This window comes from Paenibacillus sp. FSL H8-0260 (assembly GCF_045040625.1).
Lineage (GTDB): Bacteria > Bacillota > Bacilli > Paenibacillales > Paenibacillaceae > Paenibacillus_AQ > Paenibacillus_AQ odorifer.
Genome location: NZ_CP150298.1, coordinates 461371 through 576713, shown reverse-complemented (window position 1 = coordinate 576713; position 115343 = coordinate 461371). Strand labels below are relative to the sequence as shown.

The window sequence follows — 115343 nt, the reverse complement described above, 5'->3', positions numbered from 1 at the left end:
CACAAAATGTTGGGGTGCCTGCACCAAAATTGATTACAGCAACCGACTTGTCTGCCGCGAACGGCGAAAGCCACGAAGCTCAGCTGGTAACTATGAATAATGTGACCATAGACAATGTAAATGGCAGCACGGTGACTGCTAGCCAAGGTGGACAACAATTCACAATTTTTTCAACCCTGCCTAAACTAGTTAAGGGTAAAACCTTTGACAATATCACTGGGTTTATCGAGCAATATAGTACGACTTATCAATTCATTCCACTTAATGAAAATGCTTTGGTGGAAGAAACTTTTTCCGTTATGGCCAGCCCTGGCGCAGGTCGCATCATCAAAGGAAGTTCTGTGACCCTATCCAGCCCTACTCTTGGAGCACAGATTTACTACACGACCAACGGAACTGAACCAACAACAGCAAGTAAGCTTTATTCAGATCCGATTACAGTTAATCAAGATCTTACCATCCATGCAATTGTCGTAGCAGATGGCAAGACAAGTAAGGTTTATACCTTTGCATATAAAGCATCTGAACTCCCTCGTATACATGATATTCAAGGAGAATCTCATACTTCTGAGTATGCAGGTCAGAACGTTTCCGATGTAGAAGGCATCGTTACCCAATATGGGTACACCTTCGCCACTGGCGCTTATAGAGGTTTCTTTATGCAAGACCCTCAGCCAGACGATAATGTAAACACTTCGGAAGGTATTTTTGTATACAGCACTAATTCATCCCTTAAGCCTCAAATTGGAGATTTAGTCCAAGTTAGTGGAGCTGTTTCCGAATACAACGAAGGTAACGCAAGTAATTTAACCTCTACTCAAATTACTATGACTTCAATAAAAGTAGACGCCTCTTCAAGTTATACTGTGCCAGAGCCTGTCGTACTTGGTAAAGGCGGGAGAGCCATTCCGTCTTCCATAATTGACAATGACGGCATGGCTGATTTTGAGCCTAATGAAGATGCAATTGATTTCTACGAATCGTTAGAAGGTATGCTCGTCAAGCTCCCTACCCCTACGATTATCAGTCCTTACTGGACAAGTGGTAGCGGAAATTCAATGCTGTATAACATCCCTACAAGAGTAGAAAATGAAACACCTGATGTCATCACACCAGCTGGTGGATTAGTTCTCAAAGAATACAACCAATACAATCCTCAGCGCCTCATCATTGCTTACGGAAATCCGGGTCAAGAAGTCATCACCGGAGATAAGTTCGCGGGAGATGTAACTGGCGTCATCGGATACAATAACGGTAACTTCAAAGTGATTCCGGAAAACGGTAAGCTTCCAGCCATCACTCCAAGTACCTTTAAGCAAGAAACAACTACTCTTGAAGTCAATGATAGTAAGTTGTTGATCGCATCGTACAACATTGAAAACTTCTACCCGGGTGTCGGAGCAACAAAAATCCAGAAACTAGCCGACTCCATCACAAACAATATGAAAAAACCTGACATTATCGGCGTTGTCGAAATGCAGGACAGCAATGGTGAAGCCAATAATGGTATCACTGAAGCAAGTGCAGCCGAATTGATTAAGGCTATTGAAACCGCTGGCGGTCCTGTATATAAATACACAGATATCGCTCCGGAGAACAATATGGATGGCGGTGCCCCAGGCGGAAACATTCGCGTAGGATTCCTGTACAATCCAGTAAGAGTACAGCTTGCGGACAGTGTGAACGGACAAAAAGGTACAGCTACACAATCCGTTGGATATAACGCAGCGGCAGATCAATTGACCTACAATCCAGGACGAATTGATCCAACAAACTCTGCCTTTGCAAGTTCACGTAAACCCCTTGCTGCACAGTTCGTATTCGGTGGCGAAACAGTAATTGTGATCGCTAACCATTTCAATTCAAAAGGCGGCGATACCGGTCCTTTCGGAAACGTTCAGCCCCCTGTATTGTCCAGTGAAACACAACGCCATAAAATAGCGGCGGTCGTAAACGGATTTGTCAAAGAGGTTCTGACTGCAAATCCTAAAGCCAATATCGTAGCTCTTGGCGATTTGAATGATTTCCAATTTACTAAAACTGCAACCCTCTTAAAAGGTACAGAACTAGACAATTTGATCGATAGATTACCTTTAAATGAGCAGTATACGTACACCTATGATGGAAACTCTCAAGTGCTAGATCATATTCTTGTCAGTAAAAATCTAACGGCTTCTTCTAAAGTAGATGTCGTTCATCTAAATGCCGACTTCTCACCATCGAACGGTCGGGTATCCGATCATGATGCGGTTTTAGCACAGATTGATTTTAATACTGCTGAAGACTTCCCACTAACCATTCTGCACACCAATGATACACATGCAGGATTAGATACTGTCAGCTCGCCAAACAACATCTTGCGCCGTGTAACAGCAATCAAAGATGCCAAGGCGACTACAGAGAATCCTATTCTTGTAGACGCAGGTGATGTGTTCTCCGGAACGCTTTACTTCAATAAGTATCTGGGTCAAGCAGATCTGGCCTTTATGAATCTGGTTAAATATGATGCTATGACTTTCGGTAATCATGAGTTTGATAAAGATTCCGATGTACTGTCCAAATTCATTGGCAACGCAAAGTTCCCATTTGTCTCCTCCAATGTGAACTTCTCAGCGGATGATATTCTTAGTAAAATGTTCACCAATGAAATCGGCCGGTCAGGTAATGCTGGAACCATCTACCCTGCGCTGATCAAAGAAGTAGACGGCCAACAGGTCGGTATCATGGGTCTGACGACAGAAGATACGGCGAACATTGCTTCACCAGGTAAAGTGACCTTTGAGAATGCCTTCGCTAAAGCGGAAGCAACGGTCGCTATGCTTGAAAAAGAGAAAGTTAACAAGATCATTGTTCTCTCTCACCTTGGCTATGAAGAAGATCTCAAGCTAGCCAAAGCCGTTAACGGCATTGATATTATCGTTGGGGGTCACAGCCACACGCAACTGAATCAAGCCGTTGTTGATAACACCGATCCAAAAGCACCGAAGCTAATTGTACAAACTGGTGAAAAAGGTCTTTTCCTTGGCCAACTTGAAGTTAAATTTAACAAAGATGGCGTACTGACCGATTGGAAAGACCAATTAATCTCCATCGATGCTAAAAACGGTACTAACTACGTTATCGCAGAGGACCCTGAAGCTAAAAAGATCCTGGATACCGAGTATAAGCCGGGTATTCAAGAACTAACCAATGAGGTAGTAGGAAATTCAGAGGTTGTTCTAAACGGCGTTCGTGATAATGTGCGCACAAAGGAAACTAATCTTGGTAACCTGATTGCCGATGGCATGCTTTATGCAGCTCAAAAAGCGGGCACTAATGCCGTAATCGCCTTGCAAAACGGCGGCGGTATTCGCGAATCCATCAACGAAGGACCGATCACACAAGGCGAAGTACTCGGCGTACTTCCATTCAACAACGATCTGGTTACGATCACTTTGACTGGACAAGAAATTAAGGATGCTATGGAGAACGGGGTTTCCAAAACGCCGGCAGCAGACGGACGTTTCCCACACGTTGCAGGGTTGAAATTCTATTACGACTCTACGAAACCTGTGAACGAACGTGTATTGCGTATTGAAGTGAAAAACGGGGATAAATACGTTCCTCTAGATCTAAAAGCATCTTATGAAGTAGCTACTAATGCTTTCACAGCTAAGGGTGGAGATTTCTATACTTCACTTGAAAAGGCTTATAAAGAAGGCCGTGTGAATCTGCTGTACCTACCGGACTTTGATGTATTTACGAAGTATCTGCAGAAGGTTGGAACGGTCACTGCGAACACTTCTGCCGTTGAAGGCCGGATTGTTGATCTAAAAGGTGCACCACTGCCGGAGACAACTCCGACACCAGACCCAACACCAGACCCAACACCAGCACCAACACCAGATCCAACTTCAGTACCAACATCAGTACCAACATCAGTACCAACATCGGCTCCAACAGTACCAACAGCTACAGCTACACCATCACCAACTGTTGCTCCAACTGTGGCTCCAATTGCTTCAGCACAAGTAACAACAATTGATGCTGCTGATCTAACCAAACAACTTGCTGAACTGCCAACGGGTAGCCAAGAGCTGGTTATTCCGGTTAAAGCCACTACAGGCGGCGCTCAAGTAGTGCTTCCAGGCAGTGTGCTTGTAAAACAAGCAGCAGCACAACCTAACACAGTTCTTACCTTTACTACGGATGGTGCTTCTTATTCCTTGCCACTCCGTGTTGTAAACAGCGCAGCACTTGCCGCTCAATTAGGCACCAGCGACTTTACAATTACGGTATCCATTCTAGTAGCGAATTCGGGAACACTAAACAGCACAAACCAAGCTATCGCCTCACAGCTGGGTAATGCTACTTTAGCTGCTCCAGTAATCGAATTCAGCGTTTCAGCGCAAGCCGGAACTAAGAGTGTGCAGTTGAACAATTTCGGCAGCACTTACGTGAAGCGCACGATCAATGTACCTGCCGTCTTAAATTCAAATAACGCAACGGCAGTGGTCTTCGATCCTGCTTCAGGTAAGATCTCCTTCGTGCCTGCTATCTTTGTTCCTAAAGCAGATGGAACAACGGACGTTACGATTAAACGGAACAGCAACAGCTACTACACCGTTGTTAAGTCTTCCAAAACGTTCGCAGATATTAACGGACACTGGGCTAAATCATCTATTGATCTGTTAGCTTCCAAGCTGATCGTCAGCGGAACAAGCAACGATACGTTCTCTCCTTCACAGTCGATCACACGTGCTGAGTTCGCGGCATTAATTACGCGTTCTCTGGGACTTGCGACAGCTAATGGTGAGACCACATTTAAAGATGTAAACCCAAGTGCTTGGTATGCTGATGCTATTCGCACCGCAGCAGAAGCCGGATTGATTTCCGGTTATACCGATGGCAGCTTTAAGCCGGGTAGCCCAATCACTCGTCAGGAAATGGCCTCGGTATTAGCGAAAGCCATCAAGTACACAGGGAAAACCTTAAATGCCGATCCTGCAGTACTGGCTAAATTCAGTGACGCAGCAAGCATTCCAGCTTGGTCTCAAGCAGCAGTAGCAGAAATCGCTGCTGAGGGAATTATCCAAGGAGCAACAGATGGATCCTTTGCTCCACAGAAGCTGGCAACTCGTGCCGAAGCGGTTACGATGCTGGAGAAGACATTGAAATCTCTCCAGTTTATCAACTAGCAAAAGCTGATTTCCAGCTCTGAAGTCAAAAAGGCGGTTCTTCGAGTGCGTAATGCACCCGAGGAACCGCCTTTTTTATAAACCCAATCTGATCTTGCAGGAAGTGTTATGATTCCATCCCAGCTTCACTCTCTTCGTAATGGCTCGTATCCCCATGCAGCAGGATTTCGGGCACACCATCCGTAAAATCAACCCTGCATAAGCAGGTCGGATAAATGTAAGGCAGATCCCAGAGCTTAGGCAGCGCTCTGCCCTCAAAATAGGCCATTAACAGCTTAATCACTACTGTATGTGTGACAATAAGAATGGTCTCACCTTGATGCTCAACGAGAATTTCCTGAAGCTTACCCAGCGCCCGTGCCTGCACCTCTGCGAAGGTCTCACTACCCTCCACTTTAAACTGCTCAGGGTCTTGCCAGAAATTGCGATGCTGCTCCGAATACTCGCTCTCCAGCTCAGTAGAATCACGGCCTTCCCATACCCCCATGCCAATCTCTTTGAACGCCTCAGAGGTCTTAAGCGGAGTACTCCGCTCTCCTCGAATAATTTCAGCTGTGCGCAGCGCCCTTGGGCTGGGGCTTGCATAGATGACATCCAGCTGTTCAGTGTGCATCCCCCGGCTCAGCCATTCAGCCTGTTGTACACCAAGCGCTGTTAGTTCAGAATCCATATGTCCCTGCATCCGATGCTGCACGTTCCATTCCGTCTGACCATGCCGGGTTAAAAATATCGTTGTTGTACTCATGCCAGCTTCTCCTTCCGTTTCCCCTATCCAATGAGGTTTTACTTCCTGTTCTGTTCCATCCAGTTCACTGCATAATCAACGATTTCCCGTTGCGGAATCAATTGAGCGGTTGCGGAAGCAACCTGTCCATATGTAATAAGTCTCGTCTCTTGTCCAAACTGATCTGCCAGCTGAACGAAATCGTCAGAATCCCAATCCAGCTCCTTAAATTCCACCCACTGCCTAACTCCATCCACCATAATGGGCGCCCCGCCAAGGGTTTCCTTCTTGCCAGCATAAGATGCGCGGCATTCGGCAAGATGCAGGGAAGTATTATTAAGATTGCCAACACCCAGCAACAGTACATGTCCGCCCAAATCGTAAATACGAGCCAGCGGAGAATCTTCCCCCAGACCCGTTTCAAGCGAATGACCATACATAATTTCGTCTCTATGCTTGCCCCAAGCGGCAAACGAATGAATCGGATGGTCACTGCGTTTTACTCCTTTTTGTTTACGGAAGCAGTCCGGAATAACCCCCATTCCTCTAAGTTGGGTCAGGTCTGGATCATAAGCCGGCATCTGCTCGCGGATACTCTGCCACCACGCCTCCGGCACCGGTGGGTTGCTCCAGCCTGCGGGATCAGTCAGGTCACTGGAATGTGTGGGCATTACCAGCGTGCCAGATTCTCCGAGGACCTCCTCCAATGCCAAAATAACAGCGACCGGGCCCCCGGCTACCCATTGGCCTAACGATTTAAAAGAAGAATGCAATAAAATCGTCATGCCCGCCTTAACGCCCAGTCGACGAAAATCCGCTGCTAATGTCTGAACCGTAATCAAATTGCCTTGTATTTCTTCCACCCTTCATTCCTCCAATGAATCTTCTCAAATCCATTATATAGGAGGGCCGCTTCTAAATGCATCTTCAATAGCCTCAACACTCTTCGGATACTATTTTCGCTCTATAATCACCTGGGGAAATCCCTTCCAGCTCTTTAAAAACACGGGCAAATTGTTTACTGTTCTCGAAGCCTACCTCTTCTGAGACTGTTGCGAGTTTACTGCAGCCTTTTGCCAATAGCTCTTTAGCATGACGGATGCGGACCTTTTTTAAATAAATAACAAAATTCTCACCGGTATATGCCTTAAAGGCTTCGCTAAAATAAGAATAATTCAAGGATACATGATTGCTGACCATAGCCATATTCAGTGGACGGGCGTAGTTGGCTTCAATATAGCTCAGTGCCTCTTCCATATCCGCATGCTCGGTATGCGCGGACCTTACGCCTACAATGTATTCATTCACACTCAAGAGTAAGTTCTCCAGCGCACGATAATATTCGTGGAAATGACGATAGTTGTACATATTGCCTACCGTGCGATACAGCTTCAATACCTCTACCGAGGCTTCGCCATGTACCCGAAATACTTCATCCAACACCAGTTCGTTTACATTCTGTCCCACGGACTCCAGATAAGCTAGGTCCAGTTCCTTCAAATGCTCAGTTTGAAAAATCACAGATAGAAGATGCTTCATCTCCTTCTCGCGTTCTGTTCCCAGCATATTGAGCAGCTTGCGAAGCTCTTCCTTAGGTAACGGAAAGTTAGACCGTCCCTGACCAACATCCCCATAATCCAACAAACTCACTTGCGGATATAAAAAAGTATATTGCAGTGCCCGGCATGCTTCCTTATAACAGGAACGGAGGTCCTCAAGACTTCCTCCTTCGCTGCTAATCCCAATCGATAATCCCTTTATTTCCTTAGCTTCAGCTTGTCTGGACAGCTCTATAAAATCCTGTTTTCTGCTCCCGATCAAGACTAATTTGCCATCCCAATCCGTTGTGATTTCCGAGAAAAACTTTTCAAGCGGTCCGATCAATCGTTCCGCCAGTCCCTGAACATCCCCCGACTTCATTCTTGTTCCGTCATTGTAATAGTAATTCAACACACCAACTGTAAAAGGTGCTTGCAGATCACTTAGCCACTCTTGCTGCTCACGCTCCAGCGGAACCTCCTGCTGCATTAGCAGTCCCCGTAAACGACTGGACCGCAGTTCCCTGCGGAAGTGTTCCGTTTCCTGTTCCAGCTGCCTTGCGCTGAGATCCTGTTCTTCCTGTTCCTTATCGATATTCTTCAAAATTTCGAACAACTCATCTCGGCGAATCGGCTTCAGCAAGTAATCCTTTACGCGATAACGAATCGCGCTTTTGGCATATTCGAAATCATCATAACCGCTTAAGATGAGCACTGCTGGGCTTTTCTCACCACTTTTTAGCTTAGATATCTGCTCCAACAGTGTAATTCCATCCATCACTGGCATACGTATATCTGTAATAATAATATCTGCACCTTCGGTCTTAAATATCTCGAAACCCTCTGCGCCATTACTCGCCATTGTGATGGTATACACGGACGGAAATTCTCTTTCTATCATAGTCTTGAGACCGTAACGGATATTCTTTTCATCATCAATGATCAGTAGCTTCTTCATAGTTGTTTTTCTCCTGTCAAAAGAACTTTCGGCAAGGTCAGACGTACCATCGTCCAACTCCCTGCTTCACTCTGTACTACAAGCCCATATTCATCACCATAAAAGATTTGCAGTCGCTGATGTACATTTCTCAGTCCAATACCACCTGTTCGGCGGTCAACATCCCTCTGTTCTGAAGCACTCTCACAGCGCTCATCTTTCGCATAAATCGCCTCGTTCAAAGCAACCAAACGCTCTGGAGTTAAGCCGATGCCATTATCACGAAGCTCTATGCAAATATCACCTTCCGTTTCCGAAATATGAATATGAATGTTCGGGTCCTGTAAATTCTCTTTCTCGTCGCACCAAGCATGCTTAACACTGTTCTCTACAATAGGCTGCAGTGACATTTTCAGCACCTCCAGCTCCAAATATCGAGGTTCAATATGAAGCACTAACTTAACCGGATATTCAAAACGAATATTCATCACTTCAATGTAATTTTCAATGTGGCGGACTTCATCCCGCAGCTTCACATACTCTCCGGACCATTTAAAATTATAGCGCATCATCCCACCCAGCGAGGTCAGTGCGTCCGAGATCGTTCGCTGGTTCTCAATTTCAGCCAGCATTTTTATATTTTCCAGCGTATTATATAAAAAATGTGCGTCAATCTGGTTATGCAGCGTACGCAGTTCAGCCTCTTTAGACAACGCCTGCTTGCTCACTGCCTGAGCCACCAACGTATTGATGGTGTTCATCAGCTTGGAGAAATGATGGGCAAGCTCCCCGACTTCCCCTCCACCACGAATCATTATTCCAGTGTACGCTTCACCTCTACGCACTTTTTTCATCGTTTCGGTCAATCTACGCAGATTTTTTAGAATAAAGGCATTTGTCACATAAGCGATCAGCGTTAGTAAAGTAATAAAACCAACATTGGCTCCAATGATTAAGTTGCGCGTGCGGGAGATATCCTTCATCACTCCTTCCATTGACACTACATTTAACAAATAAGCATCAATTCGTTCTAGCGGAGTGTTAATTAACAAAAACGATTTACCATTCTCCGAGTAATTACTGTCCCATTCGCCAGTTTCCCGGAACTGCTTATACCGTTCTGCAATCATATCAGCCATCTCTAGATTATCCTGCAAAAAAGAATTGTCCGGCCTGGTGAAAAGCTGCAGCTCACTATCCACAAGAAACATCTGGGTCTGATTATCCCGTACATCTGTATACGTCTTGGGTGTAAATCGACTAAGCAGCATATCCACCTGCACCATGCCGATATGATTGTCTGCTGGCCGACTCTTCTCACGCAGCAAAGAAACCTTTGGCAGACTCTCCGTCGGTGCTCCCAAGTATCTCTGCATCAAATCCGGATCATTTTTCTGAAAAGACCAGTATTCCTGCCCCTTCAATTGAAGCGCTTTCTGAAACCATGGGGTGGAAGAAACCCGCTCTTCGCGAAAGATAATCGGCCAAATTTCATGCACCTTATTACTTCTCGAATACAGCCGTAAATGCTCAATATTCGGATTATTAAATTGAATACGAGTCATATTCACATAAGCATTTGTATTAAAATCAACCAAATCTACTAGCTGCGGTTCGGTTTCATTCGCTAAGAATTTTTCTACTTCGGCATCAGAATAAGCCATTTGCGCCGCCCGTTCCATCGCTTCGATCTGATTATGAATATGCAGCTTCTCCATTTGCGACAAATAATCATTTTTCTCGACGGCATCGCGGAGATAGGTATTATTAATGGCTTTATAGGAGTAGACAGAAACCAGCATACACGGGCCTAAAACAATAAAAACATAAGCTGCAATTAAACGGCTCTGAAGTGATCTTCGCCCCCACCAATAACTAAAAGAATGCCATAATGCTCTGGTTCGATCTCGCCTATTCACTTTATACACTTCTGTCCTGTCCACCTCGCTAAAATAGTGAATATTCAAATACTTAATATCTATTCCTTATTATAATTCGAAAATAACCCAAAAGCCCGCAGTTAGCGGGCATTTTGGGTCATGCTTTTTATTTTATGGACAGCTTCACTTTATTCTCTTCATATTTCTTTTGTTGGTAGGCATCAAATACATCTTCGCCTTCCTTCTTTCTCTTCTCTAAATACTCATTCCAAATCTTATCGAATTCCGCATCGGAGGAAGCCATGAGCAATTTCGGCATAGTTTTACCGCGCAGCTGTTTCAGCTTCGAAGCGATGATACCTTCAGGAGAGTTTCCTGTTGGTTCGATTTGTTGGAACTCCGAGGAGCCTATGGATTTACCTCTAGTCCAATCTTCCAATTGCTTAAATGGTTCTACCGATTTAGGAGCCCATTGGTCTGTGATATTCGTATTTTGCAGCATCCAGAATGTAAAGGAAGATCCGATTTGCTTATCAAACGTCGAACGGTCTTTATTCATCAAATCAAACACTTCTGGTTTAAATTGATCTTTTCCATCAATCGTATCGTAGCTGACACCTTTTTCGCCTAAGAACAAGTCTTTGTTGCCTTCTTCACTGTTCAAGTAGCTGAGGAAGCGGATAGCACGTGCTTTATCCTTAACATCTTTGGAGATCAGTGTTACCGTCCAACCGGAGATACCAGGGCCATCAAGGGTTGGTTTATCCAAGTTCGTATTGGAAGGTCCGTCAACAGCGATATACGTTTTAGTTGGATCCTGTTGGTAAATCGTTCCTAGTTGTGCTGCAAAGTCTGTACGTTGATACAGCATTGCGAAATAACGGCCTTGGGCAATTTTTTCTTCCATTTGTGGGCGTTTGTCGATAAAGATATCTTTAGCCAGCAGACCGTCTTGATTCGCTTGACGAAGTGCCTTCATCCAGCGGATATATTCAGGATCGGTTTCACGAGCATATACCTTGCCATCTTTTTCTCTTGGGATTGCCAAGAAGTTCTGCAGGTAACCTTCCAAAGAATCGTTACCGTTCTCGGTAAATTCATGCAAACCAAGTGGAATAAGCGGCTGTCCATTTACGTCAGGGAATTTCTCTTTCGCTAATTTAAGCGCATTCAAGAAACCTTCTGGTGTGCGCATATCTGGACTTCCAATAGCTTCATACATATCCTTGCGGACAGCGAATACTTGGTTGGATACGTAATTTTCTCCATATTTCTCATAGTCGGCAGGAGAGGAAGAAGAGTTAGGATAGCCATACACATTGCCGTCTTCTTGTGTATACCAGCCCAGCTTATCAGCATCGGATACTTTAAAGAAGTACGGATCATATTCATCAGCAAGTTTGTTCAATGGAAGAACAAGTTCACCTTCGACCATTTTCTTAATCGCATCTTCCCAGAAGCCCAAAGTGATGAAATCAGGCAATTTACCGGATGCAATCAGCGTGTTAAGCTTCTCATTCTCGTTACCAGCCGGAACGATGAAATTAATATCAACTCCGGTCTTCTTAGTTACATATTGGGAGGTTGGGTCCACGCCCCATTTATTAGGGAACCATGAGAAGTTCAGGTACCAGTCAAATGTAATAGGTGAAGTATCAATCTTCCATCCCGGTTCATCTGCTGATAATGCAGCAGCAGTCGGTTCAGCACTTGCCTCCGTATTAGTAGCTTTAGCGCTGTTAGCATTACCTTCGGCATTCTTGCCAGCATTATTCCCGCTGGAGCAGCCTGCGGCTGACAATGACATCATTATTGCGAGAAGCAGAACTCCCATTGCTTTTGGCTTACGTTTCATGCCCATGCTTGTTTACCCCTTTTCTATGAATGTTAATTATAAGCTCAACCCCAGTGCCTACAGCTGTAGGCAACCGGAGGAGTTATCACTGCTAGACATCAGCCCTTAATGGAGCCGATCATCATCCCTTTAACAAAATAACGCTGCAGGAACGGATACACGAATACTATCGGCAGTGTGGTCACTACCATCGTCGCCAGCTTAATGGACTGTGACGTTACGCTTCTCGTAACGCTGCTGCCTTGTACAGCGACCATCATTTGACTAGAGCTCGATTGTGCGACGACCCGGAACAAATACGTCTGAATCGGCTGTAGATCAGTATTATTGATATAGATCATACCCGTGAAGTAATCATTCCACTGATACACGCCATGGAACAGCGCAATGGTAGCAATTACAGGCATGGATACTGGAAGTACGATTCTTAGAAAGATGGACCAATCATTAGCACCGTCAATCCGTGCCGCTTCTTCCAGCCCATCGGGAATCTCCCGGAAGAAGGTCATGAAGATAATAAGATCAAAGAAGCTAAACATAACCGGAATAATATAGACTAGGAAATTCTCCAATAGGTGAAGGTCCTTCATCAGCAGGAAGGTAGGAATGAGTCCCCCGCCAAAAAAGAGAGTCACTGTACCCATCAGCATGTAGAACTTACCACCAATGAGGTTTTTTCTGGAGAATGCATAAGCTACCATCGCTGTGAAAAATACATGCAGTACAGTACCCAAAAGTGTTTTGGCGACAGTAACCCACATCGCCTGCATGATGCCGGGGCTGGCAAACACGGCCTCGAAATTCTCAAAGCTGAACATCCGCGGCCACCAGTAGATTCCTCCCCGCATGGCGTCATTACCGTTATTGAAGGCGTTAACCAATACGTACCAGATCGGGTAAAGCGTTATGAAGCAGATACATAACATGATGAGGTTATTGATGATATCGAACAGGGCCTCGCCCTTCGTTTTACGCTTAAGTGCAAACATATATGGTCCTCCTTATCCTAGAACAACGATGTATCGTTGATTTTTTTAGATACTTGGTTGGCAATCAGCAGCAAGATTAGAGCGATAACCGATTTTAACAATCCAACTGCAGTTGAGTAAGAGAAGCGGCCTGAGAGAATCCCTGTATAGTACACATAGTAATCAATTACATTACTTGCACTATCATTCAGTGAGTTGCGCAGGACCAGAATCTGATCAAAGTTGGAGTTCAGCACTCCGCTGACCGCGAGAATGAAGAGAATGCTGATTGTCGATTTAATCGCCGGCAAGGTAACATACCACATCTTCTGAAATCTGCCCGCGCCGTCGATTGTCGCCGCCTCGTACATTTCAGGAGATACACCGGAAATTGCTGCTAAATAGATAATCGCTGACCATCCAAGTTCTTTCCAGATATCAGAGGAGATAATAATTGTCCAGAAGTAACCAGGCTCAGCCAAGTATGTAATTGGCTGATCAATCAGATGAAGCGCTAGCAAAATGTTATTGATAATTCCTACATCAGCAAGCCATGTAGCCAAAATCCCTCCGAGTACCACCCATGAGAGAAAGTGGGGCAAATACGAAATCGTCTGTATGGTCTTCTTGAATTTCATTGAACGAACTTCATTCAGAAATAGAGCAAATATTATTGGCAATGGAAATCCGATAATTAGCTTAAACAAGCTGATGCCGAGCGTATTTTTAATTACATTCGAGAGATTGTCATCATCCATGAACTCTTTGAAATGTGTAAGTCCCACCCATGGGGCTTCTGCAATCGTTTTAACGATGTTGTAATCTTTAAAAGCAATGATAATTCCATACATGGGAATGTAGTTAAAGATTATCATCCACGCAATGCCGAGTAGAGCCATTGTCTGCAAATGGCGCTGGGCAATGAACCTCTTCCAAAGCGGGCTCCGATTTACTTTACCGGTTTCGAAATTGCCAGGAATTAACGGCTTCATCGCTGAGCTTACTTCCATGCTTTTTTTGTTCTCCATCCTTTGGACCTCCAGGCTCTATATCTGTATTTAATCTAAAGCGCTTACAATGTTTATGTATCCATTGTATTTGCTTTTGCCTGTCTCCGTAAGGCTTTGAATTTCGGATTATAGGTACCATTTTTCGGATTGAGTGAAAATTTAAGGGCGAGCCGCAGCTCGCCCCTCTATTTTTATGCTAATACTGCTTGAATTTGCACGATTTCTCCACGCCGCAGAGCCTCTGCCTCTGCACCGCGCACGAACGCTCCAGATATTTTAGTCACAGTTCCATTGCGGTATACAAGCATCAAAGATTGAATGCTAACCTTCTTCTCGCCAAAGGTATTTTCACGTTTTGGATTAGAATAGATTACCTCCGTATTCCCTAGGAAAGTGAAAGACAGTTTGCCCTCTTCATCAAACAGCCATCCTGGCAATACCGGATCGAGAGACAGCGTAAGCGCTCCATCCTCCATTCTGAAAACATGGCTTCCAGCCATCATTGTTCTCCACATGCTTAAGAATTCCGCGGTCGATCCACTAAGTCTCGCTACGAACCCCCTACCATGGTTATTTGGATCAGGATTGCCTCCAGTTGCGATAAATGATGAATTCTCCAGTGTACTGCGTCCATAAACAGCAGGATCAAGGAATGGCACCAGCGACGTCTTCAGCTCGCCGTAGAATTCCTCATACAGCCCGCCCTTCAGCAGCTCAAGCAAATACTTATAGGACATGTGCAGGAAGTTAGACTCCCGTTCTAGCCAGCCTGGTGTGAAGGCTCTCATCCGTCCGATTTCATGCGATTCACCATCTAGACTAACAGAGGTCTGATACATAGATGTTGCCTGATCATACAGCTCTGTTTGCTTAATCAGATTATAGATTTCTTTTGCCTGCACCGGATTCTTCATCGTCTTCAACCAGCGGGTAGGTCCTTCAAGGAAATAAGGCAAGGCATAAGCCTTAAACTCCTCTACCACAGCCTTTGGCAATCCGTATCCGCTAATGACTGGCTGACCCTCAGCATCTGTTACCTGATGGAATTTCTCCGCTTCAAAACGGAAATAGGTTGGGGTAAGTCCATTGCCCATTTCTACCGCCTTGTTGATCCCCTCATCAATTTTAACCAGGAACTTGGAAAGGGCTTCGCGGATGTGTTCCAAGGTTACTTCAGTTTCAGCACCCGTAATTCCAAACCGGATACTTGCTCTATAAGCTTCACGGGCTGAAGCTACTGTATCCCAATAGTTGAATTGTTCCACTTCTCCTGCTAGGACAGCAGTTACCGCGTGATATACCGCTTCAAGCAGCTCCGCGATTTCTTCTGGCAGCTTTACAGCTCCCTGTACATTCTCAGCACCGTTCAGCACATCCAGCAATAAGACTACAGTACGCTTCAGCTCAAAAGTCTCACTCATTCCGGAGCCAAACAATCCCGGCAGACCGTTCATAGCATCGTTCCAGCCCGGCTTGTTGCCTTCCATCTCCACACCCATGCCGTAAGGGTCAAGCGTAGCAAATTTATTCAAAGCAAGAGACAACATCTTCACGAACAGATTGGTGTGGTAAATAGCACCTTGCCCACCTTTGGTACGCAGCCAATGGGTATCTCCAGCTTTCCATTTCAGCTTATGCAGCTTCTCCTCATCCTCAAGGAGGGCGCCATATTGCCGGGCTTTTCCGTCACTAATTACATACTTCTCACTACGGGGCAGCACATATGCTGGGCTGTCATAGAACGCATAAGTACTATCCCCAAATAAAAGCTCCTGCTTCTTGTCAGGGAAAATATCCAAATAACCTACTACGAGATCCAAATTATATGTCCAGTGATCAGACCAGAAGCCTTCGCCAAAAGCAGCCTCAATGTTTTGCTGTGAAAGAGCCAGCAGACCCGACAGAAACTCCTGCTCACTAACCTTCAGCGTAACGTTTTGATCCGCAATGTAATTGATCAGGCTGCCTGGGGTGAACCGGCTGTTGCATAGCTTAACAAGCTCAGCTTGATGATCCGCAGCCGCTTCTCCGATCCATTCCGCAGCCTTCGCTTTGCTGTCTGGCTTCACTTCAAAGGTTGTTCCTTGAACACTTAGTGGATTGTAGCCATCTGCTTGAATCAAGCTATAGAACATTTTGATGTTGAAGCTGCCCACCTTCGGATTAAAAAACACATCGTTCCGGCGGTTCTGATTCATGTCACGGAAGTTACCGTTCCCCTGTGAATAATATTCTGGGGCAAGTGAGAAGAAGTTATAGTCGCGCTCCAAATCGCCATGCTTGCGGGAATATAAATGAACTACAAAGCCATCTCCGCCATTGTCAAAAATAAAAGGATAGCCTCCGCGCAGGAAGTTATCGAGATAGGACTGACGGCAATAAGCATCAAACACAGCCGATGAAGTGTGCGTGGCAATGTCTTCTGTTAATTGCTCTGTCAGACCTGCGGCTTCCTTGGATTTGGACAGGATATATTCATCCCGGCATAACTGCTCCGCCTTTTTATTGATTTTGTCGATGTCATTTACATGCCCAACCAAAGTATTCAGGGTCAAGCTGCTGCCGGGTGCCAAACGTCTAGCCACACCACTGAAGCCGCAAGGAACCTTATTGACTGGATATTGTGGAAGCTCACTCAGCTCCGAAAGCGTTAATCCCGCAAAGCGGTCTGGGTAAGTAAGAGAGGTATTGCCGCCGAAAATAAGTTCGAAATCAACGATTGGCGCGACTTTTTCTCCTTCTCCAGTAAACGACAGATAGAAATGTCCATTTGTGATTTCGCTAACCTGTGCACTATCATTGGTGCTGGAACGCAGCTTATAGAACGGAATACCGTTCTCCAGATTGTATACGTCCATCCAGCTGCGCAGCAGGTTACCAATCTCCTTGTAGCCGCTGTTTTCTACTCCGTAAGGTAAAATCTCAGGCAGACCATCCATCAGCTCCAGCTCAATCTCTTTGCCACCGATATTCTCAATCTCCACCCGACGTACCAACGCGGCATAATCGTCATTAGGCAGATTAAAATAGTGTACAGTCGTCTTCAGCCCATGCCCGGCATGGCTTTCTTCAAGGGTCAGTCCGTTAGGCAAAATGGTCATGATCCGCTTGGCGGCAGGATCTGGACGTGCCGATTGAAATGGCTCATAAATCTCTTGCTCGCCTTTTATTTTAATAAAGGTTCGGAATCCGGTGGTTCCTACGTCTTTATAAGAGATATTTGCTGGAGAGAATTCCATGATTGGCGAGTTCTTGTCGCGTACCCCAAAGCTGCAAATCGCTTGCCCCCGGTTTACATAAAAAGTCCACATTGGAATTCCCTTAAGACCTGCAAGACCTGGCAGGAAACTAGAGAAAGGCTTTCCTGTATCAAACTGCTCCATTACAAAGTTACCTGATTGGAAATAATAATTACTCACGTTAATGTCCTCCTAAACTGTTACTTATTTATGAAATCAGATGCGTTACGATAGAATGAGGGGATAGCTCGCAGTTGGCAATCTCTTCGCCAAGCCCCAGGGTTACTGCGCGAACTTCTTCGCTCTCATTCATCAATATGACAGCAATGCTGCCGTCCGGATTACGGAATGCTGTGGATAGGATTCCTTCCGCTTCAGAAGTAAAGCCAATCCGTACCGCACCTGGCGCGATAAATTTACTGAAATGCCCGATATAATAATAAGAGCTGTTATAGTGCAATTCGTCTGTTGTTGTATCTGCAATAATTGGGGCATCACAGAGATTCCCTACATGATTGGGCCCGCCGGTCTCATCCAGTACCAGGTTCCAGTCCAGGTACCCTTCTGTCCATGCATTGAGATCCCCAATCATATTTCTGCCGTAACGTTCACCTGTAAACCATTCGCCAAGCTTGACGCCGCCCTCTTGACAGCCCTCAGTGAACAATAGATGTTTGTCAGGAAATAGATCATGTACCTTTTCTACCTTGTCGAACTCCTCACCACCATACCAGTGGATGCCTGTACCCCACACATATTGTGCAGCTTCAGGATCAGACAATACGACCGAAGCACGTTCGACCATAATATCGCGGTTATGATCCCAGATGACAATGTTCACATCGGAATGGCCTGCCTGCTGCATCACTGGACCGAGATGATTTTTAACAAAATCGCGTTCCTCTTCCGCACTATAAATACAAGAATCCCAGACTTGAACAGCAGCCGGCTCATTTTGCACAGAAACCGCCCAAATAGGTACGCCTTCCTTCCCATAAGCTTCGATAAATTTGGTATAATAGCGTGCCCAAACTTCAGCGTATTCTGGCTTGAGTGATCCTCCATTATTCATTTCACCATTTGTTTTCATCCATGCCGGAGGGCTCCAAGGAGACGCCAACATCGTGAACGGCCCGCCTTTTACCTGCATTGCATCCTTAATCAGCGGAAGCACCCACTTATGATCATGAGAGATATCAAAGGTAGCCAGCTCCGTATCATGATCAGCGACATAAGTATAATTTCCAAGAGCAAAGTCACAGCTATGGATATGAACACGACCCATGTTATAGCCTAACCCCTCTACCGGATGAAAATAGCGGTGAATAACCTCTGCCCGTTTCTCAGGACTGAGCCGTGACAACGTATAGGCCGCAGCTTCTGTGAAAGCGCCGCCAAATCCGATCATCTTTTGGAACTCCTGCTCTGGCCTAAGCTCTACATCGGCAGATCCAGAATCTACTCTTGTGCTAAAAACAATTGCCTCTTTCGGAGTTAAGCGTTCCCCTGTATCTTTTGCAGTTACTACAGTTTGAACTTTTGCCATTTCATCCATCTCCTCTAATTGTTTTGTTACTAACAACAAGCACTGCCTTTACTGGATCACCATCCGATGTTAGGGTTCGGAGCGATGGGCCACTGAAACGTTTGAGAAAATTCAAGGAAGCCCTCGGTAAATTTTGATTTCATCTCAATTCGAAACCTATAATCGAAACCGGTTTCGATTATAACGAAAAAAAATGATCTAACGAGAGCAGGTAAAAAGCGGCATAACAATATGCCCATTATAGCCCTATTCCTCTGAATACGCTGTAGCAAATACCGCATAGAAAAAATTCAAGCTATGATGTCCTCTACTTTATCAGGACTCTTTTCTCTACGTCAAGATTTATCCTGTGGATAGCAGCCCGCTCTCTGTAGTTATGGAATTTGATACAGCCCTAATTCCCGCTAGCCGGAGGTGCACAGGATTCCCGTTCGATCACTTCTACCGGAACTAAAACCGCTTCCTTATCCAACTGTTTCCCTTCAATCGATGCTAAAAGAATGTCCGCTGCCCGGCTTCCTAAAAGTGCCGTATCCTGACGAATGGTTGTCAATGCAGGTGTAACATACTCAGCTAGATCAATATCATCGTATCCCACAACTGAAAGGTCCAGCGGGACGGAAAGTCCACTATCTTTTGCTGCCATAATAGCCCCTAAAGCTAACATGTCACCCGAAGCAAAAACAGCGGTTGGCCGATCAGGTAGCTTAAGAAGCTCCAGCATCGCGTTATAACCACTTTCACGAGAATAAAAAGCTCCATTCACAACATAGGACTCCGGCACTTCAAGCCCCTGCTGCTTCATAGCGTTCTTATACCCTAACTCCCGAGTTTTACCGGGAAAAGTGTTCATCCCCCCGGAAATATGAGCAATCTTGCGATGACCCAAAGAAACTAAATACTCTATCGCAAGCTGAGCTCCAGCCGTATTATCCGAACATACCGTATGCGACTGGTTAGTCTCAAAATCCAGAATCACAGTAGGAATATCACTCTCTAGCAGCTCACGGAAATAGGGGTCCTCGTAATCAGACAAGAAAACGACAACACCATCTACACCACGGATTCGGCAATTCTCCAAATACCCGCTTTGTTTACCCCCAACATCCTTGGAAATAAACATGAGGGCATACCCCTTATCCACAGCAACCTTCTTAAAGCTCTCGATCACAGCGCTAAAAAAGGGATGGCGAATACCAAATCCCGTATTCTCTACAAACAATACACCAATGGTCCATGATTTCTTAGTAGTCAGTGTACGGGCATGGGAATTCGGCAAATATCCCATTTCTTGGGCAACCCGGAAAATTTCCTGGCGAGTCTTCTCCCGTACATCGGAATAATTATTAAACGCCTTGGATACCGTTGTAGGAGAGTAACCGGTTCTTTTGGCAATATCGTATATAGTTGTCAATCCGGTTCACTCCTTGCCCAGACTAATGAAATACCTTCTGTTCACTGCAATTTTAACGTCTTTCGGTACCGCCGTCCAGCAAAAAGTAACTTTGTACGGAAGGAAGCAGCGTAACAGCTTGGATCAAAAGCCCTAGACTCATATAGACCAGATGTATGATTACCACACTGTCGAGCATATACGTCTGTACCATAATCCAAATAATTAGACCAAATCCGATATATAGGGAAAATGCCCAGAAGCTATATAATTTCTTAAAGGGATTCAACGTATTCACCCAATGCCATTCTGGTCTCTTGATCAACCCATATAACACGAGCATGGGCAGGATACCAAATACGATGAATAGCAAAATACCCGGAATTAAAAAATCTGAAAATGGCGATCTTTCCAGCATAGATGTGGGTATGTGTATCAGATCACCACTAGGATCTATGACCATTGACCCGCCTCCTGCTAACGCTCCAACCCCCAAAAATATATGAAAAATATAAAGCAATGTTACCGTAAACGGCCTTCTTTTGGTTGGCTTCATTTCAGTACCCCTTCCCATGTTTAAAAAGTAGAGCATTCCTTACAGCTCTTTTCGATTTTACATGTTTTTCCTGAATGTCACCAAGACAGATATCACACAAAAAGCCGTATTTAAGCTTTTTTTGAGTGCGATGTGAACGATTGTATTTTACGCTATACTAAGATTAGAACGAAATGTTAACCCTGCCGACTGAATCTAATAAATAAAATACATTGGATCCTAAAAAACAAGGAGACAGGACGGGCGCTAAGTTGCGCTGAACCTAACATATCTATGAACGATACCCATCTTTTATCCACCAAACAATGTACCTATTGCCAGCAACAGAAGCCGCTCTCTGAATTTCGTAAACGTACCGGCAAACGTTCCAAAGGTCAGTCTCGCCGTGGCGCTTGTCGGGAGTGCCGCAAACAACGACAAAACATAGATCTCACTCTTGCAGCAGGTCCCATTCCAGTACAACCTGATACCATTCAATCCCCTTCTTTGGCTGTCAAGGAACGCTCCAAACAAGGAAAGCCTTCTTCCACGGTTGCTTCTTCACCGCAATCCAACCCAAATCAGCGCATACGGGGCTTGGAACAACGAAGGAAACATTCTCATTCTCAAGGCGCGAAACTGAGTCCCGAAGATCCAACGCAATTGATTCCCTCTGCCAAAGGGAAAATTCTAATGCGTGGCCACAGTGATAAAGGACGGCGCTGGCATCAGGAAATTGACTACGAGCTTGCAGTTACTCTAGTCAGAGAACATGCCGCTATCGTAGTGAATCGCCGAACCATCCGCCGGATTTACAGCAATAAGGATTTCCGTGCTTATATATTGACCAGAGACAACTATACTTGCTACTTCTGTGGCTCCTATGGAGACACTATAGATCACTTGCTCCCCCGTGCTAAAGGTGGCCATACTACTCCGGATAATTGCGTTTGCGCTTGTACGTTATGTAATCAGACCAAAGCCGATCAGTCCGTTGAGGATTTTATGAGCAGATAAAAAAGAAAAGCGCCCCAATCTCTGTTGATTAGGGGCGCTTTTTTATAAAAATCAAAGGTAAAGTTTATTGTTGTTAGTTAGCAACAATATTCTTAACTCGTCCTACCTGTCCACTGGTTAAACGCACCTTGATGCCATGCGGATGTCGAGGTGAGTTCGTGAGAATATCCTTTACCGTTCCATGTGTTAGCTTACCCGTCGGCTGATCCTGCTTAAGCACAATATCCACTTCAAGCCCAGGACGAATATCGGCTCTTACCTGTCCGTTCATGATGTAATCCCCTTTCAATGGGTTATAATGTTGTCAACTATACTACATAAGGAGGAGACGTAATGGCCTTCGGCATCAACAGAGAAGAATTAACCCGCTGGAAAAAGGCTGTCTCCGCAGGAGAGATCGCTTTCTTAACCCATTACTGGCTAGACCCGCGTTTTCCCGGCATGACTACTGTCACCAAGGTCGGCTGTAGTGACCTGACCAGACTAACATATTGGTGTGAGGAAAATGGACTGCCGGCTAAATATATTCATAATCGTTCGCCATTCCCCCACTTTGACCTTTTGGGACCCAAACAAGCAGAAATCCTTCGGAAGGAAGGATTATGGGAACAGTTGGAACGTTTCAAAATGCTCTAAAATCACTTCTTTTTACGTAAATCCTGCATGATCTTGCGGCCGGTAGGTGTCTGTGCTAATCCGCCACCTGCGGTCTCGCGGTGTTTTTCTGGCATAGCTGAGCCTACCTCAAGCATGACCTTGATTACTTCATCTGAAGGAATCACGCTACGTACGCCAGCTAGTGCCATATCGGCGGCGGCGAGCGCGGTCACTGCACCGAATCCGTTTCTAACGATACAAGGAATCTCTACAAGTCCTCCCACCGGATCACAAATCAGTCCTAAGGTGTTCTTAAGCGCCAGTCCAACAGCATGCACTGCTTGTGCAGGCGTTCCTCCACGCAGTTCGGTTAAAGCTCCTGCCGCCATCCCGATGGCCGACCCGACCTCCGCCTGACAGCCACCCTCTGCACCAGATACAAACGAATTGTTGGCAATGACATAACCGATCGCTCCTGCAGCGAACAAACCGGTAACCATATAGTCATCATCCCAGCCAAACCGTTCCTGGCAGCTGAGAAATACACCCGGAATAATTCCGCATGAACCTGCGGTAGGTGTAGCAATTATGCGGCCCATTGAGGCATTAACCTCGGACACAGCCAAGGCATAGGCCATTGCTTGACCAGCGGGTCCACCTAGGCATGGTTCATCTGCTGCGTTATAGGCTCCTACACGCTGGGCATCCATTCCCGTAAGACCGCTGCGCGAAGTGGTATCTTCATGCATCCCACGATGAACAGCCTCTTTCATCACCCCATAATATTCACGCATAGTGGCAAATTCCTGTTCACTGGAACGTCCCGATTCCGCGCTTTGCTCTTCAAGCATAAGGGCTCCAATGGTGAGGCCACGTTCCTCACATAATACAGCCAGTTGGCTAAGTGTTTGAAAATTCATGTTAAGCTTTCCTTCCCCTTCTCATCTTGCTTACCCTCGTTTAAATTAACCAATTTCACCGATTTCACCGCAGTGAGCGCTTTAAGCGCTTCAATAAGCTCTGGAGTAGCAGCTTCATCCAGCTCCAGCACCGTTAAGGCTGCACCGCTGCGATTCTTCCGATCCAGAGACATATGCCCTATATTAAATTGTCCGTTACGCATCACTTCTGTAACACTCGCCAAAACACCTAAATAATCCATATGATGAATCAATACCGTCGGATACATTCCCGTAAGCTTTACTCCAAAACCATCCACATCGACGATCTCAATGTTTCCACCACCGATGGATGTCCCCGTTAAAGTCAGCTCACTTCCTGTCTCTTGTCCGATAAGATGCAGTTTAACTGTGTTAGGATGAGGAAACAATCCCGTTCCTTGCTCAAAAGATACGTCCATCCCAGCTTCAGCCGCTAACTCCAGAGAGTCGGGTAACCGATGATCATCGGTAGCGTAATCCAAAAGTCCTCCGACAATAGCCCTGTCTGTGCCATGGCCCTGATAAGTAGCTGCAAAAGAACCAAAAAACGTCACTTCTGCCACATGCGGAACTTCACCCAGCACCTGCCTTGCAGCCCTTCCGATCCGTGCCGCACCGGCTGTATGCGAGCTTGAAGGCCCGACCATGGCCGGACCAATAATTGAAAACACATCTTTAAAACGCATAAAAGACCTCCTGCCTGCAAAATAGGCAATTATCAAACTCATATATAGTATACTGCACTGGCAGTCGGAGTTCACCGTTACATTTGCTGTGATATATCCACTTCTAATCTAATGATATTTTACTTAGATAGTATTTTCATTTCGCATCTTATGTATCACAAGATATCCTGGGAGTATAACATAATTCCACCTCTATACTGCCAGCCTATCCCTTCCCAGAATCCTCTTCCTTGTTCATTGGTTCCAATCACCATCAGATGACATTTTGCGATACCAGCTGCATGTAAATTACCGAGACAACGCTTTACAAGCTCACGCCCGATGCCCATGCCTCGGCAGTCATTACTAACTGCAACATGATACATATAACCTCTTCGCCCATCATGTCCACACAATGCAGTTCCTACAATCCGGCCGTCTTCATTCTCGCAGATCTGGCTGAAGCCAGCATTACGCTCCAGATAACACGTAATCTCCAGTCTCGAATCCGCTTCACTAAGTCCCATTCCCTCTGTATTTTCCCATAGCTGGTAGGTAGCTTCATAATCATCCGCAATCATCTCTCGATAATTCATGTCTATCCCCTCGCTTGTATAGAATGACAAAGAGCATAAAGAGCACTCCGCGGAAGCTTTTCCAGCATCAGCAGCGCTTCATAAGGGTCACCTTCCAAGCCCAGCACTTGCGCGAAGGCAGGTTCGGTCTTCCACCCGTTTGTTTTCATTGTAATGATCTGCTGGCGAAAATCATTATCCAGCTGAGCTAGAATTTCCGCTTCAATGATCATATGTAAGTAACCATTCTGCAGAGCTGTGGGTCGCGGCTGCCCAAACAGTTCTATAGGCCAGCCACCGGCCATAAAGTTAATTTTCGTTCGTGGGACCCCATCAACCACACGCGATACACTAGTAAACTCATCCATGGTTCCGAAATATCGACTAACAATGTCCGTAAACTTTACGGAATCATGCACCTCACAAATAATATCCAGATCGCTGCCCTTCACCTGAATTCCAAGCGGCACTGTGCCAACCAGCACCGGGTTATAGTCGGCCAGCAAACTCATAATATTTAATTTTCTTAACAGGGTATAGACCTCTTTTTGCACTGGAGTTCCACGATTCAGATAATCTATGTTTCGCCAATCATTCATCTCTGACAAACGCTCCCTCGAACTAGGTTATAAACACAGGCAGGACCGGATAACAGCGCACGCTTTTCTAGGCGCATGCATAGAAATATACGGAAGATAGAAGGCAAGGAGGAGTGTATGTAAAAATGAACCCCACCTACCCCTATTATGGGGAACAAACGATATGTAAGGAACAGCCTATTGCTTTTCCCCCACAGCACCAAGACCGTCAGCCTGGTCTAGAGAGTCTAATGAATCCTCGCCCCATCAGTGAAAATCCGGAGATCACCGGCAGCGGAAAGCTAAAAGGAAAAATTGCGCTCATCACCGGAGGCGACAGCGGAATTGGTAAAGCGGCAGCCATTGCTTTTGCAAAGGAAGGCGCAGATGTTGCTATAGCTTATTTATACGAAGCTTCAGATGCAGAGGTCACTCAGCGGCGAATTGAAGAATTAGGGCAACGTTGTTTGCGGATCGAAGTTGATTTACGCCATAAGGAAAACTGCTTCAAGGCTGTGGAGCATACCCTTCGCACTTTTGGCAAGCTGGACATCCTCGTCAACAATCATGGCGTCCAGTATCCGCAAAAAAGTATTCTGGATATCACGGAAGCACAGCTCTACCAAACGTTTCAGACGAATATATTTCCATTCTTTTACCTGACACAAGCTGCACTTCCACATCTAAAAAAAGGCGCAGCCATCATCAACACTGCTTCCATTACTGCCTATCAAGGAAATAAAGAGCTTATAGATTATTCCTCAACTAAAGGCGCGATCGTCTCCTTTACCCGCTCTTTAGCCTTATCACTCGTAGACTCTGGCATTCGTGTCAATAGCGTAGCTCCCGGACCTGTATGGACACCACTAATTCCCTCCAGCTACTCTGCAGATGAGGTTAGTGTATTTGGGACGGATACACCCTTTAAACGTGCCGCACAGCCATATGAGTTAGCAGGAGCCTATCTTTATTTAGCGGGACCGGATTCTTCGTATGTTACCGGGACATGTATTCATGTCAATGGAGGAGACATGGTCACCAGCTGATGCATTACACCACGAGAGGAATGTATATCAAATGAATAAGATAAATGATTATGATATCTCTTCTGTCCGCCTAAGCAGTGGCATGTACGCATTAACCAAATTAGCCTGCGCAGGGCTAACTTACGTCCTTATTACCTTATTTATGCTTGGATTTCCACAATCCGATGGAATTCCTGAAGGCTGGCCACTATCGATTCCTTATGCCATTTATGCTTATGGATTGCCTGCGGCGTTAGTAGCAGATGTACTGCTGCGTATTCTGCGCTCCAAATCCCCTATCCTGCCCCTTGCTGTATATGTCGTCACGGGTTTTGGTGCAGGTCTATGGCTGGCAGCGGAACAAGGTGCAGAGTATCTGCTATGGGGTCTGGGTGGAGTCCTTGGACTACTCCTTCTCAGAGTGACCCAGCTTGGTGTAGAAAGGTTTCCTCTGTTGCTGCCAGTATTCGCCCTATTTCTGCCACTGCTCTGCTTACTGCTGTCATAAGCCTTATTAGGGATACTCAAAGCGCTTCAATGATATCTCCGGCAATAATAGCCGCCGGATTATTCCGCTGACGGGCTGCTCCCTCTCCTGCTAATCCGTGCAGGTATACCCCAAAAGCTGCTGCCTGCGTAGCATGAAGTCCCTGAGCCAGCAGGCTGGAAATCATGCCCGTTAGCACATCACCAGCTCCACCAGTGCCCATGCCGGGATGGCCTGTGGTATTTACATAAGCTTGCCCTTCAGGAGTTGCTATCACGGTATGTGCTCCTTTTAACACAAGCGTAACCCCATGCTCCTTGGCATAGTCCATAGCCAGACCGATTCGGTCACGTTGGACCTCTGCCGTAGTTAGGTTAGCCAGGCGAGCCATTTCGCCTGGGTGAGGTGTCAGAATTACAGAATGACGGCGCCGCGCCCAACTCTTATAATCGGAGTCAGCCAGAATATTTAAAGCATCCGCATCGATAACCAGCGGGCAATCACTGCCTTTCCAAAGACTGCGAAGCCAATCTGTATCACCCGGGAACCGTCCAAGACCTGGTCCCACAGCGATTACATCTCGCTCTTCGCTTAACTTCAGTAGCTCGGGCGCGGTCTCAGCCTCCCAGTTTCCCTCTTCACTGCCACCTACATCAGCCAGCATGAGTTCAGGAACAACACCGATGACGGAAGGTAACAGCTTCTTAGGAAGCGCCCACGTCACCAGTCCGCAGCCCGTGCGCAGCGCAGCACGGGCTGCCAGTAGTCCGGCGCCGCTCATCCGTAAGGTGCCGGCAGCAAGGAGTACATGCCCATAAGTTCCCTTATGGCCTTCTGGCGACCGCCGCCGGGCCAGATCGACACCCAAATGGGCATGCAGCACTTCCGGTGTCAGCAGATGAGTCTGCACACCGCTGTTAAGAGCCAGAGCAGTCGGAATGCCGATGGCCCGTACCTTGACATGCCCCGCTGCGCCTGCACCGGGGTATTGCAGGAGGCCTCGCTTGAGAAACGCGAGGCATACCGTCACTGACGCATGAATGCAAGGCTCATGCGTCTCTCCTGTGTCCGCGTTCAGACCACTGGGGATGTCCGCGGACACAATGACCTTGCCGCTGCTGTTCGCTGCGGCAATCAGCTCCGCATAGGCGCCGCGCGGGGCTCCCGCGCCGCCGGTGCCGAGCAGCGCATCCAGGATGCCGCTGCACTCGGCAAGGTCCAGCCGATCCCTGCCGTATACTACGGCAGGCAGGCCCATGGCTGCAGCCGCATCGCGCTGCAGGGCGGCCTCGCCGGAGAGCAACTCCGGCGGCACCGCATAGACGAGCGTGACGGCGATGCCGGTCTCGCGAAGGTACCGTGCGGCGGCGAGGCCATCGCCGCCGTTGTTGCCTTTGCCGACGAGGATGAACCATCGCTCGGCGGCGGCAGAGGCAAGCGTCAGCGCATGATCTGCGCTGACCTTAAATGCCTTGCCTAGGTCACCCAGCGCGGCCTGCTTTAGCCCGGCATCGTTCCCTTTGGCTGCATTCCTGCAGCCTGCCCCGCCTCTCTCCCGGCAAAGCGCGATGATCTCCTCTGCGATAACTCTTCCCGCATTCTCCATCAGCGCAATCGCTGGAATCCCCAGCTGCTGGATCGTTTCGCTGTCCAGCTGCCTCATTTGCTCAGCAGTTACCAGATACATGATTTAGCCCCTTTCCGCTATCTACCGTTCCAAAGCTTCACACGCAATTCCAAGTACAAGTCCGAGCGCAAGTCCGGCGCAAGTCTGATATCAGTAAGCGACAGTAAATCTGGCCCGACTAAAATTCCCTTCCTCCAGCTCGTCCACCATAGCTACAGCGAAATCCTCCACACTAATCTTGCTTTCACCATTCTCATCTAGAATAAGACGGTCCAATCCGATGCGGAAATGACCTGTACGACGACCTGGATGAACTACCGCAGCAGGACTGAGATACGTATAATCCAATTCTGTATTTTTGTAAATCTCATAAGCCTGCGCATGCGCCTCTGCAACTGGTTTAAACTCTTCAGGAAAATCCGGTGTATTCATCAGCAGCTCTCCAGTTTCAGTCTTTAAGCTACCTGCACCTCCAACAACCAACAGCCGATTTAACCCTGCCGTCTGCATACCCTCCACCAACGCTTTTGCCGCCGTAATCAGATCCTGCTCGTGGCCCGCTCCTGGTCCATAAGCACTGATTACCTCTTCATGGCCACGGACCGCAGCCGCTACTGAAGCCGGATCAAGAATATCCACCGTTGTGACATGTAAACGCTCGTGTTCGAGAGTTACTGACTCTGGATTGCGTACCGCAGCTGTTACTTCGTGTTTTCTTTTTAATGCCTCCTGTACAATTGCCTTTCCAATCGTTCCTGAAGCGCCCAATATTACAACATCCATCTTGTTGTTCCTCACATTCTACGAGCAAGGCCATTATCGTGCAGCCTTCCTGCTCTATTATTTTTTTGATGCTCATCTGAATAGCTTTTCCCTTACAGCCTTTAAACATTATTTATCCGCTCAAATCCGATCGAAACCAGATCGCGCCTACTACTCCACTTCCAGACCAAAAACCCCTTAACCAATACAAGGGGCACTCTCTACTAAAAAAGCAGCATGAATTCGCCTTAGCTTAGCGACGCAAAAACATTCCCTGAGAATGTGGCATAACCGATTCAAATCCATATTGTGCATAGAGCTTCGAGGCTTCTCCATCTGCAATCAGACTTACATACGCCTTGTCCGGTACAGTAGTAAGGAACTTCCTGATTTCCTGCATGATCAGCTTTCCCAAACCTCGTCCTTGATGTGAAGGCTTGACCGCGATATCCGTGACCTGAAAAAAGCATCCCCCATCGCCAATCACCCGTCCCATCCCGATTAGGTTATTCTCCTCATACAAAGTTACCGCAAAAATAGAACGAGGCAAACCGATCGTTGCACCTTCCACACTCATTTCACTCAGCCCAGCTTCTTTTCTCAGTGCCAAATACTGTTCCACTGAAGGCTGTTCATGGCGTATATCAAGCTTACTTGTTGTTTCCATCCGCACTCCTCCGTTCAGCATTGCTGTTCCCACTATATACGACTGCATGGTTCACAGGCAAGGCTCACTGCTAGGGATGTTTTTGAAACTGAGGGATAAGCATTATATTCTTGAATTCCTTTACTGACTGTGTGGAATAGTATCTGTAACAATATTTTTAAAAGGGTGGGTGAAGCATTATGTCTCCTGTAGCCAAGCTGTTTAAATGGGGAACATGCCTTTATGAAGCTTTTCTGGCTCTGCCGTTGATTGGCGGACTCTTTATCATTGCTAATGGTTGGGTCCCTTTGGCCATTGCCTTTTTGCTTCATGCTGTAGCCGTTGTTGTGCTGCAAAGAGAACATAAACCATTCATGGGGAACGTTCTGGGCATTATCACCTCGATTTTAGCTTTTGTTCCGATCGTTGGTTGGATTATGCACGCCATTACTGCGTTCATCCTGTTGATGGAGGGCGTATCCGCCTCACGCCAAGCCCCTCGTTATTAACAAACGTACTGCGTCATCAAAATATGTAGCTGCCCTACGGGCTGATCATTTGTATATGTCGTAAAGAGACAGATCATCCTCTGCGACCTACCTACGGACCCAGATGACGTATTGTATGTTCTTACTAATGAGCGGTCTGCTTCAACACTCATCATTCCCTGCGACTTACGGACCCAGATGACATATTGCCGTGTTCTTACTCATGAGCGGTCTGCTTCAACAATCATCATTCCCGGCGACCTGCGGACCCAGATGACATATTGCTGTGTTTTTACTCGGGGCGGTCTGCTTCATCACTCATCATTCCTGCGACCTACGGACCCAGATGACGTTATTTGCGCCTTTTCAGCTTTTGGAGCGTGGTTTCGGACTCCAGGGACGTTATTGCTTAGAATCAGGTCCATATGTGGTGTTTTTTATGCCAATAGCGGCTATGCGGTCCGTTAGCGGGGCAAATGTGGCATAATACTGCGTTTAGTGTCAACTGAGTCCGATGGGGTGCGTCATATGGTGCGTCATACGTGCCAAATATCAAGCATACGAAGAAAAAGGAGTTGCCCCAACAGCCATTTCGTGGCTTATGTGACAACTCCATAATCTTTTATCCAAAAAGATGATATATACCTTTATGATTGCCCAGAGATTGAATCAACGTCCCGCCGATTGAGAATCGGCCCGCCGGCTGCCGCTTTCACCAATATAACGTCCATTTGCGTTGCCACTGCTATTCTCAAACCGTTTGCGTTCCGTACGCTCCATCTGAACAATCTGACCTTCATGAACCACAATATGCAATGAGCCAAATTCCATATCATCCAGAAGTCCTGCAATCCGCGTAAGCCATAAATCGTCCACTTTCAGCGGTTTAGCCATTCTCTAGCCTCCCTTTCTCACCAAAGGATTATATCCGCCTAAATTCCTTTTTTCTTCAATTCCGTTATTACCAACCAGTATACTATGAATTAACTTAGCATGGAACTAAAAGTCATGTCAATGGGCATTTTTTCGCGACAACCAGCTTTTAATAATCATCGTTACCAAAGCCAATAACAGGAGCAAAGAAGCTACTGCAAAAGATGCTGAAAATTGATATTCGTTGTACAAAATCTCAACATGCAGCGGCAGCGTATTCGTCTCCCCACGGATGTGCCCGGACACCACAGAAACCGCACCAAACTCACCCATGGCCCGCGCATTACACAAAATAATGCCGTATAGTAACCCCCATTTAATATTAGGCAGCGTGACTCTGAAAAAGATTTGCCACCCATGTGCGCCGAGTGTAATTGCCGCTTCTTCCTCCTGTGTACCCTGATCCTCCATCAGCGGGATTAACTCACGCGCTACAAAAGGAAACGTCACAAACAACGTGGCTAGCACGATACCCGGAAGCGCAAATACGATCTTAATATCATGGGCGCTCAGCCAAGGGCCAAACCATCCGTTTGCTCCGAAGACGAGTACAAAGATTAGGCCGCCGATGACTGGCGAGACTGCAAAAGGGAGATCAATCAAGGTGATCAGAAACCCTTTGCCGCGGAAACGGAACTTGGTTACAGCCCACGCCGCTGTTACACCAAAAAAGGTATTCAGAGGCACAGTTATCGCCGCAACAAGCAGCGTCAATCGCAGCGCTGAGCGGGCATCCGGATCAGTCAGGGCAGCAATATATACGTCCCAGCCCTTCTTAAGTGCCTCGGTTAACACAACAACTAATGGCAGAGCAATCAGCCAAAAAAGGACTAGCCCAGCCGCTCCGATCAACACCCATTTTACAATTGGGGTTTCCGTTGTCGCGGACGAGGACGCATTCTTTTGTAGCCGGGGGGTATGGAGAGGGACGGTACCGGCCAAAATTATTCCTCCTTTAAAGGGTTTTACGAAGACAAGATAGCTTGGAATATTCAATATCAACGGCAGATATCGAGTGTCTCCGAGTAAGTTTGAACATGTTCGGACGTCTGCTGTCACGGCGATTACCCTCAACGAGAAGTCTTACGAACCCAGCGCTGAAGTGTATTAATAACAAGTAACATTAAGAAAGAGATGAGGAGCAATAGCAGGGCAACGGCGGTAGCTCCGGCATAATCATATTGCTCCAGTTTAGACATAATAAGCAGCGGAGCAATCTCCGTCCTCATCGGCATGTTACCGGAGATGAACACGACGGAGCCGAATTCACCGATGCCCCGAGCAAAAGCTAGAGCAAAACCTGTTAGCAGTGGCGGAAACAGCTCAGGCAGAACTACTGAACGAAAGGTTCTCCAGCGGCCTGCGCCAAGGGTTGCCGAAGCCTCCTCCATATCTCTGTCCAAATCCTCCAGCACCGGCTGCACCGTCCGGACAACGAACGGTATGCCGATGAACATCAAAGCCAAGGTAATCCCGAGCGGAGTGAATGCCACCTTTAATCCCAGCGGCTCAAGCCAAGACCCAATCCAGCCATTGCCTGCATAGAGCGCCGTCAAGGAGACACCAGCTACAGCTGTCGGCAAGGCAAACGGGAGATCGATCAGCGCATCAAATATTCTTTTGCCCGGAAATTCATAACGTACCAGTACCCACGCCAGCAAAAGACCTAGAATTGCATCTACAAAAGCAGCCGCAGCAGCTGTCGACAGGCTCACACGATACGAAGCTAATACCCGCGGGTCCGTAGCTACATCCCAGAATTTCGCCCAGCTCAGACCTGTAGAATTGAACAGTAGCGCCGAAAGTGGCAGTAGAACCACTAGACTCAGGTATAAAACACTGTAGCCCATCGTCAGCCCGAAGCCGGGCAGTATTTTGCGCCGCGTTGCTACTGGTGCAGCCGTAGTGGTGACATTCATCCCCTATTCATCCTTTCTCGCCTTCGGCCTTTTAGCCGATCAGCCCCTACCGGGACAAATCTCAATAATCATATCCTGCATTTCATTCATCTGTTATTTGGCACCCGGCACATAAATCTTGTCAAAGATCCCGCCATCATTAAAATGCTTCTCTTGCGTTTCTTTCCAGGTTCCGAATTTGTCAGCCAATGTGAACAGCTTGATTTCCGGGAACTTATCTTTGTATTCTTCTTTCACACTATCTAATGTAGGACGGTAATAGTTCTCAGCCGCGATTTTTTGTCCCTCTTCACTATAGAGATACTTCAGGTACGCCTCGGATACCTCACGCGTGTCTCTTTTGTCCACAACCTTATCTACTATAGCTACTGGCGGTTCAGCCAGAATGCTCTCCGAAGGATTCACGATATCAAATTTGTCCGGTCCAAGCTCTTCCACGGATAAATAGGCTTCATTCTCCCATGCGATCAGCACATCACCAATTCCACGCTCCACAAACGTTGTCGTAGATCCACGCGCGCCGGTATCCAGCACTGGCACATGCTTGAACAGTTCTTTTACAAATTCCTCAGCCTTAGCCTCATCGTTATTGTTCTGGTCTAGTGCATAACCCCAAGCCGCCAAGTAGTTCCAGCGTGCTCCACCTGATGTTTTCGGGTTTGGTGTAATAACCTCTACGCCCTCTTTGAGCAGATCTGGCCAATCCTTGATTCCTTTCGGATTCCCTTTGCGTACAAGGAACACGATAGTCGAGGTGTAAGGCGAGCTGTTATGATCGAATTTACTTTGCCAGCCCTCGTTGATCAGTCCCTTTTCCTGCAAGGCATCAATATCATAACCAAGTGCTAATGTCACAACATCCGCTTCCAGGCCATCAAGCACAGCACGGCTTTGTTTCCCCGATCCACCGTGGGATTGTTTAATGGTGACCTTCTGTCCTGTTTCTTTCTCCCAATAGGCAGCAAAAGCTTTATTATAATTCTCGTACAATTCGCGAGTAGGGTCATAAGATACGTTCAGTAGTTCTACTGGATCTTTAGATGGAGTTTTGGTGGCTTCAGCCGCATTTGTGGCCTCCGCTGAATTGGTTGTTGCTGGTGCGTCTGTTGCCGGACTAGCACTATTGCCGTTATTGTTATTGCTGCCGCAAGCAGCAGTAAGCCCTGCCGTCAGCAACAAGCTAAACCCTACAAGAAGCCCTTTATTCATCTTTTTCTTCATCTTTTCCACTCCCCCATGTTTTTTCGTACCAGACAAACCCTTGGGTAACACAAAAAGAACGGAGGAAAGCCTACGTATGGCAGGTCAAACCGGTCCTAAGACCGTGTCTGCGAGCCTAATGCAGGCGTTCCTCCGTTCGTACGGTAAGAACTTTCTTCAATTATTCCTATCTACTTAGTTGGTTTATATGGATATAATACTGAAACCCTTTAACTGTGTCAAACCTTTTTTTCCAGCCTATGTCAAAGAAAACTCACACACACCACACCATACAAGCTATGGGGTCGGTTCCTGTAAGATCCACTTGTTATTGATGCTATAAAGTAATATTATTGCTACAGCTTATGGGTTAAGAGAAATTACCGCTTTATGTCAGGGGAGAGAGTCATGGGTATGGATTTAGAGTACGTCCCTGCGCCGTTGAAACCGCGGCTCCACAGACGTATGGCTCAAGAAATTGGACGAAGAATTAGGGGAACCTACCGTTACGATACAGCAGTTTGGAGAACAGCTATAGCCGGTCTGTGGATAGTATGCTTTTTAGCCTTTAGTACTGCCGTGTTAGGCATTCCTACTGGATTAGGTAAACCTACCGATATCGCTCTTGCTGCAGGTGCAGGCACTGTCCTGCTGGCGATTTCCGGCAATATCTTGGCTGTTCTGCTAGCGTTGACCGGACTGCGTATCCCAAGATTATTCGCAGGCTGTGTATTGAGTGATTTTGGAGCTATTCTACTAATCTTATATTATGCAGATTTTGAAATTGAGGCTGCGGTTGTCATTGCGGTCGTGCTTGCACTGCTAGGAGCACTAGGCGGATTAGCCATTGGCCTGCTCCGCAGCAAAAGAATAACATTAGGACTTCTGCTAACAGTGGCAGTGACTTTTTCCCCACTTGCGCTGGCAAGCGGAGTGCAAGAACTGCCTATTTCAGAGTCGGTCGACATCAACGATACGGAAGTTGTTCCACTTACAGCCTCCGATCCTGGAAAACCAGGTAATCTAGCTTATCAGACCTTCACCTATGCCAGTGGTACCGATCTACATCGTGCCGAATACGGTAAGGATACAAGCTTGATATCCTCTACGGCCGATGCTTCTGCTTATATTAAGGATTGGTCAAAGCTGCGCACTTTATTCTGGGGTTTCGATTATAAGGCACTTCCCTTGAATGGTCGCGTATGGATGCCAGAAGGCGAAGGTCCATATCCAGTAGTACTGATGGTGCACGGCAATCATATGATGGAGGATTACTCTGATGGCGGGTACGCTTATCTCGGCGAACTATTGGCAAGCCGGGGATTTATCGCGATCTCGCTCGATGAGAATTTCCTGAATTATTCTGCTTGGTCCGGTATTCCGGACAATGATTTTAAAGTACGGACTTGGACCCTACTGAAACATTTAGAGCAGCTAGCAGACTTTTCAGATGATCCGGGCAGTCCTTTTTATCAGAAAATAGATTTCACAAAAACCGCCCTGCTCGGCCATAGCCGCGGAGGACAAGCCGTAGCTATGGCCGCGGATGCCACTCGTTGGTTCAAGGATGATCCGGTGATGGCGGCAGTTAATCGCTTTAATATAACCTCTGTAATCGCGCTTGCACCAACGGACAAAACGATAGATGACCAGCAAGCCCGTCTCAAAGACATCAATTATTTGACCCTCCAGGGAGCCCGCGATGGAGATGTACATGATTTCTATGGTGATCGGCAGTATATACGTACCTCCTATTCCCAAGGATCGTCTGCTTTCAAAAGCTCGCTGTATATTGCGGACGCCAATCACAGTCAATTCAACAGCGATTGGGGCGGGTATGATCAGACCTTGCCAGCTGGACTCTTTTTAAATCGGGCACAAATCATGGATGCAGACAAACAACGGCAAATCGCTAAGGTCTATGTATCAGCTTTCTTGGAGACCACCTTGCATGAAAAAGAGGAATACCAAAGCTTGTTCCGGGATTATCGCAGCGGGCTGAAGTGGTTACCAGATACCGCCTACTACAATCGATTCCAAAGCGGGGGATATCGTCCTGTAGCCACATTCGACGATGACCGTAACAAAAACACAGTAGAACTGGGAACAGCAGAAGCATCGGGTGTTTCTTGGTCAGAAGAGCTGGCTAAAGACCGGGAGTCGAAAAGCAAAGCGACCTATGGTGTTGTCCTTGAACGCACAGCCAGCAAAAACGAAGAAGCTTATTACAACATTAAGCTTAACGGCAGTGTCCGTACTGAAACTGCTCTTTTAGGGGCAGATGGCCTTACGTTCTCTATGGCAAATCTGAATGGTGACATTAGTGAAGAAATGGATGTTCCACTACCTCCAAAGGTTGAGGTGGAGTTAACTGACCATAATGATACCTCAGCCCGCTTGACGCTGGATGAAGTAATGGACATACTGCCGCTTCCACAAACTCAGTTCACGTTATTCCCATGGCTTGAAGAGCGGATAAACGATGGCAAATACGGTGACCTTTCCGAAGCTGTATTTCAAACCTACGAGATGCCGTTCGAACAATTTCAAGAGGAAGAACCAGAGCTGGATCCTGATAACCTGACAGAAATCACCTTCTATCTTGATGAAGAAGGCGACCGGATCATGCTGGATGACATCGGTTTTTACGATTTAGGTATCCGAAATACATTTTAAAAATCACTTGCTATTATCCTTAGGACTTCATTTGCAAAATAGGGCTATTCCCAACCTCCACTCACGAAAAAATGAATGGATACGGGAATAGCCCTTATTTTTACGACATACAATAACCTAGTCTCAGCCTACAACGCTTGCACACAAACAGGTGACTTCATTTCCAATTCATTTCCTGTAGGGATTAATCTGCCACTCTCACTATCGATAGAGAACGAGGTAATATTATCACTATTCTGATTAGCAGCAAGCAGCTTATCCCCAATAATTGCAAAGTTACGCGGAGTACGCCCGCCGGTACCCTGCCAATCCACTGCTTCAAGCAGACCCGTTAATTCATCGATATGGAACAGGGCGATACTGTCTTGTCCCCGATTGGAGACATACAGGAATCTGCCAGAAGGGGAGACATGAATATCGGAAGCTGTATCGTCACTACCGGCAGTATAATTATCAGGAAGCGTGCTAAGATGCTGTAAAACATTTAGATTTGCATCCTGTTCATCATTAGCAAATGCCGTTACTGTACAATTCAGTTCATTCGCCAGGTAGATCCATTGTCCAGAGGGATGCACCGCCAGATGACGTGGACCTGAACCAGGTGGCAGATTAAGCTCACGATGTTTTACCAGTTTGCCCTCTTCAGGGCGATAGATCACAATTTGATCCAGTCCCAAATCGCACACCAGCACATGTCTACCACTTGCGTCCGGAATGACAGAGTGCGGATGCGGAGCCTCCTGACGGTCTTCACGAATGCCTGAACCCACATGTTTTACTTGGTCGGACATCTCTTGAAGCGAACCATCTTCATTTACAGGAAAAGCATTAACATTGCCTCCTGAGTAATTGGAGACGAATATGTAATCTTCCTTAGGACTAATGGAGACATAACAAGGAGCGCCACCTTCCGTAGGACGACTTCCAAGTGATTTCAACGCTTTAGTTGCGGGATCAATTGCATATGCGTAAACCTCACCTTGATCCTTCTCACTAACTGCATACAACACGCTGCCTGCTTTATTCACAGCTAAAAACGATGGATTCTCAATTCCCTCGGTACCCTCAAGAATTCTCATTTCCCCCGACAAAAGACTAAGCGCACATAACTGAATCGCCTTCTCGTTCTCAGAGTTATACGTTCCTGCATAAAACAATGCCTCATTAGCCCGTTCCATAATAGTGGCTCCTTTATCTTTTATGTATTGTATTACTTCTTACTTACCCTTTACTAATAGGGGTTTACTCATAATTTTATAATATTTTTTCACTATAGCATGTTTATAGTTGTAATACATTATCGAAACTGCATTTAGAGCCTACTTCCTAACCATTCCGGAAGAAGTAAGTTTTTCCATGTGGTTTAAAGATGGTCACAAAGGTTAATAGTAGACATCGCAAACAACAAAACGAAGGAGTTGAAGTAACATGAGTTTTCTATGGATGTTAATCGTTGGTGGGGTTATTGGTTGGTTGGCTGGTCTGATTATGGGCAGAGATATTCCTGGTGGTGTTATCGGTAATATCATCGCTGGTATTATCGGTTCATGGCTGGGTGGCGTGCTTCTGGGAAGCTGGGGACCTAAAGTAAGTGATTTCTACTTCTTCCCTTCTTTGATCGGTGCCGTTGTGCTGATCTTTATCGTGAGCCTTATTCTTCGCTCGACAAGTGGACGCAGCCGTTCGTAAGTCTGGGCTGAGATAATAATATTCAAATCAATAAATCCTCGTCAGAGTATGCTCTGGCGGGGATTTTTGTATGTATCGTTCCTTTAAGAAAAAATTCCTCTGCTGGAATTGTTGCAGGGATAGAGCCAATACACTTCAATGTTTTGCCATCGTTTTTCTGTTATAATGAAGATACAAGTGACTGAAATCATAGAGAGGTCGTGTATCATGGGTAACATAAACCCCTCGCTTCTACATATTGGCTCCACATTAGGGGCTTTGTTCATGGCGCTGATGGTTATTTTCATTCGTCTAAAAGCAAGCGCACGTCCGGTTACTATTCGAAAAATATGGATTCCACCTCTCGGTATGTCGACGGGTTTTGCCATGTTTGTGGCACCTGCGGTCAGATTCCCATTATGGTGGGCGGCAGTCGCCTTTTTGATTGGCTGGTTCATCTTCGCGTATCCTCTTATACGCAGCACCCACTTTGAACAACGTGATGGACAAATTTACGCTCAACGCTCCAAGAGCTTTGCGTTTATCCTGCTCGGACTTCTTCTAGTCCGCACTTTACTCCATGAATTTATTAACCGTTATGTGTCTATTCCACAGTCCGGTGGTTTGTTCTTTATTTTAGCCTTCGGCATGATTGTTCATTGGAGATTTTTTATGTTCAAGCGTTATAAGGCTATGACCTCCTCGGTGAGTCTGCTGCCGCAGCCATGATTATCAATAATAATCCTAAGAAGCCATCTCAGGGTTCTTACCCGATATCCTTGAGATGACTTCTTACCTCTTGTAACTCAAGCTTATGTTCTCCTCTGCTTTTTTCTACTTTTCACCCTTTTCTGACATCAATTAGCCATCCTCTTATTACATCCTCTTTAAGCACTTTACATACACTATAGGGATAGATCTCCTGAAATAACTAACTCATCATGTCACCTATTCAGCATTAAACAGAAAAAATATAATCTTTGCAAGTCCGATGTCAGGTAACTTGCGAAGGGATACGTTAAACTATAAGCATACCTAACGATAAGCTTCCAAAAGACCTTAATGCTGAAATAAATATCATTTGGAAGCCTATACTGCGTATAACTTTTAGAGAGTGAGGACAAGGCAATTGAAAAGTAAATCGAGAAAAGTAGCCATCGTCGGGGCCGGAATGGTGGGTTCAAGCTGTGCTTACTCCATGGTTAATCAGGCCATTTGCGACGAAATTATGATGATCGACCGCACCTATGATCGGGCTATGGCACAAGCACTTGATCTCTCGCACTGTATGGATTTCACAAGCACACGCACAAAGGTGTATGCCGGAACCTATAGCGATTGTGCAAAAATGGATGTCGTTATCTTAACCGCTGGCGCTAATCCAACAGCCGGGCAGACCCGACTTGACGTATTGGAAGCCTCTGCGGTTATTACTCGAGAAATCATTACCAACATCATGGCTGGGGGATTTGATGGAATTTTCGTAGTCGCCGCTAATCCGGTCGATATTGTCACTTATATGGTCTGGAAAATATCAGGTCTGCCTCGCCACAGAATTATTGGTACCGGGACCTCCATTGACTCGTCGCGCCTAAAAACCCTGCTCTCCGATGTGTTCTCCATTGACCCGCGTAGTGTTAATGGCTACGCCTTAGGTGAACATGGTGAATCCCAATTTGTAGCTTGGTCCCATGTAACAATTGGCGGCAAGCCTATTCTGCAAATTTTAGATCAGCATCGCGAGCGGTTCCCGCATTTGGATCTGGAGGATATCTCCCGCAAGACAAAAGATGCCGGCTGGGAAATTTTCACCCGTAAAGGCTCCACCCATTTCGGGATTGGCAGCGCACTTGCCTACATTACCCGTTCGATCCTGAATGATGAGCACAAAATTATCGCCGTATCCGCCATTCTGGATGGAGAGTACGGACATAGCGGTGTATGCACGGGCGTGCCCGCCATCATAGGCAACACTGGGATTCAAGAGCTGCTGGAGCTTAATTTAAATACAGAGGAAACCCAGAAATTGAACCACTCCTGCAACATTGTACGTGCAGGCATCGAGAGCCTACAGCTGGAAGACAGCGTTTAATTCATAAAAAAAATCGCTACTTTGGGAATGGGTGAGATCACCCGCCAGCTCCCAGAGAGCGATTTTTTGTATTATTAGGAGATGAATCTCAGTTTATCTCCTACTTTTTAAACTTTTCGATTTCTTCTTTCAGCACAGACATCACTTCATTAAGTGATTCCGCGGAGGACACGACATCCTTCATAATCTCTGTCTGCTCCCCTGAAGCTAAGGAGACCGCCTGAGCATTCTCAGCAGATTCTTTAGCTATTCCGAGCATATCGGATATAGAAGCCGTTATTTCTTCCGTGCCGGCTGACATCTCTTCATTAATTGCTGACACATCCTGTATTTGCGACGATACTTCACGGATCGAAGAACGGATATGATCAAAGGAAACACCGACGTTTTGCATTTTCCCCATTCCATCGCCAATTTCCTCAATACTCTTCTTCATGGAATCCGCTGCACTTGTTGTTGAAGACTGAATGCCGCCGATTAGCTCCACTATACTAATGATGGAACTGTTCGTCCGCTCTGCTAACTTTTTCACCTCATTCGCAACTACACCGAAGCCACGACCATGTTCTCCAGCTCTGGCAGCCTCAATAGAAGCATTCAAAGATAATAAGCTTGTCTGATTGGATATCTCAGAAATTACATCCACAATTTGTCCGATTTGTTCCGATTGCTCACTTAATTTCCCAATCATCTCGGCAGTCTGATTAGCTGTGGAACTGATAACAGCCATCTGTTGCAGTGTAGATTGAATTTCCAAATAGCCACTCTCTACTTCTGAGTTGACTGTCTCAGCCTGATCTGATACCGCTGCAGAGGACTCAGCAATACGTTGCAAACCTACGGCCATCTCTTCCGTTGCTCTTGCGGATTGCTCGGACCCTCTAAATTGCTCTTCCATTCCTTGAGCTACTTCTTGGATAACTGTGGCAACCTCTGCTGAAGTATAGGACGAACGTTGAGCCGATTTCAGCATTCCTTCTGAGGAATAAGCAACCTCCACTACTGTTGTATCAATCTTGTTGACAATACCGGAGAGTGTCTCAATCATATCATTGATATTTTGACTCATCTCGCCGATCTCATCTCCGGACTGCACTTTAACCCTCTCATTCAGATGACCCTCTGCCACCTTTTTCATAGTCGAGGAAATTGCTTTAATGGGTCTAACGATAAGACGAGTAAGGTACAGTGAAACAAAAATTATGACAAGTATAACTGCCAGTAAGATGAACATTGCTGTTCTTTGTGCAGAGGTCACTTTAGCAAAAACCTCTTTCTCCGGCACTGTTACAAGAAGCTTCAGATCAGTATCTGGAATTGTCTTAAAGTATGTAATGACTTTCTTACCATCTTCGCCCTTATAAGTTTCGGACCCCTCTTTGTTGCTCAAAATCTTGTCAACGACCTTCTGAAGAGCCGGCTCTTTAGCGTAATCGGTAATTTTTTTGCCCATACGACTGACGTCTGGATATGTATAATACATGCCATCATTTGAGATTACATATCCAAATCCGGTATCCGCCATAGTAATTTCATTACTCATTTGGGCAAGAACTTCAGGAGTAATCGAGAAGACAATACCTCCCATAAATTGCTTATCCTTATCCATGACAGGAACTACGATTGGAATGATATATTTATCAAGCTGCTCCAGATAGGACATTTCCCCCAACACAGGCGCATGTGTTTCTTTCGCTTTCAAGAAATAGCTCGCATCTGCTACATTTGCGGTCATGTTCATCATATTGGTTAACTGGCCGTCTTTACTAATGACACTGTAACCTTCTGTCTCACTGTCACTTTCCTCCAGCACTTCTATCACAGGGAAGATACTTGCCGGATTTGTAAAATCGAACTCAGGATGCTGGGACACCAGATCCTTTACGGACGAGGTTTTGTTGGATAGCCACTCATCCATCCGGAATGTGTTCGTATTAATGGTGTCCTGCGCCATTTGCTCACTGTCTGTGCGTGTGACATTGCCGAAATAATCAAGTAAAAATATGGTCGCCACCATGAGCGGCACGATTGCAATAGCTAATATAACAGATGACCACTTAAGTTGAATTGACGTCGCTTTTCTCTTCGTTACATTTTTTCTCATTTTTTTCATCTTGTTTCCTTTCATTTCATTTTCATTCACGATGAAATAGCCTCCTCACTCCATTTGTTATAATATCTCCTGATGTGGATATATCTTCTATATCGGCAAAAATAGACAAATTCTTTGCTGGAGAATAAAAAAAATAAGCCCTAAGACCCCTAAAACCGGAATCCTAAAGCTTACTTTTGTTGAGTTCATTTATTTAATACACCAAAGATTCTTAACCCTCGTCTTGCACTTTTAAAGCTCGAATACTGTTCAGTACGGCAAGTACGGTTACCCCTACATCTGAGAATACAGCCTCCCACATCGTGGCAATCCCAAATGCACCGAGCAGAAGGAATATAGCTTTTACACCTAAAGCAAAAATAATATTTTGCCATACGATGGCTCGAGTACGCTTGGCAATTCCGATAGCTACAGCAATCTTCGAAGGCTCATCGGTCATAATTACAATATCTGCTGCTTCAATGGCAGCGTCGGAACCAAGTCCTCCCATAGCGATGCCGACATCGGCTCTAGCCAGTACAGGAGTATCATTAATTCCGTCTCCGACAAAAATAATCTTCTCGCGTGGAGACTTATCACGATCCAGCTTCTCGATGGCCTCTACCTTATGCTGTGGTAAAAGCTCTGCGTGTACCTCATCTACCCCTAACTGCTTCCCTACATCTTCAGCTACGGCGGAAGCATCACCTGTCAGCATCACCGTCTTGCGTATTCCCAGCTTTTTGAGGCGCTGAATGGCCTGCAGTGAGTCCTCCTTCACTTCATCAGCGATCACCAGATAACCTTCATATTGATGATCTACCGCTATGTGAACAACTGTACCGCTCTGCTCTGGGACCTCATAAGCAATTCCCTCACGCTCCATCAGACGTGCGTTACCTGCAAATACGGTCTTGCCTTCGATAGTTACTTCGATACCATGACCAGAGATTTCATTGTAATTCGAGATAGCTTCCTTAGAAATCTGTTCACCATAAGCCGTCCGAATCGACTCAGCGATCGGGTGATTGGAATGGCTCTCCGCATAAGCGGCTGTCCGCAGTAATTCATCCTTAGATTTGCCACCCGACGGATAAATTCCTGTCACCTTAAACTGTCCCTTGGTCAACGTTCCCGTTTTATCAAAGACAACTACCTTCACATCATTTAGGGCTTCCAGGTAGTTACTTCCCTTAATCAGAATACCGCTGCGTGAAGCTGCACCAATCCCTCCGAAGAATCCCAGTGGAATCGAGACCACAAGCGCACAAGGACAAGAGATTACGAGGAATACAAGTGCACGGTAAATCCAATCCGAAAAAGTTGCACCACTGATCAGCAGTGGAGGAACGACGGCCAGCAGGACTGCTGTGATCACTACTACAGGCGTGTAGGCACGTGCAAATTTAGTAATAAAGTTCTCCGTTTTAGCTTTGTTGCTTGATGCATTCTGCACTAGCTCCAATATTTTGGATACGGCCGATTCTCCAAAGGTCTGAGTAACTTGCACAGTAATTACGCCGTTCCGGTTAATAAAACCACTTAACACCGCACTTCCTGGACCAGCTGATCGTGGTACCGACTCTCCAGTAAGTGCAGATGTGTCCATCATGGCGTTACCTTCAAGTATTGTTCCGTCAAGGGGTACCTTCTCACCGGGTTTAACAACAATCAAATCTCCGATGGCTACTTCCTCTGGTGAGACCTTCTTCAGATCATTTCCAAGCTTGAGATAGGCAAACTCGGGGCGAATATCCATAAGTGCCGTAATAGATCGGCGTGAACGATTCACAGCCAGACCTTGGAACAGTTCTCCAATCTGGTAAAACAGCATTACAGCCACGCCCTCTGGATACTCACCAATCGCAAATGCACCGATAGTTGCCAGAGCCATCAGGAAATTCTCATCAAACACCTGGCCACGGATGATGTTCTTAACCGCCTGCCAGACAACTTCACCACCCACGATAAGATAGGCTGCCAAAAAGATCAGCAATTCAACTACTCCATTCACGGGCAGGAACATCCCAGCTAGAGCAAGAATTCCACCAGCGCCTAACCGCAGCAATATTTTGCGTGTATCACCTTCCCCATGCTCGTGCGTATGACCATGACCTTCAGCATCCTCATGACCATGATGATGTCCAGCAGCTTGATGGCCGTGCTCATGACCATGCTCGTGATCATGCGTATGTTCATGAGCGCCACTATTGCGCGCCTTGTGATTGCCCCCAACCTTCTCTTTCACATTTACGTGGGGCTCAAGTGCCTTCACCGTTTTCTTCGCTTCTACAATCGCTGACTCCTCATACCCTGCGGCAGTTTCCAACGTCATTGTTTTTGTTACAAAATTAACGGAACAAGACGATACACCTTCAATCTTCTTCACCTTATCTTCAATTTTCATCGCGCAATTGGCGCAATCCAAGCCTTCTAATTCCCACTGACGTTTTAATTTTCCTTGCATTGTATCCATACGGCACATCTCCTCAAATAAAAACCATATATGAGCACTTGTTCATATGTTATCTTAGCCCTATTATATTCCCTTTATATTTCAAGGTCAATACGCGATATACACCATTTTTCTACATTATCTTAAAAATTAAATCAATTGACCTTTACGTGAAAATATGTAAAATCATGTATGACCCAAAGTAAGTTTCTTACATACGAATGACCCCATTATCAATGAAGCTCGATGGGCAAATGATTTACACAGAAGGGATGAATTTAGAACATGTCAAAGCTAGCCAAAACGTCTTCTTTTTCACAGAAACACCCTATTTGGAGCGTAGTTATTATCGAAGTGTTATTACTTGTAGCCGTAACTGCCGCCGGGGCTTACGCAACAATTAAGGAACTTGCGTACACCGCCCCTGTACTTATCTCCTTCATCCCAATCGCGCTTGTACTCATCATCTACTTTACAGTTAAGCGCAAATGGAGCACGCTTGGCTTCCGACCTCTAAACACCATATCCTCGGGCAACTGGATCTATTATGCCCCGCTAGTAGTGGTCCTGATTACCATATCCTTTAAGGGATTTCGTGAGATCAGTGCATCTGAGGTACTGTTCTTTATCTTCTTCACCCTGCTGGTCGCTTTTGTGGAGGAAAGTATCTATCGCGGTTTGATTTTAAAGACCTTGCTTCCTAAAGGGGCTAAAACAGCAGTGATCACTTCAAGTATTCTTTTCTCTATTACCCACTTACTTAATGCATTATCCAGCACAGATATCACACAAATTCTTCTACAACTCGTATATGCGCTTCTGATCGGTTTTGCGCTAGCCTTGTTGATGCTAAAAAATAATAATATTCTTCCGCTGATATCCTTTCACTTTATACATAATTTAATTCAGTTTGTGGGCAACGATAATACGAGTGAATACATGGGAATCGATCTATTTATCCTGCTAGTGCTTGCTGTGCAATGTGTCTGGCTAGTGTTGTCCTTTAGAAAACCAAACCTAACGAAGAACCTAAATCAAGCCAGCTAATAAGCTAAATCCTTACTTCAAAATACAAGGCTTCAGTGGATTTAAACGCATTGGTTAACCCCTATGCAGCCTGGTTTAATTGAGGTGCTACTTAGTTTAGTTGAGATGTTACTTAGTTAAGCTGAGATGCCACTTAGCTTCATTAGAGCAATATTTGTCGCAAACCGCACAGCTAACGGACCCAATTGACACTAAAAGCAGTATTATCCCCGGTTTAGCATATTATCGGACCCCATAGGCGCTATTGGCATGAAAAAGAGCAAAATAAGACCTCTTTCTAAAGAATAACTGCACTGAGGTCCGCAACTCTGCTCAAAAAGCGATTATTGTGCAAATAACGTCAGCTGGGTCCGTAAGCCGTAGTGGATGGTTGGGACTCGTCGGCATAATAAAAAGAGGGACTCCCAAAAGCCATTCAATGGCTGCTGGAGTCCCTCTTTTTTTGCAACTAGCTATTCGTGTCGGACATGCTCGTGGGTCTGCAAAAAGATCTGCTCCACATGCGCATCGTTCAGCGAATAGAATACCGTTTTCCCCTCTTTACGCCGCTTCACGATCCGTAGATTCCGTAAATAACGGAGCTGATGGGATATCGCAGATTGGCCCATATCAAGGATCACGGACAAATCATGTACACATAATTCTTGCTGTGACAAAGCGTAAATGAGCCGCACTCGTGTTGGATCACCCAACGCTTTGAACATTTCTGCCATTTTATCAGTAATCCCACGGTCTGGCAGGATCAATGCAATGGATTCCGGTTCAAGCTCTGAACCCTTGCATGTATTGTCGCAGTCCTCTAATGCCGTTGGCTCCATGCTCTCGCCCTCCTCCATCTTAGCTAATTATATTCTTTAATTATAAGAAAAACAGCACGGGATGTCCATTGAGGAGGAGTTTATAGCCTCTGATTGTGAATTAGACTGCTTTACGATAAAAGGAGATTAGTCCTGCGGCAAAAAAGACAATCAAGCTTCCTCCCACTATCATCATCAGTGTCTCTAAAGGCAGATTAAAGGCACCAAATCCGTCATCACCATAATGACTCATGGCCAACAACGGCTGTACCCAAGGATAATAGGGGCCGTAGGTTGAAGAATTAGCGATCAGTATATTGGGAATGGTCAGACTCACATTCAGCGCCAGCGGTGCGCCGAAGCTGCTCCAGCTTTGCGAGATCGCCAGCTGCAATGCGGCGAGAGGTAGACAGGCTACAAAGCCGCCAAATACTGATTTTAGCAGCTGCGCCCAAGGGATTGGATCTGGAGCCCCTCGGAACAAGCCCATTCCCAGCACCATAATGAGGAACGTTACTTGCACAGCAGCCAGCAATCCGATGATCATCACATATTTTGAGAGATACACCGACAACCGGGTTACAGGCAGAGACAACAATAGCTTCCAACCACCGTCATGATGCTCATAACGACAGATCAGGGCCGCAAAAATGCCTGAAAGCACAGGCAGAAACAGCAAAGCATGCATCATTGACATCACACTTAACAGCAGCTCCCAAGACATCTTCTCACCTTGATTATCCGATAACAATCCGGGAACCAGTGATAAAACCGGACTTCCTATGACTAAAAGCCAAACATATGATTTAGACATTTTTAATCGCTCTGAGGACAATACTCTCCAAAATGACATCATCTTAATCCACATCCTTTCGAGCGAAATGCACTGCACCCGGCAAAAACACCAGCATTCCCAGCAGCAGACCCGCACCGCTGAACAAAAGGCGATTAGAGGAGTCCCACGCCAAATATGGCCATGTTAAAGGCACCCACTCCGAAAGGAACATGGAGAAAAGTGACGTCAAAGATAATGTAATCCCCAGGGCAACTGGCAGTGTCTGATTACGATTAGCCAGGGAAAGCCACAGCTGTAGCGCGATGACCGGCAGAGCCGCAATATAGGACATAAAGCCAATCCGCACTACATCCACATAAGGAATAAGATCCGCTTTGAAGCCCAAAATAAGCCCTAAAACAACTATCCCCACTGAGAGCAACAAGCAGGAAACTGCCACTAGCAGCAGACAGAGCATTAACTTAGCCATAAACACTGAGGTACGAGAGATAGGCAGTGCCAAGAGCTGCTTCCATGAACTCATCTGATGTTCGACATTTGCAATCAACGAGCATACTAAAGTGCCCCCCAGAAAAAGAGCTGTGGGCACAAACCCGGACACATTATCCAGAAGTCCTCCCCATAAATCCGCGCTATACTGCTGACGCAGATAATCATAACGAAGGCCAAAGTTAAGGCCCTGCATGGCTACCAGACCAATCGGTCCTAGAAACACTAGAAACCAAATTCCTTTGCCGCGGATTTTAAGCCAATCCGCTGACAACGCCCGCCACATCATGATTCCCCGCCTCCCACAACCTGTAGGAAGAAGTCCTCAAGCGATTGTCTCCGCTCCTCTACACGATAGACAGCGTGCCCATTCTCTACCAAAGCCTTGACTAGCAGCGCTACTCTTGCATCGTTCATTCTTGAAAAAATCAGTTTTTGCTCTTGTAGTGTCCCTTCATACCCCCGGCCTCCAGCGAGACGTAACGCAGACTCTGGTTCCGAAACCGCAAGGCGTATCTCGCCAGCAGCCTGTTGTTGCAGATTAGCTATTGTATCTTGGTATACCATTTGCCCTTGGCGAATAATACCCACGGTATCTGCCATTTGTTCAATTTCACTAAGCAGGTGACTGGATACTACAACCGTAATTCCTTGCTCCCGTGGCAAACGTTTGATAAGCCCACGAATTTCCTGAATCCCTGACGGGTCGAGTCCGTTCGTTGGCTCGTCCAGAATAAGCAGCTCTGGATTCCCTAGCAAGGCAGCTGCGATACCGAGTCTCTGCTTCATCCCGAGGGAGAACCCTTTGACCGGACGTCTCTCTTCCCCGGTTAGAGAAACAATATCTAGCACCTCAGCGATTCGTGACTTCGGAACATCCAGAATGCGGCGGATTGCTTCGAGATTGTCCACAGCACTCAGATGCCCATAATACGAGGGGGATTCGACAAGCGACCCTACCTTCCGTAAAATTTGCAGCTTATTCTTCCGAAGATCCTGGCCGAACACTTCAATTTTTCCAGATGTCGGTGTAATTAGGCCAAGCAGCATACGGATTGTTGTAGTTTTCCCAGCTCCGTTAGGACCCAGAAAACCATAAATCTCTCCCTTACGGATATTTAAATTCAAATTTTCTACCGCAGCCCGGCCACGATATTTTTTCAATAAATCCTTAGTTTTAATCACTGTTTCTTCCATGTTCTTCACCTCGGTATACAGCATAACGTCCCAAGGTTAAGAACAAGGAAGTGCCAAGTTTAAGTTTTGTTTAAATTTCACGACGCGGATCAAAGATTACAATAGAAGTGCCTTTGCCTGTGCTCTCCACAACCCATTCCAGCTCCATATGCTTCATCAAAAGATCGACGATAGACAATCCCAAACCTGCCCCCCTGTAATCGGATGGACTCTGAATGCCTCGACCATGATCCGCAATAATTATGGCACGTTGTTCATTACGTTGCTCCGTTGAGATCCCGACATAATGCCCGCTGCTGGCATGTCGTACAATGTTTTGATACAAATTATCGAGAATACGGCGGAACCAGACCTCATCCACCCTCCAGAATAGCGGTTCGGCTTCCAGGTTAATATCAATATCGAAGCCCTCTTTTTCCCATACGGGGTACCAAGCAGCCGCACTCTCCCGTAACAAGCGTAGAACATCTTTACGTTCCAGCTTTAAGGTTACCCGTCCACTATTGAGCAGATTGTAAGATAAAAGATTCTCAATCAGGACGCTAAGATCCGCAATACGCTCATCCATAAGCTGTAAGGACTGCTTACCTTTTGAGGTCAGATCCTCTTTGGTCATAACATGGATATGGCTGCGAATGACGGTTAGGGGTGTGCGTAAATCGTGAGATAAATTCGAGACTAGACGCTTACGCAACTCTTCCTCTTCTATTTCCCTGCGTCGGCTTTCATCCAGTTTAGTTACCATCGTATTAAAAGCTTCCTCCAAGCGACCGATCTCGTCCAGTTTTCCTGTCACTATAGACTTAGGCATTCTATCCGGGCCTGTGATCGTCATCGCGGTTTGCAGTTGCAGCAGCCGTTTGCGAATTTTTCTAAAGAACATCCACGAAACCAGAGCGAACCCTCCAAAAAGGGTAAATAACACAAAGTTATACCAAGCCCAAGCCCCTAATCCCCCATAAGCCCCTTTGTTCAGCAGCTTGCTTGGAATTTGCATCACCATAAATCCCTTGTCTGCCTCCACTTTGTCCCCCACGAAAGCAACGATGGCTAAAGGATCACGATTCGTACTTTCTTTCATAAATGAGATAGCCTCAGCCGCAGTCCACTGATCAGGAACTTCAGGGTAAATCTTATCCTTATCCCCTTCATCAGGCGTGAGAATCAACTGGGTTTTTCCCTGCCCGTCTACCCAAAACATAGTAGCCTCAGTGTATTTTCGACTCAATTCATGCAGCCGCTGATTTATGGCTTCCGAAGAGGCACTTTCTAAGTGAAGTGCCTCTTTATGCCACATAGTCTCCAGCGGTGCAATATTCGAATACAGGGATGTATCTACAGGCGGGGCACCTTTGGTCACTTCGTTAAGAATATTGTAGCCAACAAAAGACAACGGAAGGACCACAGGGATAAATAGCAGTGCAGATACGATAATTAGCAAATACCCTGATAACAAAGAGGAATTACGTTTCTTGCGAATGCGCTCTAATCCTCTCATGCTCTTACCCGGTAGCCGATCCCACGGACAGTTTCGATAATTTCCGGATTACCCGGATCAAGCTCCAGCTTTTCACGCAAATAACGAATATGTACCATCAGAGTTTTATCTCCTTCGATATAAGCCTCACCCCACACGGCCTCGTAGATCTGCTCCTTCGTCATAATTTGGTTAAGATGACGCAGCAAATAGGAAAAAATCTGAAATTGCTTACCTGTAAGCATGATTTCTTCCTGAGTCTGAGCATTCATCACGCGGTTATCCCCTTCATATACGACTAGATGTTTAAGTGTGAGTGAATCCTGAACCGATGCCCCATTCCTTCGGAGCAGCACCTCGATTCGAGCGGCCAATTCATCCGGATGAAAGGGCTTGGTCAAATAATCATCTGCGAACTCCAAACCTTGCAGCTTATCATCAATCGAGGTCCGGGCGGAGAGCATCAAAATGGGCAGCTTAGGGTAAGAACGTTTCAAACGTTGCCCGATCGTAAACCCGTCCAGACCTGGTAGCATAACATCGAGAATAGCCAGTTGGCAGGCGCCGGCTTCTTCCATCGCTCCTTCGCCGCTCCGTAACCAGCGGACACTATATCCTCTTTCGCTTAAATCAGCAGACACTACACTGCCAATTTCACGATCATCTTCAATATATAACAGAGTAACGTTCATGTAGCTTTAGCTCCTCCCCGATATGAATACCTAAAAAGTTGAAGTCATTATAACACATCAAACAGCCCTCCTACCCCATATGGGATAGGAGGGCTGTTTGATCAATTCAACGCTATAGCTTACGGCTGCCATACTCCATGCTCTTTATTGCTGCCTACATACTCAATACGTGTTGGAGTAAGCTCCAGAATTACATAATTAGGATCATCAGGTCCTGTAAACCATGGCTCCAGCTCTTTATTCCATACCTTGGAGCGCAAGCCTTCATCCTTAGAGACGGTAGCAGTTGCTTCAATCTCCAACACATCTTTGCTTCCGCCTGCCTCATAGCCAAGCAGTACAAAAGCATTCGGATTATCGGATAACTCCTCCACTTTATGAGTTTTGCGATTTGTAGCCAAATAAATCTTCAAACCCTCATGGAAAATGGCCATATAACGTACTTTCGGCTTATTTCCTTCTTCGATCGTACCAAAGGAACCGAACTTGTTGTCATCCAATGCTTTAATAATGAGTTGCTCCAGTTGTTTGTTATCCATTACGTAAATCTCTCCCTTCAAGCATGTAAATAAAAGTTTATATATCCAAGCTCACCGTTTGGATTTATCATAACAATGGTGCTTATTATAATGTACCCTTCAGGTTCACATTGAATCCGACCTTACCTCATAAACTACTTCAAGATAAGGAGCTTACTTCGTGAAAAAACTGATTTGGATCGGCTGTCTTTCCTACTTCGTTATCGGTCTGGCACATGTTGTGCTGGGATCTATTCTGCCCGTTCTACTGCAACATTATGACCAAAATTATAGTGCTGGCGGTGAATTAATCTTTAGTCAATTCGCTGGTTTTTTAGCAGGTGTGTTGGTCTCTCCCCTGCTTAATCGCCGCTTCGGTAAACGTGGAGGCATCCTCATTGCCACCAGTCTTCTACTAGTTGCAGAAATTGCCTACGCCTTTCTACCGCCTTGGGGCTGGATGTATGTTATCGCTGTTGCCGCAGGTTTTGGTTTCGGGATGATCGAAGCGGTTATCGGCACCATTATTATTGGTGCTGTAACCGAAGGAACTGCTATTGCAATGAGCCGGCTTGAAGTGCTATTCGGGATAGGCGCACTCGTAATGCCGCTTATCGCCAGTCCACTCATTGCTGCCGGAGCGTGGAGATTGGCCTTTCTAATCGTCGCTGCCTTCTCCTTAATTTCTCTTATCCTCTGGACAAGAGGGCACTTCGGTAATCTACAACGAATGCTGGATGAACGTGCCTCTGTCCAAGGAGCAGACAATTCGCAATCCTCAAGCTCACGTTCTAACAAAAAATTTCCGTATAAAGGTAAGCAATGGATTCTGTTAGGGATCTTCATCGTTTTCTTTTTTCTTTATGTAGGCACAGAGATGAGTTTAGTCAACTTTATGCCGGCTATCTTTATTGCCAAGCTAGGGATGACGGAGTCTGCCGCAGCACTGACAGTCACTTTCTTTTGGCTGGCGATGTCTACAGGAAGATTGTTTGCGGGTGTAATTGCCGAAAAAATATCTTATCGCGTGTACATTCTCAGCAGCTGTTTACTAACCTTGTTACTGCTGACACTCTTTCCGTTCACTGACAATCGAATGGCTGCTTTCATTGTAATTCTGCTGCTGGGGCTGTTTATGTCCGGTATTTTCTCCATTGCTTTAGTCTTCTCCAGCAAAATGCTGCCTGGCACCGAAGAGTCAACACCCAGCATTATGATTGCTTCCGGAGGTGTTGGCGGTGCTTTGCTACCTCTGTTTATGGGCTGGTCTATGGACCATTTAGAAGTGGCACAAACAGCCGGATTACTCGCCGCTTTTGCCGCCTTCTTGTTTCTGCTAAGCATTGCCGCATGGAGGTTCCAGTCCATGCAAGCGGTGAAAGGAAAGAGTTCCCGTATTTAGAACAGTATCAACGTTATCCTTTTAGGGTAATGTGATCTATAAGCATATTCTGAGCACAAGGATGGACGATGAATGAATGAGTCTTCAACTGAGCCTTTGTTACATACTGCGCTCATGCAGTTTATATTTCCCTTTTCTATAAAAAAGGGCGATTCTAAGCAGCTTATCCAGCAATTACAGGACGACGGCTTCACACGTTTTTTTCTGGATAATAAAGAGCTTGAAGCTGCCTATTACGGAGATGGCTACTGTGTTTCCCATGAACGAATGGAGCGCACCTATTTACCGTTTGCTGCACATGTCCTTTTTCCACGCAGGAAGGATGCCGACTCGTTTCGCCGTTTTTCCAGAGTAAATAATCTCGACTGCATTCTGGAGATTCCGCAGCAATCTATATTTTTCAAAATTCTCTCGACGGATATATTCATATGTCCTTTTCAGCTTGGATTCGTGACGATACGTGTCCAGCTGGAGGGGGATTCAATTCCCTTTAGTATTGCCCTAGAATTCGCGGATCGTTTCCGTGCGCTAGAGAATACCTTCATACAGGATGATTACACTTATATTCATTGCGGGGAACAGACCTATGAGATGGTAGAGGATTTTGTCTTCCGAAATTTGGTGGATGGACTGGAGCCATATCTGGATCAATCGGATATCAATGGGGCTTATTTCGAGACCCTTCCTTTTTTCGTAGATGAAAGAATGCAGGTGCAAGCTTTTTATGGCTTTCAGAATGAAGAAAGCTCTGATGAGATTAGTGTAAATCTGCGCTATCGTGCCTCACAGCTTGATGGAATTGATCTCAACGGAAAGCCCTATGCCAGTGCCAGCGATCCAGCGTATATTGCAAACTATTGTCATGAGCATTCCTATAATCGCTGGGGTCCAGACACGTATTATATGATGAATGAGCAGACTTTTTGCTGCATGACCCGCGCTGAACAGGAGATTGCTGTTAGTCTAGCCAACCAGATGTACGGGCAATATTATTACGGATTTTTACTCAATATTTTCCACAAAATCGTTCTGCTAAAGCTCGCCAATATGCACTCCCGACTTCGGATTAATCATGATTATGAGGAAATAGACAATCTAATCTACTCCATCAATAAGTTCTCGGCTAAGTTCTACTTCTTGGAGTTGATTTCCCAGTCGCAGGGCCGGGAGATATTTCTTCAGCTGCGTAAAGTATACGGAAACGATGCTTTGTTCGAGGAAGTGAAAGAAACCTTAAATGACCTGTTTCAGTATCAGGATAAGTTTCAGTCCAAGCGACGGGATAATCTGCTGATGATTCTCACTGTATTTACGGTAGTAAGCGGGATTTACGGCATGAATCAGGTCATTGACGATTTGGATGGAAAGATTCAATGGAGTAAAATGATTGGTTATTCTCCCTTTGAATTTCTTGCCCTCTTCGTGATCATGAGCGGGATTCTGATCAGCGTTGTCCTCACGCTAGGGGCGCTGGTTAGTGAGCTTAAACGGCGTCACCGCAAGAAATATAAAGATCTAGACTAGCAAAAAAGAAACTACTGGATTGGAAAAATTCAGGAGTGCACTACTAGACATTCCGAGTACAGCCGTCTATAATACACCGTATGCGAGAAATATAAGATATAAAGTATGGGTACAAAACTTATGCTTACTTATATTGCACATAGAAATACCCGTTAACTTCATAGAACCAGGGGTGCTGGAATTGGCCGGCTGAGATTGTATCCCACAAGATACTGACCCTTATACCTGATCTGGATAATGCCAGCGTAGGAATCGCCAATTGGTTCTGGTCCCTGTGACCTTAACTAACCTTGCGCCAAGCCAGCGTCCCGATCACTCGGGGCGCTTTTTTTGTAAGATCACTAAAAGATGTAGAAAAACGTACATACTACACTTTACGGGTTCATGTTGTGAAGACGGGATTCTTGTAACCTTAAAGGAGAGAAGAAGACATGCACCTCAAAAAAGCACTTACGTTGTGCCTCACCTGTGTACTCATTCTTGCCATTGCCGGATGCGGCAGCAACAATGGGAATACAGCCGGAAACAAAGCAAATGCTACTGATCCAACTGCTGCGGCTGGGACGGATGCTCCAAAAGAGCTCACCAAAGTTAAAGTCGCACTCGACTGGACACCGAACACGAATCATACCGGTCTATACGTAGCTAAGGATCTTGGTTACTACGCTGAAGAAGGTCTGGATGTCGAAATCGTTCAGCCAGGCGCAGCGGGTTCTGATACTATGGTTACCTCTGGCGAAGCCGCTTTTGGCATCAGCGCCCAAGAAGGATTAACGCTAGCCCGTCTACAAGGCGTGCCCCTTGTCTCGATAGCAGCTATTATTCAGCATAATACGTCGGGATTCGCCGCTCCAGTAGATCGCAATATTAAATCACCAAAGGATTTCGAAGGTAAAACCTACGGAGGCTGGGGCTCACCGGCCGAAGAAGCAGCCATGAAAGCCATCATGGATCCTGAAGGTGGCGATGTAAAAAAGGTGAAGCTGATCAGTATCGGTGAAGCTGATTATTTTACCGCCGTCAAACGTGACATTGATTTCGCCTGGATTTTCTACGCTTGGACTGGTGTTGAGGCTGAGTTGCGTGGCGAGCCATTGGATATGCTGTACTTAAAGGATTATGCGCCGCAGCTCGATTATTACACGCCTGTGCTGACGACGAGTGAGAAGCAAATTGCAGATCATCCTGATCTGGTGAAGGCCTTCATGAAAGCCACATCAAAAGGTTATCAATATGCCATTGATCATCCGGAAGAGGCTGCCGGTATGTTATCGAAGGCCGTTCCTGACCTGGACGCCGACCTTGTCCTAGCTAGCCAAAAATGGCTTAGCCCAAAATACAAGGACGATGCTGCCCGCTGGGGCGAGCAAAAAACCGAGGTCTGGCAGAATTATGGCGACTGGATGTACGATCTGAAGTTGCTGGATAAACCGCTGGATGCTGCTAGTGCATTCAGTAATGATTTTTTACCGGCGGAGTAAACAACAATTGTAATGAATTACTTCGTTATCAAAGTTGGCTTTTTGAACTTACCTTATAAAATGAGAGGATTGATTATTGTGGCTAACACCCTACTAAGCATTCAAGTAATTCCAAAAACTCCGAACAATGAGGATTCCATCCCATACGTAGATAAAGCGATTGAGGTCATTCAGAAATCCGGTGTTAAACATCAAGTGAATCCACTGGAAACCACAATGGAAGGTGAGCTTAGCGAGCTGCTGGAGGTTGTGCGTCAGATGCAGGAGGCGTTGATCGAAGCAGGCAGTCCAAGCGTAATTTCGCAGATCAAAATCGCTCATAATCCTAACGGAATCAGCATGGATAAATTGACGGAGAAATATCGGCCGTGAGATCGACCTGGAAGCTAATATGGCCGCCCCTTGTGGCGGTCGTCTTCTTTTTAACCGTATGGCAGCTATCTGTATCTGTATTTCATATTGAATCCTGGATTCTGCCGAGTCCTGCTGATATTGCCCGTGAATCCACCAGTAACGCTTCTGGTCTTTGGGCTCATACGATGGCTACGCTGCGGCTCACTTTAATTGGTTTTCCCATTGGTACGGGGGTAGGCCTGATCGTTGCTTTGCTTTTGCATCTTTTGCCTTGGGCTAGACGGGCTTTTTATCCACTTATTATTCTGAGTCAAAATGTTCCCTCCATCGCGCTCGGACCCCTGCTCATTATCTGGTTCGGCTTTGGTCTTTTGCCCAAAATCGTGCTGATTACACTAGTATGTTTCTTCCCGGTAGCTGTCGCTGCGATGGGCGGTCTGGCCCAAAGTGATCAGGTCATGATGAATTATATGAAAATGGCTGGCGCAAGCAAGTGGCAAATCTTCACCAAGCTGGAGCTGCCCTCTTCTATCCCGGCACTATTTTCCGGCGTAAAAATATCTGCTACTTATGCGGTTATGGGCGCCGTGGTCGCTGAATGGATTGGCGCGGATAAAGGTATTGGCTATTATATGCTTCTGCAGAAATCCGCATATCGTACGGATCGGATGTTTGTCGCTATTGTTATTATTGTACTTTTAAGTCTTGTACTCTTTGCTATTATTGCATTGCTGGAAAAATGGCTGGTTCGCTGGAAGCCGCGCCGTAACTCATAGAAAGGAAGATGCCTGTATGTCTCAAGCGACGCAAATGCAACACAGAACAACACAAGTCATAAGCTCTCCTGAAGCTCATACCGTGGCACCCGCCCTTGAAGTGAGCGGCATCTCCAAATCTTTTTCCCATCGTCGCCGTGAGACGAAAGTTCTGAATAATGTCTCTCTCAAGGTAGAGCAACAAGAGTTCGTTTCGATCGTTGGTCCTTCCGGCTGCGGAAAAAGCACCTTATTCCATATGATTGGCGGCCTTGTGAAACCCGATGCAGGCACGATCCTCATGAACGGTAAGGCCGTTACAGGTCAACGCGGTGAAATTAGTTATATGCCGCAGCAGCCTGCGCTTTTTCCTTGGCGTACAATTGAGGATAATGTGCTGCTTGCTGGGGAGATCAAGGGCGCACTGCGGGATGGAGCCCGCGAGGAAGCGCGCCAGTGGCTTGCCAAGGTTGGGTTAAGCGGGTTCGAACATGCTTATCCGCATATGTTGTCTGGCGGGATGCAGCAGCGTGCAGCTTTTCTCAGAGCATTGCTCGCTCCGCAGGAGCTAATGTTGCTGGATGAACCTTTCAGCGCACTGGATGCACTAACTCGCAGTGAAATGCAGCGCTGGCTGCTTGAGCTGTGGGAAGAGAATCGCCGCTCTGTGCTGTTCATTACTCACAACATCGAAGAAGCGTTGCTGCTCTCTAATCGTATCTATGTATTTTCCGGCCGCCCCGGCTCCATTCTGCATACAGTCGATGTGCCGTTTCCGCGGCCACGCCGTGATGAGATTACGGACTCTCCCGAGTTCCTTAAGCTCAAACGCCAGTTGTCACAGTGGATGCGAGAGGAACAAGCTAAAAATAGGCAGCCGCTAGCTTAATCGCTAAGCACTGTAAACTGATATCGCTGGTATAGCGGTGTCAGTTTTTTATTTTGCAGCGATAAACTCCTACCCTATTTATAATTGACGCGGATGTATCTGCTCAATTAAACAAATTTCACTCATCATAGTAGGGATCACATTAAATGTGTGGCGAAAACCGACACCCTGTTGGTAATGGATAGTAACCGGGCGGGTTTGGGACATTCTGCGGGATTTATACCGCTGATTTGCTGCTTCAGGCCGGACTCGGCTCATTCTGCGGGATTTATACCGTTAATTTGCTTCGTCGGGCCGGATTCGGCTCAGTCTACGGGATTTATACCGTTGATTTGCTTCGTCGGGCCGGATTTGGCTCATTCTGCGGGATTTATACCGTTGATTTGCTTCGTCGGGCTGTATTGCACCGATTCTAGGGCATTTTTGCCTTTCTTTTGCCACTTCGGGTTGAATTGCACCCGATCTAGGGCATTTTTGCCTTTCTTTTGCCCCTTAGGGCTGTATTGCGCCCGATCTAGGGCATTTTTGCCTTTCTTTTGCCTCTTCGGGCGGAATTCCAGTGACTCAGGGGCATTTTTGCCCTTATTGTTCCTCTTTAGCTTTTAGTTTGAATTAAATACGAGACTATGGCATCAACCAGAATCGGTGTTGTTTATTATTATTAATTTGTTTAAAGGTCACAGCTATAGTCGCACTTACATCCTACTCACCACTCTTACACATACTCCCACTACTCACTTTTTCTCCCATTCCTTACCTCAATCCCACTACTTACTCTTACTCTTACTCTACTCCTACTCCTACTCCTACTCCTACTCCTAGTCCTTACCTCAATCTCACTACTCACTCTTGCTCATACTCCTCACCTTACTCCCACTAATCTCTCTTACTCTTCCCCCTACTCCTTACTTCCAACTCTCACACCTGCTCCCTCCTCCTCTCCCACCAATCGAACCTAAAAAAGGCCCCATAAACGAGGCCTTTTCTTCATTTCCTAATCATAGCTCGGAACACGAATTTGGGCAGTACTGCCTGTCTGCGCCATCGCGACTTTTGTCCCTTCGCAACGGGAGCGAACAAAAGTCGATGCAACCACTCCAGATTGAGTTTTTTCCATAGCGCTGGTGCAGGAGTAACTTTTCCCGCTATTACATCTAAGCTGCCCCCCACGCCAAAAACAACTTTTACCTGCGTAAGCTCCTGTTTGTGCTTATATACCCATTTGTCAGAGTATGGCGCACCCATCGCAACGATCAAGAAATCTGGCTGTGCGCGCCGTATTTCTGCTACAATGGCAGGCTCCTCTTCCTTGGTAAGAAAACCATTATGTCTTCCTGCAATCTTCACATTCGGATATAACTCCGTGATCTTTTCGACCGCTTTACAGCTGGTAAGCTCATCTGTTCCCAAGAAATAAAAACTCCAGCCCAAGCTATTTCCTTGCTCCAAAAGCTCAAGAAGCAGCTCATATCCAGTTACCCTCTCAGCAATAGGATCGCCTTTTCTTTTTGATGCCATCACAATGCCAATCCCGTCAGGAGTGATTAAATCCGCTTCTTGAAGTATGGTTCGTAGCAGCTCGTCCGATTGACTTGTTATCGTAATTTCCGGGTTAGCCGTGATCAAATGGAAAAGTTTCGATTCCCCAGATTGAATATGTTTTGTTAGATGAAGTGTTGTCTCATGTAGTGTTAGTTTTGAAAAGGGAACTCCTAATATTGAAACTGTCCCGTCCATATAATCACCTCTCACTAAAATTCCACTTCAATATACCTTACCATAATCAAGAGGAGGAAGGGGAGTCATTTAAATTACTTAATCACCACAGCTACTACGCTACCCAAACACTTCAGCCATTCCACCGCTTCAACCATTTCAGCCCACTATAGCCATCCCCAGCAACCCCGCCACCACAGCTACTCTACTCACCCAAACACCCTATAGCTCCACTCACTCCTCCATAAACTTCCACCACTCTACTAACCAAGGTTCATCGATCCCCCGCATGCGGAATTCCTCTACAAGTATCTTCCGGAATCGTTTTTCCATTTTGACAAAGTTATTATCCTCTTGGTACATAGGGGCAAAGGATTCATCATCTCTAATAAAAATCCAAAAATCGCCCGCACACTCCAAAATCTTTCGGCCGACAGTCGTTTGTTTGGCTACAGGTACCAGCCATTTGTCATAGGGGTAGGGGTAACCTTCAATAGTAATGGCACAGCGTAATGCTTCTTTATAAAGAGAAACCGCTAAAAATAAAATAGGAAAGGCGTCGCCACGCACTACAGGATTATCTAAGCTTTTGGCATAACTTCGTAACTGTATGTATGAATTCTTACGAAATCTCATTAGGACTCCAGGTTGGAGGGGCACATAGGCATCAAAAAGTGACTTTACAGCCAATCGGTCATAGTAGATATAAGAAATAGAAGCATTCCACAGCCATTCCATATTTCCGCTCATTAACGCCGCTTTGATTTCTGATATTTTATGCAGTGTGTAATGTCCGGTCTTGCCGCTGGGAAGTCGTAAATCCATAAAAAAACTACTTTGCTCCGGGATCAGCCCCGCTTGCTCGAACCGATGATTAATGCTGCTATAATACTCATCCTGACAAATAATGATTACATCCACATCCGACTGCTCATCCACCACACCAAGTGCGGTCGATCCATCAAGGAGAATACTTACCCGCTGACTCTCCTCTTTCATTAACGGATGATTTAGAATTTCTTGTGTGATATACTGCCCAATTTCCTCTAATAATTCGCTATGAACCTGCGTCTTATCAGGTGTTAATAAAATATCCGACAACACTGATTTCACCATCTCAACCCCAACCTCCAATCAATCTCAATTTCTCAAAAAATAAAACGCTTACACCTAACCTAATATTTGGATAATGGAGTACCATTCTACACTCCTAATATATATCTTGCAAGGATAAATGAAGTACCCTTTTGCCTAAGCCTAAATATAATGAAGTATCTATTTACTTGGAAAGGGGTAAAAGCATGGCGCAGCCAAAAGTGATTGCTACAGTCCGCTCTGCCGGACCGATCGGAGATATAAAAGTAAATGTCGTCACGAATCGAGTATACTTTGTAAACCCAGACACCGAGGCTGGAACTATCGGGGTATTGGAGGGCAGAACTAATCGCATTATCGCTCGGATCCCTGTAGGAAGACTGCCGTCTCAGCTCGGAATCAACCCCCAACCCAACCGGATTTATGTACCTAACTTCCGTGACGAAAACGTATCTGTCATAAACGGGCGGACAAACCAGGTAATCAAAACTGTCAAAGTAGGCCGATTCCCAGACAATATCGGAGTAAATGTTCGAACCAATCTGATTTATGTAACTAGCGCATTCGGAACCCTATTCGTCATAGACGGGAAAACAAATCAGGTCCGTAAAAAGATTGAAATCGGTGGACGCCCCTCCAGAATTGTTATCAATGAGCTTACCAACCGTGTCTATGTGACCAATACAGTAAATGATAGCGTCACCGTCATTAACGGAACTACACAGGCGATCATTGCGACAATAAAAGTCGGAAGTAACCCCGTGATAGCGCCAGCACTTAATAAAATTACCAATCGTATTTATGTCGCTAATAACTTGAGCCGGTTTCTTTCTGTGATCAATGGCCGAACCAATAAATTGTTGCGTAATGTACAGCTGGGACGTTTGCAAAGTGAGGTCGTTATAAATCCGCTGACGAATCGTATTTATGTCTCAAGTGCACAAGTGGAGGGTAAGGGCAGGCTGTTTGTCATAGATGGGCGCAACAACAAAATTATAACCACAAAGGTGTTGCCTACCTCCTCCAACACGATTATCAACCCGAATACAAATCATTTATTTGTTGGTAATTTCGATAAAAATCATATGTCCGTTTATAACGCCACCACGTTTAAACGGCTCGCAAGATTCTCCTCCGTATCAGGCAGCACTGTGCTAAACCCGCTCACAAATAGAATTTATGTAGGTGGAAATGACTCCATAACGGTCATTCAGGATGGACCAAGACTCACTCAGAGTTCTATTTTTAATTAAGACAAAAAGACGCCCACCATAGGTGGGCGTCTTTCTACATATCAAATTACATCGATCTAGCGGATGAAACTTGTTTAACAGCCACTTTTTCCTCGACTGTTTCTGTATCCTTAGGCTGTATCCCTCTTTTTATGAAGAAAGCTAGGATAAAAGCAATAATGGCAACGCCTACTGACACTAAGAACGCATCATTAATTCCTTCGATCGTTGCTTTTGCGATGACTTGGTTTTGAATGCCAAGCAATTGCTCTGCAGAAGGCTTAGCCGTTAATTTACTCACAGCCTCAGCTACCATATCTTTGACATGTGATGTGGTACTGTTTGACATAATCGTTACAAGCAGCGCCCCGCCAATCGCCCCGGAGACTTGCTGAATCGTACTGTTCATGGCTGTACCATGTGGTGTATATTTAGCCGGGATGGAGTTCAGACCATTGGTCATCACAGGCATCATAACCATTGAAATCCCGAACATTCTCACAGAATACAAAATCATTAGTGTCGAATATTTCGTTGTCTCAGTTAGATCACTAAAGAAATACGTACTGATCACTACGATAGCCAGACCGATTAACGCTAAGACTTTGCCGCCGAATTTATCGAACAATTTACCTGTGATTGGAGACATAACCCCCATAATCAAAGCACCAGGCAACATTAGGAGTCCCGAATCCAAAGGTGAAATGCCTCTAATATTTTGCAGATAAATCGGCATTAACATCATGGCTGAGAACATCGCCATATTCAGTGTAATCGAAATCGCTGAGGATAAAGCGAACATCGGATATTTGTACACTCTGAAGTTAAGCATAGGCTCCTTCATCTTCATCTGGCGCATAATGAATATCACTAAACCAATAACCCCGATAATAAGGGTGGAGTAGACCATTGGATCATCCCATCCTTTATTCCCAGCGGAACTGAAGCCGTATAGAAGACCCCCGAACCCAATCGCTGATAGAACTACGGATAGAATATCAATTTTAATAGCCACATCTTTTTTAGGATCATGCAGTTTGAAGAAGGCAAGAAGGAACACCAATACGGCGATCGGTGCAATCATAAAGAACAGCACAGGCCATTCATAATGCTGAATAATCCATCCTGAGAGTGTAGGACCAATGGCTGGTGCAAAAATCATAACCAAACCAAACATCCCCATGGCCGAGCCACGTTTTTCAGGTGGAAATGTGGTGAACAATACATTCATTAATAATGGCATCATAATCGCGGCCCCTGAGGCTTGGACCATTCTCGCAATCAATAATACAGGGAAACTTGGAGCAAAGCCTCCAATGAAGGTCCCTATTGCAAATAATCCAATGGCGATTAGGAATAATCGTCTGGCTGTATACTTTTGAATTAAAAAGGCCGTTGAAGGAATCATGATCCCGTTCACTAACATATAACCCGTCGATAACCACTGTACCGTTGAGGCACTGACATCAAAATCCTTCATAATCGATGGTAAAGCTATATTGAGCAAGGTATTACTCAGTAAAGCAACAAATGCACCAATCATAAGGATTGCCAAAATCCCATAGGACGCTTTACTTTCTTTCGTTTTCATTTTGGAATCCTCCATTCTATAATCATACCGTCGGTTCAATTTTGAACTTATGTTACAATGTAGAATATATTACTCTTATATTTACTGCTTGGCAAGTCAGAATTCATTTAAAAACTAAATTGTATTAAGTGGAAATATAAGCTAGTCTATTCTACGTGAAGTGTTTTTTTTGCACAAAAGAGTCCAGCTTAAAGGGGCACCTAAGATGATAAATAAACGGAAAGAGCAAGTGATTCAAAAAGCACATGAATTATTTATTGAAAAAGGCTACCACGCCACATCCATACAGGACATTCTGAATCACAGCCGGATCTCCAAAGGATCTTTTTATAATTATTTCCCTTCCAAGGGGGATCTCTTTAAAGCTGTATTCACCTCTATTCATGACCAGCTGGAAGAAGGCAGAAATGGCCTGCTCATTGGCCAGGACCCCTCTGACATTGATATATTCGCTAAACAAGTTCAACTGGTTATGAAAATCAATAAAAAAAATAAATTGTTGCAGCTGGTTGAAGATGCCCTAGTCTCCAATGATCCGGATTTAATTACGTTCATCAAAAAAACTAAATTCACCTTATTAACCTGGGTGCATGAACGTTTCCTGCATATATTTTCTGAAGATAAAAAACCCTATCTACTGGATGGAGCCATCATTTTCACAGGCATCTTGCAACATATGCTGCAAATTAACAGTGCCATGAATGAAGTCATTACCTCTCAACAAATCATTAATTATTGCACTACTCTTATCCAGACGATTGTTGAGGATGTAAGCGAAAAAGGAATGCAGCTTATCTCCCCCGATCATGTAGGGAAACTATTGCCTGTTGCTGAATACACTGATTTTTTTAATAATGATTTATCGTTTGCGACTGTAAGCTTAAAAAAAATCATTGATAAATCATTCGCCGCCGATGATCCCAGCCTGTCCAATGCACTGAAGCTGTTATATTTTATCCAAGAAGAGATCATGAACAATAAGGAACCAAGAGAGTTCTTAATCGAAAGCGCCCTGCTCTCCTTGAAAATGTGCCCTCAGTTTAATGAAACGAAGGAATTTGCACATTATCAGACAGTGTTATCTGCAATGCTCTAAGCACAATCAAAGTATGGCTTCAATCATTTAAGCGTATTCTAAACACAAGGCACGAAACTAAAAGTGTGGTGACCGATTTGTTCAAGCTTTTATTAATCGAAGATGATACAACGCTGTTTAATGAGATCAAAGAACGGCTTACGCAGTGGTCTTATGATGTATATGGCATTCAAGATTTCAACAATGTTACGCAGGAATTCACGGAAATCAAACCTGATTTAGTGATAATTGATATCCAATTACCCAAATTCGATGGATTTCATTGGTGCAGAATGATTCGCTCTCACTCTAATCTGCCGATTATCTTCTTATCCTCTCGGGATCATCCGACAGATATGGTGATGTCCATGCAGCTGGGAGCCGATGATTATATCCAAAAGCCCTTCCATTTCGATGTACTCATTGCCAAGGTGCAAGCCATTCTCCGGCGGGTGTACAATTACAATACGGATAACATTGAACTCAAAACGTGGTGCGGAGCTACCGTCGATTATGAGCGGAATTCAGTGACCAACGACACGGGAACGATTGAGCTTACCAAAAATGAGATTTTCATATTGAAATTGCTCATTGAGAAAAAGAATAAAATTGTCACCCGCGAGGAATTAATTAATAGCTTATGGGACGATAAGCGCTTTATTAGCGATAACACCCTTACCGTCAACGTAAATCGGCTGCGCAAAAAGCTCGACGAGCTTGAATTAGGGGCATTTATTGAGACGAAGGTTGGACAAGGCTACGTAGCCATTGAAGAGGATTCTCTATGATTAAAAAGTACCTGCTCGAAAGACTCGGTTGGATTTTTCTTTTTCTCTTTGTACATCTATTTATGCTCTTTATCACCTTTATGGACCCGACCATCCCCCTGTCTTCAGTGCTCTATCTGGTCTCTTTATCGATGATTTTTTTCGTAATTTTCCTAGTCATTCGCTATCCTAAGGAAACCAGATTTTATAAAAGCTTAAATGAGCGCGACGATGATCTCGATCTGACAAGCATCGCTCTTGCCGAAAGTCCTTTTGAGAAAATCATCGAAGAGAGCATCACCAACCAAGTGAGACTGTTAAAGCAGACTGCTTCAGACAATTTAATGAATTTGGAGCAAGAGAAGGATGAGCTGTTATCCTGGATTCATGAAGTAAAGACTCCACTGACCGCAATGCATCTAATGATTGAGCGTATAGAAGATGATGTTATGAAGGGGCACTTGACCTATGAGTGGCTGCGTATTCACCTGCTGCTGGATCAGCAGCTCCATCAAAGACGGATACCATTTATTGAAAACGATCTGTATATGGAGCAAATTGATATAGAAACGCTTATTTTTAGTGAGATTAAGACGTTACAGTCTTGGTGTATTCAGAAGGGAATCGGCTTTGAGTTGAACTTAGAAGCTGCCGAAGTGCTTAGTGATGCTAAATGGTTGGCTTTTATCCTCAGACAACTCCTAACCAACGCCGTAAAATATAGTGAAGCTTCTGATATTACAGTGAATAGCTACCAGCAAGCTGAACATATCGTTCTTGAGGTGAAGGATTGCGGGCGCGGGATAGATCCGAAGGACCTGCCGCGCATCTTCGACAGAGGGTTTACTTCCACTACTGTACATCGCGACAATGCCGCCACAGGCATGGGCTTATATTTAGCTCAGAAAGCAGCTCAATCCTTACTCATCATCATCGGGGTTCAATCCAAGCTCGGAGCGGGATCAACATTTACGCTAACCTTCCCACTCAAAAATGAATTCGTTAAAATCTCAAGCATGTGACAACAATGTCACATGCTTTTATATTTTGTTCGGGCAATCGCAGGATAAGAACAATAAACTTTTTTATAATAAAGCTATACAAGAAGAAACGAAGGAGTGAATCATTATGGCAATTCTAGAAGCTACTAAAATTCATAAAAGCTATGGCAATAAATTAAACAAACAATCCGTGTTAAGCGGACTCGATATTCGTATAGAAGAAGGCGAATTCGTTGGCATCATGGGGCCTTCCGGTTCAGGTAAAACCACCCTACTCAACGTACTCTCGTCGATCGACAAAATCAGTAACGGATCTATTACCATCGAGGGCAATGAAATTTCCAATATGAAAGAGAAGCAGCTTGCTGAATTTCGCAAGAATCATTTAGGTTTTATTTTTCAAGAATATAATCTCTTGGACACCCTGACGGTAAAGGAGAACATCCTGCTGCCACTATCCATTACCAATACACCCAAGAAAGCCGCCAATCAGAAATTCGAAAGTCTCGCAAAGGAATTGGGGATTTTGGAATTAAAAAATAAGTACCCCAATGAAATCTCTGGCGGTCAAAAACAACGTACCTCAGCAGCTCGTGCCTTCATTCATGATCCAAGTATTATTTTTGCTGATGAGCCTACCGGGGCGCTGGATTCTAAATCCGCTTCTGATTTATTAAATAAGCTAAGTGAACTCAATCAAAAACGAAGAGCAACCATCGTTATGGTTACACATGATCCAGTGGCTGCCAGTTATTGCAGTAGAGTTATTTTTATAAAAGATGGAAAAATCTATACGCAACTAAATAAAGGAGAACAATCAAGACAAGTTTTCTTCAATGACATTATAAAAACACAGGGTGTATTAGGCGGTGTGCAGAATGAGCATTAATGTACTAATGATTCGAAATCTGCGAAAAAACATCCGAAATTACTACCTATACGTGTTTGCGCTAGTTTTTAGTGTGGCCTTATATTTCGCCTTTGTCACCTTGCAATACGATCCCTCGATGGATGAGCTGGAAAGCTCTATCAAAGGGGGCGCAGCCATCACGGCTGCCTCGGTTTTACTAGTCGTAATTGTCTCTATTTTCCTGTTGTATGCTAATACGATCTTTATCAAACGACGCGGCAAAGAAATTGGCTTATTTCAGTTAATTGGAATGACCAAAAATAAAATTTTCCGCATTCTTTCGGCAGAAAACTTTATCCTATATTTCGGTTCCCTGATCCTAGGGATATTAGTAGGCTTTTCTATCTCAAAATTGATCCTCATGATCTTATTTAAAATAATGGGGGTCGATGCTATAGCCTCCCTTCATTTCTCTATCGAAGCTTTGATTCAGACGTTGATCGTATTTTGTGTGATTTATCTTTTGATCATGCTGATGAATTATGGATTTATTAAAAGACAAAGTATCTTATCCTTGTTCCGGGTAACCTCAACAACAGAAGGTACAGTGAAAAAGTTATCCTTCTTTGAAATGATCATAGGGATTGTCGGAATTGGCCTAATCCTACTGGGCTATGTGCTCTCCTCTAAATTACTTACCGACGACGTAACCTCAATGAATCAATTGGCTATATCCATGATTACTATTTTGGGATCCGTCATTATTGGGACCTATCTATTTTATAAAGGCTCGGTAAGTTTTATTTTTCATATCATTCGTAAGCGGAAAAACGGCTATCTGAACATTAGAGAGGTTCTATCTCTTTCCTCCATTATGTTTCGCATGAAATCCAATGCCGTATTATTGACCATCATCACAACGGTATCGGCACTAGCCCTGGGTTTATTATCCCTTAGCTACATTTCCTTTTACTCTGCTGAGAAAACTTCCAAGCAATATGTCCCAACGGATTTTGTATTCACGAATACCCAAGAGGCTGAACAATTTACAAAGATCCTAACGGCAAATGATTTAGTATTTACAGAAAGAAGGACCCAAGTCCTTCAGGTCGATGTAGATGTTGAAGAGATTCTTGTTAAAAAACCGGACGGAGACAATATGTTTTCAAATATTATGACCCTGGCGGTCATAAGTGAAAATGCACTTGAAGACGTTGATCTAACTCCAGATAAAGCTTATTTTACGAAATCAAGCAGTGCACTGGATAATTTTGTTACTATGAAAGATAAAGGTGCGATTGAACTCAAAGGGTTACATGAGGTTTTTCCACAGGATTATAAAAGATTAGATATCGAAAGTCCCATTTCAGGGTATTACACAGGTGGTGGCTTACCGGTTGCGGTTGTAGACGAATCGATCTTTAAGCGCTTAAAGAAGGATTTAGATCCTGCCCTTCAAAGGGGATCCTCCCTTAATATCGGGATTGATATGAAAGTCCGGGCCAGCGTTGAACAGGCAAATGAACTTTTCAAGACCTTGAAATTTGATGAGAAAAACAAACAAGACTCTCAATTAGAGTCGATAAAAGGTCAAAAACAAAATATGGGACTCATTATGTTTATCGTTGCTTTTCTGGGGTTAACCTTCTTGATTACCTCCGGATGTATTCTATACTTTAAACAAATGGATGAAAGTGAAAATGAAAAACCTAACTACACTATTCTGAGAAAGCTTGGATTCACGCAAGGCGATCTGCTCAGAGGTATACAGATGAAACAATTGTTCAACTTCGGTATTCCATTAGTCATAGGTCTGCTTCACAGCTACTTCGCCGTTAAATCCGGCTGGTTCTTATTCGGCACAGAGCTTTGGACACCGATGATTCTGGTGATGCTGTTATACACTGCTTTGTATTCGATCTTTGCAATATTGTCCGTCTTCTATTACAAAAAGGTGATTAAAGAGGCGCTTTAAAATAACGAAGGTGTTCCTAAAGCCATCATGGCTTAGGGACACCTTTGTTTGATTTGATATCATTTACAGGTAGGAGGCACCGGCATCTATCGGACACAGATGAACCTCTTTCTAAGCAATAGCGCCACTGGAGTCCGAAACCCTCTCTAAAGGTTAAAAATTCGCAAATAACGCCAACGGGGTCCGTAACGCTCAGAGGATCTGTCGAATCCCTCAGCTATTCACAATCCCCAATACAAATCCATCATAACCTTTGCTTCCCACCGTCTGAATGGCAGTAGCCGAAATTCTAGGCTCTTCAGCCAACAGATCATAAAATTCCCGTACGCCTACTACACGAGCGTCTTCGCTATTCTCGTTAATGACCTCCCCTTCCCGAATCACATTATCTCCAAGGATCACCGTTCCGGGCTGGGAGAATTGCAGCGACCACTTTAAATAGTTAGGATTATTCGGTTTATCGGCATCTATAAAAATAAAGTCGAAGGGTTCAACGCCCTCTTGTTTCATCTGAGACAGTTGCTCTAATGCATCCCCTACACGAAGCTCTACCAGATGATCCACCTCGGCAAGCGAAAGATTAGCTTTAGCTACCTGCGCATGAATAGGATCCAGCTCCAAGGTAACTATCTGTCCGTCAGACGGCAGGGCTCTTGCCATCCAAATCGTACTGTACCCGCCCAAGGTGCCAATCTCCAAAATCCGGCGTGCACCTTTCATTTGCACCAGTAGATTGAGGAATTTCCCCTGACTAGGCGAAACATCAAAGGGCGGCAGCCCTGCCTGTTGATTGGTGACCAACACTTCTTCCAACACAGCGTCCTGTGGAATCAGGCGCTCTGTAATATACTGATCGACTTTATCCCAAGTAGTCGTTTGATTCATATTTATCACTTCTCCTTTAGTATTGATTTTGGTTTAGATGAACTTATAATTTCCACATTTAGGGATCGTTCGTAACTACGAGGAGTGTTTGGACTTCCGGTCGCTGTTGTCTCCAGATTTCCTCAATTTAGACACTGTTCATGGTTGAAATCCGGAGACAAAGGCGATCGCTACGCTCCTACAGTTCCAAACCTCCTCTCCATTACTCCTTTCCCTAATCTCATCTTTCCAAGTTCATCTTTATATCTGTATTGTAAATCAGTTATAATCATAAATATAATATATCTTTAAATTTAATTTATATATTTAATATATGAATTGAAGGATGGGAGTTTAACCATGAACCTACATGCCTTACGCTTATTCCATGTAATCGCATCGGCAGGCAGTGTGACACGCGCTTCAGAAATTTTAAATATAAGTCAGCCTGCCATCACTGCGCAGATTAAGAAGTTCGAAAAGGAACTGTCCTTTGCCCTATTTAAACCTCAAGGCAGAGGAATTGCTTTAACGGATGCAGGGGAAGAGCTTACTATACTCGCCAAACGACTGTTCGCCGTAGAACAACAAATTGAGCAATTCGCTCAAGATTATGTTAACGGCAGTAACGGAAGTATCCGTCTAGCCGCAACGTATTTGCCTGCTCACTTTCTCATTCCTACCTGGATTGCAAAGTTTAAGCAGCAATATGAACAAGTGGAGATGATGATCACCACTACCAACTCAAGTGATGCCCTCAAGCAGCTGTTAAATGTAGATGTGGATATAGCTATTTATGGAGGAATCGCCGAGGCTTATCCAGATACAATCCAGACAGAGGAGTTATTTCAGGACGAGTTATGGTTTGTAGTCGCACCCGATCATCGTTATGCCAATCAGCAAGTTTCTCTAATCGAAATGATGAAGGAACCCTTCGTTATGCGTGAAGAAGGGAGTTCCACGCGGGAGCGATTATTATCTTTATGCCGCACATACAACACACCCGCTCCTATCATCTCTTTGCAATTTAATGGACTACATGAAGCCATCAAAGCCGTTATCGCCGGATATGGCGCAAACTTCGTTTCTTCATTAGTCGTACGCAAATATGTAGAGCGTGGAGAATTGTGCCGAGTATATGTAGAAGGCGTCCATCTGAAAAATACCATTGCGATCTGTACACGTAAAAATGAGCCCTTATCAGCAGCCGCAGTGAATTTAATTGAGATGATTCGTCACAATCCTTATACGATATAGCGGAATGATTGCTCATTCCCAACAAAAGAGGCCTTCCCTTTCGGGAAAGCCTCAAAGCTTCTTTTTTTACACCGTCCGATCCAATTTAACTTCAAACGCACCTCCAGTTACATAATCCATGTACCTAGTATTTCCGTCGAAATCCAAATAAGCTTGATAGCGGGTACGAATAGCCGCTGCAGAAATCAGATCCAGCACCTTCTCCTTGGCTACCCACATCACTTCAGATGTTTCCTCCGAAGTACTTAATTCTCCACCCACGGGCTTGCAGATAAAGTCTAACATGACCTTGGTAGGAACATCCGTCTCACCGTCATACCATTTATGCATACCTGTATTCGAATACACGCCAATCAATTGAGAAACAACAACATCTATTCCACTTTCCTCTTTAATCTCGCGAATTAGTGCATCCATTAGGTTTTCTCCAACTTCCACTTGTCCTCCAGGAAATCCCCAGCCACCATGATGTGTTTTTACTAAAAGAATATCTCCCTCTTCATTTATTGCAATTCCACCCACCGCTACAATATGTGTTGGCCAAGCCATAGATAGCATCTCTTTTTTTAGAAGAGTCTAGCAATTTATCGATAATCTGTAAACGATATTTTTCTATTCCATAACGCTTTAAAAGCTTCGCACTGTTCTATTAAATCATCAAACTTCCCTTCCCCAACAATTGATCCTTGATCCACTACCAATATCTTATCAACGTCTTTTATAAAATTAAGCCTGTGGGCCACAATGATGATAGTTTTATCCTTAAATTCATTCAAAATCGTCTCCATAAGACTTTGCTCAGTGATATTATCAAGCGCTGACACGGGCTCATCCAGAATTAGAATATTTCTTTTTTGGGCAATGACTCTGGCAAACGCTAATCGCTGTCTTTCGCCTCCTGATAATTTGAGACCTTTTTCGCCTACCAAAGTATCTAAGCGATCCGGTAAATGGCTTACTTTTTCCTGCAAATGAACTTTTCCCAGAATCTCATATAGCTCTTCATCGGACAGAGTATCCTCATCAAATACAATATTATCCCTTATCGTAGCATCAAAAATCGGCGTATCTTGGGATAGATAGGAAATATGATCATAGTAGCTATTCAAACGAATCTCATCGATATCCTTACCGTCCAGTAAGAGTTCACCTTCGCCCTTTTTTAATAACCCCACAATCAATTTAATCAGCGTAGATTTCCCGCCTCCACTTAATCCGACAATAGCAACGGAAGCTCCTCGCGTAAGCGAAAAAGACAGGTTATTCAGTATCTGCACATTCCCATAAGTAAAGGACACCTTCCTAAACTCAATATTGCCTTGGAGCTCAGTGATGGCTTCTCCGGATTCCAAGTTCTTATCTTCTGGGGCAGCAATAAATTCCTCGAATCTTCTGTAGGTCACTTTATTCAGTCTGTAATCTACAAATAAAACATTAAAGATGGCAATTGGGGTATAAATTTTATCGATGAACATAAACAATGCGACCACAATACCTAGTGAGGTCTCGCCTGCGACAATGCTTTTCACACCATAAATCAGGACAACAACTTTAATGATCGTGACAAATAACTCGAATATAGCAAAAAAAGCTTCATGAATCATTTTTAGCTGAGCATTTTTATGAATGATAGTGCGTGCGGTCTGGCTTAATTTATCGATCTCTTTCTCATATCTCTTGTTGGTTCTAAAGACGACCAATTCCATAAACCCGCGGATAGAGAATCCGGACATCTTTTCTTGCTCTTGGAGAATGGCAGCCTTCATGGCATACAGAAATTTCAACAACAGATTTGTTATCAGAAAGACGACCACATAGCCAGCTGCAATCACTAACATGATCCTTAGATCATAGAAGCTGATAAAGACTAGACTGAATAGAAGAGTAGGTAACAACTCATGTAGTGTTTTGAGAAAAAAAGAAAAAATAATGCTGTTTCCAGCCGCTGCCCCGTTCTCGATCACCTTAATCATCTGCCCTGTTCCCATATCCTGATACGCTTGATAATCCATTTTTGATATTTTGGACAGTGCAAGAATCTTTAACCGCTCCGTGATGCTGTTCGATAAAAACACACTCGGGTATTCGTCTATATAATTCAGGATCGCCACTCCAGCTAGCAGAGCTCCATACACTATAATTAATGTGGATATTTCACCAAAACTGTTGATTACCGTGGCCTTATCTAATATTTTTTGAAAGACAACAACCCCTAAACTACTTAACAGCTGAATGGCAAAACCCAATAAAATATAACCACATACCCACCACTTTAGATGAGCTAGACTCTTTTTTAACATATCATTTATCCCCTCTTTTAATTGAATGCAAAAAAGCCAGGCGCCCCTATCCCACTGTAAAAAACCATCCACAAATAAACGGTTCTCTAAGTTAAATAGGTTAAGTGCCTGGCTCTACAAAAATAGCTGCCTATGGCACCGTTCAAAGCTCTAGTTAGTTGTAACCAAAAGGGTAGATTCCCCCCTTGATAGCTGGTACGCGTTTCACCCAGCCCGATAACTAGTTCCTTGTAACGGTACGGAAAGACATCCATTTCACCTCAATTAAAAGAATTGTTCCTATTATAATTCTGTAAGCCTTTTTATTCAAGAGTTCCGTTTAACGATACGTAGTCCGGCCACTTGGCCAACCTTATGTCCTTCATGAGAAGCAAACTTGATCGTAACTGCTGATTTGCCGCTCGTGATCGGCTGCGGGAGTTCATAGCGAATCGTCTCCAGCTTATTCATCTCCTCAGACTCAAGAGTGCCTACACCAAGTTGCTCCCCATCCGCCAAAATATCAAATGCCAGCGAAGTATCGTTCGACTTCAGATACGTGACCACCAGATCCACTTGCTCATCCGGCAAAACTTCCATCGTGAAGGAGAACCAGCCATTGATCCAGCTGTCCCGATACTTGCGATTGTGGATTTTACCTAAGCCTACAAATTCACCTGTGAAATTATGATCGCGTTCAGGCTGCATTTCAGCAGGTTGTACCGAATCGACAGTTAACTGCTCAAGCAGCAAGTTATTCTCCACGGCTTCGCGATATTCAGCCTCTGCCAGCTTCCACTCTTCCGGTGTAAATAAATCCCAATACACGGAATAACGATGATCATGCATAGGGTAGAACGGACGAAGCTCATGATCCCCTGTATACCCTAAACCTTTCATCCGGAACACATTTTTGCTCACATTAGATTGGATGAGGTTGTTCGTCAGTGTGTCCCGATCTCCGATTAATACGGAAGCAAGGGCGCGATCGCTATTGGCCTCTGCATTTATAGGCCCAAAATCACCTGCGAGCACAAGTGGCCCGTAAAGGAATGCAACTCGGTTCGGATTATCCGGCATCGTCTCGATTCTCACCGACATCGGAATATCGTATTCGACAACGTCTCCATCCTGCCACTCTCTATCCAAAGTAAAGTAGTTAGATTTGCCTACATTTACTTGAACATCTTCACCATTTACGCTAACACTCATCCCTTGCTCAGCCCAGTAAGGATATCTTAGCTTTAATGTGAATTTCGTTGGCTGTCCTGCACTGATCCGCAGTACACCTTGTCCCTCTGCCGGGAACTTGGTCTCTTGCTGCAAGCTAATGCCTTGCTCTTTCCAAGCCACTGTAGAAGGTACGTACTGATTGACATAAAGCTCATCTGCACTATGGAAGTATATCGCCGAGCCATACATAGAATGGCTTTCCATTCCCGAACCTACACAACACGTAAAGCTTTCGAACTGCGAATTAAACGATTTATGTCCACCCATCTCGAGAGATACGAAGTAACATACCCGGCCATCTACCGGCTCCTGAGAGGCTAAGATGTGATTATACATCGCACGTTCGTAGTAATCTGCATACGCTGCATACGCATCCCATTGGAACATATGCTTAGTCAGCTTCAGCATGTTGTACGTGTTGCATGTCTCACAGGAACCTTCACCCAATCGATCATTTAACTTATCCGGTTCACCAAAATGCTCATTATAGCTGTTGCCACCGATCACATAAGAATGATGATTCACGACCCGATCCCAGAAGAAGCGGGAAATACCTGCATAATGCTCCTGCCCAGTTACCTCATATTGTCTAGCAGCTCCGATGATTTTTGGAATCTGTGTATTAGCATGTCTTCCAGTTAGGGTATCTTTTTCTACGGCCAGATCATTAAGCACTTCCCCATGATAAAAGCTTTCCGCTAACGCGAGGAAACGATCTTCTCCGGAATCCTCTGCCAAATCCGTCAGCGCTTCATTCATGCCGCCAAACTCACAACGCAGCACCTCTTGGATCTGATCTTTACTCAGCCCTGCAAAAATATCCTCAAGCCACAGCCCCAGCTTCGTTTCAATAACGAGCGCCTTCTGATTGCCGGCCAATCGATAAGCATCGCGAAGACCTGCAAACAGCTTATGCATCGTGTAAAGCGGCACCCAACCTCCGTTGAGGTCAAAGCCCTGTGAGCGAATGTCGCCTGCCTTCACTTCCTCAAATAACTCCTTGCCACGAGGAATGCCGGAAATAAAGCCATTGCCATGCGCATCCTGACATTGCTCTAATTCATCTACTACATAATTCACGCGTTGTAGCAGCTCTTCATTTCCCGTAGAGGCATACATTAACGCACATCCAGAAATATAATGGCCTAACGTATGGCCGCTAATACCCTGAGATTCCCAGCCCTCGTAGTGAGCAGCCTTAGGCTCTAAGCCAGCATATTCGCGAAAACGCGACAGAAGCCGATCTGCCTCAAGCTTAAGTAAATAATCAGTATTTAACTCCATCGCATGGAGAAGTGGACCTGAATCAATTCGTACGTTCTGTAGATCAAAAGCTTGCGTCTTCAATGAAATCGCTCCCTCGCAATCTTGTCAGGGTTAGATGACAAGTGTATATTTGTATCCATAAGATAACACCGGAACGTTGATTTGTCGGTAGATCAGTCGTACAAATAGTGGACAAACCCGACTTATTGAATACTAGGAGGACCGCATGAGCTATTTAAAAATAAATGCAGATGCACCTGTTCATTTTACAGCGGCAGGTGAATTTATCTCAGAAACACCATGGAAGCATGTAGAGCGTGTTATGGGGAACTACGAACTAATCATTGGCGTGAACGAAACCGTATATTTGAGTGAGGAGAACAAACAATTTGAAGTAGGCCCTGACGAAGCTCTTCTGCTCATGCCTAATCGCACACATGTCGGCTATAGAGAGTCACGACCCGGGGTTAAGTTTTATTGGTTTCATTTCGAACTGACAACCGAGGGGTTATTACTGAGTGAGGAGGAAATGAAGCCTGAGGCAGAAGAAATCTTTTCGCGCACACAGCGCTTATGGTCCGTACATGATCTATATCTGCCCCAAATCATAAAAATCCAACATAGTGACCGGATTCATATTCTGGCGAATCAAATCCTTCATGTGGCCAACTCGGGGTATTTAACCTATTCCAGCGTTAATTATTTGCTGACCTCGCTTTTAATTGAGCTGTCTGAGCATGCACTTCAGCCGTTCGCCAGTAAGCTGATCCGCGCACAGCAAGATGTCACCTTCGTCAAAATAGCTGAGTGGACAAGGATACATGCAAGCGAACCGCTTACCGTGGCCATCATCGCGGATAAATTCAATTACAACAAGGACTATTTAGCTCGGCTATTTAAACAGCATACCTCCATGGGGCCATTGGAATATATCCATTCAGTACGTGTGACTAAAGCGAAGGAGCTACTAACCAGAACCGCATTAAGCGTGAGGGACATCGCGACAGAGACGGGATTCACCGACGATAAATATTTCATGCGCCTCTTCCGAAAATACGAAAACATGACGCCCACCCAATATCGTAACGCTTATCATAAGACGTTTATGAATAATGACTGAAGTAAAGCCACCCCTAAATATGGAGTGGCTTCTTGTTTGGGTATTGTCTATTGGATAGAATGAACTTCACACCAATTACGTAGGAATTGCAGATTAGTATTGAAGTAATGATCGTTTTGCCACCCACAACTCCAAACCTGTGCGTTCCCTGTGTGCAGACCCATCAACCATATCTCCCGGATAGCAACAAATATAGGGATTGCCTTTAAATCGTTCTCAGATAATACTTTATGCTTTTGGTATGAATCCAGGAAAACAGTCCATTGTTCATTGTCAAAATGCTCTCGTTCTTTCCCTCTAACCCTTGACCACAAAAACACGGAAACATCATAGGCCCTCCAGCCAAAACCTCCGCAATCAAAGTCGAAATGAGTCAGGGTATCCTCGTAGAAATGTACGTTCGCTCCATGAAGATCACCATGACATGCCCCCCAATCCAGCTCTGATGAGATTTCAGCTATGCTATTTGCCAATACTTCCGACAAAGATTCTAGATAATCGATATCCTCTTGCCTGTGGGATAAAGGCTTGCGAATCGATTGAAGCGGTTCTTTAAGCAGATGATCCAGATTAAGCGTAAATCTTTGCTGCCCACATTCGAAATCATCCATAGCCAGATGCATCTTAGCCACTTGTTCACCGTATAATTCACAGCTAGCTTTTCCATCGGAATAATTGCCTTTTGCAAAAGTAAACAGAACTGCGTAACGTGTTCCTTCAGGAGCCTCCAGCTCAATTAGGTAACCACCCTCCCTGCTGATTACCGGAGCCGATACCGGGATATTCTTCTTATTTAAGTGATTCAATAACTCCAGTTCAAAATCAATCTCATGTTTATTTCGCCAATGAGCTTTATAGATCCTAAGAATGTATTTATCAATAGAGGTCTTTAGTAAATAGGTATCATTAAGTCCGTTCTCATAAAAACCACACTCCAGAACATCCCCGATTTCATAAAGATCATTAATTACGGGTACTATGGCATGGGAAGAAATTACGGAATGATACACCGGTAGTTTCAGCATATAAATCACCCTTCAACGTTAATTGCTACTCACTATTTATTTTCACGTTTGGCCCGTATAAAGGCGAGGGATTTATTAAATATAGCTAAACTTTCCGCATCGTTAATTTAATTGCTCTATAATGCTCTGCTTCGATATTGATCGTCTAACAAACTGAACCATACCAGTCTGGACAAGTAAAATAACCAAGAAATACAGGAAAATAGCACTCCAAGGGAATTGGTATTGAATGTAGGAAAGCCCCCCCATATTCCCTGCACTCTTACTTATCATGTATCCCATTAGATTGCCCGTAAAAAGAGCCATCGTAAAGCTTCCAACCACTAAAAATCCTGTTTCATAGGTTAACATAGCCATTAATTGTTTTCGGCTCATTCCTATGGCTTGCATAAGGCCTAGCTCCCCTTTTCTTGCAGAAATAGTGGTGATTATGGTGTTCAAGAGATTGATCATACTGAATACTGCTATAAAAACCATAAAACTATACACTGAAATAGTGATAGTTCTAAAAGCAATTCTATTGGATTCCACAACTTCGGAAAAAGACAATAATTTGAGTGTATCCTCATTGAGAATCACACCCTCTAACTCACTCTTTATTGACTCTTCATTCGATTTATCCATAGTAATAACTTCGTAGCTCTTATTGCTATTAAAAGGGGCTACAGTTTGCATTACTTTGGGTGGAAGATAAAATGAAGTTCCTGAATTCTTATCCGTAATATCTCCAATGATCTCAAAATCATGTTTAACCTTCTCCTGATCATTAGCAATTATGAATGAAATATGATCACCGACAGCGTAATGAGCCCCGTAATAATCTAAGTCACTACTGGCGCTGTTAAGGAGAATGTAGGATGCATCCGACGAATCAACATCCGGGATCTTCCCCTCAGCCAAATGACTACTCCATCTTTCGTTGTTTAACGTAGGGATATTCTCAATACTGACTATCGCGGCCCCGTCATCCGTTTTTATTCCTTCGATAGCAGCTTCAATATACTGATGTTCGATTACGTCCTCAACTTCATTTATAGCTAAGATTTTATTTTTTAAAGAAGTAGATAGTTGCCCTTCCGTCTGAAGATCACTTAATGAGGTTGTTTCAGAATACAACTCATTATTAATTTGAATATCAAACCGACCATGATTCGGAAAATATTTCTCTGCTTTTGAGATTGGATCGACCGAGTTTAACAATGTCCCCAAGGAAACAAATAGCGTTCCGCTTAAAAAAAGAGACAGCAAAGTCAACACCGTCTTTTTCCTGCTTCTTGATAAGTTCAATGCAGCTAAAGAAAATGGTGTGAGTCTTTTCGAGTTTCTTTTCTCCTTTTTTGTATTAACATCGGCATCTACATGTCTAATCGCCGTTATAGGAGAGATTCTTGATGCGAATTTAGATGGTGCGTTTAATGAAGCTCTAACTGTTACTTTGGTGAGCAAACCTGCTAAAAATGCAAGTAAAAAACTTGGAACTGCATTCCAGTGAAAGCCACTTAAAATCCAGCTCATTAAACATCCAAAAATAACTCCAATAGGGATATATTTTCTTGAAAGATTTTTCCCTTCATATAGAACTAGCTGTTTTATCTGCCTTTTTGTTGCACCGATTGCTCTAAGTTGTCCGTATTGTTTAATTCGCTTAGTAATTGAAATATAAAAGATATTGTAGATGACAAGCCAACAAGCCAGTGCGATAATCAGCATGATAGACAAGATGGATATCACAGTGCTTCCTGACAGATTATTACTGTCCACATTCACATTATTGATCTGAACATTTCTCTCAGAGATACCCATTCGCTGCCCTATTTCTTTGATTTTTGACTTCAGTTCCTCGTTGGAATAACTGCTGCTGTTGTTGATGCTAATTGCCGCGGAGAAATCCTCTTTGGAAAGAAACGGATCTTCCTCAACGAACGCGCCTGATACCAGAGCATTGTAGCCGATTCGATTCTCGTTACCTGATGCGGTTGTTTGCAGAATTCCAGAAATCACAAATTGGCTGGTTTGAAATTCTTTGCTGGCATTGTTTCTAAATTGCAAAGAAATAGAATCGCCAAGCCCCAGGCTTCGATCATCGGATAACTGAAAGTCTTTTTCTATTGCAATTTCATTTTCTTTTGTAGGGAACTTCCCCAGAACGATATTGGCATTTGATAAATCCATCATGGCTTGATCCGTGTAGAGAATGGACAATAAACGTTCTTCTTTTTTCTCTCTGCCTATTTCCTTATAGAGTCCGATTTTATTAATTCCCTCTATTTCTTTCAATCGTGAGATTTCATTGTTATTGAGATTATAGAATAAAGCCTGGAAATTCGACTCATGTTGTAGGTTAGTAAAAGAATTATAACCAAAGGTCATTACAACAGTTAATAAAAACGCAGCTAAAGCTATCACACTGCCTACAAAGTAATTTTTGGTTTTTTCCGCTTTTAAATTTGCTTTTGCAATTCTTATCATTGCTGTTTTATTCTGTATGGACATTGATACATCATCCTCCTATCGTATAACGAATATTCCTCCCTTTGCATCATCAAGTGAATACTTTCACTATTTATTCTATAGATAATATTCTCCAACAAAGATCAATCACCCTTTAAATAGATGATATATACTATATTTACTATTCATATAATATATGGATACAACAAAAAAGACTTCCCCCTCTGGAGCGTTTGAGTATCTCCAAGTTAGTGGAAGTCTTTTTATGCTCAATATGCCTTGGGTAGCAAACATTTAGATTAATAAATTACGCCTCGGCACTTCTCTCCTGAAGCGCACCGACCAACGGATTCCACCGCCAGCGCGGAGTCAATCCTTGCAGATGTACACCTCCAAACCACTCATCGCTGCCATTCTTCTGCACCCAGTCTTCGTTTCCAGCTATTACACTCTTACCTAGCTCTGTTAATACAAGCCCACAGTCTTTAAATTGCATTACTGAATCGTTATAAACAGGGAACTCATTGCATCCATGAGTTTGTAGCAAAGGGTACGTGCCTTGTACCATCTTTCTTAGGATATGCCAATATTGCAAGTCGCCCATTCCCAAGATATGAAGCTTATCACCCACATTTTTGAACAGCTCATAGGGTGATTTTATTCCCTCATGGATCATCTCCAGCGTGATTTGTTCTACGATGCCAAGTCCGTTTGTAGTAGAAGGAAAGCGCGATAAATGCGCCCGGAAGGCGTCATGTGCAAAGGGTAACGCCGATGTATCTGTAGTTAATCGTTGTTGCAGTAATTCTGGATTCGGTGATACATAGGCTTCCCAGAGTGCTTGACCTGCTTCTAATTCTTTGGCTCCGATTAGCTTCCATGTGCCTGATAATGTTTCCATCTGCTCTATAGAAAGTTGTCCAAGTCCTCGAAATAACTTTATTCCCGGATACTCTCCAATGCATAGTAAGCTTAGCTTGGTGGTTAACATTTTCTGCTTCGAGAACCAATGGAGTAAATAACTGAGCATCGTCTGATCGAAAAGGTCATGCTCGAACCATAACACCACTTCTTCATATTTATGGAAATCAGCTAAAATCTTCTCTTGCCTCTCACTATTGGCGATAAATTCCCTCTGCGGAATCCCCATCGTTTGTTCCAAATATTGCGCTCGAACAGCGCGGTTATCTCCATCGGCAGGATCCAAAAATACCGGCCCATGCGAATATACCTCTCTCCACACTAGTACATCACCTTTCACGATTCCTTGCCGCAGCTTCTCTCCCACTACATCTCCATTTACAATGTGAAGCACAGCTTTTCCCCCTTCGTACAAATGGTTGAATACGGAAAGAACATCTGCCACAGGCAATGCACCTTTCAGCTTGCGGCGGGCATCAAAAAGTCGCTTCTTCAATACCGAAACCGAAGTCCCCAGAAAGTCAGCAATCTCTTGTAGTGAGTAGCCTTGAAAATAATATAATTGAACGGCAATCCGCATATTGGACGTTAATGCAGCTATAGACTCGTGAACCAGCCGTTGGGTTTCCTTTTTCTCAATAATATCTGCTATAGAAAATGAAGATTCTGTCGCTTGCGCAGCTTCATCGTAGGGTAATGCAGGATGCTGCTTTCTTCGCAAGATGCGATAACATTGCCGCACCACAATAGCTTTAAACCAGCCCGGGAATGCCTCTACTGCTCGTAATTTATTCAAATGCAAAAAGGCTTCTGTGAAAGCTTCCTGCACAGCATCTTCCGCTAATTGATAGTCACGCAGCTTTTCGAACGCAACTGCATTGGCCATCGGTGTAAAGTGCTTAACAATCTGTTCAAAAGCTTGTCGGTCTCCTTGTTTAGCCTCTTCGATATACTGAAGCATCTGTCCTCCGCTCCCTTCTTCCGTATTATATACAAGTGCCAATGAAGTTCCTAAAGGTTACGGATGGGATTGAAAAGTCAGACGTTATTTATTTTTTCCTATTACATCCTTTGCAACCTCTAGAGCTGAAGAGGCTCGCGGCCAACCTACATAAAAAGAAAGGTGGGTGATGGCCTCCACGATTTCTTCAAGTTGTAAGCCGTTCTCTAAAGCCAAGTGCAGATGATAGGGGAGTTGTTCCGTCATGCCCCCCATCACCAAGGCAGAAATCGTAATCATGCTACGATCCCGAAGTGATAATTGCTCACGTCTCCATAAGTCCCCAAATAACACATTTTCCGAGTAGTCGACGAATGCCGGAGCGAACTCCCCTAACGATTCCCGTACATTTGTGACGATTTTCTGATGCGCCATATTACACCTCCCTAACCGGAGGTTGTAGCATTTGAGCAACACCGTTACCAAACGACCAATCTTCGAATTCCGTATCGACGAGCACAATGAATATATCTTCTTTTCTGATGTTTAGCGTCATCGATAATTCCTCGGCTAGCCTCGCGTAAAAGCTTTTCTTCTGTTCCGTTGATCTTCCGGATTTTAGCGTAACTTGGATATATATCAGTCCGTCGCTTCGTTCAATATTTAAATAATCTTTACTATAAAAAAATTCCCCCGCTTTATGCGAATGAAAAACCTGAAACATATCATCCTCCGGTACATGGAAATGCTGAATTAACGCGCTCATAATCGCTCTGCATATTCCTTCTAGCTGATGAATGTCGTATTGTTGCTCCAGATAACTGACTCTAATGAATGGCATTTTAATTCACTCCTTCTTTGGAATTCTTTTATTGTACTCTCAGTATTTTGATTTATATAATTGAATAAGATATTAATCTTAATCAATTATACCGATAGAGGTGACAATCGATGGATCTAAAAGAACTGATGGCTTTTAAGACCATTCTTCAAGAAGGCACTTTCTCACGCGCTGCAGAGAAGTTGAATTATGCACAGTCTACTATTACCAACCAAATTCCACGACTTGAAAAAGAACTGGGCATACAACTCTTTCACAGAGGCTGGGAAGTAGAACTGACAAGTGCCGGGCAAGTTTTTGCAGCGGAAATCGATAACCTTATTCAACATTGGAACTATGTATCAGAACTCACCAAAGCTTTACAGCATGACGAAATTGGCATACTTCATATCGGAGGCATTGAATCCATGATGGAATCCGTCCTACCGAACGCCTTGCGAAAGTTTCAGGAGCAAAAACCAAAGATGGCATGTAACTTCATTCAGGGTAACACTGATTCCCTCTCACAACTTGTTCTACAAAGTGAACTGGATTTTGCCATCTGCGGTGAGCCGTCCGACCTGTCTTTCTTTTATTTCGAACCGCTCTATCACGAAAAGATCGCTTTTATAGTAGATGAAAATCATCCTTTAAGCGGACGAGACGAGATTTCATTTCGAGAAATTCTTGAATATCCAATTATAGCTGGAGGACGCACTTGCTTATATTACCTTCGGTTAGCTAAGCAATTTTCGAGATTCGAATCAAAGCCCACTTTATCCACCATAAGCCAAATTTCTGCTATTCCTCATTTTGTAAGAAAGAACCTTGGGGTGGGGGTAGTGCTTGATTCGACAGCTTTAATGACAGATATCGTAAAAATAGATGTTGAACTAAGCGAGCCGTTCATTCAAGTGGGTATATTGCAGCGGCGCAACCGAGAATATCTAGCAATATCATCTAAAGAACTAATCCTACAAATCATAAAAGAAGAAATTGAGAGGATTAGTAATGCTAATCCTACGCTCCACATTTGAACCTCAAGCTAGTTCCATATATGATAGCTTTATCATCGTTATCAGGGGAGGATTCATAGAAGTGGCAGTATTAATCAATGAACAAATCAGAGCATCCGAAGTAGTTCTTACAGGACTTAGGGGTGAGAAGCTGGGGATCGTCTCACGGGAAGAGGCGCTGGCCATGGCCAGATCAGCGGGAGCTGATCTGGTATGCACCTCGCTAATGAGCAGCCCACCGCCCTGCAGCCTAACTGCAAAGGGCAAAGCAAAAGCGGCCGCGCAGAAAGAAGCAGCCTCAGCACGCAAGGCCAGTGGTGGCTCAGCTGCAAAGGGCGGCAGCAAGGAGAAGGTCAAAGAGCTCCGCTTCACTGCTCATATTGAAGAGCATGACTACGATACGAAGCTCCGTCAGGCCGAGAAGCATCTACGCTCCGGCAAGCCGGTGCAATTAGTTGTCAAAGCATCCGGTGCGAAGGAAGCTGCTGCCGCAAAGACGGTACTAGAACGCCTCGTAGCTGACCTCAAGGAAGTCGGAGTCAAAGATACCGGCATCCAGACAGGCGGCAAAGGTTCACAGGTGAAATTAAATCCACGGTGAAGAGTGGAATTTCAGATAATTTAGGCTCAAAACCAAAATCAGTAGACCATTTCATGAAAAAGCTGCTGCTATCAGCAAATGTAGCTTAATTGCGAGCAGAATTCAGAATTGCGTTTGGACACCACAGCCCTTATTCGTAACTATTTCGCTGTTCTGGGATGCTAACGGACTTCAGAGACTTTATATCACTAAAATAGCACGATATTCCCTCCATTTATGGAAAATAAGATCTCTCGAGTCCGCAACTTCCTCCAAAAGGCTTAAAATGTACAAATAGCTGCATCTAAGTCCGTTAGCACAATAGCAAGTGGAAATCAGGAACTGGGCAAGGGGCATGATTCTTATATGCAAGCAAAAGCGCCTTCGGTGCCCCTAAAGGACGGTAAGCGTTTATGCGAGAAATAGAAGGATAATGTCTCGTGCCAAACTTATACTTTCTTGTATTATTAAAAAAGGCCATCCTCTACAGGATGGCTTTTCACTTCATAGACAATGTCCTTGCTCGCTCTTAATCAGTCACCTTAAACATGATTACCCATTAATCCCCTTGGGCGATAGTTCATACCCCCAGCATAGAGGTGGGAGACATCTCCCAATCCAATACATCTGGGAACTGCATAGTGCTCGCTGCGCTCTTCAAACAAGATCGTCGTTACCGAGCTTGGAGCAAGCCAAAATACGGACCAAGCCAAGGCTAAAGGAATCTGCAATAAATGGGCTAGCCATGCAAGGCCAAAGCCACCGTGACACACAACTCCAATCTTCTTGGTAGAAGGCTCGAGGATACGATATAGGCCATCTTCTCTTTTATAGTGGTGGCTAAGCAAGAATTGATCTGAAGCCGCTTGTAGTTCGCTAAACCGCAATCTGTATTCCTCTTGTTTTAACCAATGATCTGTTTGATCAGACCATTCTCTTTTTCCACTCGATAGTTCACTAATATGTTCTCCGGGACTATCCCATATAGGCGCCATTTGTCCATCCAACATAACCCCTGTCCAATCCAATTCACAAGTCCAAGGTTCTGTCTGAATTACAAGTTCCGTCTCTTTGGCCACATAACTTGCTGTTGTCTGTGCTCTACCCAATGGTGAAGCATATAATTCATCCAGTCCGATAGATGCCATGCGTTTTCCCAATGCCGCTGCTTCCTGATGCCCGAATTCCGTTAGATCATCTATGGAATAGTCCGGATCACCATGACGAATCAGAAATATTTGCATAACAATGCCCTCCTCCCCTCAAATCCAGCCTTTTTCTTCCGCCAGCCGTACCGCCTCAATCCGGCTTTTCACTTCCAGCTTATTGAGAATTTCAGAGATGTAATTGCGGACAGTGCCATAAGACAGATGCAGCGAAAAGGCTATCTCGCTCGCGGTTTGCCCTTCTCCAGCCAGTTTTAAAATCTCGCGCTCCCGTGCTGTTAATGGATTCTCCTCCCGCAGACTGCCGAAGACTAACTCAGGAGATACCTCCCGATGTCCAGCCATGACACGACGAATAGATTCAGCTAGCTTATCTACAGGCTCGTCCTTCAACAAATACCCTTGAATACCAGCCTTTACTCCACGCTCAAAATACCCTGGACGGGCAAAGGTGGTCAAAATAATAATTCGGGTCGGACAACCCTTACTCCGCAATATTTCTGCAACCTCCAGCCCGCTCTTGAACGGCATTTCAATGTCCATGAGACAGACATCCGGCTGAAGCTTGTCGATTAAAGCTAACGCCTCCGCCCCATCACAAGCTTCTCCGACTACTTCGATATCGTCTTCAAGATCCAGCAAAGAAGCCATCGCTCCCCGAAGCAGACGTTGGTCCTCCGCTATAACAATGCTTATCATGCAGTCTCACCCCCTTGTGCATCTTTTACGATTAGCGGGATGGTAACGATCAGCGTAGCTCCCTGACCCTCAGCTGAGCTTAGCGACAGGGAGCCATCAATCAGGGATAGACGCTCTGCCATTCCCTTCATGCCATTTCCATCGCTAAGCCCACCATTCCCTCTCTCCCCATGCTGTAGACCAATGCCGTTATCCTTAACGGTAATTCGCACTTCTCCAGCCAGCTTTGCCACTCCTATGAAGCATTTGTCCGCTCTACTATGCTTTACGATATTAGTCACTGCTTCTTTGATACAGAGGCTGAGGATATTTTGCGTCAGGTCGGATACCCCCTCCAGAGAGATATCCCCTTCCACTTCTAAGGCGATCTCTGCCGTCCGCAGCATCTCTCCAGCTTCAGCCAGTTCCTCTGCCACTGAGACCGCACGCATTTCCGACACTAGCTCACGCACTTGACGGAGCGCAGCCCGTGAAGTGCGCTGAATTTCCCGCGCCTCCTCTTGGGCTCGCTCCGTATTTTTCGTCACCAGCTTCTCTACGAGTTGGCTCTTTAACGTAATCAAGGACAAGGTATGGCCAAGAGTATCATGCAGGTCACGGGCGATTCGCATTCGTTCCTCACGCTTCACCAGCTCTTTAATCACCTCATTGGCTTGATCCAGCTCTTTCTCCAGCTTCTGATTCCGATTCATGGACCTCACTCCGAACGGACTAATCAACATAATAATAATAAACGGAGCTAAAAACATCACGCTTCCCCACTCCATCTCACGACCCACTAAGACCAGCACCGAAAGGATCATGATCACAAAAGAAGCAAATGCAATTTTGAACCCTTTATTCTCCGTATAATATGCGATAAAATTTGCGGTGAAAAAGCCCATGTACAGATTATAGGGGGTATAGAACAAACTAAGCACCACGATGATTAACATTTGAATAAATAACCAAACATTAAACACTCCACCCCGCACCCAATACAGCTGGCGATAGCTGATGGCAAACACCGCTATCATAATCCCGCCCAGGATGAGCTTCATTCCAGTCTCCCCGCGCAAATTCAGGATGGGCAAAACCAGATAAACAGCCCATACAAAAGGGAAAAAACCCTGTTTTTGTGGAAATAACCGGAACTTCGCACGCTCAGACATTCATTCACACCGCTTCCTGTTTTTTTCGAATATAGACCGATAGTAACATAAAAACTACCAAATATCCGAGTAAAATCAAGACATTACTCCATGTCGGAGCTGAGCCACGAACGATTTCCCAGGCTCCATTCCCATAGTTATAGGAAGGCAACCAATGACCAATCCGCTGCATTAATCGTGGCAGTATCTCAATCGGCATCCACATGCCTCCTGCTACAGCAAGAGCCATATAAATCACGTTGCTGACTCCACTGGCTGTATCCACCCGTTTCATAGCACCTACAAGCGTACCAATCGCTAAAAATGGAAGAGAACCGATCAGGATCCACAGCCCGCTAAGCACCCATTGACCTGCGGATAAAGAGACGCCATTGATTAAATAGCCTGCGATAAAAATACAAATGACCGAAAACAGATGCATCATCGTCTGTCCGAACATTTTTCCGAAAAAATAGATCGATCCCGGCAGCGGTGTAATCCGAATAAAGGTGGTCCAGCCTTGTGTTCGTTCTTGCACCAACCGGATGCCAAGCGTCATAATGGCTGAGCCCATTACACTGAAGGTCGCCATGGACATTAAATAATGAGCACGCCACGTTAGGTCATCGCTACCTGTATTGACCACCCGGGTGAAGATGAAATAGAACATGATGGGCATGAGCAAAGACCAGAACACATAATAGGGATTACGGATGATCCGCAGCATTTCCGCTTTACACTGTACAGTAATTAGTCTCATGGTTAGACAGCCTCCTCTTGGTTCATGGTCAATTGTTCAAAAGCCTCATCCAAACGTCCCTGATCAATTCGAACATCTTTCACAGGAAGTCCAGCCACAAAAATCGCTTTAAGCGCCTCATCTGTATCCTCTGTGGTCACGTGAATGCGGCCATCTTTTTCATAACAATCCTCTATAGCAGCTAAATCTAGCAGGTTTCTGCGCAATTGCGAGCGATCACCCACAGGCAGGAAGGACACGGAACGCTTCACAATCCGCGATTTAATCTCAGCTGGACTTCCGTCCGCAACTAAGTGGCCTTTACTGAATAATAGAATACGATCCGCAATATCTTCTGCTTCCTGCAAATAATGGGTCGTGAACACAATCGTTTTTCCTTGCTCCGCAAGTCCACGAACCGTTTCCCAGAACCGCCGCCGGGAAGTAATATCAAGTCCGACTGTAGGTTCATCGAAAAAGATCAGCTCCGGATTACCCGCGAGGGCTAGCGCAAAGCCCAAACTACGCTTTTGACCGCCCGAGAGCTTCTCGGCGTATCTATTCAAATCGGCTGGCGCAAGTCCAGTAGTCTTAATTAGAAACTCCATATCCATAGGCTTTGGATAATAGCTGCGGATCAGATCAATGATCTCCCGCACCTTTAGCCGATCCATTACACTTACCTCCTGCAGCATCGCTCCAGTCTTTTCACGTACTGCTTTATCCTTCGGATGATGACCGAACAACTCCACTGTACCCTCGGTAGGCTCTATTAGCCCCAGCAGCATGCCTAATGCCGTTGTTTTACCCGCTCCGTTCGGTCCCAGAATAGCTGTAATCGAACCTTTAGCAATGTTAAAGCTGATATTATCTACGGCCTTTTTATCCTTATATATTTTGCTGACCCCGTGCATTTCTATAATATTATCCATAACGTAATCCCTCCGCTTCCGAATGCGTTTGATCTATTTCAATCATATGGAAAAAGAAGACATGACATTAGTATGGACTGTCATTTCTTTAAGATGACAACTGTCACCTTCCTGGCTTCGAATAAAAAAAAGAGGCTGCCCTATCAGTAGAATGAACTACTAATAAGGCAGCCTCTTTAGGTGAAGAGAGTTTAGTTATCTCCGGAGGAATCCTTTTTCCAGCAGGAACTCCTTCATATGCAGCCGTGCTGGCTGTGCCAATCGCTCCGCCATAATGGCCGACCAAGGGGTGTCTTTGGCGCCGTGGGTCCGCTCACGCATATAGTCTGAGGAGACTTTATCGTAAGTTTTGACCTGCTCCACAGTGGTTTCCGCATTGTAGCGATTACGATGCAGAACAGCCTCTAGTGGAAGCCGCGGACGCAGGCCCGAAGCTCCGTCAGGATAACCTACACACATCCCGAATAGCGGATAGACCAATTCAGGCAGTCCCAGCAATTCCGATACCTCCGCGATCCGGTTACGGATTCCACCGATATATACAATTCCAAGTCCTAGTGATTCCGCAGCCACTGCAGCATTCTGTGCAGCAAGCGCAACATCAACGGTAGCTACAATCAGGTTCTCAGCAGAATCTTCATAAGAAGTCTCTCCCTGCAAATGAGGTTTCGTCACCTCGCGCAGCCGATACAGATCAGCGCACCAGACCAAAAACACTGGGCATTGTTCTATATAAGCCTGATTGCCCGCTAGTCCCGCAAGCTCCGTCTTTAGTGCCGGGTCAGTAACTGCAATAACACTATAAGCCTGAACATTGCTTGAGGTTGAAGCCATCTGAGCTGCTCCAATAATAGCGCTAAGCTGATCTTCACTTACTGGCTTATCCTGAAACTTGCGGACAGATGCATGTTTCATTAACAGAGAAATTGTATCGTTATTTACTTGCACTGTGGCCACTCCCTAAATAGTGATAGTGATATTACAGCTTTACCCGCTGTAGCCGAAGTGCATTCAAGACAACAGACACGGAGCTAAATGCCATCGCAGCTCCTGCCAGCCATGGGGCTAGAAACCCAAGTGCAGCAATCGGTATTCCTATTGTATTGTAAGCAAGCGCCCAGAACAAATTTTGTTTAATATTTCTCATCGTTTTGCGGCTCATCATGATCGCATCAGGAATACTCTTCAGATCCCCGCGCATCAGCGTAATATCAGCTGCTTCCATAGCTATATCCGTTCCTGTCCCAATCGCCATACCCGTATCGGCAGTAGCCAGTGCCGGAGCATCGTTGATCCCATCCCCAACCATGGCAACCTTAGTCCCATTCTGTTGGAGCTTGCGAACCTCTTCGGCTTTGCCCTCTGGCAGAACCTCTGCTAACACTTTCTCGATCCCTGCCTGCTTCGCAATAGCCTCAGCTGTAATTTTATTGTCACCAGTGATCATTACGACTTCAATACCCATATCATGGAGCGCGGCTACAGCCGCTTTTGAGGTCGGTTTAATCGTATCAGCAACGGCCACAATCCCAGCGATTTCACTCTCTACCGCTACTAGCATAGCTGTCTTTCCCGACTCCTCCAGCTTCTTCATAATTGGAGTCCATTCTGTGATATCAAGCTGATGATCTTCCATCATCCGCCGCGTGCCTACCATAACCTGCTGATCGGAGACAACGGCCATAATTCCACGTCCGGGCACATTATCAAACTGCTCAGCAGTAGGCAAAGCCAAGCCTCTATCAGCAGCGCCAGCAACAATAGCTTCCGCAAGTGGATGCTCAGATAGCTTTTCAGCAGCTGCAGTTAAAGCTAACAAACGGTTTTCCGCGTTTTCTTTTCCATAAGCTGCAATTCCAGTAGTAGTCACAACATCGGTAAGCACGGGTTTACCATTCGTCACTGTACCTGTTTTATCTAGCACAACGGTCTGAATCCCTTGCGCTCCCTCTAAATGCTCCCCGCCCTTGAAGAGAATTCCAAGCTCTGCTGCCCGGCCCGATCCTGCCATAATGGAGGTTGGCGTTGCCAGACCTAGCGCACATGGACAAGCGATTACGAGCACTGCAATGGCCTTTTCGAGGGCATCAGCGAACTGGCCAGGGGCTGCCCAGAAATACCAGATCAGAAAAGTTATTACGGCAATACCCACAACAATCGGCACAAAAATCCCTGAGATTACATCGGCAATCCGCTGAATCGGAGCTTTGGAGCCTTGAGCTTCCTCCACTACTCGGATAATTTGAGCCAGCGCAGTGTCGCGACCCACTTTATTGGCTTTGATTCTCAAGATACCGTTCTTATTCATAGTGGCACCGATCACGGTATCCCCTGGTTTTTTCTCCACAGGAATACTTTCTCCGGTCAACATCGACTCATCCACAGAAGAAGACCCCTCGACAACTTCACCATCCACAGGTACCTTTGTTCCGGGCTTCACCAATACAATATCACCAGGAATAACTTCATCTGTCGGGATATTCATTTCTTGCCCATCCCGAATTACGAGGGCGGTTTTTGCCTGAAGACCCATTAAGCTTTTGATTGCGTCAGAGGAACGGCCTTTCGCCAGCGCCTCAAACCATTTACCGACAAGGATAAGTGTAATGAGTACAGCACTCGTCTCATAATACATTTCTACAGTATGATTCATTCCCTTCATGCTTAAGGAATCAATGGTCAGATAAAGACTGTAGAAATAAGCTGCCGACGTCCCTAATACGACCAACACATCCATATTGGCACTCCGGTTACGAAGGGCTTTATAAGCACCGACGTAGAACTGCCAACCGATGATAAATTGCACAGGGGTAGCCAGCACAAGCTGGAACCAAGGATTCATAAATATATCCGGTGTTGGAATCCAGCCGGTGAAGGAGAAATGACCCGCCATCGCCCATAACAATGGGAACGAAAGAATTGCAGAAATGATCCATTTCCACTTTTTATGCTGAATTTCTTTTCCACGACGATCCACATGATCCTTGCGGTCTTCTTTAAGAGAAGCTTTATAGCCGATACTGCTTACCTTCTCCATGATCTCCCTTGGACTGATGTTACCGGGTGTATATTCTACATGTGCTGTTTCCAGCGCTAAATTCACATTAACTGCTGCTATACCCGGTGTACGGCTCAACACTTTTTCAATCCGTGAGGAACACGCAGCACAGGTCATCCCCGATATATCAAAATCCGCAGATTCTTTAATAGTGTCATAACCAAGAGAACGGATTTTATCCTCAATTTGTGGCAACCCTGATACTGTCGGATCAAATCCAACTGTAGCCTGTTCCAAGGCTAGATTCACATTCGCACGAGATACGCCGTCCATCCGGGACAAACCCTTCTCAATTCGGGTTGCACAAGCGGAACAGGTCATGCCTGTAATCTGTACAGTTGCCTGCTGTTCGTTTGGTGAAGCTGTTGTTTTGGTTTTATCCATGATTTCCACGCCTCCACATACCCCTATAGGGTATGATAATTTCTAAAAGAAAAGGCATTGGAGCTTTGGGTAGCTTCCCCATATCACTCCAAGCCTTATTACTGTGCTTCAAATTAAACTACGTCATACCCTTGATCTACAATTGCTTCTTTAATCGCACCAAGGCTTACTTTGTTCTCATCATACTCGACGGAAACTTTCTTAGCAGCAAGATCAACTTTAGCTGTGGCTCCAAGATTGCCTACGGCTTTCTCTACGGAGTTAACACAGTGACCACAAGACATTCCTTCAACGTTTAATGTAGCGTTTGACATTAATATAACCTCCAATAAATGTTGTGAAGCTATGCTCTAGAAGCATTAGCTTATTATTTCATTAATTTGTTAACCGTAATTAGGAGCTCGTCGATAACCTCATGTTCGCCAGCTTCGATTCGCTCAACAATGCAACTTTTCATATGTCCTTCTAACAGCATCTTACCGACACCATTTAACGCCGCCTGTACCGCTGCGAGCTGGTTGAGTACATCATCACAATAGGTATCCCGCTCAATCATACCCTTTACCCCGCGGATCTGGCCTTCAATCCGGTTGAGGCGCGTATTCAAGTTATTCTTGAATTCTGCCGAATGATGACTTTTTCGTTCTCCTGATGATGAAGAATGACAATTTATGTCGCAGGATTCTGCAGCTAGCTCTTTCTTGGCAGTAGACATAAGAATCAGCCTCCTTGGTTATAATATAATATACCCCCGTAGGGTATGTCAAGAGGCATTCCTAATTCATCCACAGATGATCTCCACGGATAGTTTGTCCCTATATTACCGCCGTATTCTTCTACGGTTGGTTATACATCTCTATTTTTTTAAAAAAACTATTGCCTCCCTATTCAAATTTGAATATAATAAATTCTGCTTCTAATTATGAACATTTTTCGAACAGAACTATCACTATCACTATTAAGAAAAAGGAGCTGCGAAGCATGCATACTAAAGAAAGTAATCTTAAACTCGTAGTGGTTGGCCTGCTGCTTGGTATTCTTATGTCCGCAATGGACAATACCATTGTAGCTTCAGCTATGGGAACGATAGTCTCAGATCTTGGCGGTCTGGATAAAATCGTATGGGTCACCTCCGCTTACATGGTAATGGTAATGGCCGGAACCCCTATCTTCGGCAAGCTCTCTGATATGTATGGACGTAAACGTTTCTTCATTTTCGGATTGATTGTATTCCTGATTGGCTCGGCTTTGTGCGGTACTGCCACCAGTATCACACAGCTCAGTATTTACCGTGCCATTCAAGGGATCGGCGGCGGTGCACTAATGCCAATCGCCTTCACCATCGTTTTCGACATTTACCCGCCTGAAAAAAGAGGAAAATTGACCGGTCTCTTTGGAGCCGTCTTCGGAATCTCCAGTGTACTTGGACCTTTACTCGGTGCCTATATTACCGACTATGTTGGTTGGCAGTGGGTATTCTACATTAACCTGCCGCTAGGAATTATTGCACTGTTCCTGATTGCAACTTCTTATAAGGAGTCGATCTCCCACGCTAAACAGCGCATTGACTGGGGTGGAGCCTTCACTCTGGTTGGTGCGATTATCTGCCTAATGTTCGCTCTGGAACTTGGTGGTAATCAATATGCTTGGGATTCCAGTGCCATCCTTGGCTTATTCGTAGGTTTTGCTGTTCTCTTGCTGGCGTTTATCCTTATTGAGAGAGTAGCTGCTGAACCTGTGATCTCGTTCGCTATGTTCCGCAAACGGTTGTTTGCAACAAGCAGCGTGACCAGCCTATTTTATGGCTCTGCTTTTATCGTAGCTACTATTTACATTCCTATCTTTGTGCAGGGTGTATTTGGCGGCTCAGCTACGAACTCAGGGCTGATCCTTATGCCGATGATGATCGGTACGGTCGTTGGCAGTCAGACCGGGGGGCTGCTTACAACAAAAACCAGCTTCCGCAACATTATGATCCTATCCGCAGTCTGCTTTGTCGCAGGGGTCTACAGCCTAAGCACTTTATCACCAGATACCTCCCGCCTCATGCTTAATGTATTTATGGCTCTGACTGGGTTCGGCGTAGGCTTTTCCTTCTCCGTGCTGAGTATGGCAGCTATCCATAATTTCGATATGCGCCAACGGGGGTCGGCAACATCGACCAGTACCTTCATGCGCTCCCTTGGAATGACACTGGGAATTACGATCTTCGGGATTATTCAGCGGAATAGCTTTACTAACAGTCTAAGCGATGCTTTTGGCGGTAGTGAACAGTCAGCAGCTTTCGGAGATCCACGCGCTGCGTTAACACCTGAAGCAAGAGCGAAGATCCCTGCTGAAATATTAGAGAAAATATCAAGTGCGTTATCCACCTCTATTGCACAAACCTTTATGTGGGCCTTGATTCCTGCAGTGCTCGGTCTAGTCTTTGTACTGCTCATGCCAAAAGACCGTCTTACCATTCCTGCTAAAGCTGTTCAGGCGTCCGAGGGCAAAAGGTAACCATTATGTCCATGAAATTAGCCATTCTAGGTTTACTGCTGGAGCGGAACATGCATCCCTATGAAATCACATTAGTGATGAAGGAACGTTCCATGGACCGGATCACGAAGCTGCAGATGGGATCACTCTATTATGCTGTGGATAAGCTTGCACAAGATGGTTATATAGAAGCTTTAGAGGTCATCCGCAGCAGTGATCGGCCGGACAAAACAATCTATGCCATAACGGAGCAAGGTAAAGCTTTATTCGAACAGCTTATCCTGCAACAGATTAAGAAAAACGAACCCTTCTATCATCCGATGTATATGGCCCTGGCTATGTCCCGTCATATCGATCAGAGCAAGGTTGAGAAGCTGCTCGAGGAACGCCTCCGGGAAACAGAACATCAGGTTAATCTGGCTTATCAGGTATACGAGGAGCATATCTCCATCGTGCCTCGTTCTGCCCTGCATCTAATGTACGGTACATATGAGCACACCCTGACTGAGCTGAAATGGCTGCAGCGCCTATACGATGATGTTGTAGCACGCAAGCTAAAAGACATAGGGACACCGTTGAATTTAGAGGCCTAATGGCCTCTTTTTTCTGTTTAAGGGAGTCAAAATACGTTTATTAACGAGCACAATAGCCATTAAATCTCAAAGAAAGGCGAGGCGGTAAAAATGACTCAAGAAAAACATCAGCGGAATAGTGACAAACGGGATCACCCGGAACAATATCCAACAGAGAAAGAAAGTCTATTCGATCTTCATGAAAGTGAGCAGAATGTAGACCCGATTCCGATGGAAGATTTGACGCTGGAAAAGCAAGAAGAAAAGAATAAAGAAGAGACCAAACACCGCTCTTCCAGCGACAAAAAATACCATACGGGCTTCTGAGAGTGTACAATATCTACAAGTACGCAATCATAATTTCCAAGGAGGAATCACATTGTTGAAAGCGTTACCTTTAAACAAGCGCGGGATTCCCGCAAGCCGCATTGCTTTAGGCTGCATGGGGCTAGGCGGTGACTGGGACCATGAGCCGATTACTGTGGAGAATGTTAAACAGGGACATGAAGCGGTTGATGCCGCCCTTTCCATCGGCATCAACATGTTTGATCATGCAGATATCTATACTCGTGGGAAGGCGGAGAAGGTATTCGGTCAGATTTTTAAGGATCGTCCAAGACTACGTGAAGAAATCATAATTCAATCTAAATGTGGAATTAAGCTAATGGAGCCTGGAGACAGCACTAATACGTTTGATTTCTCTGGCCAACATATTCTGAACAGTGTAGATGGAATATTGTCACGACTTGGGACCGAATACATTGATATTCTTCTACTGCATAGACCTGATCCCTTAATGGATCCCGAGGAAGTAGCCTCCGCATTACATCAACTGAAGGCCGCTGGTAAGGTTCGTCATTTCGGGGTTTCCAATATGAGCGCCGCTCAGATCAAGCTGCTGCAGACTTATTGCGATGAACCTTTTATCGTAAACCAGCTGCATATGAGCTTGGCTAAGATCAGCTGGGTGGATGCTGGAATCAGTGTAAATCGTGAACCCTGGAAGGATATTATCTTCCCTGAGGGAACCCTTGAACATTGTCGAATGGAGAACATTCAGCTTCAAGCTTGGGGACCACTCGCCCAAGGTCTATTTAGCGGGCGTTCATTAGAGGATCAACCGGAGAATATCGTCCAAACAGCAGCTATGGTCCAACAGCTCGCAGATGAAAAAGGAACAACACCCGAAGCCATTGTACTGGCTTGGCTAATGACACATCCAGCTGCCATTCAGCCTGTTATTGGAACTGTGAATCCGAAACGTATTACTGCCTGTGCCGATGCGGACAAGCTGGAGCTTAGCCGTAAAGAATGGTATGACCTGTATGTTAGTTCACGCGGTTCAAAACTTCCGTAACATATACATTTATATTCTCAACTTCATTACTCCGCTTATGCCCGGCTCGCGTTACTACTGCGAGCCGGGTATTTTTTTACGAATCACTCTAACTTATCGTTCTTTATTGCGAATAAATTTAGTAATCGAGCGATATATGGAGTTATTTAGAGATAAATTATCATTTTCGTTCTTTATAGAGTACAAATGCGCGTTATTGGCAGTTTTCTTTTTGATTTATTCCATGTATGATTCATTACAGAAGTTGTTCTTAATAAAGAACGATAATAACGAACCAAAGAAACAGACATTGAGGGGAGGTATTCCTCTGAGACCCAGATCAGCAAGGAGAAGAGCTAGAAGAAACAGGAAAATCGGATTACGTATACTGCAATCAGGAATGGCTGTCTCCGTCTTATTTCTATATACCTCGCAGCAAGTTGGTGGTACCTATGGAGGCTTTGGAGCCGCTACGCAAACCACTAGCACGATTAGCTTTTGCGAAGTATTTCCGAATTCGATCAAGGCACTGCTTACAGAGTTCAAAGAGCATGTTAATCGAGCGCTCACTTTAAAAGAATCACTACAGCCCTTTTCCTCATCAGCTAACTACTCGGACGTTTCGGGAATAGAAGGGATGTCGCTGGAAGAGCTTGATGTCGCTGCAGAAGAGATTTCTTCGCAAATAGCGGCGCTTCAATCCCAAATAGATAGCGTTAACGAGCAACTGGCGGCTAACAGCCAAATTTGGAATCAAATCCACAATGAGCTAAGTGCAGCAGCAGCCTTACTCTTCCAGATAGGAGGATATATGACTTCTCTAGATTCCAACTGTCTAGAAATCAAGGACGAGCAATTTTTCAGAGATTTACAAAGCAGCCTGAATCAAAGCGGTGTGATCTCGGAATCCTTGAATGCTTCCTTAAATGGAGTTATTAGTTACCTAACCTCCATACACGATGTCGGTCTTCCATTCGCTTCGGTAGTTACCAGTGATGTTTATGGACAACTTGAATTACGCGAAGGAGAGTTCCCACAGCCACTGCCATTCCTGATTACCTTCACTCAACCAGACGGCGTGATCTCTAGCGACCTCACCTCATCTTATGAAGCTCTAAATACCGAATTGACTAACCATAAAGAATCGGCAACCTCAGGTATCACTACCCTTCAAGATAAACTCCAATTGATCAGTCAGACTCGCGAGCAAAAACTAGAAGAGCTTGAAAAAGCTCGGCTAGAAGAAGAGCAAGTAAAGAAAGAAGAAGAAGCGAAAAAAGAAGAAGAACGTTTGGCTGAGGAGAAAAAGCAACAAGAAGCCGAGGATAAAGCGAAAGCTGAGGCAACCCCTCCAACATCAGGCGAAACTGCTCCGGAAGCCCCAAATAAAGAACAACCTGAAGCCCCAGCCACTGACCCGGTTAAGCCGGAAATTGACGAAGAGCTTACAATTCCAAAAGATGTCCCTCAGCAAGAGGCTCCACAAGAGACGCCAAAGGCGGAAGACAGTACGACTACCCCGCCGGTAGCAACCCAAGCTCCTTCGGACCCTCAACCTGAGAAAGGTGGAGAATAAGATGCGAATTAAAAAAATTATCAATAATACCCTATCGAGCTTAATGCTTGTGATCTTTATTCTGCTGGTGGCAGCCGTAGTGTTATCCAAGGCCTCCGGCGGTGAACCTGCTTTCTTCGGATATGAGATCAAAACCGTACTCTCAGGATCGATGGAACCAGGAATTCAGACAGGCTCAATTGTCGCATTAAAACCCGGAGGGGATATGAATCGTTTCAAACCAGGCGATGTCATCACCTTTAGGAATGAAGATAATCTGCTCATTACTCACCGGATTGTAGAAGCGACCGTCAATAACGCTACTGGTGAAGCTGTTTATCGCACTAAAGGCGATAACAACGACGCGCCCGACATGAACCCTACCAGTTCTGTGAATGTTGTAGCTCAGTATACCGGGGTCACTGTACCCTATGTCGGTTACGCTATGAATTTCGCGGTTTCCAAAGCTGGAAGTGTAGTCCTCATGATCGTGCCTGGCTTGATGCTTCTGCTCTATGCTCTGTATACCTCTTGGAAGGCTGTAGCTGCATTAGAAAAGAAAAATGCTGCCCTACTGCCAGCCTCACCGCCCCCAACAGAAACACAGCCCTAAGTTGATTGTCCACTTCCGCTTACGAACCGGAAGATACAATATATAAATTTTATAAAAAATTCAAACACAAATTTGAGGAGGAATTTTATTATGGGTATCAAGAAAACATTGGGTCTTGGCGTAGCATCTGCAGCACTGGGTTTATCATTAATCGGCGGAGGAACCTTCGCATACTTTAGCGACACTGCGCAAAGCACAGCTACATTCGCAGCGGGCACGCTCGATCTGAACTCCGACCCTTCTGTCATCGTTAATATTCCTAACCTGAAACCAGGTGATACGGTAACTAAATCCTTCAAATTGAAAAACGATGGTTCGCTCGATATCGGATCTATTATTCTGAATACATCGACTCAAATCACGGATGCTAAAGGAGATAACTACCTGGATTTAGCCGAGTTCATTAAAGTTAAATTCCTTAGAAATAATGATAAAGGAGTACCTATCGTCTCTCCTGAAAATGTAGTTTATGAGACTACACTTGCTGCTTTAAAAAGTCAGCATCCGGATCTCGTAAAAAATACAGGTTGGGATCAACTCTTTACCGAAGCATCCGGTATTAAAGCCGGTACCAACGACAGCTTCTCCGTCCAATTCGAATTTGTGGAAAATAACCAAGATCAAAATATTTTCCAAGGCGATAGCTTAACACTGACTTGGGATTTCGTAGCTAAACAAGGTGCGAAAAAAGACTACTAAGATCAATAAAGTAATTTAATAAAATACTCGAAGAGCAGCAGATCCTGAATCCGGCCACGGATAAGCAGATTGCTGCTCTTCTCTTTACAATAAACTTTGTCCGATTTATTGATATTTGCTATACTAATAACAAAAATTACGGAGGGGCGTCAGCATAGTGCCACAGAATATGGGCCAACGTATCCAGCAGCTCCGCCTAGACAAGGGTTTCTCCCTATCTGAGCTTGCGGACAGAGCAGATGTGGCTAAGTCGTATCTTAGCAACGTGGAGAGAAACATCCAATCCAATCCATCCATCCAGTTTATCGAAAAAATCGCTGACGCGCTTCAGGTATCCATTCATGCCCTACTCTATGGAGAACCCAATGATGCAGAGGAATCACATTTAGATTCGGAATGGTTCCGATTGGTGCAGGAAGCTATGGACTCAGGCATTAGCAAACGCGAATTCAAAGAATTTCTGGACTATCAGAAATGGAAGCTCGATCAAAAGGATTAATACTTCCTACTAATCTGGTACGATCCTCTCTTCTACTAAATCATATCGAAAAAGGACACAGCGAAGAACCGCTGTGCCCTTTTTCGATATGTAACCCCTCTAATGTATTACTGCACGATCTGCACAGTTTTCTCATGAAAGAACTGGCGGATTTCATCTGCCTTAATGCCAGCCTTCTTAGCTGCTAATAATAAATGTACCCACTCTTGATCCAGATCAATAAACTGCTGTTCTCTGTTGCTACCCTGGTTGGACTTTTCCAAAAAATCTCCCCCTAAGATTTTACGTCCCCAGGCAATCCGGCTGTCATAGTATCTCTACCTTAGACCCGCGACTTTGTGCCCCTGCCTTTCGGCAAGTTTACCTTTTACTGGACCCTTTTCACGAAAGGATCTACTTAAAAAACTATAAAATTACTATCTGCAATAACATTATACAAAAAGAAAGCGGAAAAGTGTGTCGATTCCTGGTTACTTTCTATTTTAAAAACGAAAAATAAAAGATTTTTTTTCAAAGATCTTGTCCGATTATCACGATACTCGTCCGTTACATAAAATAAATTGTACTAGCAAAATAAATATTTACTGACCTAATAGTTAAAAATAAGGATAATAGAATCATTTTAATAGGCCTTTAGAATGGGTAATGAGAAGAAACACCCTTCTTTTCATTAGAACAAGCTAACCCATACCATTTTGCGAACGTATTGGACGAAAGAATGAATTGATTACAGTGGCCGAAAGTAGCACAATAAGATGAGAAATGAAACCGCAATCATCACAGCTCCAGTAAGCGTTGACACAAAATGTCACGTATGGAGTTCATCCGTTAAGGAGGATGTATTCATGGCAGCCAAAGAGCCCTATAACGAATCCATTTGGAGTAAGTATTACGGACCCAATTTAGGCTACATTCAAGAAAGATATGAACAGTTTGTGAAAGATCCCTCCACCGTAGAAAATAATTATCGCGAGCTTTTTACAAATTCGGGACCTCCTCCCCTAACTCCGGATAGCGAACCGGCTCCTCAGCCGCGCATCTCGGGAGACACCGAATGGCTTAGAAAAGCAGTAAGAGCTTCCAAGCTAATCGCCAATATTCGTATATATGGCCATATGGCCGCTGAAATTGATCCGCTGGTACGCGATCAGAATCCCATGGCAAAATATCTTGAGCTTGAAACCTATGGGCTGACCCGCGAAGACCTGATCGCACTGCCTGCCACGCTTATATGGGAAAATGCGCCGAATGATGTGCATACCGGATGGGATGCCGTGCAACGTATGCGTCAGGCATACACCAAGACTATCGCCTATGAATTCGGGCATGTGCATGAAGAAAAAGAACTGCAATGGCTAAATAGGCAGGCAGAATCCACCAGCTCACCAGCACCCCTAAATAATACAGAACGCAAAGAGCTCCTGAACCGCCTGATTCAGGTAGAGCAATTTGAAACCTTCCTCCACAAGACTTTTGTAGGTCAGAAGCGTTTCAGTCTTGAAGGCAATGATGCTCTTGTGCCGATGTTAGATGAAATCGTACGTGCTGCTGCACATGACGGTGCGGAGCATATTTTGATGGGCATGGCGCATCGCGGCCGCCTCAACGTTCTTGCACATATTTTGGGCAAACCTTATGATATCATATTTTCAGAGTTTCATCATTCTCCGAACAAGGAGCTTTTCCCTTCCGAAGGCTCCACAGGCATTAACTATGGTTGGACAGGTGATGTGAAATACCATCTCGGTGCAGACCGTGCTGTCCGTGAAGGAGAAACCGTACGCACAAGAATAACACTAGCGAATAACCCAAGTCACTTGGAATTCGTCAATCCTGTTGTGGAAGGTTTCACTCGTGCCGCACAAGAAGATCGGAGCACTGCAGGACTGCCGAAGATTGATACCAGTAAAGCTATGGCGGTGCTGATGCATGGCGATGCTGCTTTTCCAGGTGAAGGAATTGTTGCAGAAACGCTTAATATCGGCAAACTTCAAGGTTATCAAAATGGTGGGACGATCCATATCATTGTTAATAACCGAATTGGTTTTACGACTGAAAGTGAAGATTCCCGTTCTACGCATTATGCGAGTGACATCGCCAAAGGGTATGAAATCCCAATAGTCCATGTCAACGCTGATGACCCAGAAGCCTGCGTAGCAGCTGTACGTTTAGCTAGCGCATACCGCCATCAATTCAAAAAAGATTTCGTAATTGATCTCATCGGCTACCGCCGTCATGGTCACAACGAAATGGATGATCCTGAAACCACACAACCTATTGTCTACGGTAAGGTTCGCAATCATCCAACCGTCTACAAGGTCTATGCAGAGAGACTGAAAAACGAAAAGGTTCTTACCGCCGAAGACGTACAAAGGATGAATGCTGAAGCAGAAAGCGTATTGCAGCGTGCGTACGATACTATGAAGGAAGGCAATCATAAGAAAAAAGAACCCAAAGCCTTCATTCCTCTACAAACGGACCGCGCAGCGGCAAACACTACAGCGGTATCCATCTCCAGCCTGCAGGAGATCAATCGTGAACTGTTGACGGTTCCTGCTGGATTCCAGGTTTATCCGAAGCTGGAGCGCATTTTACAACGTCGTAAAGATGCACTGAATGAGGGTGAAAAGGTCGACTGGGCACTGGCTGAAACATTAGCCTTCGCTACCATTCTGAAAAATGGAACGCCCATCCGACTGAGCGGTCAAGATGCCCAGCGCGGAACCTTCGCACATCGCCATCTGGTGCTGCACGACAGTAAAACAGGAGATTTATTCTCTCCTCTGCATCAGCTAAGCGATTCCCGTGCCTCCTTTGGCGTATACAACAGTCCATTGTCAGAGGCATCAGTATTAGGCTTTGAATATGGTTATAATGTGTTTGCACCGGAAACCTTCGTAATCTGGGAAGCACAGTATGGTGATTTCGCCAATGCGGGTCAGGTTATTTTTGACCAGTTCATTGCCGCTGGACGCGCCAAATGGACACAGCGCAGCAATCTCGTCATCATGCTGCCGCATGGCTACGAAGGACAGGGACCTGAGCACTCCAGCGGTAGGCTGGAACGGTTCTTGCAGCTATCCGCTGAGGAGAACTGGACGGTCGCTAACCTGACTACCGCTTCGCAATATTTCCATCTGCTGCGGCGCCAAGCAGCGTTATGCGGGCAGGAAGATGCTAGACCGCTAGTCATTATGACGCCGAAAAGTCTCATTCGGAATACGCGCAGCACTTCTGCCGGAACCGAGCTGGCTTCAGGACAATTCAAGCCTGTATTAGCTGAATCTTTGCTTGGCCAGAAACCAAGTGAAGTTAAACGGCTCGTAGTCTGCAGCGGTAAAGTCGCTATCGACATCCAAACAGAACTGGAAGCAGCACCGGATAAGGATTGGTCATGGCTGCATGTTCTTCGCCTAGAGCAGCTTTATCCGTTCCCGGAACAAGAGTTAAGCGAACATTTAAACTCCTTCAGCTCCCTTCAGGAAATTGTCTGGGTGCAAGAAGAGCCGAAAAATATGGGCGGCTGGAGCTATAGTGAGCCTCGGTTACGCGCCATCGCACCGAAAAATGCCGGCGTAAGATATATCGGCCGTCCGGAACGTTCCAGCCCGGCCAGTGGTTATGCAGATGTGCATAGCTTCGAACAACGTAGAATTGTAACAGAAGCCCTAAAATCAAATTCGAACGTACAAGCGGCTGTACCGTCCTCTTAAGAGGACGGTATCACAATAGCGTAAACCATTATGTTTGGGGAGGAAACGGCCTGTGTCAGAAATCTTAGTACCCGATCTGGGAGAATCCATATCCGAAGGAACCATCTACAAATGGCTGGTTAAAGAAGGCGACACGGTAGGTCAAGGCGATGTGCTTGCTGAGCTGGAAACGGATAAAGTCAATCTGGAAATTAGTGCAGAGGTGGAGGGTGTCATCTCCACCATCCTGCGTCAAGCGGGCGAGAACGTAGCCGTTGGCGAAGCCATCGGTATCATTGGAGCCGCAAGCGGCAGTACGCCACGGGCCGCTGAAAGCGAAGCCGAAGCGCCTAAAGCGGCTCCGGCAGGCGGCAACGCAGTTGCAGCCGCCGCGCCTGTAGCTGCGCCCGAAGTGCCTGCAGCAGGTGGCGACAGCCATGCTGCCTTGGCATCGCCGGGCGCACGCAAGCTGGCACGGGAGCGCGGCATCGACCTCGGCGAGGTTAGCGCCCGTGATCCTATCGGCCGGATTGGTCAGGCCGATGTGTCCGGTCATGGTGCAGCAGCGCCGCAGGCCGCTGCACCGGTAGCTCCGGCGCCGCAAGGCAAGCCGGAACCAGCGAAGCCGGCAGCGGGCAAAGCCACGCCGGACGAGGGCAAAAACGTGGAGCGCAAGCGCATGTCACGCAGACGGCTCACGATTGCCAGCCGCTTGGTCGAAGCGCAGCAGACCGCGGCCATGCTTACCACCTTCAACGAGGTGGACATGACAGCGATCCTCGACATCCGCAAGCGCCGCAAGGATGCATTTAAAGAAAAACATGAAGTTGGACTAGGCTTCATGTCCTTCTTCACCAAAGCCGTGATCGGTGCGCTTAAAACCTATCCACTGCTGAACGCCGAAATCGACGGTGAAGATCTGGTCGTTAAGAAATTCTACGACATCGGTATTGCTGTTGCAGCGAAAGAAGGACTTGTAGTTCCCGTAGTCCGTGATGCGGATCGGCTCAGCTTCCCGGAAATCGAGCGCCAGATTGGCGAGCTCGCTTCCAAAGCACGTGCCAATACGCTCAGCCTCTCCGAGCTGCAAGGCGGAACATTCACCATCACCAACGGTGGCGTATTCGGCTCCTTGTTATCGACACCGATTCTGAATACACCACAGGTGGGTATTCTAGGGATGCATAAGATCCAACTGCGTCCGATCGCGCTGGACGAAGAAAGAACCGTAAACCGTCCAATGATGTACATCGCCCTTTCCTATGATCACCGGATCGTTGACGGCTCTGAAGCGGTAAGCTTCCTGGTCAAAGTGAAGGAATTGCTGGAAGATCCGGAAGCACTACTGCTAGAAGGCTAACGCTCTTCGAATTTTCGAAGATATAAGAATATTAAGAAGGTATCCCTACAGCTCTCGCTTTGGGGATACCTTTTTTTATATCTGGATCCAATTTCAGCCTTCCCTGCATACGATTTAACTGTATTTTATACACTTATTTATTTCTGATCCGCTCATAGCCTCTTCTCTAATTGCATTCTCTACAACTAAAATCCGTAAAAACGTCTATTTCCACTAATTTAACCAGTAATAGCTGCATCAAATACAACTAAAGGGCCTATATACAGCTATTGGTGAACTTTAATTGCACATAATACAACTAACTTAGCGCATGCACATGCACCTACTAACATCAAACATCAAACTACACACTACTAACTTCAAACTTCAAACTTCAAACTTCAAACTTCTAACTTCAAACTTCAAACTTCAAAACTCTACTTCAATAGCTCCTCAGCCAGCTGTAAAAATTGCTCCTGGGTCAAAATCTTATCTCCATAGCTGGTGAGTGTATAATACGCATCCTGCTTCTCGTTATACCAGTTCAGATAATCATAGCTGACTTCTTCCCTTACCACCTTGTTATAGATAACTTCTGTCCCTGCAACTGTGAGCTTATTAGCTTGATTCTCAGGCGTTTGTTCCACGAAAACCTTGCCGCCATGCATGAGCGTTGCTGAGATCCCTATAAAAGCATTGTTCTTCGAATAAGTTACACTTAGCGCCCCTGGCTCGGACCACGGTATAGCCTTCATAAACAAATTGCGGGTCCCCTTGTCCTTATTTGCCTGAGCGGTAAGATCATTTAATGTTTCCTTATACAGAGAACCTGGCTTAGCTGTATCCGTAGTCGGAGAATTAGGATGGATTACACCATATTTAAAAGCGTACCCCGCTGCCGTTTCGGGAAGCATTGGCGCCCCTGTTCTTTTGATTTCTTTTAAAAAATCAGAATACGCATCTATCCGCTGCTCTTTATACTTAAACTGCAATTCTGTCGCCAAGCCTGCTGCACCTGCTTTATTTTTCACAAGATAAGCGATCAATTCACCCGGTTTAGCGAACTCTTCTGCTTGCTGCGCATATTTATCATAAGAAGCCCTTTCTGCAGATTCAGTCGGCGCAACATGTTGGACCTTCACTACTCCTTCACTATTGCGGATTTGGATATATTCAGACGCAGCATACGCAGTCACAGAAATCAGCAGAAACAGCGTTAACATACTGGCCACTGCCGTTGTTTTATTCATCACCCTCAGCGAGAACGATCGCTTTCGACCTGTTATGCCAGTAATACGCCCCATGACCTTATCTTCTACATCTACCTCATCCAAAAGTTCATTGCCCGCCGAGGCATAAATTATATCTTGGTATTCATTGCTGATTTTGTTTCTTTCCATGTGATCTCCTCCTCTGACTTCATAGCTTCCTGAACCTTTAGCTTGATCCGATTCATTCTTTTAGTTAGCGCATTGGGACTGACCCCTAGAATCTCACTTATCTCTGCATAAGTTTGTTCTTCAAACACCCGCAGAATAAGCATGTTTCTCTCCTCAAGCGACAATCCCGCTAAAGCCGCAGACAATGAAGGACTATACAACCGAGCATCCAGCTCCTGTTCAGGACTTGCAGACAGTACTTCCGGACGAAAAATACGCATGACTTGCTTATGCAGACGACGCCTGCGCAGCAGATTTAAGCAATGATGATATGCGATACGATAGAGCCATGCCGAGAAATGCATTTGCGATTTGTATTGCCGGATAGATTGATAACCCTTTACCAAAATATCCTGAACCGCGTCCTCCGCATCCTGCTTGTTTTCTAACAAACGATAGCAATATCGATAGATCGGCTTTTGGAATGACCTGACAATTAAAGCATACTGCTCGGAATCTCCCTTTTGAATCCTAACGATTAGCTCTTCCAACTCTGTCGAGTCTAGCGAATCCTGTGGCGATGTAAGCACCTCCTTAACCCTTATATCTCTATAACACTTGACCACCGAAAAAAGTGCCTATGTAAACCAAACTAAAGGAAATTTTATAAAAGCTGACAGTCACGGCTTCGGAGAATGTTTGAATCACTGACGGCTGGTGTCCCCGGATTTCTTACTTATACCATTATGCACGGTTAAAATCTGGTGAGTCTATGCTTAGCAGATGCATAACAAAACCTCCCATTAGACCTGATAACTCCAGGTTTGCTTCTAATGGAAGGTTTTTTAATAAGGCTTATTATTCTAAGACTGAGGTGTAACGTCAACGTCTGCTAAATTGTAAATTGTTGCAAAGGTTACTCTCTTATCATGGAAGGAGATAGAGTGATCGTAATCGTCTTATCGAACGGAGTCATAAAATTGACCAACACCGCCTTGCAGTTATCCTGCAGCTTCGCCTCACGCACCGTAGCCGCCAGATGTCCAAGCTCGCCCCCTGACAGTTCAATCCAGTCCTCTTCACAACTATAGCGGAGGTTACCGCCGTTCCAGAGATAATGGTCCTCTCCGACAGCCTGCAATTCACCCGATGTGAAACATCCTTCCCGTCCAAAAATAAAAGACAGCTGAGTCATAACCTCTGTAGGTTCCTCAGCATGCAACCGGAGGGTCCACCCTCTGTCCGTGCGTTGAACCTCCGTCTCCACACGGAATGTCTGTTCATGCGTAAGTGCGCGGCTCTGATGCGGTAGCAGATACCAAGGGCTTACCGGCTCCCCAGATGTTTGCGGAAGCAGTTCACCTTCTACAGGACCGTAATAACCCTTCTTTTGTTCTCCTGACAGGTGGTATCCGTCAGGTAGTTTGATCATTTTCTGCATCGGGACATATCCCGGATTAAAGTAAGAAGCCAGCTGCACTGCAAGCAGCCTGACAGCACCGTGACGGAGTGCAAAAAAAGACGGCGTCTCCGTGATTAAGGTCACGCTAGTGTTCCCGTCCCTGTAACGCGCAACCGGTGCTCCGAAATCAGTATGCAGCCGGCTGTGGTAAATTCGCCCTTGATGGCCGGACTTCTCCATATCCTGCAGATAGCCGTGTCGCGGAAAATCGCCGTTCAGTATTTTCTCATATTTTACAGGCAGAGCTGCCGAATCTTCAAAAGGTTGCTGAAGCTCCGGCTCCAGCAGCATACGTACAAGTACGTTAACAGAGCAGACCCCCGGATTTTCCAGTGCTCTGCCTGCCCATTCGGCCATCCCCGCAAACAATGGCTCCTTATCGGAACGGGCCAGAATAGCGTACGGTAAATAATATGGAGACAGGTCGTGAAAGCTCCCCAGATCCTGGCGTCCAGAATAATCGGTCACAACTTCGCCCTTAGGATGCACCAAATAGACCATCATGTGTAAATTCAGACGAACTGGCTCCAGCAACTGCGGCCGATCCAGCAGACGAGCGGCATGAATCAGCATGATGTCGCTGACCGCACTATAAATACCGTTACTGCGCTCCGTCCATTCTCCATCAGGTGTAATATCCATCCCTTCAGCCAACCACTGATCCGCCCGTTGGACAGCCTCCTCCAGTCCGAACAGTTCATGCAGAAACCCCAGTGCTGCACACAATACCCAACGGTGATTCGGCGTGTGACAGCCCCCTGTAAGCATGACGGGAATAGTTCGCTTAAGAAACAAGAGCATATTATCAAGCACCTGTTGCAGTGGCGCCCAATCCTGCGACGCCAACAGTTGGTATAGCTGAGCATAGCCGACGATGACAAAGGCTGTATCCGGGGGAGAATGATAGTTCGTCCAGCCCGGAGAGATCGAGCCATCCTCATGTTGTGAACGCAGCACGAACTCCGTCGCCAGCAGCAGGCGGGCCAGCAGCAGCTCATCACGGTAGAATGCGGAATCCGGGTTAACCAGAGCCGCTCCCCAATAACACATATCGGTTGGTGTGCCGGTCGTATGATTAACCCAGGCAACGCCAGTACCCGGATCTATTGTCCCTCCATAATAGCGGCTCGTCGGATCAAGCACCTGCCGGGATAATCCCTCCACTGCCGCTCTATCATTACTGGCTACCAGTTGCTTGTACATTATACTTCCCTCCATGTTAACAATCTGCTCAATGTCTGGGTGGTAACATGAGCTGAAGCCGCGCCAGCTCTTGTCGGATACGTTCAGGAATTTCCGTGAACAGTTGATTCCAAGAAACGAACAATTCCTCCCGGTCCGCATATTCCCAGCACGAATAGGACAGGGAAGGCGTGAACCGGCAGGTTTGCAGATAACGGTGGACAAGACGGTCAGTTTCTCCATCGGACGCCAGAATGCCGTGAAAAAAGTCGCCATAAATCAGACCCTCCGCACCTGCTCCATCCTGTGTACTGGATGCGAATCCCGGTAACAGCTCAAAGACTTCAGGGAACGGGGCAAGAGCATGCTTGCCGGGTTGGACATAGAGGTCCACCCGTGTCCCGCTTAGATTGCTGCCCCCGCGCAGCAGCGCTTTAAGGAATTTCCCGTGAAAGCTCGCTTCGGCATCCACCACTTCCCCGTCTCTACCGATGTAAACCCACACATGCTCCAGATCATATAAATGCTGAATATCATAATCGTAATAAATCGCGTATTCCACAACGGCCAGCACATCCGGATGGTTCACAGCTAGACGGCGCCGGAAGGAAGGAGACTCTTCCTCCTGCCGCATCACCGTTATACCGAGACGTACCGGAAAAAATGGCTCGTTCTGATCGAATAATAAGCGCGGAGCATACTTCATAGCTAACCTACGGTCTTCATCGTTCAACATCAGACCTGTCCTCTACGCGCCAACTTGGCCATAAGCAGCTGATGACTTTCATCAATTTCTTCCGGCTGGCAAGCTGCCTTCAACTCATACACCTTGACCCGCGCCCGTTCAATCATCGGCAGATAAGCATCATAGAATTTCATATTCCCGCTGTTTACATAAGGGCACCAGTGATCAGACAGACCGATGGTCTCATGAATGTGAACACCTACAATATCATCCATCAGACCTTCCATTTCCCCCACACTGTCGTACAAACCCAAACGGTCCATCATAATGGCATGCCCGGTGTCATACCATATGCCCACAGGCGCTCCTTTTAGCGCCTTAATAATCATTTTGGCTTCCGCAAGCGTCGGAATCTGCTGCGGTTTGGAACGTGTTTCGATACCAAAGCGTACGTTTATCCCCTCAGAAACTGCCCGGTTACATACTTCATCTAGGCTTTCAATAATTTTCTGCACATAGCCGGCGCTATAGGCTTCCCGCCGCTCCATCAGTTCCGCCCATTTGCTGCGATAAGCGTTAGAATCTCTACCTTCTCCGTTATAAATCTGCTCCAGCTCTTTGCTGATATCATTTGGAAAGGGTACCTCACCGGGATGCACAACAACAGCTTCTCCTCCGTAACGCTGAGCGTACTTAGCCGAGCCAATCAGCAGCTCAATCGCCCGCTGCCGCTTCTCCTCATCCTCAAAACCCAGCAGCACGGAATCTGTGCCATAATCGGAGTCCTGCACATGCGGGAAAGTGTTGTGGACACTGGAGATCCCCATCTCCCCCCGCTCAAGCATCGGCTCGATCGTTTCCAGCATTTCCTTAGTCACATTATAGTTCAGCTCCACCTGCTGAAAGCCGAGATCGCGGATTTCCCGCAGCATTTCACTGCCGATGGAATGACGCTTAATATTCCAGCAAGTTGAGAACGAAAACATGCCTTTGTCCTCCATAATTATTTTCTCCTCCCTTGTTACAGCTTACGGTTCAACCTTTTACGGCACCAAGCATTACACCGCTGACAAAATATTTCTGCAGCCATGGATATACGGCAAGGATCGGTACTGTTGCAAAGATAACGGTGGCCGCTTTTAGGCTCTCTGGTGTCAGTGGGGTCCGGTTGGCACCTTCCATTTGTGTCAGTTCGGATACCATGTTGTTCTGCACCATCTGGAACAGCTTGAGCTGGAGCGGATACAAATCCGGATTATTGATATACATCAAAGAATCCTGAAAGCCGTTCCACCTTCCCACTGCGTAGAAAAGCGCCAATGTGGCCATAACCGGCATGGATAGCGGCAATATAATACTCATCAGGGTACGAAGATGGGAACTGCCATCGATTTCGGCCGATTCCTCCAGGCTGGCAGGAATGTTATTGAAAAAGGAGATCAGGATAATCAGGTTAAAGGGGCTGACCAGACCTGGCAGGATAAGCGACCAGACCGAATTAATCAAATGCAAATCACGGATCAACAAATATTCAGGAATAATACCGCCGCTGAAAAACATAGTGATAACGATCAGATACATAAAAAATTTACGGCCCTTCAATTTTCTTTTGGTCAGCGGATAAGCTGCTGCCACAGTGAAAAGCATACACAGCACCGTTGTGGCAAACGTCAGAATAACCGTAAAGACAAGAGAGCGGATCATCGCATTATTGGAAAAAACATTAATGTATGCATTCCAGTTCAATTCAATGGGGAAAATCGTTACTTCTCCAGAAGTAATTGCCCGGTTGGAACTAAGCGACACGGCAATCACATGCAAAAACGGAGCCAAGCAGAACAAAACGAACAAGGCAACAAACGTTATATTGACGATATCGAATATCCGGTTTGAGGTACGTTCACTCATAGCACTCCGCCTCCTTCTTTCTTTATCATAAAATACCGTCTCCGGTCACTTTTTTCGAAATATAGTTGGAGCCAAAAATAAACACCAGTCCCACCACGGCCTGGAACAATCCGACTACAGTAGCCAACGTATATTGTCCGGATTCTAGACCCACCCGGTACACAAAGGTACTGAGCACATCAGAATACTCACGCACAGCAGTGTTACCGATAATGTAAGGGCGGTCAAAGCCGATGCTGACCATCTTTCCCAGATTGAGGATAAGCAGCGTCACGATGGTTGGTTTTATGCTAGGAAGCGTAATGTAGCGGATTTTCTTCAGCCTTGTCGCTCCATCCACTTCAGCAGCTTCAAACAGCTCTCGGTTGACACCGGTTAACGCCGCCAGATAAAGGATAGTCCCCCAACCGGCACTTTGCCAGACGCCTGTGAATAAATAAGTGATCAGCCACGGATTTTTTTCAGTCAGAAACGGGATGGGAGTAAGGCCTAAGCTCTCCAGCACACCGTTCACCATACCGGACTGGTTGCCGAACAATTGATATACGATTCCCCCGATGATCACCCAGGAAATAAAGTGGGGGATATACAAAATTGTCTGCGATATTTTTTTGAACCACACCGAACGAATTTCGAACAGCATAATCGCCAGGATAATCGGAGCCGGAAAAGAGACAAGTAAATCCAGAAAATTCAGCATAAAGGTATTGCGCAAGGTGGTGTAGAACTCTCTCATTCCAAAAACCTCGCGGAACGCATCAAAGCCAATCCACTCGCTGCCTCCAATCCCCTGAAACAAATTGAAATCCTTAAAAGCAATCTGCACACCATACATCGGACCATAGCGGAAGATCAGGAAATAAATAATAGGCAGCGAAAGCAGCGCGTACAATTGCCAATACCGTCTAAAGTATGTCGCTTTGCTCAAGTCGTTTTCCTCCTAAGGAGAAAAACCGGGTGGAGCGCAGCACCATCTCCCCCCGGTTTTCACTATATATTTGTTTATTGAGCCGAAAGTTCCTTAAACGACTTCTCCAGTTCCTCTTTCAGCTTGGTTCCGCCCAAAGTCATGTAATCTTTCATTTCCTGCTCGTAAACCGCTTCAAACTGCTCTGGTTTGGCCATTGCCGTCTTTACAATAATTACGTTGAGCTTATCTTTGAGCGTTGTGCCATATTGCGATTCCGCTTCTATCGGCTTGCCGAAGACGAGCGGACCCACCGTGTCAGCGTTGGCGATAGCGATAGATTGAGTCAGCATCTCCCGGTTACGTTCCGGGAAGCCCAGCGCCCATGCTTTTTCATTAGTGGCCTGATCACCGATGTTTTTGCCGTTGGAGATAATGGCCATGTCGCCAGCATTAAATAGACGATCGGCGAACTCCTGGGAAACATCTGTTTTGGCCACTGGAATACCGTCTACCAGGTCGTAGTTTTCACCTTCAACGCCATTTTGGATATCAATCAGATTATTATCCGAAGCCATCCAATCGAGATACTTAACGGCTTCCACGGCGCGTTTACTACTCTTCGGAATCATGATGTACATGCCGTTGGAGGCATACCGGGATTTAATGTGCTTGTTATCAACGTTGGCGTTGGTTAAGACGTCTACCGGCAGCACCTTGCTTCCCTCTACATTTTTGTAGAGATTATCCAGGGTACCATCGGCATAGAACAAGACATCCACATCCTCCGACCAGTAGCCTACATTGCCGTTCTGGATATCCTTGGCCAACTGTGTTTTATCCTCGTCCAGACTGAAGTCCTTACTGATCATCCCTTCATTGTAGAGCTTATTAAGAAATTGCAGGGCATCCTTAAAGCCCTCATGCAGCGGCAGCTCATAACGTTGGCTGTAGGTCAGATCGCCGCTGATCGGCTTCATGAAAGAGAAAATCAACGTCTCGAATTGGGCTGGTGCCAGTGCCATGCCCATCGGGATGTTTTTGCTGCCGAGATTGCCCGGATCCTTTTCTTTAAACGCTTTCAAAGTAGTGTACAGCTCATCGGTCGTCGTTGGCACAGGCAGTCCTAATTTATCTAACCAATCCTGACGGATGTAGGAGCTATAACGGCCTGTGATCGCCCGTTTAC

General features: G+C 45.3%; 101 protein-coding genes and 2 riboswitches (2 of these 103 only partly in view). Of the genes, 38 read left to right on the top strand and 63 right to left on the bottom strand.

The annotated features are described in order from the left end of the window. On the top strand, positions 1-5177 hold the 3' portion of the coding sequence (locus tag MHI51_RS02535) for a 5'-nucleotidase C-terminal domain-containing protein (protein WP_405173556.1). Its footprint begins 1132 nt before the window's first position; only the last 5177 of its 6309 coding nucleotides appear in the window; its start codon lies beyond the left edge, outside the window; its stop codon occupies positions 5175-5177. A gap of 106 nt (positions 5178-5283) precedes the next feature. Here the strand turns inward: MHI51_RS02535 and MHI51_RS02530 are convergent, their stop codons facing one another. The 11 genes from MHI51_RS02530 to MHI51_RS02480 form a co-directional block, all read right to left on the bottom strand. Further along, complete coding sequence (locus MHI51_RS02530) at positions 5284-5922, bottom strand: histidine phosphatase family protein (RefSeq protein ID WP_341001005.1); 639 nt, start codon at positions 5920-5922, stop codon at positions 5284-5286. Between the two features lie 38 nt (positions 5923-5960). After that, positions 5961-6764: an aminoglycoside N(3)-acetyltransferase gene (locus MHI51_RS02525; RefSeq protein ID WP_076276015.1), complete on the bottom strand. Its 804-nt coding sequence runs from the start codon at positions 6762-6764 to the stop codon at positions 5961-5963. A gap of 73 nt (positions 6765-6837) precedes the next feature. Beyond that, positions 6838-8397 carry a response regulator gene (locus MHI51_RS02520; RefSeq protein WP_341001004.1) on the bottom strand — a complete coding sequence of 520 codons (1560 nt, stop codon included), beginning with the start codon at positions 8395-8397 and terminating at the stop codon, positions 6838-6840. After that, positions 8394-10304, bottom strand: a complete 1911-nt coding sequence (locus MHI51_RS02515; protein ID WP_081387132.1) for a sensor histidine kinase — start codon at positions 10302-10304, stop codon at positions 8394-8396. Before MHI51_RS02515 ends, MHI51_RS02520 begins: the two co-directional genes overlap by 4 nt. 118 nt (positions 10305-10422) lie before the next feature. Further along, the gene (locus MHI51_RS02510; RefSeq protein WP_036682600.1) at positions 10423-12117 is read right to left on the bottom strand and encodes an extracellular solute-binding protein; all 1695 of its coding nucleotides are present in this window, start codon (positions 12115-12117) and stop codon (positions 10423-10425) included. Between the two features lie 92 nt (positions 12118-12209). Next, positions 12210-13100 (bottom strand): carbohydrate ABC transporter permease, encoded by an 891-nt coding sequence (locus tag MHI51_RS02505; RefSeq protein WP_036682603.1) that lies wholly within the window; start codon positions 13098-13100, stop codon positions 12210-12212. A gap of 17 nt (positions 13101-13117) precedes the next feature. After that, the gene (locus MHI51_RS02500; protein WP_036682605.1) at positions 13118-14107 is read right to left on the bottom strand and encodes a sugar ABC transporter permease; all 990 of its coding nucleotides are present in this window, start codon (positions 14105-14107) and stop codon (positions 13118-13120) included. A gap of 173 nt (positions 14108-14280) precedes the next feature. After that, entirely contained in the window at positions 14281-17508 is a 3228-nt protein-coding gene (locus tag MHI51_RS02495) for a cellobiose phosphorylase (protein WP_405173555.1), read from the bottom strand. 28 nt (positions 17509-17536) lie between these two features. Beyond that, positions 17537-18874: a glycoside hydrolase family 30 protein gene (locus MHI51_RS02490; protein WP_339246111.1), complete on the bottom strand. Its 1338-nt coding sequence runs from the start codon at positions 18872-18874 to the stop codon at positions 17537-17539. Positions 18875-19268: 394 nt separating this feature from the next. After that, on the bottom strand, positions 19269-20288 hold the full coding sequence (locus tag MHI51_RS02485; protein ID WP_405173554.1) for a LacI family DNA-binding transcriptional regulator: 1020 nt from the start codon (positions 20286-20288) through the stop codon (positions 19269-19271). 52 nt (positions 20289-20340) lie between these two features. After that, positions 20341-20730, bottom strand: coding sequence for a hypothetical protein (locus tag MHI51_RS02480; protein WP_405173553.1), 390 nt, complete (start codon positions 20728-20730; stop codon positions 20341-20343). A 366-nt stretch (positions 20731-21096) separates the two neighbouring features. Between MHI51_RS02480 and MHI51_RS02475 the strand changes: the two genes are divergently transcribed. Beyond that, entirely contained in the window at positions 21097-21819 is a 723-nt protein-coding gene (locus tag MHI51_RS02475; RefSeq protein ID WP_076185211.1) for an HNH endonuclease, read from the top strand. 73 nt (positions 21820-21892) lie between these two features. Here MHI51_RS02475 and MHI51_RS02470 read toward each other — a convergent pair whose 3' ends face one another. Then, the gene (locus tag MHI51_RS02470) at positions 21893-22090 is read right to left on the bottom strand and encodes a YwbE family protein (protein WP_036682616.1); all 198 of its coding nucleotides are present in this window, start codon (positions 22088-22090) and stop codon (positions 21893-21895) included. A gap of 62 nt (positions 22091-22152) precedes the next feature. Between MHI51_RS02470 and MHI51_RS02465 the strand changes: the two genes are divergently transcribed. Beyond that, positions 22153-22455 carry a hypothetical protein gene (locus tag MHI51_RS02465; protein ID WP_076124555.1) on the top strand — a complete coding sequence of 101 codons (303 nt, stop codon included), beginning with the start codon at positions 22153-22155 and terminating at the stop codon, positions 22453-22455. A gap of 2 nt (positions 22456-22457) precedes the next feature. On the opposite strand, the gene sdaAA is transcribed toward MHI51_RS02465, so the two are convergent. The 4 genes from sdaAA to MHI51_RS02445 form a co-directional block, all read right to left on the bottom strand. Beyond that, a complete protein-coding gene (sdaAA, locus tag MHI51_RS02460) occupies positions 22458-23336 on the bottom strand; it encodes an L-serine ammonia-lyase, iron-sulfur-dependent, subunit alpha (protein ID WP_076124557.1) in 879 nt (292 codons plus the stop codon). Beyond that, positions 23333-24043: an L-serine ammonia-lyase, iron-sulfur-dependent subunit beta gene (sdaAB, locus tag MHI51_RS02455; protein WP_405173552.1), complete on the bottom strand. Its 711-nt coding sequence runs from the start codon at positions 24041-24043 to the stop codon at positions 23333-23335. Before sdaAB ends, sdaAA begins: the two co-directional genes overlap by 4 nt. Positions 24044-24198: 155 nt before the next feature. After that, the gene (locus tag MHI51_RS02450; protein ID WP_405173551.1) at positions 24199-24618 is read right to left on the bottom strand and encodes a GNAT family N-acetyltransferase; all 420 of its coding nucleotides are present in this window, start codon (positions 24616-24618) and stop codon (positions 24199-24201) included. Between the two features lie 2 nt (positions 24619-24620). After that, positions 24621-25196 carry a DUF4269 domain-containing protein gene (locus tag MHI51_RS02445; protein WP_076276008.1) on the bottom strand — a complete coding sequence of 192 codons (576 nt, stop codon included), beginning with the start codon at positions 25194-25196 and terminating at the stop codon, positions 24621-24623. 125 nt (positions 25197-25321) lie between these two features. On the opposite strand from MHI51_RS02445, the gene MHI51_RS02440 reads away from it, so the two are divergent. Further along, complete coding sequence (locus MHI51_RS02440) at positions 25322-26221, top strand: SDR family oxidoreductase (protein ID WP_076142074.1); 900 nt, start codon at positions 25322-25324, stop codon at positions 26219-26221. 31 nt (positions 26222-26252) lie between these two features. Beyond that, the gene (locus tag MHI51_RS02435; protein ID WP_405173550.1) at positions 26253-26708 is read left to right on the top strand and encodes a hypothetical protein; all 456 of its coding nucleotides are present in this window, start codon (positions 26253-26255) and stop codon (positions 26706-26708) included. 16 nt (positions 26709-26724) lie between these two features. On the opposite strand, the gene MHI51_RS02430 is transcribed toward MHI51_RS02435, so the two are convergent. The 3 genes from MHI51_RS02430 to MHI51_RS02420 form a co-directional block, all read right to left on the bottom strand. Continuing rightward, positions 26725-28374: an NAD(P)H-hydrate dehydratase gene (locus MHI51_RS02430; protein WP_405173549.1), complete on the bottom strand. Its 1650-nt coding sequence runs from the start codon at positions 28372-28374 to the stop codon at positions 26725-26727. A 90-nt stretch (positions 28375-28464) separates the two neighbouring features. Further along, complete coding sequence (locus MHI51_RS02425) at positions 28465-29097, bottom strand: NAD(P)-dependent oxidoreductase (RefSeq protein WP_076218933.1); 633 nt, start codon at positions 29095-29097, stop codon at positions 28465-28467. Between the two features lie 232 nt (positions 29098-29329). Next, positions 29330-29743 (bottom strand): GNAT family N-acetyltransferase, encoded by a 414-nt coding sequence (locus MHI51_RS02420; protein WP_081398215.1) that lies wholly within the window; start codon positions 29741-29743, stop codon positions 29330-29332. A 179-nt stretch (positions 29744-29922) separates the two neighbouring features. On the opposite strand from MHI51_RS02420, the gene MHI51_RS02415 reads away from it, so the two are divergent. After that, positions 29923-30231, top strand: a complete 309-nt coding sequence (locus tag MHI51_RS02415; protein WP_076134873.1) for a hypothetical protein — start codon at positions 29923-29925, stop codon at positions 30229-30231. 648 nt (positions 30232-30879) lie between these two features. Here the strand turns inward: MHI51_RS02415 and MHI51_RS02410 are convergent. From MHI51_RS02410 to MHI51_RS02395, 4 genes are all read right to left on the bottom strand, one after another. Continuing rightward, a complete protein-coding gene (locus tag MHI51_RS02410) occupies positions 30880-31104 on the bottom strand; it encodes a YezD family protein (RefSeq protein ID WP_076101319.1) in 225 nt (74 codons plus the stop codon). 117 nt (positions 31105-31221) lie between these two features. Next, entirely contained in the window at positions 31222-32085 is an 864-nt protein-coding gene (gene cysW, locus MHI51_RS02405; protein WP_076101318.1) for a sulfate ABC transporter permease subunit CysW, read from the bottom strand. A 128-nt stretch (positions 32086-32213) separates the two neighbouring features. Next, entirely contained in the window at positions 32214-33062 is an 849-nt protein-coding gene (cysT, locus tag MHI51_RS02400) for a sulfate ABC transporter permease subunit CysT (protein ID WP_405173548.1), read from the bottom strand. A 93-nt stretch (positions 33063-33155) separates the two neighbouring features. After that, complete coding sequence (locus tag MHI51_RS02395) at positions 33156-34283, bottom strand: sulfate ABC transporter substrate-binding protein (RefSeq protein ID WP_036682645.1); 1128 nt, start codon at positions 34281-34283, stop codon at positions 33156-33158. A 387-nt stretch (positions 34284-34670) separates the two neighbouring features. Between MHI51_RS02395 and MHI51_RS02390 the strand changes: the two genes are divergently transcribed. Then, on the top strand, positions 34671-36938 hold the full coding sequence (locus MHI51_RS02390; RefSeq protein WP_076276006.1) for a chlorophyllase/cutinase-like alpha/beta fold protein: 2268 nt from the start codon (positions 34671-34673) through the stop codon (positions 36936-36938). A gap of 128 nt (positions 36939-37066) precedes the next feature. On the opposite strand, the gene MHI51_RS02385 is transcribed toward MHI51_RS02390, so the two are convergent. Next, the gene (locus MHI51_RS02385) at positions 37067-38116 is read right to left on the bottom strand and encodes a lactonase family protein (RefSeq protein ID WP_405173547.1); all 1050 of its coding nucleotides are present in this window, start codon (positions 38114-38116) and stop codon (positions 37067-37069) included. A 250-nt stretch (positions 38117-38366) separates the two neighbouring features. On the opposite strand from MHI51_RS02385, the gene MHI51_RS02380 reads away from it, so the two are divergent. From MHI51_RS02380 to MHI51_RS02370, 3 genes are all read left to right on the top strand, one after another. Beyond that, positions 38367-38627: a GlsB/YeaQ/YmgE family stress response membrane protein gene (locus tag MHI51_RS02380; RefSeq protein WP_036682650.1), complete on the top strand. Its 261-nt coding sequence runs from the start codon at positions 38367-38369 to the stop codon at positions 38625-38627. 207 nt (positions 38628-38834) lie between these two features. Further along, on the top strand, positions 38835-39335 hold the full coding sequence (locus MHI51_RS02375; RefSeq protein ID WP_076185218.1) for a CcdC family protein: 501 nt from the start codon (positions 38835-38837) through the stop codon (positions 39333-39335). Positions 39336-39735: 400 nt separating this feature from the next. Then, complete coding sequence (locus MHI51_RS02370) at positions 39736-40698, top strand: L-lactate dehydrogenase (RefSeq protein ID WP_076124580.1); 963 nt, start codon at positions 39736-39738, stop codon at positions 40696-40698. Positions 40699-40798: 100 nt separating this feature from the next. Here the strand turns inward: MHI51_RS02370 and MHI51_RS02365 are convergent, their stop codons facing one another. Further along, the gene (locus tag MHI51_RS02365) at positions 40799-42841 is read right to left on the bottom strand and encodes a methyl-accepting chemotaxis protein (RefSeq protein WP_341000992.1); all 2043 of its coding nucleotides are present in this window, start codon (positions 42839-42841) and stop codon (positions 40799-40801) included. 181 nt (positions 42842-43022) lie between these two features. Further along, the gene (locus tag MHI51_RS02360; protein ID WP_076276004.1) at positions 43023-45266 is read right to left on the bottom strand and encodes a heavy metal translocating P-type ATPase; all 2244 of its coding nucleotides are present in this window, start codon (positions 45264-45266) and stop codon (positions 43023-43025) included. A gap of 264 nt (positions 45267-45530) precedes the next feature. Between MHI51_RS02360 and MHI51_RS02355 the strand changes: the two genes are divergently transcribed. After that, complete coding sequence (locus MHI51_RS02355) at positions 45531-46292, top strand: CPBP family intramembrane glutamic endopeptidase (RefSeq protein WP_076276003.1); 762 nt, start codon at positions 45531-45533, stop codon at positions 46290-46292. Positions 46293-46744: 452 nt separating this feature from the next. Here the strand turns inward: MHI51_RS02355 and MHI51_RS02350 are convergent, their stop codons facing one another. From MHI51_RS02350 to MHI51_RS02320, 7 genes are all read right to left on the bottom strand, one after another. Beyond that, positions 46745-47110: a metalloregulator ArsR/SmtB family transcription factor gene (locus tag MHI51_RS02350; RefSeq protein WP_036682656.1), complete on the bottom strand. Its 366-nt coding sequence runs from the start codon at positions 47108-47110 to the stop codon at positions 46745-46747. Between the two features lie 100 nt (positions 47111-47210). After that, positions 47211-47945: an ABC transporter permease gene (locus MHI51_RS02345; protein ID WP_076276002.1), complete on the bottom strand. Its 735-nt coding sequence runs from the start codon at positions 47943-47945 to the stop codon at positions 47211-47213. Between the two features lies 1 nt (position 47946). Next, positions 47947-48663: an ABC transporter permease gene (locus tag MHI51_RS02340; RefSeq protein ID WP_405173546.1), complete on the bottom strand. Its 717-nt coding sequence runs from the start codon at positions 48661-48663 to the stop codon at positions 47947-47949. Then, positions 48660-49571, bottom strand: a complete 912-nt coding sequence (locus MHI51_RS02335; protein WP_076276001.1) for an ABC transporter ATP-binding protein — start codon at positions 49569-49571, stop codon at positions 48660-48662. Before MHI51_RS02335 ends, MHI51_RS02340 begins: the two co-directional genes overlap by 4 nt. Positions 49572-49641: 70 nt before the next feature. Then, complete coding sequence (locus MHI51_RS02330; protein WP_341000990.1) at positions 49642-51069, bottom strand: HAMP domain-containing sensor histidine kinase; 1428 nt, start codon at positions 51067-51069, stop codon at positions 49642-49644. After that, positions 51066-51740, bottom strand: coding sequence for a response regulator transcription factor (locus MHI51_RS02325; protein WP_076219565.1), 675 nt, complete (start codon positions 51738-51740; stop codon positions 51066-51068). The genes MHI51_RS02330 and MHI51_RS02325 overlap by 4 nt, the downstream gene beginning before the upstream one ends. A 119-nt stretch (positions 51741-51859) precedes the next feature. Further along, positions 51860-52279 (bottom strand): pyridoxamine 5'-phosphate oxidase family protein, encoded by a 420-nt coding sequence (locus MHI51_RS02320; RefSeq protein ID WP_036682665.1) that lies wholly within the window; start codon positions 52277-52279, stop codon positions 51860-51862. A 160-nt stretch (positions 52280-52439) separates the two neighbouring features. Here MHI51_RS02320 and MHI51_RS02315 point away from each other — a divergent pair, with 160 nt between their 5' ends. From MHI51_RS02315 to MHI51_RS02285, 7 genes are all read left to right on the top strand, one after another. Further along, positions 52440-53660: an MFS transporter gene (locus MHI51_RS02315; RefSeq protein WP_076192749.1), complete on the top strand. Its 1221-nt coding sequence runs from the start codon at positions 52440-52442 to the stop codon at positions 53658-53660. Positions 53661-53732: 72 nt separating this feature from the next. Continuing rightward, positions 53733-55184 (top strand): hypothetical protein, encoded by a 1452-nt coding sequence (locus MHI51_RS02310; RefSeq protein WP_052096734.1) that lies wholly within the window; start codon positions 53733-53735, stop codon positions 55182-55184. A gap of 158 nt (positions 55185-55342) precedes the next feature. Continuing rightward, positions 55343-55453, top strand: a riboswitch (TPP riboswitch). Positions 55454-55615: 162 nt separating this feature from the next. Beyond that, on the top strand, positions 55616-56665 hold the full coding sequence (locus tag MHI51_RS02305) for an ABC transporter substrate-binding protein (protein WP_076124596.1): 1050 nt from the start codon (positions 55616-55618) through the stop codon (positions 56663-56665). A 78-nt stretch (positions 56666-56743) separates the two neighbouring features. After that, positions 56744-57037 carry an MTH1187 family thiamine-binding protein gene (locus MHI51_RS02300; RefSeq protein WP_036682688.1) on the top strand — a complete coding sequence of 98 codons (294 nt, stop codon included), beginning with the start codon at positions 56744-56746 and terminating at the stop codon, positions 57035-57037. Further along, a complete protein-coding gene (locus MHI51_RS02295; protein ID WP_036682669.1) occupies positions 57034-57795 on the top strand; it encodes an ABC transporter permease in 762 nt (253 codons plus the stop codon). Before MHI51_RS02300 ends, MHI51_RS02295 begins: the two co-directional genes overlap by 4 nt. A gap of 34 nt (positions 57796-57829) precedes the next feature. Next, positions 57830-58663 (top strand): ABC transporter ATP-binding protein, encoded by an 834-nt coding sequence (locus tag MHI51_RS02290; protein ID WP_076276056.1) that lies wholly within the window; start codon positions 57830-57832, stop codon positions 58661-58663. A gap of 230 nt (positions 58664-58893) precedes the next feature. Further along, positions 58894-59079, top strand: a complete 186-nt coding sequence (locus MHI51_RS02285; RefSeq protein ID WP_341000989.1) for a hypothetical protein — start codon at positions 58894-58896, stop codon at positions 59077-59079. Between the two features lie 571 nt (positions 59080-59650). Here MHI51_RS02285 and MHI51_RS02280 read toward each other — a convergent pair. Both MHI51_RS02280 and MHI51_RS02275 read right to left on the bottom strand, forming a co-directional pair. After that, positions 59651-60400: a WecB/TagA/CpsF family glycosyltransferase gene (locus MHI51_RS02280; RefSeq protein WP_405173545.1), complete on the bottom strand. Its 750-nt coding sequence runs from the start codon at positions 60398-60400 to the stop codon at positions 59651-59653. A 213-nt stretch (positions 60401-60613) separates the two neighbouring features. Then, positions 60614-61495: a nucleotidyltransferase domain-containing protein gene (locus MHI51_RS02275; protein WP_405173544.1), complete on the bottom strand. Its 882-nt coding sequence runs from the start codon at positions 61493-61495 to the stop codon at positions 60614-60616. A 185-nt stretch (positions 61496-61680) separates the two neighbouring features. On the opposite strand from MHI51_RS02275, the gene MHI51_RS02270 reads away from it, so the two are divergent. Then, a complete protein-coding gene (locus MHI51_RS02270; protein ID WP_405173543.1) occupies positions 61681-62727 on the top strand; it encodes a hypothetical protein in 1047 nt (348 codons plus the stop codon). A gap of 46 nt (positions 62728-62773) precedes the next feature. On the opposite strand, the gene MHI51_RS02265 is transcribed toward MHI51_RS02270, so the two are convergent. Next, entirely contained in the window at positions 62774-64297 is a 1524-nt protein-coding gene (locus tag MHI51_RS02265) for a DHA2 family efflux MFS transporter permease subunit (RefSeq protein WP_076275998.1), read from the bottom strand. A 205-nt stretch (positions 64298-64502) separates the two neighbouring features. Between MHI51_RS02265 and MHI51_RS02260 the strand changes: the two genes are divergently transcribed. From MHI51_RS02260 to MHI51_RS02240, 5 genes are all read left to right on the top strand, one after another. After that, entirely contained in the window at positions 64503-65393 is an 891-nt protein-coding gene (locus tag MHI51_RS02260; RefSeq protein WP_341000985.1) for a TetR/AcrR family transcriptional regulator, read from the top strand. Positions 65394-65470: 77 nt separating this feature from the next. Beyond that, a complete protein-coding gene (locus tag MHI51_RS02255; RefSeq protein WP_076124606.1) occupies positions 65471-66160 on the top strand; it encodes a response regulator transcription factor in 690 nt (229 codons plus the stop codon). Continuing rightward, positions 66157-67161: a sensor histidine kinase gene (locus tag MHI51_RS02250; protein ID WP_076218981.1), complete on the top strand. Its 1005-nt coding sequence runs from the start codon at positions 66157-66159 to the stop codon at positions 67159-67161. The genes MHI51_RS02255 and MHI51_RS02250 overlap by 4 nt, the downstream gene beginning before the upstream one ends. Positions 67162-67267: 106 nt before the next feature. Continuing rightward, positions 67268-68029 carry an ABC transporter ATP-binding protein gene (locus MHI51_RS02245; RefSeq protein WP_076192732.1) on the top strand — a complete coding sequence of 254 codons (762 nt, stop codon included), beginning with the start codon at positions 67268-67270 and terminating at the stop codon, positions 68027-68029. After that, entirely contained in the window at positions 68019-69965 is a 1947-nt protein-coding gene (locus tag MHI51_RS02240; RefSeq protein WP_076218982.1) for an FtsX-like permease family protein, read from the top strand. Before MHI51_RS02245 ends, MHI51_RS02240 begins: the two co-directional genes overlap by 11 nt. Positions 69966-70178: 213 nt before the next feature. On the opposite strand, the gene MHI51_RS02235 is transcribed toward MHI51_RS02240, so the two are convergent. Continuing rightward, the gene (locus MHI51_RS02235) at positions 70179-70850 is read right to left on the bottom strand and encodes an O-methyltransferase (RefSeq protein ID WP_076275996.1); all 672 of its coding nucleotides are present in this window, start codon (positions 70848-70850) and stop codon (positions 70179-70181) included. A 339-nt stretch (positions 70851-71189) separates the two neighbouring features. Between MHI51_RS02235 and MHI51_RS02230 the strand changes: the two genes are divergently transcribed. Beyond that, a complete protein-coding gene (locus MHI51_RS02230) occupies positions 71190-72086 on the top strand; it encodes a LysR family transcriptional regulator (RefSeq protein ID WP_076275995.1) in 897 nt (298 codons plus the stop codon). A 66-nt stretch (positions 72087-72152) separates the two neighbouring features. On the opposite strand, the gene MHI51_RS02225 is transcribed toward MHI51_RS02230, so the two are convergent. From MHI51_RS02225 to MHI51_RS02215, 3 genes are all read right to left on the bottom strand, one after another. After that, the gene (locus MHI51_RS02225) at positions 72153-72635 is read right to left on the bottom strand and encodes an NUDIX hydrolase (protein WP_405173542.1); all 483 of its coding nucleotides are present in this window, start codon (positions 72633-72635) and stop codon (positions 72153-72155) included. 35 nt (positions 72636-72670) lie between these two features. Further along, complete coding sequence (locus tag MHI51_RS02220) at positions 72671-74386, bottom strand: ABC transporter ATP-binding protein (RefSeq protein WP_076218984.1); 1716 nt, start codon at positions 74384-74386, stop codon at positions 72671-72673. A gap of 306 nt (positions 74387-74692) precedes the next feature. Then, positions 74693-76945 carry a glycoside hydrolase family 127 protein gene (locus tag MHI51_RS02215; RefSeq protein WP_076218985.1) on the bottom strand — a complete coding sequence of 751 codons (2253 nt, stop codon included), beginning with the start codon at positions 76943-76945 and terminating at the stop codon, positions 74693-74695. A 145-nt stretch (positions 76946-77090) separates the two neighbouring features. Between MHI51_RS02215 and MHI51_RS02210 the strand changes: the two genes are divergently transcribed. After that, a complete protein-coding gene (locus MHI51_RS02210) occupies positions 77091-77984 on the top strand; it encodes a helix-turn-helix transcriptional regulator (protein ID WP_076218986.1) in 894 nt (297 codons plus the stop codon). A 47-nt stretch (positions 77985-78031) separates the two neighbouring features. Here the strand turns inward: MHI51_RS02210 and MHI51_RS02205 are convergent, their stop codons facing one another. From MHI51_RS02205 to MHI51_RS02185, 5 genes are all read right to left on the bottom strand, one after another. Then, complete coding sequence (locus MHI51_RS02205) at positions 78032-79009, bottom strand: phosphotransferase (RefSeq protein ID WP_339246063.1); 978 nt, start codon at positions 79007-79009, stop codon at positions 78032-78034. Positions 79010-79111: 102 nt separating this feature from the next. After that, the gene (locus MHI51_RS02200; protein WP_405173541.1) at positions 79112-81502 is read right to left on the bottom strand and encodes an ABC transporter permease; all 2391 of its coding nucleotides are present in this window, start codon (positions 81500-81502) and stop codon (positions 79112-79114) included. A 265-nt stretch (positions 81503-81767) separates the two neighbouring features. After that, the gene (locus tag MHI51_RS02195) at positions 81768-83342 is read right to left on the bottom strand and encodes a sigma-70 family RNA polymerase sigma factor (RefSeq protein ID WP_340916272.1); all 1575 of its coding nucleotides are present in this window, start codon (positions 83340-83342) and stop codon (positions 81768-81770) included. A gap of 84 nt (positions 83343-83426) precedes the next feature. Further along, entirely contained in the window at positions 83427-83756 is a 330-nt protein-coding gene (locus MHI51_RS02190) for a carboxymuconolactone decarboxylase family protein (protein WP_076124622.1), read from the bottom strand. Position 83757: 1 nt separating this feature from the next. Next, positions 83758-84162 (bottom strand): tautomerase family protein, encoded by a 405-nt coding sequence (locus MHI51_RS02185; protein ID WP_405173540.1) that lies wholly within the window; start codon positions 84160-84162, stop codon positions 83758-83760. Between the two features lie 110 nt (positions 84163-84272). On the opposite strand from MHI51_RS02185, the gene MHI51_RS02180 reads away from it, so the two are divergent. Together MHI51_RS02180 and infC are read left to right on the top strand one after the other, a co-directional pair. Continuing rightward, positions 84273-85178 carry a LysR family transcriptional regulator gene (locus MHI51_RS02180; RefSeq protein ID WP_405173539.1) on the top strand — a complete coding sequence of 302 codons (906 nt, stop codon included), beginning with the start codon at positions 84273-84275 and terminating at the stop codon, positions 85176-85178. Between the two features lie 61 nt (positions 85179-85239). After that, on the top strand, positions 85240-85758 hold the full coding sequence (gene infC / locus MHI51_RS02175) for a translation initiation factor IF-3 (RefSeq protein ID WP_076185653.1): 519 nt from the start codon (positions 85240-85242) through the stop codon (positions 85756-85758). A 521-nt stretch (positions 85759-86279) separates the two neighbouring features. Here the strand turns inward: infC and MHI51_RS02170 are convergent. The 9 genes from MHI51_RS02170 to MHI51_RS02130 all read right to left on the bottom strand — a co-directional run bounded on the left by MHI51_RS02170 (position 86280) and on the right by MHI51_RS02130 (position 94560). Then, positions 86280-86981 (bottom strand): histidine phosphatase family protein, encoded by a 702-nt coding sequence (locus tag MHI51_RS02170; RefSeq protein WP_076220222.1) that lies wholly within the window; start codon positions 86979-86981, stop codon positions 86280-86282. Positions 86982-86999: 18 nt separating this feature from the next. Beyond that, the gene (locus tag MHI51_RS02165) at positions 87000-87602 is read right to left on the bottom strand and encodes a response regulator transcription factor (RefSeq protein WP_036682756.1); all 603 of its coding nucleotides are present in this window, start codon (positions 87600-87602) and stop codon (positions 87000-87002) included. Further along, positions 87599-88753, bottom strand: coding sequence for a sensor histidine kinase (locus MHI51_RS02160; protein ID WP_076282343.1), 1155 nt, complete (start codon positions 88751-88753; stop codon positions 87599-87601). Before MHI51_RS02160 ends, MHI51_RS02165 begins: the two co-directional genes overlap by 4 nt. 4 nt (positions 88754-88757) lie before the next feature. Beyond that, positions 88758-89492: an ABC transporter permease gene (locus tag MHI51_RS02155; protein WP_036682760.1), complete on the bottom strand. Its 735-nt coding sequence runs from the start codon at positions 89490-89492 to the stop codon at positions 88758-88760. A 2-nt stretch (positions 89493-89494) separates the two neighbouring features. Next, entirely contained in the window at positions 89495-90403 is a 909-nt protein-coding gene (locus MHI51_RS02150; RefSeq protein WP_339246050.1) for an ABC transporter ATP-binding protein, read from the bottom strand. Between the two features lie 195 nt (positions 90404-90598). Continuing rightward, a complete protein-coding gene (nfsA, locus tag MHI51_RS02145) occupies positions 90599-91351 on the bottom strand; it encodes an oxygen-insensitive NADPH nitroreductase (RefSeq protein WP_076220221.1) in 753 nt (250 codons plus the stop codon). Between the two features lie 31 nt (positions 91352-91382). Further along, the gene (locus MHI51_RS02140) at positions 91383-93845 is read right to left on the bottom strand and encodes a heavy metal translocating P-type ATPase (RefSeq protein ID WP_076192712.1); all 2463 of its coding nucleotides are present in this window, start codon (positions 93843-93845) and stop codon (positions 91383-91385) included. 113 nt (positions 93846-93958) lie between these two features. Continuing rightward, entirely contained in the window at positions 93959-94159 is a 201-nt protein-coding gene (locus MHI51_RS02135; protein ID WP_076124634.1) for a copper ion binding protein, read from the bottom strand. A 53-nt stretch (positions 94160-94212) separates the two neighbouring features. Further along, positions 94213-94560 (bottom strand): metal-sensitive transcriptional regulator, encoded by a 348-nt coding sequence (locus MHI51_RS02130; RefSeq protein WP_405173538.1) that lies wholly within the window; start codon positions 94558-94560, stop codon positions 94213-94215. A gap of 266 nt (positions 94561-94826) precedes the next feature. Here MHI51_RS02130 and MHI51_RS02125 point away from each other — a divergent pair, with 266 nt between their 5' ends. The 8 genes from MHI51_RS02125 to MHI51_RS02090 all read left to right on the top strand — a co-directional run bounded on the left by MHI51_RS02125 (position 94827) and on the right by MHI51_RS02090 (position 101600). Next, a complete protein-coding gene (locus MHI51_RS02125; RefSeq protein WP_036682771.1) occupies positions 94827-96347 on the top strand; it encodes an MDR family MFS transporter in 1521 nt (506 codons plus the stop codon). 5 nt (positions 96348-96352) lie between these two features. Next, positions 96353-96919, top strand: coding sequence for a PadR family transcriptional regulator (locus tag MHI51_RS02120; protein ID WP_036682773.1), 567 nt, complete (start codon positions 96353-96355; stop codon positions 96917-96919). 90 nt (positions 96920-97009) lie between these two features. After that, on the top strand, positions 97010-97225 hold the full coding sequence (locus MHI51_RS02115) for a hypothetical protein (RefSeq protein WP_076275984.1): 216 nt from the start codon (positions 97010-97012) through the stop codon (positions 97223-97225). Between the two features lie 52 nt (positions 97226-97277). Beyond that, complete coding sequence (locus MHI51_RS02110; protein WP_076275983.1) at positions 97278-98255, top strand: aldo/keto reductase family oxidoreductase; 978 nt, start codon at positions 97278-97280, stop codon at positions 98253-98255. A 379-nt stretch (positions 98256-98634) separates the two neighbouring features. Beyond that, positions 98635-99810 carry a hypothetical protein gene (locus MHI51_RS02105; RefSeq protein WP_076275982.1) on the top strand — a complete coding sequence of 392 codons (1176 nt, stop codon included), beginning with the start codon at positions 98635-98637 and terminating at the stop codon, positions 99808-99810. Position 99811: 1 nt separating this feature from the next. Further along, positions 99812-100402, top strand: coding sequence for a signal peptidase I SipW (sipW, locus tag MHI51_RS02100; protein ID WP_076124645.1), 591 nt, complete (start codon positions 99812-99814; stop codon positions 100400-100402). A gap of 90 nt (positions 100403-100492) precedes the next feature. Next, positions 100493-101101 (top strand): TasA family protein, encoded by a 609-nt coding sequence (locus MHI51_RS02095; protein ID WP_036682781.1) that lies wholly within the window; start codon positions 100493-100495, stop codon positions 101099-101101. A 169-nt stretch (positions 101102-101270) separates the two neighbouring features. Further along, positions 101271-101600: a helix-turn-helix domain-containing protein gene (locus tag MHI51_RS02090; protein ID WP_036682795.1), complete on the top strand. Its 330-nt coding sequence runs from the start codon at positions 101271-101273 to the stop codon at positions 101598-101600. 107 nt (positions 101601-101707) lie between these two features. Here the strand turns inward: MHI51_RS02090 and MHI51_RS02085 are convergent, their stop codons facing one another. Next, positions 101708-101863, bottom strand: a complete 156-nt coding sequence (locus MHI51_RS02085) for an anti-repressor SinI family protein (RefSeq protein WP_232061118.1) — start codon at positions 101861-101863, stop codon at positions 101708-101710. Between the two features lie 27 nt (positions 101864-101890). Beyond that, positions 101891-101975: riboswitch (cyclic di-GMP riboswitch) on the bottom strand. A 470-nt stretch (positions 101976-102445) separates the two neighbouring features. Here MHI51_RS02085 and MHI51_RS02080 point away from each other — a divergent pair. Continuing rightward, a complete protein-coding gene (locus tag MHI51_RS02080; RefSeq protein WP_339246043.1) occupies positions 102446-105313 on the top strand; it encodes a 2-oxoglutarate dehydrogenase E1 component in 2868 nt (955 codons plus the stop codon). Positions 105314-105365: 52 nt separating this feature from the next. Further along, positions 105366-106652 carry a 2-oxoglutarate dehydrogenase complex dihydrolipoyllysine-residue succinyltransferase gene (gene odhB, locus MHI51_RS02075; RefSeq protein ID WP_076219722.1) on the top strand — a complete coding sequence of 429 codons (1287 nt, stop codon included), beginning with the start codon at positions 105366-105368 and terminating at the stop codon, positions 106650-106652. Positions 106653-107068: 416 nt separating this feature from the next. Here odhB and MHI51_RS02070 read toward each other — a convergent pair whose 3' ends face one another. The 8 genes from MHI51_RS02070 to MHI51_RS02035 all read right to left on the bottom strand — a co-directional run. Further along, positions 107069-108031, bottom strand: coding sequence for a hypothetical protein (locus MHI51_RS02070; RefSeq protein WP_405173537.1), 963 nt, complete (start codon positions 108029-108031; stop codon positions 107069-107071). Further along, positions 107992-108600: an RNA polymerase sigma factor gene (locus MHI51_RS02065; protein WP_076192703.1), complete on the bottom strand. Its 609-nt coding sequence runs from the start codon at positions 108598-108600 to the stop codon at positions 107992-107994. The genes MHI51_RS02070 and MHI51_RS02065 overlap by 40 nt, the downstream gene beginning before the upstream one ends. 326 nt (positions 108601-108926) lie before the next feature. Further along, on the bottom strand, positions 108927-110675 hold the full coding sequence (locus tag MHI51_RS02060; protein ID WP_405173536.1) for a hypothetical protein: 1749 nt from the start codon (positions 110673-110675) through the stop codon (positions 108927-108929). A 28-nt stretch (positions 110676-110703) separates the two neighbouring features. Then, positions 110704-111390, bottom strand: coding sequence for a hypothetical protein (locus tag MHI51_RS02055; RefSeq protein ID WP_405173535.1), 687 nt, complete (start codon positions 111388-111390; stop codon positions 110704-110706). Beyond that, positions 111390-112340: a sugar phosphate isomerase/epimerase family protein gene (locus MHI51_RS02050; protein ID WP_405173534.1), complete on the bottom strand. Its 951-nt coding sequence runs from the start codon at positions 112338-112340 to the stop codon at positions 111390-111392. The genes MHI51_RS02055 and MHI51_RS02050 overlap by 1 nt, the downstream gene beginning before the upstream one ends. 34 nt (positions 112341-112374) lie before the next feature. Continuing rightward, a complete protein-coding gene (locus MHI51_RS02045) occupies positions 112375-113247 on the bottom strand; it encodes a carbohydrate ABC transporter permease (protein WP_038568356.1) in 873 nt (290 codons plus the stop codon). A gap of 25 nt (positions 113248-113272) precedes the next feature. Then, positions 113273-114175: a sugar ABC transporter permease gene (locus tag MHI51_RS02040; RefSeq protein WP_038568353.1), complete on the bottom strand. Its 903-nt coding sequence runs from the start codon at positions 114173-114175 to the stop codon at positions 113273-113275. A 74-nt stretch (positions 114176-114249) separates the two neighbouring features. Next, on the bottom strand, positions 114250-115343 hold the 3' portion of the coding sequence (locus MHI51_RS02035) for an extracellular solute-binding protein (RefSeq protein ID WP_076124659.1). It continues 517 nt past the right edge of the window; the window shows 1094 of its 1611 coding nt (coding positions 518-1611); the start codon falls outside the window, past its right edge — the gene reads right to left on this strand; it ends in the stop codon at positions 114250-114252.

What these genes read in the sequence shown, in the direction of transcription:
- MHI51_RS02095 (WP_036682781.1), top strand. Translation starts at nt 100,493, where the DNA reads ATGGGTATCAAGAAAACATTGGGTCTTGGCGTAGCATCTGCAGCACTG.
- MHI51_RS02425 (WP_076218933.1), bottom strand. Translation starts at nt 29,097, where the DNA reads ATGGATGTTGTAATATTGGGCGCTTCAGGAACGATTGGAAAGGCAATT.
- MHI51_RS02240 (WP_076218982.1), top strand. Translation starts at nt 68,019, where the DNA reads ATGAGCATTAATGTACTAATGATTCGAAATCTGCGAAAAAACATCCGA.
- MHI51_RS02140 (WP_076192712.1), bottom strand. Translation starts at nt 93,845, where the DNA reads ATGGATAAAACCAAAACAACAGCTTCACCAAACGAACAGCAGGCAACT.
- MHI51_RS02125 (WP_036682771.1), top strand. Translation starts at nt 94,827, where the DNA reads ATGCATACTAAAGAAAGTAATCTTAAACTCGTAGTGGTTGGCCTGCTG.
- MHI51_RS02045 (WP_038568356.1), bottom strand. Translation starts at nt 113,247, where the DNA reads ATGAGTGAACGTACCTCAAACCGGATATTCGATATCGTCAATATAACG.
- MHI51_RS02070 (WP_405173537.1), bottom strand. Translation starts at nt 108,031, where the DNA reads ATGGAAAGAAACAAAATCAGCAATGAATACCAAGATATAATTTATGCC.
- sdaAA (WP_076124557.1), bottom strand. Translation starts at nt 23,336, where the DNA reads ATGAATTTTCAAACACTTAGCCAACTGGCTGTATTATGTGAGGAACGT.
- MHI51_RS02530 (WP_341001005.1), bottom strand. Translation starts at nt 5,922, where the DNA reads ATGAGTACAACAACGATATTTTTAACCCGGCATGGTCAGACGGAATGG.
- MHI51_RS02340 (WP_405173546.1), bottom strand. Translation starts at nt 48,663, where the DNA reads ATGATGTGGCGGGCGTTGTCAGCGGATTGGCTTAAAATCCGCGGCAAA.
- MHI51_RS02105 (WP_076275982.1), top strand. Translation starts at nt 98,635, where the DNA reads ATGGCTGTCTCCGTCTTATTTCTATATACCTCGCAGCAAGTTGGTGGT.
- MHI51_RS02275 (WP_405173544.1), bottom strand. Translation starts at nt 61,495, where the DNA reads ATGGTGAAATCAGTGTTGTCGGATATTTTATTAACACCTGATAAGACG.
- MHI51_RS02225 (WP_405173542.1), bottom strand. Translation starts at nt 72,635, where the DNA reads ATGGCTTGGCCAACACATATTGTAGCGGTGGGTGGAATTGCAATAAAT.
- MHI51_RS02160 (WP_076282343.1), bottom strand. Translation starts at nt 88,753, where the DNA reads ATGTCTGAGCGTGCGAAGTTCCGGTTATTTCCACAAAAACAGGGTTTT.
- MHI51_RS02410 (WP_076101319.1), bottom strand. Translation starts at nt 31,104, where the DNA reads ATGGCTAAACCGCTGAAAGTGGACGATTTATGGCTTACGCGGATTGCA.
- MHI51_RS02415 (WP_076134873.1), top strand. Translation starts at nt 29,923, where the DNA reads ATGTCTCCTGTAGCCAAGCTGTTTAAATGGGGAACATGCCTTTATGAA.
- MHI51_RS02135 (WP_076124634.1), bottom strand. Translation starts at nt 94,159, where the DNA reads ATGTCAAACGCTACATTAAACGTTGAAGGAATGTCTTGTGGTCACTGT.
- MHI51_RS02185 (WP_405173540.1), bottom strand. Translation starts at nt 84,162, where the DNA reads ATGCCATTCATTAGAGTCAGTTATCTGGAGCAACAATACGACATTCAT.
- MHI51_RS02245 (WP_076192732.1), top strand. Translation starts at nt 67,268, where the DNA reads ATGGCAATTCTAGAAGCTACTAAAATTCATAAAAGCTATGGCAATAAA.
- MHI51_RS02190 (WP_076124622.1), bottom strand. Translation starts at nt 83,756, where the DNA reads ATGGCGCATCAGAAAATCGTCACAAATGTACGGGAATCGTTAGGGGAG.
- MHI51_RS02445 (WP_076276008.1), bottom strand. Translation starts at nt 25,196, where the DNA reads ATGAATGATTGGCGAAACATAGATTATCTGAATCGTGGAACTCCAGTG.
- MHI51_RS02060 (WP_405173536.1), bottom strand. Translation starts at nt 110,675, where the DNA reads ATGTACAAGCAACTGGTAGCCAGTAATGATAGAGCGGCAGTGGAGGGA.
- MHI51_RS02210 (WP_076218986.1), top strand. Translation starts at nt 77,091, where the DNA reads ATGAGCTATTTAAAAATAAATGCAGATGCACCTGTTCATTTTACAGCG.
- MHI51_RS02270 (WP_405173543.1), top strand. Translation starts at nt 61,681, where the DNA reads ATGGCGCAGCCAAAAGTGATTGCTACAGTCCGCTCTGCCGGACCGATC.
- MHI51_RS02470 (WP_036682616.1), bottom strand. Translation starts at nt 22,090, where the DNA reads ATGAACGGACAGGTAAGAGCCGATATTCGTCCTGGGCTTGAAGTGGAT.
- MHI51_RS02490 (WP_339246111.1), bottom strand. Translation starts at nt 18,874, where the DNA reads ATGGCAAAAGTTCAAACTGTAGTAACTGCAAAAGATACAGGGGAACGC.
- MHI51_RS02520 (WP_341001004.1), bottom strand. Translation starts at nt 8,397, where the DNA reads ATGAAGAAGCTACTGATCATTGATGATGAAAAGAATATCCGTTACGGT.
- MHI51_RS02120 (WP_036682773.1), top strand. Translation starts at nt 96,353, where the DNA reads ATGTCCATGAAATTAGCCATTCTAGGTTTACTGCTGGAGCGGAACATG.
- MHI51_RS02360 (WP_076276004.1), bottom strand. Translation starts at nt 45,266, where the DNA reads ATGGATACAATGCAAGGAAAATTAAAACGTCAGTGGGAATTAGAAGGC.
- MHI51_RS02200 (WP_405173541.1), bottom strand. Translation starts at nt 81,502, where the DNA reads ATGTCCATACAGAATAAAACAGCAATGATAAGAATTGCAAAAGCAAAT.
- MHI51_RS02320 (WP_036682665.1), bottom strand. Translation starts at nt 52,279, where the DNA reads ATGGATAACAAACAACTGGAGCAACTCATTATTAAAGCATTGGATGAC.
- sipW (WP_076124645.1), top strand. Translation starts at nt 99,812, where the DNA reads ATGCGAATTAAAAAAATTATCAATAATACCCTATCGAGCTTAATGCTT.
- MHI51_RS02305 (WP_076124596.1), top strand. Translation starts at nt 55,616, where the DNA reads ATGCACCTCAAAAAAGCACTTACGTTGTGCCTCACCTGTGTACTCATT.
- MHI51_RS02435 (WP_405173550.1), top strand. Translation starts at nt 26,253, where the DNA reads ATGAATAAGATAAATGATTATGATATCTCTTCTGTCCGCCTAAGCAGT.
- MHI51_RS02195 (WP_340916272.1), bottom strand. Translation starts at nt 83,342, where the DNA reads ATGCTTCAGTATATCGAAGAGGCTAAACAAGGAGACCGACAAGCTTTT.
- MHI51_RS02325 (WP_076219565.1), bottom strand. Translation starts at nt 51,740, where the DNA reads ATGAACGTTACTCTGTTATATATTGAAGATGATCGTGAAATTGGCAGT.
- MHI51_RS02310 (WP_052096734.1), top strand. Translation starts at nt 53,733, where the DNA reads ATGAATGAGTCTTCAACTGAGCCTTTGTTACATACTGCGCTCATGCAG.
- MHI51_RS02450 (WP_405173551.1), bottom strand. Translation starts at nt 24,618, where the DNA reads ATGAATTATCGAGAGATGATTGCGGATGATTATGAAGCTACCTACCAG.
- MHI51_RS02350 (WP_036682656.1), bottom strand. Translation starts at nt 47,110, where the DNA reads ATGGAGCCAACGGCATTAGAGGACTGCGACAATACATGCAAGGGTTCA.
- MHI51_RS02080 (WP_339246043.1), top strand. Translation starts at nt 102,446, where the DNA reads ATGGCAGCCAAAGAGCCCTATAACGAATCCATTTGGAGTAAGTATTAC.
- MHI51_RS02265 (WP_076275998.1), bottom strand. Translation starts at nt 64,297, where the DNA reads ATGAAAACGAAAGAAAGTAAAGCGTCCTATGGGATTTTGGCAATCCTT.
- MHI51_RS02345 (WP_076276002.1), bottom strand. Translation starts at nt 47,945, where the DNA reads ATGATGTCATTTTGGAGAGTATTGTCCTCAGAGCGATTAAAAATGTCT.
- MHI51_RS02260 (WP_341000985.1), top strand. Translation starts at nt 64,503, where the DNA reads ATGATAAATAAACGGAAAGAGCAAGTGATTCAAAAAGCACATGAATTA.
- MHI51_RS02510 (WP_036682600.1), bottom strand. Translation starts at nt 12,117, where the DNA reads ATGGGCATGAAACGTAAGCCAAAAGCAATGGGAGTTCTGCTTCTCGCA.
- MHI51_RS02230 (WP_076275995.1), top strand. Translation starts at nt 71,190, where the DNA reads ATGAACCTACATGCCTTACGCTTATTCCATGTAATCGCATCGGCAGGC.
- MHI51_RS02055 (WP_405173535.1), bottom strand. Translation starts at nt 111,390, where the DNA reads ATGTTGAACGATGAAGACCGTAGGTTAGCTATGAAGTATGCTCCGCGC.
- MHI51_RS02090 (WP_036682795.1), top strand. Translation starts at nt 101,271, where the DNA reads ATGGGCCAACGTATCCAGCAGCTCCGCCTAGACAAGGGTTTCTCCCTA.
- MHI51_RS02500 (WP_036682605.1), bottom strand. Translation starts at nt 14,107, where the DNA reads ATGGAGAACAAAAAAAGCATGGAAGTAAGCTCAGCGATGAAGCCGTTA.
- MHI51_RS02205 (WP_339246063.1), bottom strand. Translation starts at nt 79,009, where the DNA reads ATGCTGAAACTACCGGTGTATCATTCCGTAATTTCTTCCCATGCCATA.
- MHI51_RS02430 (WP_405173549.1), bottom strand. Translation starts at nt 28,374, where the DNA reads ATGTATCTGGTAACTGCTGAGCAAATGAGGCAGCTGGACAGCGAAACG.
- cysT (WP_405173548.1), bottom strand. Translation starts at nt 33,062, where the DNA reads ATGAATGTCACCACTACGGCTGCACCAGTAGCAACGCGGCGCAAAATA.
- MHI51_RS02505 (WP_036682603.1), bottom strand. Translation starts at nt 13,100, where the DNA reads ATGTTTGCACTTAAGCGTAAAACGAAGGGCGAGGCCCTGTTCGATATC.
- MHI51_RS02375 (WP_076185218.1), top strand. Translation starts at nt 38,835, where the DNA reads ATGGGTAACATAAACCCCTCGCTTCTACATATTGGCTCCACATTAGGG.
- MHI51_RS02395 (WP_036682645.1), bottom strand. Translation starts at nt 34,283, where the DNA reads ATGAAGAAAAAGATGAATAAAGGGCTTCTTGTAGGGTTTAGCTTGTTG.
- MHI51_RS02165 (WP_036682756.1), bottom strand. Translation starts at nt 87,602, where the DNA reads ATGATAAGCATTGTTATAGCGGAGGACCAACGTCTGCTTCGGGGAGCG.
- MHI51_RS02180 (WP_405173539.1), top strand. Translation starts at nt 84,273, where the DNA reads ATGGATCTAAAAGAACTGATGGCTTTTAAGACCATTCTTCAAGAAGGC.
- MHI51_RS02380 (WP_036682650.1), top strand. Translation starts at nt 38,367, where the DNA reads ATGAGTTTTCTATGGATGTTAATCGTTGGTGGGGTTATTGGTTGGTTG.
- MHI51_RS02115 (WP_076275984.1), top strand. Translation starts at nt 97,010, where the DNA reads ATGACTCAAGAAAAACATCAGCGGAATAGTGACAAACGGGATCACCCG.
- MHI51_RS02480 (WP_405173553.1), bottom strand. Translation starts at nt 20,730, where the DNA reads ATGGTCATAGATCCTAGTGGTGATCTGATACACATACCCACATCTATG.
- MHI51_RS02280 (WP_405173545.1), bottom strand. Translation starts at nt 60,400, where the DNA reads ATGGACGGGACAGTTTCAATATTAGGAGTTCCCTTTTCAAAACTAACA.
- MHI51_RS02235 (WP_076275996.1), bottom strand. Translation starts at nt 70,850, where the DNA reads ATGAATCAAACGACTACTTGGGATAAAGTCGATCAGTATATTACAGAG.
- MHI51_RS02385 (WP_405173547.1), bottom strand. Translation starts at nt 38,116, where the DNA reads ATGGAACGGGCTAATGAGGCATTGTTTTATGCAGGAACGTATAACTCT.
- MHI51_RS02335 (WP_076276001.1), bottom strand. Translation starts at nt 49,571, where the DNA reads ATGGAAGAAACAGTGATTAAAACTAAGGATTTATTGAAAAAATATCGT.
- MHI51_RS02050 (WP_405173534.1), bottom strand. Translation starts at nt 112,340, where the DNA reads ATGGAGGACAAAGGCATGTTTTCGTTCTCAACTTGCTGGAATATTAAG.
- MHI51_RS02130 (WP_405173538.1), bottom strand. Translation starts at nt 94,560, where the DNA reads ATGTCTACTGCCAAGAAAGAGCTAGCTGCAGAATCCTGCGACATAAAT.
- MHI51_RS02420 (WP_081398215.1), bottom strand. Translation starts at nt 29,743, where the DNA reads ATGGAAACAACAAGTAAGCTTGATATACGCCATGAACAGCCTTCAGTG.
- MHI51_RS02155 (WP_036682760.1), bottom strand. Translation starts at nt 89,492, where the DNA reads ATGAGACTAATTACTGTACAGTGTAAAGCGGAAATGCTGCGGATCATC.
- MHI51_RS02390 (WP_076276006.1), top strand. Translation starts at nt 34,671, where the DNA reads ATGGGTATGGATTTAGAGTACGTCCCTGCGCCGTTGAAACCGCGGCTC.
- MHI51_RS02290 (WP_076276056.1), top strand. Translation starts at nt 57,830, where the DNA reads ATGCAACACAGAACAACACAAGTCATAAGCTCTCCTGAAGCTCATACC.
- MHI51_RS02170 (WP_076220222.1), bottom strand. Translation starts at nt 86,981, where the DNA reads ATGCAAATATTTCTGATTCGTCATGGTGATCCGGACTATTCCATAGAT.
- MHI51_RS02220 (WP_076218984.1), bottom strand. Translation starts at nt 74,386, where the DNA reads ATGTTAAAAAAGAGTCTAGCTCATCTAAAGTGGTGGGTATGTGGTTAT.
- MHI51_RS02150 (WP_339246050.1), bottom strand. Translation starts at nt 90,403, where the DNA reads ATGGATAATATTATAGAAATGCACGGGGTCAGCAAAATATATAAGGAT.
- MHI51_RS02355 (WP_076276003.1), top strand. Translation starts at nt 45,531, where the DNA reads ATGTCAAAGCTAGCCAAAACGTCTTCTTTTTCACAGAAACACCCTATT.
- MHI51_RS02440 (WP_076142074.1), top strand. Translation starts at nt 25,322, where the DNA reads ATGAACCCCACCTACCCCTATTATGGGGAACAAACGATATGTAAGGAA.
- MHI51_RS02330 (WP_341000990.1), bottom strand. Translation starts at nt 51,069, where the DNA reads ATGAGAGGATTAGAGCGCATTCGCAAGAAACGTAATTCCTCTTTGTTA.
- MHI51_RS02250 (WP_076218981.1), top strand. Translation starts at nt 66,157, where the DNA reads ATGATTAAAAAGTACCTGCTCGAAAGACTCGGTTGGATTTTTCTTTTT.
- sdaAB (WP_405173552.1), bottom strand. Translation starts at nt 24,043, where the DNA reads ATGCGTTTTAAAGATGTGTTTTCAATTATTGGTCCGGCCATGGTCGGG.
- MHI51_RS02475 (WP_076185211.1), top strand. Translation starts at nt 21,097, where the DNA reads ATGAACGATACCCATCTTTTATCCACCAAACAATGTACCTATTGCCAG.
- MHI51_RS02465 (WP_076124555.1), top strand. Translation starts at nt 22,153, where the DNA reads ATGGCCTTCGGCATCAACAGAGAAGAATTAACCCGCTGGAAAAAGGCT.